The organism is Spirosoma spitsbergense DSM 19989 (assembly GCF_000374085.1).
GTDB lineage: Bacteria > Bacteroidota > Bacteroidia > Cytophagales > Spirosomataceae > Spirosoma > Spirosoma spitsbergense.
On record NZ_KB893559.1, the window covers coordinates 1 to 115,343 of the forward strand.

General features: G+C 49.4%; 98 protein-coding genes (1 of these 98 running past the window's edge). 40 read left to right on the plus strand and 58 right to left on the minus strand.

Annotated features, from left to right (window positions below; genetic code table 11):
* Positions 1-240: 240 nt before the first annotated feature.
* The 4 genes from B157_RS0119940 to B157_RS38415 all read right to left on the minus strand — a co-directional run bounded on the left by B157_RS0119940 (position 241) and on the right by B157_RS38415 (position 1,486).
* Positions 241-630 (minus strand): COG4705 family protein, encoded by a 390-nt coding sequence (locus B157_RS0119940; RefSeq protein ID WP_020605072.1) that lies wholly within the window; start codon positions 628-630, stop codon positions 241-243.
* A 313-nt stretch (positions 631-943) separates the two neighbouring features.
* On the minus strand, positions 944-1,117 hold the full coding sequence (locus tag B157_RS38410) for a hypothetical protein (protein WP_020605073.1): 174 nt from the start codon (positions 1,115-1,117) through the stop codon (positions 944-946).
* A 35-nt stretch (positions 1,118-1,152) separates the two neighbouring features.
* Positions 1,153-1,284, minus strand: coding sequence for a hypothetical protein (locus B157_RS40125; protein WP_281168492.1), 132 nt, complete (start codon positions 1,282-1,284; stop codon positions 1,153-1,155).
* Between the two features lie 52 nt (positions 1,285-1,336).
* Entirely contained in the window at positions 1,337-1,486 is a 150-nt protein-coding gene (locus B157_RS38415) for a hypothetical protein (RefSeq protein WP_020605074.1), read from the minus strand.
* A gap of 144 nt (positions 1,487-1,630) precedes the next feature.
* On the opposite strand from B157_RS38415, the gene B157_RS0119960 reads away from it, so the two are divergent.
* Positions 1,631-2,236, plus strand: a complete 606-nt coding sequence (locus B157_RS0119960) for a hypothetical protein (RefSeq protein WP_020605075.1) — start codon at positions 1,631-1,633, stop codon at positions 2,234-2,236.
* Positions 2,237-2,482: 246 nt separating this feature from the next.
* Here B157_RS0119960 and B157_RS0119965 read toward each other — a convergent pair whose 3' ends face one another.
* Together B157_RS0119965 and denD are read right to left on the minus strand one after the other, a co-directional pair.
* The gene (locus B157_RS0119965; protein ID WP_020605076.1) at positions 2,483-3,943 is read right to left on the minus strand and encodes a GntP family permease; all 1,461 of its coding nucleotides are present in this window, start codon (positions 3,941-3,943) and stop codon (positions 2,483-2,485) included.
* Entirely contained in the window at positions 3,943-4,896 is a 954-nt protein-coding gene (denD, locus tag B157_RS0119970; RefSeq protein ID WP_026308823.1) for a D-erythronate dehydrogenase, read from the minus strand. The genes B157_RS0119965 and denD overlap by 1 nt, the downstream gene beginning before the upstream one ends.
* 157 nt (positions 4,897-5,053) lie before the next feature.
* On the opposite strand from denD, the gene B157_RS0119975 reads away from it, so the two are divergent.
* From B157_RS0119975 to B157_RS0120015, 4 genes are all read left to right on the plus strand, one after another.
* Positions 5,054-6,457 carry a four-carbon acid sugar kinase family protein gene (locus B157_RS0119975; RefSeq protein WP_020605078.1) on the plus strand — a complete coding sequence of 468 codons (1,404 nt, stop codon included), beginning with the start codon at positions 5,054-5,056 and terminating at the stop codon, positions 6,455-6,457.
* 596 nt (positions 6,458-7,053) lie between these two features.
* Complete coding sequence (locus B157_RS0119990; protein ID WP_020605081.1) at positions 7,054-7,911, plus strand: outer membrane beta-barrel protein; 858 nt, start codon at positions 7,054-7,056, stop codon at positions 7,909-7,911.
* 1,100 nt (positions 7,912-9,011) lie between these two features.
* A complete protein-coding gene (locus tag B157_RS0120010) occupies positions 9,012-10,385 on the plus strand; it encodes a Gfo/Idh/MocA family protein (RefSeq protein ID WP_020605084.1) in 1,374 nt (457 codons plus the stop codon).
* Positions 10,386-10,620: 235 nt separating this feature from the next.
* Positions 10,621-11,415 carry a 3-keto-disaccharide hydrolase gene (locus B157_RS0120015; protein WP_020605085.1) on the plus strand — a complete coding sequence of 265 codons (795 nt, stop codon included), beginning with the start codon at positions 10,621-10,623 and terminating at the stop codon, positions 11,413-11,415.
* 83 nt (positions 11,416-11,498) lie between these two features.
* On the opposite strand, the gene B157_RS0120020 is transcribed toward B157_RS0120015, so the two are convergent.
* On the minus strand, positions 11,499-12,425 hold the full coding sequence (locus tag B157_RS0120020) for a hypothetical protein (protein ID WP_020605086.1): 927 nt from the start codon (positions 12,423-12,425) through the stop codon (positions 11,499-11,501).
* A gap of 476 nt (positions 12,426-12,901) precedes the next feature.
* Here B157_RS0120020 and B157_RS0120025 point away from each other — a divergent pair, with 476 nt between their 5' ends.
* Together B157_RS0120025 and B157_RS0120030 are read left to right on the plus strand one after the other, a co-directional pair.
* Positions 12,902-13,495: a TMEM175 family protein gene (locus B157_RS0120025; protein ID WP_157618514.1), complete on the plus strand. Its 594-nt coding sequence runs from the start codon at positions 12,902-12,904 to the stop codon at positions 13,493-13,495.
* Positions 13,496-13,509: 14 nt separating this feature from the next.
* On the plus strand, positions 13,510-14,886 hold the full coding sequence (locus B157_RS0120030; protein WP_020605088.1) for a M23 family metallopeptidase: 1,377 nt from the start codon (positions 13,510-13,512) through the stop codon (positions 14,884-14,886).
* Positions 14,887-14,912: 26 nt separating this feature from the next.
* Here B157_RS0120030 and B157_RS0120035 read toward each other — a convergent pair whose 3' ends face one another.
* The 4 genes from B157_RS0120035 to atpA all read right to left on the minus strand — a co-directional run bounded on the left by B157_RS0120035 (position 14,913) and on the right by atpA (position 18,738).
* Positions 14,913-15,218 carry a hypothetical protein gene (locus B157_RS0120035; RefSeq protein WP_026308825.1) on the minus strand — a complete coding sequence of 102 codons (306 nt, stop codon included), beginning with the start codon at positions 15,216-15,218 and terminating at the stop codon, positions 14,913-14,915.
* Positions 15,219-15,318: 100 nt separating this feature from the next.
* Positions 15,319-15,888 (minus strand): DUF4136 domain-containing protein, encoded by a 570-nt coding sequence (locus B157_RS0120040; RefSeq protein ID WP_026308826.1) that lies wholly within the window; start codon positions 15,886-15,888, stop codon positions 15,319-15,321.
* Positions 15,889-16,162: 274 nt separating this feature from the next.
* Complete coding sequence (gene atpG, locus B157_RS0120045) at positions 16,163-17,053, minus strand: ATP synthase F1 subunit gamma (RefSeq protein ID WP_020605091.1); 891 nt, start codon at positions 17,051-17,053, stop codon at positions 16,163-16,165.
* Positions 17,054-17,163: 110 nt separating this feature from the next.
* On the minus strand, positions 17,164-18,738 hold the full coding sequence (gene atpA / locus B157_RS0120050) for a F0F1 ATP synthase subunit alpha (RefSeq protein ID WP_020605092.1): 1,575 nt from the start codon (positions 18,736-18,738) through the stop codon (positions 17,164-17,166).
* A gap of 392 nt (positions 18,739-19,130) precedes the next feature.
* On the opposite strand from atpA, the gene bamJ reads away from it, so the two are divergent.
* The 3 genes from bamJ to B157_RS0120065 all read left to right on the plus strand — a co-directional run bounded on the left by bamJ (position 19,131) and on the right by B157_RS0120065 (position 22,508).
* Positions 19,131-19,964, plus strand: a complete 834-nt coding sequence (bamJ, locus tag B157_RS0120055) for a BamJ family beta-barrel-assembly machinery protein (RefSeq protein ID WP_020605093.1) — start codon at positions 19,131-19,133, stop codon at positions 19,962-19,964.
* Between the two features lie 89 nt (positions 19,965-20,053).
* On the plus strand, positions 20,054-22,171 hold the full coding sequence (locus B157_RS0120060; protein WP_020605094.1) for a carboxy terminal-processing peptidase: 2,118 nt from the start codon (positions 20,054-20,056) through the stop codon (positions 22,169-22,171).
* A gap of 97 nt (positions 22,172-22,268) precedes the next feature.
* Entirely contained in the window at positions 22,269-22,508 is a 240-nt protein-coding gene (locus B157_RS0120065) for a hypothetical protein (protein ID WP_020605095.1), read from the plus strand.
* Position 22,509: 1 nt separating this feature from the next.
* On the opposite strand, the gene B157_RS0120070 is transcribed toward B157_RS0120065, so the two are convergent.
* Positions 22,510-23,916, minus strand: coding sequence for an MATE family efflux transporter (locus B157_RS0120070; RefSeq protein WP_020605096.1), 1,407 nt, complete (start codon positions 23,914-23,916; stop codon positions 22,510-22,512).
* 142 nt (positions 23,917-24,058) lie between these two features.
* Here B157_RS0120070 and B157_RS0120075 point away from each other — a divergent pair, with 142 nt between their 5' ends.
* From B157_RS0120075 to B157_RS0120090, 4 genes are all read left to right on the plus strand, one after another.
* A complete protein-coding gene (locus tag B157_RS0120075) occupies positions 24,059-24,829 on the plus strand; it encodes a DUF4290 domain-containing protein (protein WP_020605097.1) in 771 nt (256 codons plus the stop codon).
* A gap of 93 nt (positions 24,830-24,922) precedes the next feature.
* Positions 24,923-26,230, plus strand: a complete 1,308-nt coding sequence (murA, locus tag B157_RS0120080; RefSeq protein WP_020605098.1) for a UDP-N-acetylglucosamine 1-carboxyvinyltransferase — start codon at positions 24,923-24,925, stop codon at positions 26,228-26,230.
* Between the two features lie 155 nt (positions 26,231-26,385).
* Complete coding sequence (locus tag B157_RS0120085) at positions 26,386-27,057, plus strand: DUF305 domain-containing protein (protein ID WP_020605099.1); 672 nt, start codon at positions 26,386-26,388, stop codon at positions 27,055-27,057.
* A 58-nt stretch (positions 27,058-27,115) separates the two neighbouring features.
* Positions 27,116-27,922 (plus strand): bacteriorhodopsin, encoded by an 807-nt coding sequence (locus B157_RS0120090; protein ID WP_020605100.1) that lies wholly within the window; start codon positions 27,116-27,118, stop codon positions 27,920-27,922.
* 30 nt (positions 27,923-27,952) lie between these two features.
* On the opposite strand, the gene B157_RS0120095 is transcribed toward B157_RS0120090, so the two are convergent.
* Positions 27,953-29,785, minus strand: coding sequence for an ABC transporter ATP-binding protein (locus B157_RS0120095; protein WP_020605101.1), 1,833 nt, complete (start codon positions 29,783-29,785; stop codon positions 27,953-27,955).
* 82 nt (positions 29,786-29,867) lie between these two features.
* Here B157_RS0120095 and B157_RS0120100 point away from each other — a divergent pair, with 82 nt between their 5' ends.
* Both B157_RS0120100 and B157_RS35795 read left to right on the plus strand, forming a co-directional pair.
* Positions 29,868-30,212, plus strand: a complete 345-nt coding sequence (locus B157_RS0120100; RefSeq protein WP_020605102.1) for a PadR family transcriptional regulator — start codon at positions 29,868-29,870, stop codon at positions 30,210-30,212.
* A 1-nt stretch (position 30,213) separates the two neighbouring features.
* On the plus strand, positions 30,214-30,906 hold the full coding sequence (locus B157_RS35795) for a hypothetical protein (protein WP_020605103.1): 693 nt from the start codon (positions 30,214-30,216) through the stop codon (positions 30,904-30,906).
* A gap of 9 nt (positions 30,907-30,915) precedes the next feature.
* Here B157_RS35795 and B157_RS38420 read toward each other — a convergent pair whose 3' ends face one another.
* The 3 genes from B157_RS38420 to B157_RS0120115 are packed head-to-tail and all read right to left on the minus strand — an operon-like array spanning position 30,916 to position 32,433.
* The gene (locus B157_RS38420; RefSeq protein ID WP_157618515.1) at positions 30,916-31,071 is read right to left on the minus strand and encodes a type II toxin-antitoxin system RelE/ParE family toxin; all 156 of its coding nucleotides are present in this window, start codon (positions 31,069-31,071) and stop codon (positions 30,916-30,918) included.
* Positions 31,056-31,295 (minus strand): hypothetical protein, encoded by a 240-nt coding sequence (locus tag B157_RS0120110; RefSeq protein WP_020605104.1) that lies wholly within the window; start codon positions 31,293-31,295, stop codon positions 31,056-31,058. The genes B157_RS38420 and B157_RS0120110 overlap by 16 nt, the downstream gene beginning before the upstream one ends.
* A 52-nt stretch (positions 31,296-31,347) precedes the next feature.
* Positions 31,348-32,433, minus strand: a complete 1,086-nt coding sequence (locus B157_RS0120115) for a glycosyltransferase family 4 protein (protein ID WP_026308827.1) — start codon at positions 32,431-32,433, stop codon at positions 31,348-31,350.
* Positions 32,434-32,564: 131 nt separating this feature from the next.
* Between B157_RS0120115 and hemE the strand changes: the two genes are divergently transcribed.
* The 3 genes from hemE to B157_RS0120125 all read left to right on the plus strand — a co-directional run bounded on the left by hemE (position 32,565) and on the right by B157_RS0120125 (position 34,398).
* Positions 32,565-33,605, plus strand: a complete 1,041-nt coding sequence (hemE, locus tag B157_RS0120120) for a uroporphyrinogen decarboxylase (RefSeq protein WP_020605106.1) — start codon at positions 32,565-32,567, stop codon at positions 33,603-33,605.
* A gap of 147 nt (positions 33,606-33,752) precedes the next feature.
* Positions 33,753-33,992: a type II toxin-antitoxin system HigB family toxin gene (locus B157_RS37590; protein ID WP_281168493.1), complete on the plus strand. Its 240-nt coding sequence runs from the start codon at positions 33,753-33,755 to the stop codon at positions 33,990-33,992.
* A gap of 19 nt (positions 33,993-34,011) precedes the next feature.
* Positions 34,012-34,398, plus strand: coding sequence for a helix-turn-helix domain-containing protein (locus B157_RS0120125; RefSeq protein WP_020605108.1), 387 nt, complete (start codon positions 34,012-34,014; stop codon positions 34,396-34,398).
* 208 nt (positions 34,399-34,606) lie between these two features.
* On the opposite strand, the gene B157_RS0120130 is transcribed toward B157_RS0120125, so the two are convergent.
* Both B157_RS0120130 and B157_RS0120135 read right to left on the minus strand, forming a co-directional pair.
* On the minus strand, positions 34,607-35,410 hold the full coding sequence (locus B157_RS0120130; protein WP_020605109.1) for a formate/nitrite transporter family protein: 804 nt from the start codon (positions 35,408-35,410) through the stop codon (positions 34,607-34,609).
* Between the two features lie 274 nt (positions 35,411-35,684).
* Complete coding sequence (locus B157_RS0120135; RefSeq protein ID WP_020605110.1) at positions 35,685-36,674, minus strand: bifunctional heptose 7-phosphate kinase/heptose 1-phosphate adenyltransferase; 990 nt, start codon at positions 36,672-36,674, stop codon at positions 35,685-35,687.
* Positions 36,675-36,978: 304 nt separating this feature from the next.
* Between B157_RS0120135 and B157_RS0120140 the strand changes: the two genes are divergently transcribed.
* Positions 36,979-40,629, plus strand: coding sequence for a M12 family metallo-peptidase (locus B157_RS0120140; RefSeq protein WP_020605111.1), 3,651 nt, complete (start codon positions 36,979-36,981; stop codon positions 40,627-40,629).
* Positions 40,630-40,681: 52 nt separating this feature from the next.
* Here B157_RS0120140 and B157_RS0120145 read toward each other — a convergent pair whose 3' ends face one another.
* Positions 40,682-42,232: an NADH-quinone oxidoreductase subunit N gene (locus B157_RS0120145; RefSeq protein ID WP_020605112.1), complete on the minus strand. Its 1,551-nt coding sequence runs from the start codon at positions 42,230-42,232 to the stop codon at positions 40,682-40,684.
* Positions 42,233-42,244: 12 nt separating this feature from the next.
* Entirely contained in the window at positions 42,245-43,060 is an 816-nt protein-coding gene (locus B157_RS0120150) for a TerC family protein (protein ID WP_020605113.1), read from the minus strand.
* 631 nt (positions 43,061-43,691) lie between these two features.
* On the opposite strand from B157_RS0120150, the gene B157_RS0120160 reads away from it, so the two are divergent.
* The 3 genes from B157_RS0120160 to B157_RS0120170 all read left to right on the plus strand — a co-directional run bounded on the left by B157_RS0120160 (position 43,692) and on the right by B157_RS0120170 (position 52,194).
* A complete protein-coding gene (locus B157_RS0120160) occupies positions 43,692-48,782 on the plus strand; it encodes a translocation/assembly module TamB domain-containing protein (RefSeq protein WP_026308829.1) in 5,091 nt (1,696 codons plus the stop codon).
* Between the two features lie 6 nt (positions 48,783-48,788).
* On the plus strand, positions 48,789-51,167 hold the full coding sequence (tamL, locus tag B157_RS0120165) for a translocation and assembly module lipoprotein TamL (RefSeq protein ID WP_020605115.1): 2,379 nt from the start codon (positions 48,789-48,791) through the stop codon (positions 51,165-51,167).
* Between the two features lie 262 nt (positions 51,168-51,429).
* The gene (locus tag B157_RS0120170) at positions 51,430-52,194 is read left to right on the plus strand and encodes a tyrosine-protein phosphatase (RefSeq protein WP_020605116.1); all 765 of its coding nucleotides are present in this window, start codon (positions 51,430-51,432) and stop codon (positions 52,192-52,194) included.
* 18 nt (positions 52,195-52,212) lie between these two features.
* On the opposite strand, the gene B157_RS0120175 is transcribed toward B157_RS0120170, so the two are convergent.
* The 22 genes from B157_RS0120175 to B157_RS0120280 form a co-directional block, all read right to left on the minus strand.
* Positions 52,213-52,788: a laminin B domain-containing protein gene (locus B157_RS0120175; RefSeq protein WP_245565159.1), complete on the minus strand. Its 576-nt coding sequence runs from the start codon at positions 52,786-52,788 to the stop codon at positions 52,213-52,215.
* A gap of 79 nt (positions 52,789-52,867) precedes the next feature.
* On the minus strand, positions 52,868-54,157 hold the full coding sequence (locus tag B157_RS0120180) for a WcaI family glycosyltransferase (RefSeq protein WP_020605118.1): 1,290 nt from the start codon (positions 54,155-54,157) through the stop codon (positions 52,868-52,870).
* 27 nt (positions 54,158-54,184) lie between these two features.
* The gene (locus B157_RS0120185; RefSeq protein WP_020605119.1) at positions 54,185-54,586 is read right to left on the minus strand and encodes a hypothetical protein; all 402 of its coding nucleotides are present in this window, start codon (positions 54,584-54,586) and stop codon (positions 54,185-54,187) included.
* Positions 54,587-54,598: 12 nt separating this feature from the next.
* Entirely contained in the window at positions 54,599-55,471 is an 873-nt protein-coding gene (locus tag B157_RS0120190) for a glycosyltransferase family 2 protein (RefSeq protein ID WP_020605120.1), read from the minus strand.
* Positions 55,472-55,526: 55 nt separating this feature from the next.
* Positions 55,527-56,369: an aldo/keto reductase gene (locus B157_RS0120195; RefSeq protein WP_020605121.1), complete on the minus strand. Its 843-nt coding sequence runs from the start codon at positions 56,367-56,369 to the stop codon at positions 55,527-55,529.
* Positions 56,366-58,018 carry a GMC oxidoreductase gene (locus B157_RS0120200; protein ID WP_020605122.1) on the minus strand — a complete coding sequence of 551 codons (1,653 nt, stop codon included), beginning with the start codon at positions 58,016-58,018 and terminating at the stop codon, positions 56,366-56,368. The genes B157_RS0120195 and B157_RS0120200 overlap by 4 nt, the downstream gene beginning before the upstream one ends.
* Positions 58,018-58,374 carry an LbetaH domain-containing protein gene (locus B157_RS39410; protein WP_211225010.1) on the minus strand — a complete coding sequence of 119 codons (357 nt, stop codon included), beginning with the start codon at positions 58,372-58,374 and terminating at the stop codon, positions 58,018-58,020. The genes B157_RS0120200 and B157_RS39410 overlap by 1 nt, the downstream gene beginning before the upstream one ends.
* A gap of 276 nt (positions 58,375-58,650) precedes the next feature.
* Positions 58,651-59,784, minus strand: coding sequence for an XrtY-associated glycosyltransferase XYAG1 (locus B157_RS0120210; RefSeq protein WP_020605124.1), 1,134 nt, complete (start codon positions 59,782-59,784; stop codon positions 58,651-58,653).
* 44 nt (positions 59,785-59,828) lie between these two features.
* Positions 59,829-61,031: a glycosyltransferase gene (locus tag B157_RS0120215; protein WP_020605125.1), complete on the minus strand. Its 1,203-nt coding sequence runs from the start codon at positions 61,029-61,031 to the stop codon at positions 59,829-59,831.
* The gene (locus B157_RS40585; protein ID WP_020605126.1) at positions 61,028-62,149 is read right to left on the minus strand and encodes an acyltransferase family protein; all 1,122 of its coding nucleotides are present in this window, start codon (positions 62,147-62,149) and stop codon (positions 61,028-61,030) included. Before B157_RS40585 ends, B157_RS0120215 begins: the two co-directional genes overlap by 4 nt.
* A gap of 97 nt (positions 62,150-62,246) precedes the next feature.
* A complete protein-coding gene (locus tag B157_RS0120225; protein WP_020605127.1) occupies positions 62,247-63,329 on the minus strand; it encodes a CgeB family protein in 1,083 nt (360 codons plus the stop codon).
* A 6-nt stretch (positions 63,330-63,335) separates the two neighbouring features.
* Positions 63,336-64,403, minus strand: a complete 1,068-nt coding sequence (locus tag B157_RS0120230) for an acyltransferase family protein (protein ID WP_020605128.1) — start codon at positions 64,401-64,403, stop codon at positions 63,336-63,338.
* Positions 64,363-65,997 (minus strand): hypothetical protein, encoded by a 1,635-nt coding sequence (locus B157_RS0120235; protein WP_157618516.1) that lies wholly within the window; start codon positions 65,995-65,997, stop codon positions 64,363-64,365. The genes B157_RS0120230 and B157_RS0120235 overlap by 41 nt, the downstream gene beginning before the upstream one ends.
* 105 nt (positions 65,998-66,102) lie before the next feature.
* A complete protein-coding gene (locus B157_RS0120240; protein WP_157618517.1) occupies positions 66,103-67,650 on the minus strand; it encodes a lipopolysaccharide biosynthesis protein in 1,548 nt (515 codons plus the stop codon).
* A 99-nt stretch (positions 67,651-67,749) separates the two neighbouring features.
* Entirely contained in the window at positions 67,750-68,418 is a 669-nt protein-coding gene (locus tag B157_RS0120245) for a sugar transferase (protein WP_026308831.1), read from the minus strand.
* A gap of 56 nt (positions 68,419-68,474) precedes the next feature.
* On the minus strand, positions 68,475-70,811 hold the full coding sequence (locus tag B157_RS0120250) for a GumC family protein (protein ID WP_020605132.1): 2,337 nt from the start codon (positions 70,809-70,811) through the stop codon (positions 68,475-68,477).
* Positions 70,812-70,822: 11 nt separating this feature from the next.
* Positions 70,823-71,626, minus strand: a complete 804-nt coding sequence (locus tag B157_RS0120255; RefSeq protein WP_020605133.1) for a polysaccharide biosynthesis/export family protein — start codon at positions 71,624-71,626, stop codon at positions 70,823-70,825.
* 12 nt (positions 71,627-71,638) lie between these two features.
* Positions 71,639-72,844, minus strand: coding sequence for a YjbH domain-containing protein (locus B157_RS0120260; RefSeq protein WP_020605134.1), 1,206 nt, complete (start codon positions 72,842-72,844; stop codon positions 71,639-71,641).
* On the minus strand, positions 72,831-73,610 hold the full coding sequence (locus B157_RS0120265; RefSeq protein ID WP_245565160.1) for a YjbH domain-containing protein: 780 nt from the start codon (positions 73,608-73,610) through the stop codon (positions 72,831-72,833). Before B157_RS0120265 ends, B157_RS0120260 begins: the two co-directional genes overlap by 14 nt.
* 136 nt (positions 73,611-73,746) lie before the next feature.
* Positions 73,747-74,472 carry a hypothetical protein gene (locus B157_RS0120270; protein WP_020605136.1) on the minus strand — a complete coding sequence of 242 codons (726 nt, stop codon included), beginning with the start codon at positions 74,470-74,472 and terminating at the stop codon, positions 73,747-73,749.
* A 58-nt stretch (positions 74,473-74,530) separates the two neighbouring features.
* On the minus strand, positions 74,531-75,586 hold the full coding sequence (locus tag B157_RS0120275) for a hypothetical protein (protein ID WP_020605137.1): 1,056 nt from the start codon (positions 75,584-75,586) through the stop codon (positions 74,531-74,533).
* A gap of 908 nt (positions 75,587-76,494) precedes the next feature.
* Positions 76,495-77,211 carry an arylesterase gene (locus B157_RS0120280; RefSeq protein WP_020605138.1) on the minus strand — a complete coding sequence of 239 codons (717 nt, stop codon included), beginning with the start codon at positions 77,209-77,211 and terminating at the stop codon, positions 76,495-76,497.
* Between the two features lie 271 nt (positions 77,212-77,482).
* On the opposite strand from B157_RS0120280, the gene B157_RS0120285 reads away from it, so the two are divergent.
* Genes B157_RS0120285 through B157_RS0120290 form a run of 3 tightly spaced genes read left to right on the plus strand, consistent with a single transcriptional unit; the run spans position 77,483 to position 80,905 of the window.
* Complete coding sequence (locus B157_RS0120285) at positions 77,483-78,187, plus strand: ABC transporter ATP-binding protein (protein WP_020605139.1); 705 nt, start codon at positions 77,483-77,485, stop codon at positions 78,185-78,187.
* Positions 78,188-78,196: 9 nt separating this feature from the next.
* The gene (locus tag B157_RS38425) at positions 78,197-78,370 is read left to right on the plus strand and encodes a hypothetical protein (protein WP_157618518.1); all 174 of its coding nucleotides are present in this window, start codon (positions 78,197-78,199) and stop codon (positions 78,368-78,370) included.
* 18 nt (positions 78,371-78,388) lie between these two features.
* Positions 78,389-80,905 (plus strand): ABC transporter permease, encoded by a 2,517-nt coding sequence (locus B157_RS0120290; protein ID WP_020605140.1) that lies wholly within the window; start codon positions 78,389-78,391, stop codon positions 80,903-80,905.
* A gap of 223 nt (positions 80,906-81,128) precedes the next feature.
* Here the strand turns inward: B157_RS0120290 and proC are convergent, their stop codons facing one another.
* The 3 genes from proC to gatB all read right to left on the minus strand — a co-directional run bounded on the left by proC (position 81,129) and on the right by gatB (position 84,646).
* Entirely contained in the window at positions 81,129-81,932 is an 804-nt protein-coding gene (gene proC / locus B157_RS0120295) for a pyrroline-5-carboxylate reductase (protein WP_020605141.1), read from the minus strand.
* 90 nt (positions 81,933-82,022) lie between these two features.
* On the minus strand, positions 82,023-83,159 hold the full coding sequence (locus B157_RS0120300; RefSeq protein ID WP_020605142.1) for a TlpA disulfide reductase family protein: 1,137 nt from the start codon (positions 83,157-83,159) through the stop codon (positions 82,023-82,025).
* Positions 83,160-83,164: 5 nt separating this feature from the next.
* Positions 83,165-84,646 (minus strand): Asp-tRNA(Asn)/Glu-tRNA(Gln) amidotransferase subunit GatB, encoded by a 1,482-nt coding sequence (gene gatB / locus B157_RS0120305; protein ID WP_020605143.1) that lies wholly within the window; start codon positions 84,644-84,646, stop codon positions 83,165-83,167.
* A gap of 188 nt (positions 84,647-84,834) precedes the next feature.
* Here gatB and B157_RS0120310 point away from each other — a divergent pair, with 188 nt between their 5' ends.
* Entirely contained in the window at positions 84,835-85,731 is an 897-nt protein-coding gene (locus B157_RS0120310; protein WP_020605144.1) for a cupin-like domain-containing protein, read from the plus strand.
* Between the two features lie 15 nt (positions 85,732-85,746).
* Here the strand turns inward: B157_RS0120310 and B157_RS0120315 are convergent, their stop codons facing one another.
* From B157_RS0120315 to B157_RS0120330, 4 genes are all read right to left on the minus strand, one after another.
* A complete protein-coding gene (locus tag B157_RS0120315; protein ID WP_020605145.1) occupies positions 85,747-86,583 on the minus strand; it encodes a phytoene/squalene synthase family protein in 837 nt (278 codons plus the stop codon).
* A gap of 113 nt (positions 86,584-86,696) precedes the next feature.
* Complete coding sequence (locus B157_RS0120320) at positions 86,697-88,169, minus strand: phytoene desaturase family protein (RefSeq protein WP_020605146.1); 1,473 nt, start codon at positions 88,167-88,169, stop codon at positions 86,697-86,699.
* Positions 88,170-88,480: 311 nt separating this feature from the next.
* Positions 88,481-88,996, minus strand: coding sequence for an RNA polymerase sigma factor (locus B157_RS0120325; RefSeq protein WP_020605147.1), 516 nt, complete (start codon positions 88,994-88,996; stop codon positions 88,481-88,483).
* Between the two features lie 348 nt (positions 88,997-89,344).
* Positions 89,345-90,313 carry a KpsF/GutQ family sugar-phosphate isomerase gene (locus tag B157_RS0120330; RefSeq protein ID WP_020605148.1) on the minus strand — a complete coding sequence of 323 codons (969 nt, stop codon included), beginning with the start codon at positions 90,311-90,313 and terminating at the stop codon, positions 89,345-89,347.
* 107 nt (positions 90,314-90,420) lie between these two features.
* On the opposite strand from B157_RS0120330, the gene recQ reads away from it, so the two are divergent.
* The 3 genes from recQ (at position 90,421) to B157_RS0120345 (ending at position 95,292) form a co-directional block, all read left to right on the plus strand.
* Positions 90,421-92,631, plus strand: a complete 2,211-nt coding sequence (recQ, locus tag B157_RS0120335) for a DNA helicase RecQ (protein ID WP_020605149.1) — start codon at positions 90,421-90,423, stop codon at positions 92,629-92,631.
* Between the two features lie 73 nt (positions 92,632-92,704).
* Positions 92,705-93,991 carry a phosphoribosylamine--glycine ligase gene (purD, locus tag B157_RS0120340; RefSeq protein WP_026308832.1) on the plus strand — a complete coding sequence of 429 codons (1,287 nt, stop codon included), beginning with the start codon at positions 92,705-92,707 and terminating at the stop codon, positions 93,989-93,991.
* Between the two features lie 257 nt (positions 93,992-94,248).
* A complete protein-coding gene (locus B157_RS0120345) occupies positions 94,249-95,292 on the plus strand; it encodes a PSP1 domain-containing protein (RefSeq protein WP_020605151.1) in 1,044 nt (347 codons plus the stop codon).
* A 56-nt stretch (positions 95,293-95,348) separates the two neighbouring features.
* Here B157_RS0120345 and B157_RS0120350 read toward each other — a convergent pair whose 3' ends face one another.
* From B157_RS0120350 to B157_RS0120360, 3 genes are all read right to left on the minus strand, one after another.
* Positions 95,349-96,335: a hypothetical protein gene (locus B157_RS0120350; RefSeq protein WP_020605152.1), complete on the minus strand. Its 987-nt coding sequence runs from the start codon at positions 96,333-96,335 to the stop codon at positions 95,349-95,351.
* A 121-nt stretch (positions 96,336-96,456) separates the two neighbouring features.
* Positions 96,457-97,311: a M56 family metallopeptidase gene (locus B157_RS0120355; protein WP_020605153.1), complete on the minus strand. Its 855-nt coding sequence runs from the start codon at positions 97,309-97,311 to the stop codon at positions 96,457-96,459.
* Positions 97,312-97,432: 121 nt separating this feature from the next.
* Positions 97,433-97,792, minus strand: coding sequence for a BlaI/MecI/CopY family transcriptional regulator (locus B157_RS0120360; RefSeq protein ID WP_020605154.1), 360 nt, complete (start codon positions 97,790-97,792; stop codon positions 97,433-97,435).
* Positions 97,793-97,905: 113 nt separating this feature from the next.
* Between B157_RS0120360 and B157_RS0120365 the strand changes: the two genes are divergently transcribed.
* The 3 genes from B157_RS0120365 to B157_RS0120375 all read left to right on the plus strand — a co-directional run bounded on the left by B157_RS0120365 (position 97,906) and on the right by B157_RS0120375 (position 101,039).
* Positions 97,906-98,382 carry a gliding motility lipoprotein GldH gene (locus tag B157_RS0120365; protein ID WP_026308834.1) on the plus strand — a complete coding sequence of 159 codons (477 nt, stop codon included), beginning with the start codon at positions 97,906-97,908 and terminating at the stop codon, positions 98,380-98,382.
* 13 nt (positions 98,383-98,395) lie between these two features.
* A complete protein-coding gene (locus B157_RS0120370) occupies positions 98,396-99,040 on the plus strand; it encodes a phosphatase PAP2 family protein (protein ID WP_020605156.1) in 645 nt (214 codons plus the stop codon).
* A 106-nt stretch (positions 99,041-99,146) separates the two neighbouring features.
* Positions 99,147-101,039 carry an amidophosphoribosyltransferase gene (locus B157_RS0120375; RefSeq protein ID WP_020605157.1) on the plus strand — a complete coding sequence of 631 codons (1,893 nt, stop codon included), beginning with the start codon at positions 99,147-99,149 and terminating at the stop codon, positions 101,037-101,039.
* A gap of 87 nt (positions 101,040-101,126) precedes the next feature.
* On the opposite strand, the gene B157_RS0120380 is transcribed toward B157_RS0120375, so the two are convergent.
* The gene (locus tag B157_RS0120380; RefSeq protein ID WP_084761848.1) at positions 101,127-102,551 is read right to left on the minus strand and encodes a vanadium-dependent haloperoxidase; all 1,425 of its coding nucleotides are present in this window, start codon (positions 102,549-102,551) and stop codon (positions 101,127-101,129) included.
* A 170-nt stretch (positions 102,552-102,721) separates the two neighbouring features.
* Here B157_RS0120380 and dnaG point away from each other — a divergent pair, with 170 nt between their 5' ends.
* Positions 102,722-104,818 carry a DNA primase gene (gene dnaG / locus B157_RS0120385; protein WP_020605159.1) on the plus strand — a complete coding sequence of 699 codons (2,097 nt, stop codon included), beginning with the start codon at positions 102,722-102,724 and terminating at the stop codon, positions 104,816-104,818.
* A 71-nt stretch (positions 104,819-104,889) separates the two neighbouring features.
* Here the strand turns inward: dnaG and B157_RS0120390 are convergent, their stop codons facing one another.
* A complete protein-coding gene (locus tag B157_RS0120390) occupies positions 104,890-105,279 on the minus strand; it encodes a hypothetical protein (RefSeq protein WP_020605160.1) in 390 nt (129 codons plus the stop codon).
* A 296-nt stretch (positions 105,280-105,575) separates the two neighbouring features.
* Between B157_RS0120390 and B157_RS0120395 the strand changes: the two genes are divergently transcribed.
* A complete protein-coding gene (locus B157_RS0120395; RefSeq protein ID WP_020605161.1) occupies positions 105,576-106,259 on the plus strand; it encodes a LuxR C-terminal-related transcriptional regulator in 684 nt (227 codons plus the stop codon).
* Positions 106,260-106,901: 642 nt separating this feature from the next.
* Here the strand turns inward: B157_RS0120395 and B157_RS39830 are convergent.
* Positions 106,902-107,486, minus strand: coding sequence for a LytTR family DNA-binding domain-containing protein (locus tag B157_RS39830; RefSeq protein WP_245565164.1), 585 nt, complete (start codon positions 107,484-107,486; stop codon positions 106,902-106,904).
* A 597-nt stretch (positions 107,487-108,083) separates the two neighbouring features.
* On the opposite strand from B157_RS39830, the gene B157_RS38430 reads away from it, so the two are divergent.
* Both B157_RS38430 and B157_RS0120405 read left to right on the plus strand, forming a co-directional pair.
* Positions 108,084-108,248, plus strand: coding sequence for a hypothetical protein (locus B157_RS38430; RefSeq protein ID WP_157618519.1), 165 nt, complete (start codon positions 108,084-108,086; stop codon positions 108,246-108,248).
* A 12-nt stretch (positions 108,249-108,260) separates the two neighbouring features.
* Positions 108,261-109,376 carry a lysophospholipid acyltransferase family protein gene (locus B157_RS0120405; RefSeq protein ID WP_020605163.1) on the plus strand — a complete coding sequence of 372 codons (1,116 nt, stop codon included), beginning with the start codon at positions 108,261-108,263 and terminating at the stop codon, positions 109,374-109,376.
* Between the two features lie 98 nt (positions 109,377-109,474).
* Here B157_RS0120405 and B157_RS0120410 read toward each other — a convergent pair whose 3' ends face one another.
* The 3 genes from B157_RS0120410 to B157_RS0120420 form a co-directional block, all read right to left on the minus strand.
* Positions 109,475-111,037 carry an Rne/Rng family ribonuclease gene (locus tag B157_RS0120410; RefSeq protein ID WP_026308835.1) on the minus strand — a complete coding sequence of 521 codons (1,563 nt, stop codon included), beginning with the start codon at positions 111,035-111,037 and terminating at the stop codon, positions 109,475-109,477.
* 361 nt (positions 111,038-111,398) lie between these two features.
* A complete protein-coding gene (locus B157_RS0120415) occupies positions 111,399-112,253 on the minus strand; it encodes a tetratricopeptide repeat protein (protein WP_020605165.1) in 855 nt (284 codons plus the stop codon).
* A gap of 53 nt (positions 112,254-112,306) precedes the next feature.
* The gene (locus B157_RS0120420) at positions 112,307-112,609 is read right to left on the minus strand and encodes an HU family DNA-binding protein (RefSeq protein ID WP_018620243.1); all 303 of its coding nucleotides are present in this window, start codon (positions 112,607-112,609) and stop codon (positions 112,307-112,309) included.
* Between the two features lie 137 nt (positions 112,610-112,746).
* On the opposite strand from B157_RS0120420, the gene mutY reads away from it, so the two are divergent.
* The 3 genes from mutY to gldE all read left to right on the plus strand — a co-directional run.
* Positions 112,747-113,847, plus strand: coding sequence for an A/G-specific adenine glycosylase (gene mutY / locus B157_RS0120425; protein WP_026308836.1), 1,101 nt, complete (start codon positions 112,747-112,749; stop codon positions 113,845-113,847).
* A gap of 73 nt (positions 113,848-113,920) precedes the next feature.
* Positions 113,921-114,436 carry a single-stranded DNA-binding protein gene (locus B157_RS0120430; RefSeq protein WP_026308837.1) on the plus strand — a complete coding sequence of 172 codons (516 nt, stop codon included), beginning with the start codon at positions 113,921-113,923 and terminating at the stop codon, positions 114,434-114,436.
* Between the two features lie 41 nt (positions 114,437-114,477).
* Positions 114,478-115,343 carry the 5' portion of a gliding motility-associated protein GldE gene (gene gldE / locus B157_RS0120435; protein ID WP_020605168.1) on the plus strand. Its footprint extends 475 nt past the window's final position, so the window shows 866 of its 1,341 coding nt (coding positions 1-866); it begins with the start codon at positions 114,478-114,480; the stop codon falls past the right edge of the window.

Consider the following 115,343-nt stretch of genomic DNA (forward strand, 5'->3'; position numbering starts at 1 on the left):
AGCCAAATCGGGTTTGACAACCGTTTTTTTTCGTGGGTTAGCCGGTGGCTGGCCCACACTAGCCTGGAGTACTTGTTGGCCTAATGCAGTCCAAACCTGGGTAAACTGTTGTTCGAAGGCGAGAAAGGTTGGCTGTNGCTGAATGGCGTCTAGTTGGTCGTATTGAGCGTCAATCAGCGCATGGAGTTCTTCACGAGTCATAGTAGTGCACAGAAAAGGGGTACAGATTATACAATGTAACTATTTGCGGGTACTTTTGAAATGCACCCTATTTTCTTTCTTATACCAAAAGAAAAATAGAAGCCCCATCGCGATAGTAAAAACTACGTCTAAAGTCAGTAAAGAAACATTTAATTTTTCAACTAAGAGATCAGTTAACAAAGTCCCTTCAATGCTCATCATCACAATTAATGACCAATAGGAAGGGGGAAAATACTTTTTTTGTCTAAAATTCCAAACAGTAACTAAAATGGTAATTACACCCATTAAAATTGCCGTATTTGTTAAACCAAATTTCAAGTTTATCGAAACATAGTCAGCCGCTGTTTCACCCACTGTCGTTGAAAATATTTTGATAATCCAAAACAATACACCTAAACTGGCTACTCTATTTATTAATTGCTTTTCCATAATATAATCTCATTTAATTATTAAGTTTTCTTTGTTGCAGGTTGGCTAGTACGGCTCGTGTCGAATTACTCCGGCGCACCGGGTTTGACAGGAGCTAACGGTAACGCCCCCTTCGTTTGACGTGTCAAACGAAGGGGGCGTTTAACAAAAGTAATGACAGTTCTCTGGCAGAAATTTGAACTTCACTAATCGCTATGATTAAACGAAGCCATCTTGACATTGACCACAACCATCACTGGGATTAGACCAATCATCGAGCGAACTTTCAGCGTCGTCAGGATACTGTCTCCCAATGCTGTCTGCGCTAGCCGGGTCAAAATTTCTCTTTAACCACTTTCACCTCTTTTTTAGCCTGGTCTTTCAGTAGTTTACCTTCGCCTTTCACCATTGCCTTCCGGTCTGCTTTAAGGGCGGATTTGTCACCGGTCATTTTATCGGCTTTGCGGGCTGCCTTGTTCATTTTCATATTGGCCTTATCGGCAGTCACCTGCGTTTTGGCTTCAGCAACGGCCGCTTTCTACTTCATCCATCCTGCGCCTGCGCATTGGACGTGATGGTCATAAACGCCAGGGCAATGCCGACCATAATTAGTGTCTTTTTCATCGTCGTTGGGTCTCTTTTTGTGAGTGAATTTGCGCCCTGATGTAAAAACACGGGGCAGTTGCTTTTGTTGGTAAGTGATTGATTAAAAATAGATTAAACCAAGTTAGTTAGCCGCCAGATACGCTTCGGCTTCGTCGCGCAGCAGGGAGTACTCGGCCATCTCGATGACTTTTTTGTAGTACGTCTGGGCCGCTTCTTTCTGGTCCCGCTGCCCGGCTACCTGCGCCAGCACCTGGTTGGCGTAGGCCAGCATCAGTTCGTCTTTCGTGTTGGTTCTCAGTAGGGCCGAAGCCCCCGCCTGAGCTGGTGCCAGCTGGCCCGTCAGCTCTACATTGACAACCCGGCCATCACCCTCCAGGCTACCGATCCGGGCAATCTGTCGGCCAGCACGGGCTTTGTGCTGACGGTCAGTGCGGCCAGTTCGCAGACGGTGAGTCCCCCGCCCTCAACGAGCTTTGCCATCACGGGGGTGCAGACGCTCAGTTGCGTGGTGGTCAGCAATGGCCAGCGCCGGGTAAGCTTTACCCCCCGGTACGCGGGCCTGACGGGCCAGCCGGTGAGCTTCTCGGTGGTCAATGAGCTAGCACCCACTACTCAGCCGGGTCCGTATAGTCTGAACCTGTACACCGACAATCCACTCATCACCCTGAAAGCCAGTCAGCAGGGCACGGTCGGTGAAGCCAGTTTCAGCTACGCCTGGCTACAGGCCTGCGGGAGTGCCGGTACCCGGCAGGCGGCCCCTGAGGCAACACCCCTGCGGGTGGTGGTGCTGGGCAACCCTGTCAGCCAGGCTCAGGTGTGGGTGGAAGTGCAGGGGGTGCCCGGGCAGACGGTGCAGCTGCGGGTCAGTGATGGGCAGGGCTACCCGGTGAGCACCCAGAGCCATCGGGTAGCGACGGGTGCCGACCGGTTCTGGGTACCGATTGGCACCAGTGCGAGCCAGTATTACCTGCGGGTGAGCACCGAAAGCCAGCACCAGACGGTCAGGCTTGTGAAGCAGTAAGGCTCGGTGAGCCCATAGTAAGCGGAAGGTCCATCCCAAAGCCAAAGCTTAGTCCAGCCCCTCAGCCCCAGACGGAGCGGAGGGGCTGGTTTATCACCGGGGCTGCCTTTTTTCAGAAATGACAGCCCTGGTAATGATATTCATCAGTATAGACGCCTGTTTAACGTGAATAGGGGATTAGATCAGGACTTATTTTGCCCCTACAGGACCGGGGCCATTCACGTTAATCAATAAAAAAGCGAGCATTTACTTTCGGCGTAGTACCAGAAAAATCAGAGCCAGACCGACCAATGGAATCAGGGGGTCAAGCAGTGAACCGCCGGAGCCGAAGGTCAGATTAATCAGGGCGATCAGTATGCCCCCCACTGCCCAGGAAATACTGGTGGGAACGGACCAGGTCATGATCTGCTGGTTCACCGCCACAATGCCCATCATGCGATTGACCACCCAGAAAAGACTGTCGTTGAAATAACTGAAAAACATCGATCCCATTACGGCGGACTGAGCCGCAAACAGCATATTCATGCCCGGCACCTTTGTAAGAATAGGGGCGGTGATGGAGGCCGCCGTAATCATGGCTACCGTGCCGGAGCCCTGAATCAGCCGGATAACGGTAGCTACCAGAAATGGAATCATGAGGGGCGAAAACGGAAGCCGGGCAATTTGGGCCGCCAGTTGGGTGCCCGTGCCCGTTTCCCGAACCACAAAGCCCAGCGCCCCGCCCGCCCCCGTTACCATCAGAATAATGCCTGCCGATTGGAGTCCTTCTTCCAGTCGCGCCGAGGTCTGATGCCGGTCGAGGTAAGGAACAAGGGTGTAAACGGCCAGTAAGGTGCTGATGCAAAGAGCAATGATAGGGGTTCCAACAAATAGAATCACCTGCAATAATCCGTACCATATTGATCCATCAGCACTTGCTGCCAGCGGGAATAAGGTAAGCAGGGCTTTGGTGAAAATCAGCAGAATAGGTACTACGATGGGCGCCAGCGAGCGCGTTAACGTCGGCAGAGGGCGGGCGGCCTTTTCAGTGATGTAGGTGTCCTCGATTGCTTTGAGGGGTTCGTCGGTGGGCGTTTCGGCGGAAGAGCCAGGATGCTTTTTGCCGAGCCACTGGGCATAGAGTACGAACGCAATGGTGCAGGGGATCGCTAACAGCATGCCCATCACCATCATGGCACCCACATCCACGCCAAACAGGCCCGCTACCCCCAGCGGACCGGGGGTGGGCGGCACCATCGTATGCGTAACGACCAGACCCCCAGCCAGAGCAACGCCCATTGTCACCACGGGGCGGTGGCTTTTTTTGGATAGTGCTTTGGCAACGGGAAATAGAATAACAAAGGCGGAGTCGGCGAAGATAGGGATGCTGACGAAATAACCGGTCATGGCCAGCGCCCACGCTTCTTTGCGGGCACCCAGCCAGTTGATGAACGAATAGGCGATCTGCTCGGCGGCCCCCGACACTTCCAGAATCCGGCCCATCATAACTCCCAGCCCGATAATGATACCGATGGTGCCAAGCGTAGCCCCGAACCCTTTGGTAATGGCGTCGAGGGTTGCGTTTACCGACAGGCCACCCGTTAGCCCGGCTATACAGGCCGCCGTGATCATGGCAATCAGCGGGTGCACTCTGGTGCGTAAAACCAGGAGAATAAGCACAAAAACGGCAACGGCAAGCCCAAGGATAGGAACAGACAGGTGGGGCATCAGGCAGTTTTGTGGTTATCGGCAATGAATTGGGTAATGAACTGATCGAACTGACCATCGATCCCGAAACCAAACTGCAACGCCCGGCTATTGTCAATAACGCCCGGCCAGCTGCTGACAATGGCATCAATCGCCGGGTCGGGGTTGAACCGAACACGGTCCCGCGCTTCTTTTCCGGCAATCCGTTCGAGGGAGTCCAGCATCTGCTGCACCGTGACGCTAACACCCGGCAGGTTTATGGTGCGCCAGCCGCCGAAGTCGGAGCCGGGTAGTGTAGCTGCTTTAAGAATATTCCGGATAATGGTATCCGGGCTCGACAGCCACAGTGCCAGGTCTGGCGACACGGGGCAAATGGCTGGCTCACCCCGGAGCGGCTCCCGGATAATGCTGCTCACGAAGGAGGAAGCCGCCTGATTCGGTCGACCGGGTCGAACGCAGACGGTGGGCAGGCGCAGCACCCGTCCATCAACGAAGTTTTTACGGCTGTAGTCATTGACCAGCAGTTCGCCCATGGCTTTCTGGGTGCCATACGACGAGCGGGGTGTAACGGCGGTAGTATCATCGACCACGGCGGGCAGCGTACCACCGTAGACGGCCAGGGAACTGGCAAACACGAACCGAATGCCCGGGTGCTGGTGGCGGCAGGCTTCCAGCAGTTGCCGGGTAACGTCCAGATTCACCGCCCAGCCCAGATCAAACTCTTTCTCGGCCTGGCTGCTCACGATGGCGGCCAGATGGAAAATAAGTCCGGTCCGGGCCGTAATGAGCTGTTGAGCCGTCCCCGCTGTCGAGAGGTCTGCTTCTTGGCAGGTCACCCGCTCATCCTGACCCGGACGGGACGGCATTACCTGGTCTACCAGCAGGAGTTCATCAAACGCTATCGAACTGTTCAGCAGGGCTTTGGCCAGTCGCTGGCCCAGAAAACCCGCTCCCCCCGTAATGATTACTTGCATAGTCGTAAATCCCGCCATAAGTAGGCAGGTCTGTATCGGTTCTCTTACCTCAAATGGCCCTGTGACGTCCTGATTGAAAGAAACAGGATCGGGACTCCAGAACCAATAGACTCGAATAGCGCTTATTTACTCATTCCCGACGATAGTTTACACGCCCATGTACGTGAACGTTACCCAGAAAATGGGTCAGTTACCCTCCGACTACGCAGAAGACCTGCTGGCTTCCATTCGCCAGGAATTTATTCGCAGTAACAAAACCATTGTAGTTCTTGATGATGACCCAACCGGAACCCAGACCTGCCAGGACGTAACCGTGCTGACCAACTGGCGGGTGGCGCTTATTACCGACGAACTGAAAAAGAAACCGGCTATCCTGTTCATCCTGACCAACTCGCGCAGCCTGCCGGAGCCGGAAGCGGTGGCCCTGACGCGGGAAGTTGGCCGTAACCTGAACGAAGCGGCCATTGCCAGCGGCCGGGAGCTTGTCGTGATCAGCCGCAGCGATTCTACCCTGCGGGGGCATTTTCCGGCGGAGGTGGACGCCATTGCCCAAACACTGAACCGGCCAGATGCCGTTGTGGTGCTGGTGCCCGCCTTTCTTGAAGGGGCGCGCTATACGATCGGCGATGTGCATTATCTGGTTGAGAACGAGGTGCTGGTGCCGGTGTCGGAAACGCCCTTTGCCCGCGACGTGGTGTTTGGCTACCGGCATGCGAATCTGAAGCAGTGGGTCGAGGAAAAAACGGGCGGGCGGGTTCGGGCCAGCGATGTGCAGTCAATTTCACTGGAAACCATTCGAATTGGTGGCCCGAAGGCGGTCAGCGAAACGTTGATGGCCTGTTCTCCGGGTTCGGTCTGCGTGGTCAATGCGGCCAGTTACCGCGATCTGGAGGTCGTGGTTATGGGGCTTATGCAGGCAGAAAAGGCGGGGAAATTATTTCTGTATCGTAGTTCAGCCACGCTGGTACCCATCCGCGCCGGGATGCTTTCCGGTCAGCTTTTTATCCCCCCGACAGAAAATACCGGGCCGGTAACGGGTTACCTCGTTGTGGTGGGCTCCCACGTACCCAAAACTACGGGTCAGCTCAACTGGCTGCTGACTACGGGAACCGGGAAAAGTATAGAGGTGAACGTTGGCGAACTGCTGAACACCAACGACCGGGCTGGACAGGCCGCTACCATCAGCCAGCAGGTAGATACCTGGCTGGCTGATGGCGAAAACGTGGTGATTCACACCAGCCGCAAACAGGAAGTGGGTGCCGATGCGGCCGGTAGCCTGACGATCAACGCGCAGGTATCTGACTTCCTCGTCAGCATCTTAAGCGGGCTAACCATCCGGCCCAAATTCATCGTCGCCAAAGGCGGCATCACATCCAGTGACCTGGCCACCGGGGGCCTTTCGGCCGAAAAAGCGGAGGTACTAGGGGCCGTCATTCCCGGCGTACCAGTCTGGCAGATGGATGCCAACAGTAAGTTTCCGGGCATCTGCTACGTGGTGTTTCCGGGCAACGTTGGCGACGAAACGGCACTGGCCGAGGTGTGCCGGACAATGAATCAGTAAAACCCTGGCACCGGGCTGCTGGGTGGCTCCGGGGCGCTATTATGCTGCACTCTTACGGATCAAGCGTTATCAGGCGGGTTTCTCACCGGCAATAACCCAGCAGGCCGTGGCTACCGTTCTGGCCAATGCCCGATACGGGTTACACCTGCGCCGACTGCGGTAAAGTAACTACCTGCGCTACCAGTAGCACCCACTTGCCGGCCGGCACGCGATCAGCGTGCCGCGTGCCGGCTTTACCTTATGGGTTGAAACCGATTCAGGATCAATGCGCTGGAATTGTTAGGATTACCCGTCATGTACACGCAGCCGATGCGGTCCGTGAGCCGTATGGGCTTTGATGCGGGGCCGGCATTTCTCGATCTGACGTACCACTGTGGTTTCAGTAATGCAGTTAGCGGAACGGGCTTTGACGGGTCGCAGCGCCGGATCGCGAGCGCCAGCGTTGGCGTCAAATTCTAGTAGTGCATTTTTGCCATATGGATCATATTATAACCGAAAATCAGAATGGTTAAAAACATTGTTGGCCATTACCCTGTTAAGGGGGGTGTAATCTCGATTACAACTTTTTTTTGTGCAACTCAACGAAAAAACAAAAAATGATCAAAACTCAGGTTTCACTACTGGCAGTCTATCTGCTGGGTGCTGGTCTGGCAACTGCCCAGACTACCACCAATTCATCGTCAACTACCACGACGAGCACTGCGTACGGCACAACGCCAACCACCACTACCGACAGTTCAACTGCATCGGGTATGTCTAACAGCAATGCTACGATGGGTACCGGCAAAACAAACAGCATGGGCACCACAACCAACAGCATGGCTTCGCCATCATATGGCACGACGACGACCACCACAACGACGACGAGCAACAACACCCCCTCTACCACTGGTGATGTTAGCACGGGCAAAGCCAATGACCGGGCCTGGGGTAAAGACGGAAAATTCGGTGTTTATGCCGGGGTGAACTTCTCGCGCTTCGTCAACGAACCCATTCCTGATGGTGCGTTCCGGGCGGGTTATCAGGTTGGTATTTACGGCCGGTCAGCGGGTACCATCTTTGGCCAACTGGGTGTGGAGTATCGTACTTCCACCTCGAATTTAGTACGAAACGGCACTGGCCAAAGCACACAGCCGGCAGGTGAAATACGGGGCCAGATAGATCAGCAATTTGTGGCCATTCCTGCCTTCGTCGGTGTGCGTATCGGTAGCGCCCTTGGTCTTCGCTTACAGGCAGGTGCCGAGTTGTCAGCGTTAATACGCCACCCAAACAACAAGTTTGGCATTAATAACGATGATATCCGCCGAACTATCCTGGGTGGCTTACTTGGTGCGGGTGTCAACCTCGGGCCACTAACGCTCGATGCGGTATACAACTACGGTTTACAGAACGTATTCGAAGGCGCGGATACCAAGCGTCGCCTTATCGCGGTGAACCTGGGCTTCCGTTTCTAATCTGTTTTGTACATAAAAGAGGCCGCCTTCCAACGAAGGCGGCCTCTTTTGGTAAGGAGACGCGTAGAGCGGCCGCTGGTCCGGGTTTCGTTGTGCGTTCGCATGTGGCCATCGAAAAGAATGTTCGGGCGCTTTTGCCCAATCCAAGGCGGTGCTATGAAGGTAAACAATGCCAGTTTAGTTACGGGCCTGATCATAGGTGATACACCGTTTCCAAGTAATTGTTCCGGGGAACTCGAGGAGATGTTTGAGCGCAATAAAGGTGGCAAGATTCCTGCTATTTGCACTGAAGAACTAAACTTGCAGTCAGAGATCGCCGGCTTATTCTGATGATTATGTGGTTGCTACCTGGATTCTGCGCAGGTTTTGTCCTGGGCCGGGCGGGTAGTTATGAGCCGGGGGAAACAGACACAGTAAAGGTGATAAAGCAGAAGCTGGCCAATTCTGAAACGGATAGGCTACCTATATAACCTCGTAATTTCGTTCAATCAATTAAACTACTATCGGCTCAAAGCAGATAGATATGGTTTCGGCTGAAGCCGGCCAAAGGGAGTCGATGCTTGTAAAGCCATGCACGAAGCCCTTCGATAGAATAGTATGGCTTTCCAGGCTCATGGGCAAAAAGTTAAACAGGGTCGCCTGAGCAGTCTTCGCATGAAGGCGAGGAATTTTCCCCAGAGTGATACATCGCCCGGAACCCGTTAACCTAAATCGGCGGTCGCACCATGAACTCATTTTACGTAGTTTCTATTCCTTGATGGCCTTGGTTGGCAGGCTAACAACGGTAGTTTTTAGTAGCGGACTCCGCCGAACCCAGGAGTACAATTCAACGGATTGATTGGCTTACAATCCTGGCAACCGCAATACCTCCAACACGCGCCGTTGGGATTAGGTATCGTATTCCTGCACCAACTTAAAACACGTAGCCCGCCATTCTTCGGAAATACTATCCAGCAACTACGTTAGCATAAGGGACTAGCTTTAGGCGATGTCTAAAAAACCAAAATTCACTGATTATCAGAACAGGGCAAGGATAAAGCCGGGAGCTTTTCCTTTATGGTAAAACGTCTGTTATCGATTTACCTAAACCTTGTAGTTCAATGAAAAACAAAGCTGGTCAAGATTCCCGTCGCGAATTTCTGGTGAAGGCAGCCACGGCCGCAATGGCTGCTCCGCTCTTACTAAGTGCATCAGCACAGGCTTCTGGCTCTGCCTCCAAACTCAGGCATGCTTGTATCGGCGTAGGCGGTATGGGATGGGGAGACCTGAACCAGTTTAAAAAACACCCGAAGGTAGACATTGTGGCTCTCTGCGACGTGGACGAAAATAACCTGAAACGGGCAGCCGAGCTCGTACCCGGCGCCCGGACGTATACCGACTGGCGGGAAATGCTCCGGGTAGAAGCGAACGCCATTGATTCGGTAAATGTAACCGTGCCCGATCACAATCACTTTCCCATTGCTTATCAGGCTATCCGGCTTAAAAAGCATGTGTACTGTCAAAAACCAATGTGCCATGATGTGGCCGAAGTGCGGGAGCTTACCAAAGCGGCCGTGAAAGCTGGCGTAACCACGCAACTAGGTACACAGGTAGCTGCTACCCTTGGCGACAGAACCGCCGTACAATGGATCAGGCAGGGTATTATCGGTAAAGTAACGCATGCCTATTTATGTTCGAACCGACCCGGAGCGGTGGCAAAGTATAGGCTCGTGGGGCCTCGCCCGGCTCAGGGTCAGGAGGTTCCGGCGCATTTGCACTGGGATCAGTGGATTGGCACTGCTCCTGTCCGGCCCTATGCACCCGATATCTATCATCCTGCCATCTGGCGCACCTGGCAGGACTTCGGTACGGGCTGGTCGGGGGATATTGGCTGCCATATTTTTGACGCCGTCTGGAAAGGCCTGGGCATGAAAGCTCCGCTGTCGGTACAGGCCGAAGTACAAAAATCATGGAAAGAGTCTACCGAACGCCGGGCCGATACGTGGCCACAAGGCAATCATATAAGCTGGGTATTTCCGGGAAACGAACTAACCGAGTCCGGTACCTTACCGGTAGAGTGGTTCGACGGGGAGTTTTATCCGCCCCAGGAAATCAGGGATTTATTTACCCAGGGGGAATACCCGGCCGAATCGGCCATGCTGGTTGGTACCGAAGGTGCGTTGCTGATTCCCCATCAAAAGATGCCCGTGATAATCCCGACGGGTAACGTGAAAGCGTATAATACCCCTGTGTTAGAAGAGCGAAACCATTACCATCATTTTGTGGATGCCTGCCTGGGCGGTGAAAAAACAGAATCTCATTTTGCTCAGTCGGGTCCGATGACAGAGGCCGTTTTGCTGGGTACCGTGGCGATACGGGTACCGGGCCAACTGCTGAAATGGGATTCCGCCCAGATGAAGTTTTCCAACTATCCGGCGGCTGATAAGTACCTGCGTCGTGCTTACCGTAAGGGTTGGGAAGTGAAGGGCGTATAGGGCTTTCTTAAAAAAACTTGAGGGAGCTTCCAGGTAGACAAATTCAACTCTTTAGTTGAAGAGCGCAGCTTTGGAAAAGCACATCGCTCAATCCGGGAAAGCAGGGAAATTGGATACCTTGACCCATCAAACAGAATACTAGTGGCATTTTAACCTACTTCTTATGGTCTGCAAATTTGAAACCTGCACTATACAAATCAGGAAAACACGTTGGTTATCAAGCCTTTTACATACATTGCTACTGTTGGTACCAATCAGCACCACACTGGCTCAACAACCAACTTCCACCACACCCCCGCCCAGGAGGGTTAGCCCATTTACTCAACCAGACCCCATTGATTTCAACGACCACCAGGGATACGTATCGCTATTCAACGGAAAAGACCTCAAGCAATGGGACGGAAATCCCAAATTCTGGCGCGTTGAGAATGGGGTTATCGTAGGTGAATCGACGCCCGAAAATCCGAGTGGCAACAGCTATATCGCGTATCGGGGTATGGAAGCCAAAGATTTTACCTTAAAATTTGAAATTAAAGTAGAAGGCGACGGCGGCAGCGGTATGCAGTACCGAAGCCGGACAGGGCTTCCCTGGCTGGCACCCATTTCGCCAAAAGTGACCGCCAACGTAGGCCCGGTCAATCTGAACTGGATGATGACGGGCCCCCAGGCCGATTTCTGGCCCAGTCAGCCGTGGACCGGACAATTTTACTCCGAAAACACGCCCATGCGAATTCTGGCCTGGCGGGGACAGGTGGTCGAAGGATTTGGTAATCAGCGAAAGCGCCTGATGGGCATTATTGGCGACCGGGATACCCTGGCAAGCCAGCATATTAAACCCAATGACTGGAACCAATATACCGTGATTGCCCGGGGTGGCACCTTCATTCATATTTTGAATGGTCAACTGATGGCCGTTATGATCGACGATGATCCAACTTCTTCCAACAATCAGACAGGCCAGATTGGCATTGAAATCGAAGCCACTACCAAAGTTTCGGTACGGAATATCTGGCTAAAAAAGCTTAACTAAGCCTTTAGGTGCTATAAAAATGGCTGGAGTAACCCTTGTTAAGCGGCAACGGCAGCCACTCTCCTGAGATGATGCAGGAGGGCCTATACTGTAAAGTGGAAGAGTTGGTCCAAAAGCGGTGTTTTTCGCAGGAGCAGCGGGGCATCATAAAAACCAGACTGGTGCTCTTTTCGCCGTTCGATTAGACCAAACCAGCTGGCAAACTGCTCTACAAACCGCCACCGGTACACCCGTTCAAATTCGAGTGAGTAACCTGGTAATCGGCCCAATGCAATCGGCTCTCGCAGGTGAGGAAAGGCCGTTAGTAATTTAGTCGCATAAAAATCGGTGTCCCGCCACTGGGTTCCGTAGCGATGAACCAGATAGAGCGAATAAGCCCAGCCAAAATGCCCGGCATCGGTAGGGGTGTCATCCAGATAAGCCCAGTTGAAGCGCAGGGTATACTCCTGGAGCACCTGCCGAACGTGTACCGCTCGCTCCTTGCTCAGAGCCTGTTGACCCAATTTCGTTAAGGAGAACGCATTCTGTCGTTTTTTGACGTAGGGACTCAGCGACAGACAGGCTTTCAACGCCTGAAGAAAGCGCACGTTGTCCTCACAGATCTTTTTGGTAATTCCCCGTTCGATGTCGTCTTGTACCAAAAGCTTCCGCTCATAGAGGCTTCGGCAGAGAGCCAGCGGCAAGTTTCCTTTCGGGGTGAGTTTGATGAGGGAGTCCGTGCGTAAGTGCTGGTACAGGCTCTCCATCAAGACAAAGAAAGGAATCTGATCCAGCAGCGAATCTGTCTGATCATCCCGTAGATGTAGGACCGACCCCGTTCCCCAGGGATCATGTAGCAAGGTATGCATTTGCTCCGGGGAAAGCCCCTCAAAATCAGGATGAGGCTGCTGATTGCGCGCCTGGGTGAAGGCGGCCATTTTCCGATTCACCTCCTCCAGCGAGAGCTGGCCGCTGGTGACTTCGGGATGAGCCCTGATGAAGGCTTGCCAGATCTCTTGAGCGACTCCCATACACTAAAATGCTAAACCAATTGATGCGTAAAGGTAAAAAAAATCGAAAACCGAGTCATTTATGGGATAGCAAAATCCACGTGGAGGTGCGTTTTGGTTTTGTAATAGTATCACACTTAGATCGCAGATTCAAGTGTGATACTATTATAATTGAGGTTGAAAGGGTTGATTTAATGTGTTCGTTGGGGGTAAAATAGTTCAATCGCTCCGGCGCCGGTTCTTGCGGGGGACGGTCATTGATGCGCTCCTGTCAGGTCTTCACTGCACGGGCGACCCTGAGTTTGGCAACTGCTGCAAACTCATCTGTTGTATTTCATTTTAGAATCGACAATCTACTATCTGAATCAAATAATTTCCTGGCACTTTACAACACGAGCCATTCGGTAAGGCATTTATAACTATTTGACGGTGCAGCCGTTTTAAACAGGTACTCTCGTATATGAATGACAGATTCTCAGGAAAACGGCACTGTGCGTATGGAAACGTTCAGCGACGGCGTTTTTGCGATTGATATTACCCTGCTTACCTTTCAGTTAAAGTCGCCCAGTCCGGGCGATGCGGCTTCCAGCTATACACTGGCCATGTCCCTGCTGCACCAATGGCCCAGCTACATCGCTTACTTTGTCAGTTTTACCACCATTTTTATCATATGGCTCAATCACCATCGGATGTATAATGTTATCCAGCGAAGCGATGTCCCGTTTATGTTTTACAACGGGTTGTTGCTGCTGCTGGTCAGTATTGTCCCCTTCACTACGTCCCTGATGGCCGATTATATAAATACCCCGGCCCATCGTATTTCGTCCATCCTGTATATGGCCCTGTTTTCGGGCATATCCTGGACATTACTTCGGATGTGGACTTATTCCACCGATAATTACCGACTGCTCAAACGCCCGGCGGCCGATGTCCTTGTCGATTCGGTCCGGACTAATCTTATCATCAGCACATCGGTCTACGCATTAGCTGCGGTGCTGAGTTTTTTTGTACCATTTCTGGGCATTTTGACTGGTTTGGTTATGGTTTTTCACTTATCCCGTCTAAAGTTTCACCGGGACAAAGTAGTTTAGACTAGTGTATCATTATGGTTTTTCGTTATTCCGCCCGTTTTCTTTTGATTGGTTTAGTCGCTGGATGGTTCAGTGCCTGTACAGGTTTTGGCCCAACGGCTAACCTGTTCCGGCCCAACTCCCCGCACGAACAGTATAGTCAGTCGCTGAAGACAGCAAAACTCGACCAGACAGCCCTCGGCTCCGACTGGCTGGCAGCTGGCGAACGGGCCACCCGCGACTCGCTGACCCTTTCAGTCCCTTATCGGGAGAGTGGCTATTTTTCGGCCAGCAAGGTATTTGCCGCTGGTTATCGGCTGGAAGCACAGCGGGGAGACCGTTTACTGGTAAAAGTGGAGACGCAGGGACAGAAGGCCATTCAGGTTTTTATTGACGTTTTTGTGCTGGAAGATCGTAACCGAATCAGTTTGGTTGCCACGGCCAAAGCCGATACGAACGTGCTCACCTGGGAACCCCGCAAAAACCAGACGTACCTCATTCGTATCCAGCCCGAATTATTACGCAGCGGCAGTTACACCATCGACATTACCCGCGAACCCGCGCTGGCTTTTCCGGTACAGGGCAAGACCAGCAAACAAATCGACAGTTACTTTGGCGCAAACCGCGATGGCGGCCGTCGTAAGCACGAAGGCGTAGATATTTTTGCCCCTAGAGGGACCCCGGCTATAGCGTCAGCGTCTGGGGTGGTTTCGGGCGTTGGGACGAACAGATTGGGCGGTAATGTGGCCTTTGTGACGGATAATGAGCATAATGTCCGTATCTATTACGCCCACCTCGACCGCTGGAACGTAACGAATGGTCAGCGGGTAACCGTTGGCGATACGGTTGGCTTTATCGGGAACACAGGCAATGCCCGCACTACGGGACCGCACCTTCATTACGGCATTTACGATTTTGGCGGAGGGGCTGTCAATCCGCTGCCATTTATCCGGCTGGGGCGTGGGCCAGCCCGGCAGCCTTTGTTGCCAGCATCGCGACTGGGCGATTCAATACGGGTAGCTACGGCCACCACGCCTATCCGGCTCTCCCCGAGTAGTAAAAGTTCTGTATTGCGGAACCTGCCTAAAGCGACGGCGCTGACCACGATGGGTGGAACGGAAACCTGGCTACGGGTCGAGTTGCCCGATGGTCTGATTGGTTATGTAGCCAGCCAGACCGTGGAGCCGGTAAAACGTCCGCTCAGAAAGTTGATCCTTGTCGACACCGGTACGCTGCTGGATGAGGCTACCAGCCGGGCTGCTACCATAAAAACATTACCGACAGGAACAAAGGTAGATGTACTGGCCACCACTGGTTCTTTTCAACTGGTACGCGGCAACGGGGGACAAACGGGCTGGTTATCGGTAAACGAAGCCGCCGACAGGGCATCAGAGACGGGTTCAGTAAAGTAGCCTGCCGATTTTCCGATAGAGGTCGCTCACCACTTGTCGGTGGAGGAAGCCGCATGGACGGGCTTCTTACCGGATTGAGCTGAGGACGGTTGAATATCCCAGGAATGATCGACCGGGGCGATGGCCTGAAGCGTGTCGCAGTCTTCCAGTTTTTCCTGCAATTCCACAATGGTATGTTCCTGCTGCGTCAGGTTTCGTTGTAAATCAATCGTAACGTCCTCCAGCCGCTGATGACGGTTATAAGCCACACCCAGCAATGCAGTTATACCCAATAGCAGTACGAATACCGCTATCATTAGCGTATAGACAATACCTCGATTTATAGTTGACATGGGTTAGATTACTGTAGGCAAAGTAACAAAAAGGTAGGCCCATAAAAAAACCTGCTTTCACACGAAAGCAGGTTTTTTTATTTTACAGGCCAGATTCCTTTTAGCGGGCCGCACCGTAATCCTGGCCGGCACTTTCAGGGAACTGCTTCATGATGGCCGCCACTGTTTCGCGGAAGGCCTGATCCCGATCCCGTTCTTTGTTCTTATTATTGATCTGACCCGTTGCCCAACCCTGCCAGACAATGTCGTTGGTACGGGCATCTATTACATTGATAACAACGCGGTTTTCTTCATATTGCCGGGAGTAGACGCCATTGTTCATCCCCCCGTACCACCACGAATAAGGCGAATACATATTGTTTGACTGAATCTGCTGTTTGTCTTTCGAGTCCATAAAGAACCGAACGACCAGATCCGCTTCCCCCTGCGTTACGGGCTTGTAGCCACGCTCTTTGAGCGACAGGTCGAGTGCGTCCGCAATCCGGCGCTGATTCAGGTTGCTACCCACAATGGGATCGGCGTTGCGTTGTCGATCGGCTTCGATGCGATAGGTCGAAAACTGCCGTACGTTTACTTTCGGATCATAGTCGTACTTGACCGTAATGGCCGGAGCGCAGGACGCCAGCGTACCGGCGACGAACAAACTGGTGATTATGTGGTTGATTTTCATGTATTTTGAGTCATTAACGTTTTCGAATTGATTAATAAACGATGGAAAATGACCATTCGTATATTGTACGTTAATAACTAAAAACACCCCCTATTCGTTCCTGAACGCTGTGTAAGCAGCTAGCTGACAGCGTAGTACAAACTACTGATTATCAACACAAAAGTACGCCATTAAGGTTTTTTAACAGAACGAGGTTCCCCTATAGGAACGAGATAAAAAAGAAGCCACCGCTCAGCTGAGCGGTGGCTTCTTTTTTACAGGATACCTGGTCAATCTAGGCACTGGCCAGTGCCTCAGCACCACCCACAATTTCGAGAATTTCGGTTGTAATTGCGGCTTGACGGGTTCGGTTGTAGACCAGCCGAAGTTCTTTCAGCAATTCACCCGCATTTTCAGTCGCCTTGTCCATGGCTGTCATCCGGGCACCGTGTTCCGATGCGTTTGAATCCAGCACGGCTTTGTACAATTGAATCTTTATTGTTTTCGGGATCAGTTCCGTAACGATCTCTTCTTCCGATGGCTCAAAGATATAGTTGGTTGCTACCGCCGGAACACTGCCAGCGGGGGCTTTCGTGGCCACGATGGGCAACATCTGCTCGGTCCGTACAATTTGTACCGCTGCATTTCGGAATTCATTATAGATCACCTCGACTACATCGTAGCGACCCGCAACGAACCCTTCCATTGCTTCTTCAGCCGCTGCCCGCACGGCCGCAAAATTCAGCGTACCGAAGACATCGACGTGCGCTGTATTGACCTTAAAGCCACGACGGTTAAAGGCCTCTCCTCCTTTCTTACCAATGGCCATTATTTCTACATTGCCCGAACGGGCCTGCGACGCATACTTTTCTTCGATCAATGCCAACGCACCTTTCACCGCGTTCGTGTTGAAAGCACCACAGAGACCCCGGTCGGAGGTAACCACGATGAGCAGAGCACGCTGCACAGCACGCTCTTGCTTATATAGGCTTTCGGAGGCTACTTCTGCCCCGGCAGAAACGGTTCCAAGCATCTGCCGTAGCTTTTGCGCATAAGGCCGTAACTGGGTAATGTTATCCTGTGCCCGGCGCAACTTGGCGGCCGCCACCATTTTCATGGCTTTGGTAATCTGCTGAGTCGAGTTGATGGAGGCAATCCGGGCACGTACTTCTTTTAATGAGGCCATTTGTGTGAAGTATTAGGAGTGAGGAGCGAGGAGCGAGGAGGGCTACCGCCGACGGTATTACCGCCGAATGGCTCTCACTCCTCACTACTCGCTCCTGATACTCCTGAGAACTAATATTTAGCGGACAGATCAGCGGCTACTTTCTTCAGAGTGGCCGTACCGTCATCGGTTAGTTTACCGGCGCGCAACTCGGCCAGCACCTGTGGGTGCTGAGCACTCAGCATCATCGAAAACTCCGTTTCAAATTCTTTTACCTTATTAACCGGCACCTTATCGAGTAACCCGTTCGTAGACGCGTAGATGATAGCCACCTGCTGTTCGACCGGAACCGGCGAATACTGCGGCTGCTTCAACATCTCCTGGTTCCGCCGACCCCGTTCGATAGTCAGCTTGGTCGACGCATCGAGGTCAGAGCCAAACTTGGCGAAGGCCTCCAGTTCGCGGAACTGAGCCTGGTCCAGTTTGAGCGTACCCGCCACTTTCTTCATGGATTTAATCTGGGCATTACCACCCACGCGCGATACCGAGATACCCACGTTGATAGCGGGACGGATACCAGCGTTGAACAGGTTCGACTCCAGAAAGATCTGGCCATCCGTAATCGAGATTACGTTGGTCGGGATATAAGCCGATACGTCACCTGCCTGCGTTTCAATGATGGGCAGCGCCGTTAATGAACCACCCCCTTTCACCTTACCGATTAGAGACGGGGGCAGATCGTTCATGTTTTGGGCAATTTCGTCGTTCTGGCTGATTTTGGCAGCCCGCTCCAGCAAACGGCTGTGCAGGTAGAAGACGTCGCCCGGATACGCTTCACGACCCGGTGGCCGACGCAGCAGCAGGGACACCTCCCGGTAAGCTACTGCCTGCTTAGACAGATCATCGTACACAACCAGCGCCGGACGGCCTGTGTCGCGGAAGTACTCACCAATGGCTGCGCCCGTGAACGGGGCAAAGAACTGCATCGGCGATGGATCAGAGGCACTGGCTGCTACAACAACCGTGTAGTCCATGGCACCGGCCTTGCGCAGGGTTTGCTCCACCTGCTTCACGGTCGATGCTTTCTGACCGCAGGCAACGTAGATACAGAATACAGGCTCACCCTTGTCGAAAAACTCTTTCTGGTTAATGATTGTGTCGATAGCCACGGCGGTTTTACCCGTCTGCCGGTCACCGATGATCAACTCACGCTGACCACGCCCGATGGGGATCATGGCGTCAATCGCTTTGATACCGGTTTGAAGGGGTTCCGTTACCGGCTGGCGATAGATTACGCCGGGCGCTTTCCGCTCCAGCGGCATCCGGAACAATTCTCCCTGAATGGGCCCCATGCCATCAATTGGCAGGCCGAGGGTGTTAACCACCCGACCCAGAATACCATCACCCACGTTAACGTAGGCAATCTGGTCGGTGCGTTTTACGATGTCGCCCTCTTTGATTTCAGAGTAATCGCCAAGCAATACTGCTCCAACGTTATCTTCTTCAAGGTTCAGTGCCATAGCCTGAAGCCCATTTTCGAACGATAGCAATTCGCCGGCCTGCACCTTCGAGAGGCCGTAGATACGCGCTACGCCATCGCCGATTTGCAGCACCGTACCGACTTCTTCGAGTTCAGCTTCGGTTTGTGTTCCCGCCAGTTGCTGGCGGAGGATAGCTGATATCTCGTCGGGTCTTACGGATTCCATATGTATAATGAAATTTTAATGTTGATTTTTCGGGCGCAAAGGTACGATGAAAACTTGACAAAAGTGCGACAAAACGCAGAATTAGTGGCTGAATAGTAGACTTTTCCAATATCAGTTGCTGGTCATATACACCACTAAACAGGCCGCTTAAACCGTTTGTATAAATTAGCCAGAATTTTGACTCGCCAGAATTGATATACGCCAATCTTTCCACTACATTTATTTTTCTTATCATAGACAAAATTCGGCTTTAGGACCAACTACGTTCACTAACTATTTTTCTACGAATAAGTCAACGCTTAAACTTTTACCCTATTCATTCGCGTTTCATAGGGAATAAAGCTCAGTTTACTTACACCCGTTTCATTTTACGCATGAAGTTTAATCAATGGATGCTGACCGGTATAGTGTCAGCAATTTTTATCGCTGGTACAGCGACCGCACAGGTAAAAAAAGCACCCGCTAAAAAACCCGTTTCCCCCAAACTGGTAACGACCGCCAAACCGGCCACATCGGTCGTGAACTTATCCTCTACTCAGGATTCGGTCAGTTACAGTATTGGGGTTTTTATGGCGCAGAATTTGAAGCAACAGGGTATTACCGAGCTCAATGACGCCTTGCTGATGCGCGGTCTGGAAGATGCCCTGAAGGATAAAATGCCTCTGCTGACACAGGAGCAGTGTGGTCAGGTTATGAATAGTTTTATGCAGAAGCAGATGGCCGTCCGCAATGCGGAAGGGATGAAAGCTTCGGCCGAGAATAAAAAAGCAGGTAGTGCCTTTCTGGCCGAAAACAAAGCTAAAACCGGCGTTTTTACTACTTCCAGTGGTTTGCAGTATCTGGTTGAAAAGGAAGGCACAGGGGCTAAGCCAACCGCTACAGATCGCGTTCGAGTGCATTACACGGGTCGTTTGCTGGATGGCAAAGTGTTCGATAGTTCAGTAGAACGCGGCCAACCCGCCGAGTTCGGGGTTAATGAAGTTATTAAAGGGTGGACGGAAGCACTTCAGCTAATGCCTGTCGGCTCGAAATGGAAATTATACATTCCCTCCGAACTTGCCTACGGCGACCGGGGGGCCGGGGCCGACATTAAGCCGGGCTCAACCCTGGTTTTCGATGTCGAGTTACTCGACCTTGTCAAGCCAGCGCAGGCAGAACCAGCAGCCGATAAGGCAGGGCCGCAACCGGTTAAATCGACCCCTCCAGGCGAGAAGAAAAACGAGTAATCAGTAAAAGTGTCTAGGTAATTGCAGGGAGCAGGCACTTTCAGTTAGTTAATTAACCTGTCAATTACTTCCGTTAATCGCAGTATACGATGAAAAAATACTTAGTGACACTCTTACCCGTGCTGTTACTCAGCTTTCAGCCGGACTCCTCCCCGAGTAGAACGCCTGGGGGCGTTCCGTCCTCTACGGCAACCTCTGCCACGTATGCTGCGGACGATCTCAAGCCAACGATCTCCCAGGAGCGCGTCGAACAGCTGGTTGCCAAACTACTGACCACCTATCATTACCGCAAAGTGCGGCTTAACGATTCGTTATCATCAGTGGTGTGGGACAATTACCTGAAAGACATCGACGGGAATAAAACCTACCTGCTGGCATCGGACGTAGCGGCTTTCGAGAAATACCGGTACCAGATCGACGATGCGCTGGTAAACGGGGATCTGACAGCGGCTTATGATCTGTATAACGTATTTCGTAAACGGTATAAGGAGCGCAGCGAGTTTATTAAAGAGCAGATAAAAAAGCCGTTTACATTTACCGAAGACGAAACGTTCAATACGGATCGGCAGAAGGCAGCGTGGCCCAAAACGGTAGAAGAGCAAAACGACCTGTGGCGTAAAATCCTGAAGAATCAGGAATTGGAGTTAAAGCTGGGGAATCGGAAAGACAGTGTTGTGCTGGCTACCATGAATCAGCGGTACACCAATCTGGACAAAGCATACGGCCGGGTCAAAAGTGCCGATGTGTTCCAGATTTACATGAACTCCTTTGCCGAAGCCCTCGACCCGCACACCAACTATTTTTCCCCAACCAATGCAGATCGTTTCAATCAGGAAATGAGTCAGTCGCTGGAAGGTATCGGGGCTATGTTGCAGGAGGATGGTGAGTACATCAAAATAACGAAAGTACTCCCCGGTGGTCCGGCGTTCAAAAGCAATGCACTCAAAGAAAACGATAAGATTGCCGGGGTAGCTCAGGGTGACAACGGTGCCATGGTCAACACCATGAACTGGCAGGTAGACGAAGTAGTGAAACTCATCAAAGGTCCCAAAGGGACGGTGGTTCGGCTACAGGTCGTTTCGCCGGATGCTCTGGCCAGTGCTCCTCCCAAGGAAATCCGTATGGTGCGCGAGAAAATAAAGCTGGAAGATCAGCGGGCAAAAAAAGAAGTGATTGAGGTAACGGACAACGGCAAGCGGTTCAAAATTGGCGTTATCAATATCCCCATGTTTTACCGCGATTTTGAAGGTGCCCGCAAACACGAAAAAGAATTCAGCAGCACCACCAGCGATGTAAAGAAATTCATTGACTCGCTAAAAATCGAGAAGGTAGACGGTATCGTGATCGACCTGCGCGACAACGGGGGTGGCTCACTCACAGAAGCCATCGACCTGACGGGGTTATTCATTCCCAAAGGACCGGTGGTGCAGGTGAAAGAATCGACCGGCGAAACGGAAGTGTATGCCGACTCTGATCCCACCGTTGCCTACGAAGGGCCAATGGCTATTCTGGTTAACCGGTTTAGCGCATCGGCTTCGGAGATTTTTGCAGCCGCCATTCAGGACTACAAACGGGGTGTTATTGTGGGTGGTCAAACCTTTGGTAAGGGCACCGTGCAAACCCTGATTGACCTGAACAAGTGGCTGTCCAGAGATGCGGATAAGAGCAACAAAGACAACGAGAAAGTTGGCGAGTTGAAAATGACTATCCAGAAGTTCTACCGTATCAATGGCAGCAGCACCCAGCACAAAGGCGTAACACCCGATGTAGAGTTCCCATCGGCTTTTTCGGCCGAAGAATACGGTGAAAGTTCGCAGCCAAGCGCGCTTCCCTGGGATCAGATCAATTCGGCCCGCTATGATCAGTCACGCGATCTGAACGATAAAATAGTAACCCGCCTGCGCGACCGCTTCGATCAGCGGCTCAAGTCGGACCCCGAACTGAAACAACTGGCGCAGGATCTGGTCGATTTCAAAAAAGCCAAGTCCAACACAGTGGTATCATTACAGGAATCAAAGCGCCGGAAAGAACGCGAGGAAGCCGAACGGAAACGGGCGGCTGCCAACAAGGTATCCCAGGCATCGGACCCGGATGATGAAACGGGAGAAGCAACACCCGCAACGACTACTAAGCCTAAGAAGAAGAAAGACCTGTATCTGAACGAAGCAGGGCTAGTACTGGCCGACTACATTCTGGCGCTTAAATAACCAGCGGTTGTTTCAGCCTTAGATTAATTCATTAACAAAACCCCATGCAACAATCCGTTACATGGGGTTTTACTTATCTCACAGACCAACTGTATCCATGTGGTATTTTCTGATTAAGCAGCGTACGCTCGAAAAAAATCAATTTCAGGTTTTGCAAAAACAGGCATCGGTCACTGAGATAGAGCCTTTCAGTGAACCCCATGAAAACTGGTACGTCTTTTCCGTCGAAAAAGAAACATATCAGGCTTTTATGGATTACCTCGATACGGATGGTATCATTTATTCGCTGGTTTCCAGCCGGCCTACCCGCGCTGAATTACTGGCCGAAATGAATTAGTCTATCCTTGTGGGACAATCAACTTTACTGACTCATTTTCGGCGGGTAATTGTAATCGGCTAATCAACCGAAAAAACCGCCATGTCAGCAGAACGGCGGCAATGGTTAGTCCACTCAGCAAACCAATCCACACGCCAATAGCATCCATTTTTAACGGAAATGCCAGTACGTAACTCAACGGTAACGCTACCACCCAGTACGAAAACAGCGTAATCAGTGTCGGTACATTTACGTCGGATATGCCCCGCAGGCCGCCCAGTGCCACCACCTGAATACCATCGGACAGTTGAAAGAAGCCCGCAACGATAACCAGTGAAGCCGCAATCGTCATAACGGCCGGGTTATCCCGAATGTACAGGGTTACCAGCCACTCATTAGCCGTCAGGAACAGCACCGCCATGACACCCATGAAACTGATCGACAGCAAAAAAGCCGCTACGCCTGCCCGCCATGCCCCTGTTCGACTTTGTTGCCCGATGGCCGCACTAACCCGTATAGCAGCCGCCGACGAGATACCCGTTGCCATCATATAGGTGACAGAAGCCATATTAATGGCAATTTGATGAGCCGCCAGCCGGTCTTCGCCCAGCCAGCCGACAATAACGACTGCCAGGGAGAAAGTGGCCACTTCGAAGAAAAACGTCAGGCCACCAGGAATACCCAGCCGCAGAATTTCCCAGGCTTCCTGCCGTGTCGTTAACGAGCGAAAAGCGTTGATCAGGTACGGTTTAAACCGCCCGGACCGGTAAATGTAGAGCAGCATGGCAACCGCCATGAAGACGCGTGAGAGTAGCGTAGCCAAAGCCGATCCCTGCAAACCCAACGCCGGAAAGGGACCGGCACCGGTGATCAGCACGTAATTAAATCCGGCATTGATAAAAAGGGCCGACAGGGTAATAGCCATCGCTACCCGTGGGAAACGTAATCCATCGCAAAGTTGACGGGCTGCCACAAAAATTAGCAGTGGTAACAAAGACCCGCTCAGAACCAGCATAAAATCGCGGGCCAGCCGCGCCACTTCCGGTGTTTGCCCAAACAGGTCGAAGTTAAAAGCCAGTAGTACAGAAAGGCCGCCCAGCCCAAAGCTCATCAATATACTAACCCGAAGCCCCGCCCGGAATAAGCGGTTAATACCAGCCGGGTCGTTCTGATTATGCGCTTTGGATACCAGTGCGGCTACCACCGTCAGCCCGCCAACGCCAATACTCGACATCAGGAATGATAACGAATTGGCTAGTCCGGCGGCTCCGAGCGGCACGGCCCCCAGCAACCGCCCCACAAACAGGTTGTCCGTAACACCCATTAATACTACCCCTAGCTGTGCAATAATAATGGGCACACTCAACCGAATGGTGTCCCTCAGTTCGGGACGGTAATTAACAACCAGAGAACGCAGCGAAGGGGTCATAAGCTCAATAATGATCGGGGACAAAAATAGTACATTCTCATCAGGGCTTTGTGCCTTTGCCCGATATCCCCGGCCTGGGTTCTTTGCCCCTCGCTCCTTTCTTCGTACTTTTGCTTTCTATATCACAAATCCGACAGGGACTTTGAAAGAATACGGCAGCAGTATCCAGAAGTTGGTTGATAACATGGTCAATATCGAAGACCGCTCAACCCGTACCCGTTACGCACACATTCTGATTGAATTGATGCGTCAGATTCATCCCAACATGAAAGACGGGCAGGATTACTACAACAAGTTGTGGGATGACCTGTACATCATGTCGAATTTTACGCTGGATGTGGATAGCCCCTACCCGCCCCCATCGGAAGAAGCCCTCGGCAAAAAGCCCCAGCGTGTTCCGTATAACACACACCGCCTGAAATTCAAACACTTTGGCCGTAATGTAGACCTGCTGGTAGCCAAAGCCGTTGCGCTGGAAGACCCCGAAGAGCGCCGGACCTTTGTTTCTTACCTGACACGCCTGATGAAGACGTTTTATCAGGCGTGGAATAAAGAATCGGTGGAAGATGAAACCATCTATCAAAGCCTGATTGAACTCTCTGACGGCAAGTTATCCGATGACATTAAACTCATTCGGGAAGAAGGCCTTGTTGACGCTACCCCGCGCGAGCGAACGGGCGACCAGCCACAGCGCATCGGCAACAATCGAAACCGGAACGACAACGCAAACACGCAGGGAGGACGACCAAACCGGGATAATAGCCAGCGTAATTTCAGCAATAACCGAAATCGGAACGACCGCGATTCAAACGCGCAGGGCGGACGACCAGGCCGTGACGGTACACGCAACACGAACAGACCCGGTGGTAGCTCAGGTGGCCCCAACCGAAACAATGACCGTCGGAGACGGTAAACTTTTTAATGATGAATGATGAATGACAAATGAGGGCTGTAATTATATTCATTTGTCACTCATCACTCATCGTTCATCATTCATCATTCACAAATGGCCTCTTTTCAAATTACTGGCGGATGCAAGCTGAAAGGCGATATTTTACCGCAGGGCGCTAAAAACGAAGCCCTCCAGATTCTTTGCGCGGTATTACTGACCAAAGAACCGGTTGTTATCCATAATATTCCGGGTATTCGCGATGTGAACCAACTCATCGACCTACTGGGGGATTTGGGCGTGTGGGTCACCAAAATCGGGACCAGTTCGTACCGCTTTCAGGCCAGCGATGTCAACCTGGACTATCTGGAGACCGACACGTACAAACAGAAAGCGGCTGCCCTTCGGGGATCGGTCATGCTGCTGGGTCCCATGCTGGCCCGCTTCAAAAAAGGGCGCATTCCCCGTCCGGGTGGCGACAAAATTGGCCGTCGGCGTTTGGATACTCACTTTTTGGGCTTTGAAAAGCTGGGTGCCCAATTTAATTACGACCCCAACGATGGGGGGTATTACCAGGTCGATGCCGGTAATCTGCGCGGTGCGTACATGCTGCTTGATGAGGCATCCGTAACCGGTACAGCCAATATCCTGATGGCGGCCGTGATGGCCGAGGGTACGACCACCATTTATAACGCGGCCTGTGAACCGTATCTGCAGCAACTCTGCAAGATGCTCAACTCGATGGGCGCCAAGATTTCCGGCGTGGGTTCCAATCTGCTCACGATTGAAGGCGTGTCGGAGTTGATGGGGACGGAGCATACCATGCTACCTGACATGATCGAGATTGGGTCGTTCATTGGTCTGGCCGCCATGACGCAGTCCGAAATCACGATCAAAAACTGCCGTATTCCCGAACTGGGCATCATTCCCGATCAGTTCAGGCGGCTTGGTATCCAGATGGAATTCCGGGGCGACGACATTTTTATTCCTGCTCAGGAGCATTACCAGATCGACAGTTTTCTGGATGGCGGCATGATGACCGTAGCCGATGCACCCTGGCCCGGCTTCACCCCCGACCTGCTGAGTATCGTCCTCGTAACGGCCGTACAGGCGCAGGGAACACTGCTGATACACCAGAAAATGTTTGAGAGCCGCCTGTTCTTCGTCGATAAATTAATCGATATGGGGGCACAGATTATTCTCTGCGACCCGCACCGGGCTACGGTGGTGGGCCTGAACCGGCAAATTCCGCTGAAAGGTATTCGGATGTCATCGCCGGATATCCGGGCCGGAGTAGCCTTACTTATTGCGGCCATGTCAGCCAAAGGCACCAGTATTATCGATAACATTGAGCAGATCGACCGTGGCTACCAGCACATCGATACGCGCCTTAACGCCATCGGGGCCGAGATTGTGCGGTTGTAGGCTGACCTGCTTTTGAGTTTCTGATGCGTACAACGCATTAGTTGGATCACGACGTTTGGGTAACTTACTAAACCTTCCGGGCTGTTTCTTGTCTTAATCATGTACTCCGTTCCGTTAAGGACGGAAAATGATTCTATCAATTCAGTTATACGATAATGAAAACACTCCAATTCAACGTATCCATCTGGGCATTGGCCCTGCTTACCGCCAGCAGTTCACTGGCAGCCTGCGCTCAGACCAGAAGGTCGGTACAATTCAGTTCGGCGCGTGTCTCCAATGCTACCGTGGTCGACTCATCGAGAATAAAACTCCTGATGCCACTGCAACAAACGGTGACTAAGTTAAAGAAACTTTCGGCCACCGGTGACCCCGACTTCGACTATTCGTTCCAGGCCAAACTACAGGCTCAGGGGTTGCAGGACTTCCTGAAACAGGAAATTGAGAATGGCAAGGACAGTTCGCTTCAACAGATGGCTAAACAACTATTGGAAACGACAACGGCCGACATAGCCACGATTGATGCGACCATGCGGCAACTGAAGCCAACGCGCCCTAATCAGACGTTTACGCAGCAGCAAGGCCAGAATATTGAGGCAATGAACCTGAAATTGCAGAAAACCACTAGTAATGATACCTTGAGCAAGGATTTTGATTCCAACTTTGCCACACTGCTGATGGATCAGCGGCAGGATTCTATCGACATGGCTACTACGTATCTGCAATACGGCAAAAATGACACGTTACGGGCGTATGCGCAACAGTTGGTGGATCAATCCAAAAAGCAGATGAATACGCTTAAGACTATGACCAAGACAACCGTCAAGTAAACGTATTAATGACTAATTTTGACGATGGCAGGTATCTGAAAATACCTGCCATTTTTTTATGGAAATAGCGGATTCCTTTATTCCAACGGCTGGTGCGGTTGGCCTTTTACCCATGGTCACCTACTTTTTCATGGTTGTGGCTATGTTTATCTCTCTGGGCATTTTTATAACGGCCATAACCCAAAACAGAAGCCAGCCCTCCAATTTGACCGTGCACCCTCAGCAGTTGGTGCCAACCTTACTGGCGGTTGTTTCTGCCAGCACCGGGCTGGTCTATTATCTGATCCAGTTACACTACCATGATTTACTGGCCGAATTTCCCACTGTCAGCGATGCCACAGACCGCCAGACGCTTATTCGGGAATCCTACAATGCCATTGGACAATACCGGTACGTGGCGTGGTTTATGACTGCGCCACTCCTGCTGCTGCTGGTTATTGCCCCCCTCAGGCTCCCCTGGGAATCCAGCAAACGGCTGTTAACAGGGTTGTTGGCTGCCGCATTACTGATGGTTTTCACAGGCTACATCGGCCATCAACAAGTATCCTTCGATAACGAAATTCAGCCTGGTCCGAAGTTAGGCTGGGGCAGTATTTCATTAGTATGTTACGGATATATCTCGATTACGTTGTATCGACGCTGGAAAGCCAGCGGTCAGGCACAGGGGCACTTCCGTACCATGGCCCTTTTATTCGTCGGTAGCTGGGGAATTTATTTGTTGGGGTATGGTCTGACTGTTTTACCCATTGATTTTAACTGGCTCCACATTACCTATACTATAACGGATGTAACCAGCCAGATTGGCATTGGTCTGATCAGTTACGTAACCTGGTCAGACAGTAAGTCGATGACCTTAGCAAAGTAGCGCATGTTAAGCCCTGTAGCCTACAATTATCTACACACTCTGCATGGTACTCAGTCTGCGATAGAATCCCTCATCCAGATTTAGCAGTTCGTCGTGCCGGCCACGTTCTACAATTCGGCCCTGGTTCACGACCAGAATTTCGTCGGCATGCTGGATGGTGCTGAGCCGGTGCGCAATCACGAGGGTAGTACGGTTGGCCATCAGGCGGGTCAGGGCTTCCTGCACCAGCTTTTCGGACTCGGTATCGAGGGCCGACGTGGCTTCATCCAGAATGAGGATCGGGGGGTTTTTCAGGATGGCGCGGGCAATGCTGATTCGCTGCCGCTGACCACCGGAGAGTTTGCCCCCCCTATCGCCGATGACGGTTTGATAGCCATCCGACTGGGCCATGATAAAGGTATGGGCATTAGCAATCCGGGCCGCTTCCATAATATCCCCTTCGGTGGCCGGACTGCCAAAAGCGATGTTGTTGAAAATCGTGTCATTAAACAGGATACTTTCCTGGGTAACAATGCCCATCTGCGTTCGAAGAGAGGCCGTTGTGCAATCACGCAGGTCTACGCCGTCAATCAGTATCCGTCCGGCAGCAGGGTCGTAGAAACGGGGAATAAGGTCGGCAATGGTGGATTTGCCCCCACCCGACGAGCCAACCAGGGCAATGGTTTTTCCTTTCTCCAGGTCAAAACTAACGTCGCGTAAAACCGGGGTGTCGGCGTTGTAGGCGAAGGATACGTTCTCCACCGAAATCCGGTCAGTAAACCCCGTTAGGACTACAGCCCCGGGTTTATCCTGAATGGCAGACTCGGTGTCGATCAGCTCGATAACCCGCTCTCCCGAAGCCAGCCCCCGCTGCGACCCGCTGAAGGCGTTGGAAATATCTTTGGCCGGGCGCGTCACCTGCGAAAAAATAGCAATGTAGGCAATGAACTGAGCCGCTGTCAAATCCGACTGCCCACTCAGTACCAGCGACCCGCCATACAGCAAAATCCCCGCCACCACGGCCACCCCCATCACTTCCGAAAAGGGCGAAGCCAGTTCGCGCCGGTTGGCCAGCGACTTGATGGCATCGCGGTAGCCTTCATTCTCGCGCCGGAACTTATCCAGAATAAACCCTTCGGCCACAAATCCTTTCACTACCCGCATCCCGCCGAAGGTTTCGTCGAGCAGGCTAATCAAACTACTCAGTCGTTGCTGTCCTTCCTGCGCGTCTCGTTTCATCCGCCGAACAAGCGTAGCGATGAAGCCGCCCGAAATAGGAATGACCACAATGGCAAAGAGCGTCAGTTTAACCGAAATACTGAGCAGCGCAATGACGTAACCAACCAGTAAAAACACCTCTTTCGATGCCGCCGACATAGTATTGGCGATGGAATTTTCGACCTCCTGCACGTCGGACGTGATGCGCGACATGAGGTTTCCTTTACGCTCATTGGAGAAAAAACCGAGGTGCAGACCCAGCGTCCGGCTGAAAACGGCCTCGCGCAGGCGGGCCACCATCCGCGCCTTGAACGCTTCCAGCTGCCGGACGGACAAGTATTTGAACACATTGCTCAACGCAACCGATACCACAATAATGACGCAGACAAACTGGAGAGCACCCAGTTTACCGTACTGCTGAAAAATCCGGGCGAAGTAGTAACTAAAGGCATCCGTTGGCGACGACGTGATGGACGGTGCGGGCTGGCTCATCAGCGCGTTCATCTGCTGCGTATCGACTTTATCGAACAGGATACTAAGCAGGGGAATCAATAAAGTAAAGTTGAGCACCCCAAACACACTGGCCACCAGTGATGTCACCACAAAGGGGGTCAAAAATCGCCCCAGCGGTTTGGCGAAGGATAATAAGCGAAGGTATGTTTTCATTCGTTCGGCAAAGGTACGACCCTGCAACCTTTTTTATACCTAAGACTTGTAGGTATGTAATTTTCTTTTGTATGTTTACTGCATGAACACCCCAACTAATTCGTCGCTGCTGAAAGGTAGCCTGTCGGTCATGATTTTGCGGTTGCTGGAAGACCGCGAACGGATGTACGGCTACGAGATTACGCAAAAAGTAAAGGAACTGACGGCGGGCGAAATGGCCATTACCGAAGGGGCTCTCTACCCCGCCCTGCACAAACTCGAAGCCGAAGGGCTGCTCACCACCGAGACCCAGCTGGTGGATGGCCGCGCCCGCAAATATTACTCGCTCACCAAAACCGGCCAAACCGAAGCTGCCGGGCGCATCGCCGAGTTAGCAGCTTTCCTGGAGAATCTGAATTTAGTCCTCAACCTGAAACCAAGCCTTTGATATGACCCTCACGCCCGACCAACTCACCGCCATTGATAACCATCTTCGCCAAGAAAACCGACTTACCAACGAGGCACTGCTTCAGGAGCTAACCGACCATTACACGACCGCTTTAAGCGAACGTGTGGCGCAGGGGATGCCGTTTGAATCCGCGTTATCCGATGTGCAACAAGCGTTTGGCGGACACAAAGGATTGCAGAAAATGGAGCGGGGTTACAACCGGATTACGTTTCAACAGTATGATTCGCTGTGGATGAAATACATTCGGAAACAGGGCCGATGGCCCCACTGTCTGATGCCTTTGTTTGTGTTTGGCGTAGTGTACTGGACAACTACGGACATGAGCAGACCAACTTCTTTTTCGGTAGGCACCCTGGTATATACACCCTGGTTTGGCTTCATTTTAGGCTCGATAGCAGGGCTGCTTATCAAGTTTATCCAGTTGGTTGTTCAGGGCGGCATCCGGGGTAAAAACTTCCCGTACAAAGCCCGGTATTTAGTCACCCGCGTCATTCCGGTTGCCCTGTTGCTATACGGAATCAGCGTTGGACTTACTTACCTGAATGCCTACCTTCCCCCCTTCGTTTACGAAACCACCCTGTCGGCTTGTGCTGCCCTGATAATCATGTACACCATTAGCTACAGTCAGTTCTACCAGGCCGTTTCTAAGGGTAGTCGGAAAGCAAGTTGGTAGTATCCCTCTTCAGATCTGTGGCATAGTGGCAATACTATTTAACACCATGAAAAGACGCTCAGTATATTTCTCCGATACATCATATCCAAACGTATCCAGCAAATAACTGACTACATCCCGATAGTCTTCCTGTGCCTGAGATGTCCAGACTATTTCCCGAGCCATTGACGTACCTGTTGCTTCATGTCTTCATTTGATATGACTTCGTTCCGACTAGCCTGCTCCAGCGAGATACGCATTCGGTCAAGGTGTTTCGGATCCGTAGTGTCCAGCAGCAGGGGGTGCTGGTCAAGATACAGAGCGGCAGCCGCGTACAAAATTGTCAACGCCTGTTCGTCCTCGATTCGATCAATCAACTCGTGAAAGTTGCGCCGGATGTCATCATTCATCGTTATAGTGCTGCGGTCGTTACTGCGTTAAATATAGCGAATTATGCGCGATTCAGTTACCTAGTAACGTTCGGTACAGAGACCAATACTCTTTGGCGATACTCGGCCAGCTAAACCCGGCGGCTCGTTTTTTCAGGCGTTCTTCGCGCAGGGAATTCTGCCCGAAATCGTGCAGGCCATCGTGTACCACTTTAGCCATACTCTCCGGCTCGAAGTTTTCGAAGTAATACGCTTCCTTTCCACCCACTTCGGGCAAACTCGTCAGGTTAGAGCTGAAAACCGGCTTGCCAAACGTCATAGCCTCCGCTACGGGCAGACCAAATCCTTCCGACAGCGATGGGAACATAAACGCTTCGCAGTGCGCGTAGAGCCACAACTTCGTCGCTTCATCGACCGGGCCGGGCATCAGCAGGCGGTCGGCCACGCCCAGTTTCTGCGCCTGCTCCCGAATATGCTGTGCGTAGGCATGCCTGTCTGGCCCGGCCAGTATTAAGCGGTAATCCGGAAAAGCCTCCAGTAAAGGCAACAGCGTATGCACGTTTTTCTTGGGGTGAATGACACCGACAGACAGGAAAAATGGCGACTGAGAAAAGGACTTGATGGGCGACTGGGAATTCAGCTCAGCAGGGGCTTTTCCGGGGTCAACGGCCACGCCGGTATAAACGACCTCCATCGGGAGCTCGGCCGGAACCTTCAGATGCTCCCGCACCACCGATGCCGTGTAAGCCGACCCAGCCGTAAGGAGGGTCGCCTTATTTATTTTTCGCTGCAGTTTATCTAACCGCCGTTTCTTTTTTGCGGCTGAATAGTCGGCGCGTTCCAGAAAGTTCAGGTCGTAGATAGTGAGTATCAGCGGGGCTTTACCCGGTAGATAAGCACTATCCTGATGCAGGCAGTGCCACACATCGTATGTCCCCCCACCCGGATGACCCGGAATCCAGAGTTTCCGCTGCCAGGATGCCTCGATGTAGTTGACCGAGTCGCCGAATACGCCGGTTTGCCCTTTCGGCACCAGGAACGTGAGCGACCAGTCCGCAGGACGCTGGCGAACCAGTTCATGGCCGAGGTGCAGGCACACCTGGCCTAAACCACTGTTCAGGTCGCGCAGGCGCTCAGTATCAATAAAGAGAGAAGGCATAACCGTTTTTGATTTCAGCAAAATTGTGAAATCCTGCGCAATACCGGGCAATTTATATTGAGAACCGGCAGCACGCTGGCAGCACGATAATTTCCTCCGAACGTGTCCGCGTTCGGGATTATCTTTGCGGCATGATACAGAATGATTTGCTGCTCCGCACGGCACGGGGCGAACTGACCGAGCGGGTGCCGGTCTGGATGATGCGTCAGGCGGGGCGGGTACTGCCTCAGTACCGGGTTGTTCGGGAGCGGGCCGGGAGTTTTATTACGCTGGCCAAGACCCCCGAACTAGCGGCCGAAGTGACCATCCAGCCGGTCGATGCCTTCGATGTGGATGCCGCCATTATCTTCTCCGACATCCTGGTGATTCCCGAAGCAATGGGACTGCCCTACGAAATGATTGAAAGCCGGGGACCCGTTTTCCCGAGTACGGTCCGGACGATGGCCGACCTGAGCCGCCTGCGGGTAGCCGATGCCGAAAGCGACCTGGGCTATGTGCTGGATGCCATCAGACTGACCAAAAAAGAACTCAACAACCGCGTACCACTGATTGGTTTTGCCGGTGCCCCCTTCACCATTTTTTGCTACATGACCGAGGGGAAAGGGTCAAAAACATTCTCCATCGCCAAAAAGCTGCTGTATACCGACCCCGATTTTGCCCACGCCCTGTTGCAGCAAATTACCGATAGCACCATTGCGTACCTACAGGCCCAAATCCGGGCCGGTGCCGATCTGGTGCAACTGTTCGATTCCTGGGCGGGCATCCTGTCGCCGGAGCAGTACCGGACGTTTTCCCTGCCGTACATTAAACAGATCTGTGATTCAATAACCGCACCGGCGGACCGCAACGTACCCATAACTATTTTTGCCAAAGGCGCCTTCTTTGCCCGGCACGAGATTGGGCAGTTAAGCTGCGACGTAGTGGGGCTGGACTGGAATATGGACCCCGCCGAATCACGCGAATTGATTCCAAACCGGGTGCTACAGGGAAATCTGGACCCCTGCGCCCTCTACGCCGACTTTAGTCAGATTCGGGCAGAGGTAAAGCAAATGCTCAGTAGTTTCGGCCATCAGCACTACATCGCTAACTTAGGCCACGGCATCTATCCCGACGTTGACCCCGACAAGGCCCGCTGCTTTGTGGATGCCGTGAAGGAGTTCTCAGTAGTTTAAATTAGAAAAAATACCTAAGAATATAATTACATATACTGTAATTATATTCTCATTATCGAATTTTCAATAACTTTATCGGGTTGTCTACTAGACATAGTCATTTTCACACCGGGTACTATCAGCCTGTATGCTCAAAGCCATCCGGATGTGCATGATGAGTTACTACGCTGGATGCGGGTTGTGGAAGCGGCCGACTGGTCATCGGTGGCAGACATCAGGCAAGATTTTAATTCAGTTGATTATGTTAAAAATGACCGCTATGTATTCAACATAAAGGGTAATCAATATAGACTTGTTGCTATGATACATTTCCGTGTAAGAAGTCTATATATTCGATTTATCGGCACGCATAGTGCGTACGACAGGATAAATGTTTCTGAAGTGTAACGGCCAAAACATTCCGAATATGGAAACAAGAATCACAACTGAAACTGAATACCGACAGGTTCAGGCAGATGTAGAAACCTATTTGCAGAAGGCAACCAGAGGTAGTGGATTTGCCAGCCTCAGCGAAACGGAAGACCGTGAATTATTGCGTCTATCGCATCTAATGAAAGCGTATGAAGAAGAACATTTTCCGATGCCAACTCAGCATAAAACGCTAAAGGGCATGATCGAATTGAAAATGTTTGAGCGAAATCTAAAACAAAAAGACCTGGCCGAATTGCTTGAGATTGAAGCGCCCCGCGTATCAGAATTACTCCGTGGCAAACGCCGGGTAAGTATTGATGTAGCTCGTCAACTATACAGGAAGTTGGGTATTCCGGCCGATTTTATTCTAGAACACGCTTGATAACAAAGCACAGTGCTTCGTGGATGCCATGAAGGAGATGAGTGCGAATAGCTAGTGCTGCTGAAAAGGGCAGCCTGTTTATTCGGGGGTGGGCACTATTGATAGTGCCTACCCCTTGCTGTATAAAACATCCCCATTCGCCCGGTCCTGATGGATAGATAAGCCCGCGAAGGTAACGGCTGAGCAACTCCCCCCTGCCGGTAGTTTGCTATTTACTACCCTGCACCTGGGCGTGGTTGATCACCGCCACCAGGATTACACCACCGATGATGTTACCGATCAAAGCGGGCAGTATAAAATTCCCCAGTACATCACCCCAGGCAACTTTTTGCATAGCTGCCAACGTGAAGGTTTCTACCGACCCAGCTATGACATGACTAAAATGAGCGACACTGATGATGTAGGTGATCAGAATAATAATCCAGAGTCGGGCACTATGGGCGTTTGGCAGAATCCATACCATCAGCGCGATCAGCCATCCGGCAAATATGCCGCGCAGCAATGTCGTTGAGAAATCAGGTTCCATTACTTCATAGCCGATTTCTTCAAAGGACTTGAGCACGGAGGGACTGAAAACGGCGGTTTTGGCAATAACGAATGCCAACAGCAAGGCACCGGTTAAATTAGCCAGCAGCACGATTCCCCAGAGCCTCATCACTCGCCAGAACGTCCTGACGTTTTTACGCTCCAGTAAAGGCAGAATGGGCGTGAGGGTATTCTCCGTAAACAGCTGTTGTCTGCCAAGAATGACAATGACAAAACCAAGGCTGTAGCCAAAGCTGGCCACCAGCGTACTCCACTCGGCTTTGGGCAGATAGGTCTTTAACAACCCATGGCCTATCATGGAGAAACCCATGGATAATCCAGCGGCCAGTCCGGACCAAAACAGGGAATCGGCGGGTCGGTCCAGTTCCGTTTCGGCCTCCTGAAAAATAGCCTTGTGAATATCGTGGGCAGACGAGGCCTGCTGTACAACCTCCTGTTCGGTATTTTCACTCTCTTGCTGCGCCATACATGTTTCCTGTAAACCAAGTCGATTTACAGGAAACAGGATGTGTATGATTATGGTTATACCGACCGTTGTTTAAAAGAGCATGGAGAGAATAGCTGACGGCTAACCCAGCTCATTCCAGCCCAGGCCGAAGGCTAACTCCCTCTGATTCAGCCGGAAATCAGAATCTCCTTTGCTGCCCTATGGCTCAACAGTTGCCCCTTTTCGGTTACCGTGTCGATATGTCGCTTTATATATCCGACGCCAGCCACTTAAAAAAGCGGGCAAAATGCGCTCACAAATGCTCCTTCGCTTCGGCCTTCAGCTGGGCCTTGTCGATTGGAACCACCCCCACCGATTCGCAAACCAGGCCACCGCCGAGGTTCGATAAACCGGCAATGACCGAAGGTGGTTGCCGGAGCGCCACGCAACAGGCCGCAATGCTGATCACCGTATCGCCCGCGCCCGACACATCGGCAATCTTGCGGACGTGGGCCGGTAATTTCAGTCGCTCGCCGTTGTAATCAATAAATGCCCCGCGTTCCGACAGGGTGATGAGTGCCCCTTTCAGATTCAGGGTTTGGATCAGCTGATCGACAGCCGCCTGGAACTCCCCGGCATTATCCACATCGAAGTCGAGTTTCAGTCCTTCCCGCAGTTCTTTCAGATTGGGCTTGAACAGGGTGGTGTTTTGGTACGACAGGAAGTTGCGTTTTTTGGGATCGACTACCGTAGGAATATGCTGCTCATTGGCAAAATCGGTAATCCGGGCAATGGCTTCTTTACTCAGAACACCCTTATCGTAATCCTCAAAAATGACGACGTGGCAGGTTGGAATCAGTTCAATGGCTTTGGCCACCAGTTTCGCCTGCTCATCGGCAGTGATGTATTTATCGGTTTCGGTGTCCACCCGCACCACCTGCTGAGAACCGGCAATGATACGTTCCTTAATGGTCGTAATCCGGTCGGCACTCCGGATAAGCCCATCGCAGTTCAGCCCCCGGTTGCCCAGTTCCTGTTCCAGCTGGTCGCCCGGTGCATCGGCTCCAATGACGGAGCAGATGATGGCTTCGGCCCCCAGTGCCTGCACGTTCAGGAGTACATTCCCTGCCCCGCCCAACCGCAGTTCGCGCCGGTCGAAGCGCACAATAGGAACGGGGGCTTCGGGCGAAATACGCTCTACATGCCCCCAAACGTAGGAGTCGAGCATCACATCGCCAATAATCAACACACGAAGTTTATCGAACTGTTCGAACAGTTCATCAATAGATATATCCAACACCATCTGGTTGCGAGCGGCACGCATAAGCATAAAACAGCTTGATTCAGACTGCAAAGAAACGAAACGCCCCCCCCTTTTCCGAATATGTTTCTCCACAGCCTGCCACTATGGAAGGGGTGCATCACCTGACATACACGAACCAGTATGTGTAAACGCCAGGCCCGTGCAGCAGACTGCCAACGTGAGCCAGCGTATCGATTTCAGGCACTTCCTTACCGCTTGATAAATTGACTAAGCCGCCTGCTGAACAAGGTAGTACATAGCCTACCTTTAAGACTCAGCCTATTCATATCTAGCAGAATTGCCCATGAAACACGGCGCTACCTGGTTACTTTTCTTCCTGCTTTCCTTACCCGCTGGTGTACTGGCCCAGATACCCGATCCTCGTTTTGGCTGCAAAACCGACGACTCGCAGCTAAGTCCGTCCATGATTCGGGTTATTCAGTCTCTGGGCCAGCCAGCCAGTCAGGGACGCCGGCAGGCCACCCAACGGCTGGAATGCCGCGTGGCTGTAGATGTCGACAACAGCCTCTATAAAGCATTCGGGGGCGACGCAGCTGCAATCAGGGGTTACGTCTATCAGACCATAGCACAATCATCCGTTATTTTTGAGCGCGAACTGAATGTAAAACTCACCGTCACAACCATCAAAATCTGGGATACGCCCGACCCATACACCACCAAAAATGATATTGGTATTCACCTGGGCGATATGGCGAAGTGGTGGAGTCAAAACCAGAAAGCGGTAGCCCGCGATTTCATCATTGGCTATACCACTAAAACCGACCCGTCAGCATCGGGCATTGCTTACCTGGGTAATAACGGCTTCTCCGATGGTACGGTCATTGGGTATAACCAACCCGGTGCTACGGACCGGATTTCGACGATCACCCATGAAATAGGGCATGTGATGGGGTCACCTCACACGCACAACTGCAACTGGCCCGGTGGCCCAATTGACTTCTGCGGCAAAGCAGAGGGGCCCTGCTATAACGGCCCGCAGATAGCCCGTATCGGTACGATAATGAGTTACTGCCATACCGTGCTGGATGGCAGGGTACTGGATACCTTTCACCCGCTTTGTATCGAACTGATGCGCCGTAATGCCGATCTTGTTCTGGCCGACAGACGTATAGACCAGCGCCCGGAGGTACCAGCGGGTATTACCAACAGTTCGACTACCCAGCCCGACCCGTATGTGGAGTGGGCAACAACGAAACTAGCGGAGCAATACCAGTTTCAGCTGGGTACAACTGCCGATTTCAGCACGGGGATAAAACTTGACACAACCGTATCGTACGCACTGGTGCAGGCCGAAAACCTCACGGTGGGTCAATCCTACTATTGGCGCGTCAAAGCCCGCAATGGCCCCGGCGAAAGTGCATGGTCTACTACTGGTCAGGTAACGGTGGCAGCCAGTCCAATACTGCGCCCACCAGGTTTACGGTTGCCAGCCAGCGGAGCGAAGAATATCCCGGCCAATGTGGTTAGCTGGTATACGGCAGATGGTGCAACGGGCTATCAACTCCAGGCCGACTACAGCAACAGCTTCACGACCCCCATTGTCAGCAAAACCCTGTCGGCATCGGCTACCTCGTTCAATCTATCCGACAGTAACTTTGGCAACTGTTCCGGCAGCTGCTGGCTATACTGGCGCGTAAAAACGATAAAAAACAGTACCGAAAGCGACTGGTCAATGGTTCGGGCCTATCAGCGCAGCCCACAGCTGGTGGGGTTATGGCCCATACCGGGCAACGCCCCGGTTGTGCAACAGCCGCTGGGCGTTCCTATTTCGTGGTATGACTACAACAACGAAGAAGCTACCTCGCAGATTCAGCTGGCCACGTCAGCGGATTTTACTAAGCTGGTATTCGACAAATCGCAGACGTACAATCAACTCGGCCAGGCGGTTCTGCGCAATGGGTTTGTTGTCATGGCCGATTCACTGCAACCCGCCACTACCTACTATTACCGCGTTAAACTGAAAATAAAGGCCACGGGTACAGAAACAGCCTGGCAGTCGGGCACGTTTATGACCGGTTCCGATGCCCATCGCTGGAATTTCACTAATTCGGCCAATAGCAATCTGCCCCCTGCTGACATCAATCAATTCGCGTTCGACACCACCGGTGCCATCTGGGCTGCCACAAGGCAGGGCGTATACCGAAGTGCCGATGGCACGAAATGGACATCGATGAACGGTACTAAGGTGGCTACGGGCGTAGCAGCCCTAACGATTAGCCGCCGAAACCAAGCCTATGTGCTGGCCAATTTCGGCATTTACGCCCAAAATGGCGAGGACTGGGTTCAGATTCCCAATCCACCCAACGTTACTTACTTCTACGGAACGATAGCTGTCGGCGATAACGATGTGCTGTATCTGATTACGTCCAGTAGAGTATACCGCTATATGGATAGTCAATGGACAACCTACAGCGCACCCGACCTGGTGACCGATGGCTATATATACGATGGCGTGGTTGATGCCAGCAATCACCTCTGGGTGCGGTACTACGGCAGAAACGGCCTGGGTCATTTTGACGGTAACCGCTGGGAAACCATCAGCAATCTGCCGGTCGAATACATGACCTTCCTGTCGATTGACCGAACGGGTAAAACACTCTACGCGGGTGGGTACAACGGCCTGTTCCGGCTCAACACCACCGATAAATCCACCGAAACAATCTCATCGGGAACGATTACCGGGGCCGATAATCAAACCTTTTTGCAGACGGGCTTCAATAGTGATAATAATCTGATCGTAAGCACCTTTACAAACCTGTACCGCTACGACGGGAAAGCCTGGCTGGCACAGCCAATACTAACCCAGAGCGACTATAATACCCAGATGCGCATCAGTCCCGACAACCGGGTCTGGTTTCTCAACAAAAGTAACGGGTTGAGTCTGTACGAACCGCGCACCCTGACATCGACCTTAGCGAAAGGCATTTATTGCCCCGGCGATACGGTGCCCGTTGCCTTCACCGCCAACTTTACGCCCCAACCCGGCACAACCTACCGCGCGGAACTGACGGACCCGGCAGGCCTGCGATTTTCAACGGTTACCAGTATTATTTCGGGCACTACAGCCAGACTGCGCCTGCCCCTATCCCAGACACCCGGCAACCGCTATAAAGTCAGGCTGTCGGCCATTCAGGGCAGCACCACCATTTATGGCGATGAAAGTTCAGGCTTTGCGGTCAATCCGATTCCCCAAGCCACACTGACCCCCGCCACCGATGCGGCCTTCTGCGCCGGAACCCCCTACCCGCTCCAGGCCAGTACCGATGCGGGTGCCAGTCTGCAATGGCTGAAAGACGGGGTTGCCTTATCAAATGCGACCCTGTCAAGCTACAGTGTCGGGCAATCCGGCAGGTATGCTTTATCAGTAAGTCTGAACGGTTGCCAGGCGCTGTCTGCCCCCGTATCCGTAACCGTAAAAGAGGGCGTCACCGCTGCCATTACGCCCCAAGGTAATACACTGGCCTACGCACCCGCCACCGTTGCCTTACTGGCGAATGTCGGTACGGATTACACCTATCAATGGTACCGGGATGGAGTTGTTATTGCGGGCGCTACCAGCCTGAGTTACGCAGCGGATAAAAGTGGCAGTTTTGCCGTACTCGTTACCGGTCCGAACGGCTGTAGTGCAACCGCATCGGCGGTATCCGTACGCATCGAGATTTTGCTGGCCGTTGACCCGGCCACTAACCCGACCGACTGGCACCTGACCCCCAATCCGGTTGAGCGTACCTGTACCGTATCGGTTGGAACCGGCCTTACCGAGCCGGTCACCTTAACGCTCACCGATGCCGGCGGCCGGGCCGTACTACGCCAAACCCTGCCGCGCGGCCAGACGAAAACCGATCTGGATGTTGGCCAGCTACCGGCGGGTACGTATATCCTGCGGACCGGAACCGGGCAGAACGAAAGCCAAAAGCGCCTGGTAAAACAGTGAGCAGGGCTCGCCAACCCGCTGCCGGTACGGGCCTTTCGCAAAACCAGTCCCCTTACCGCGTCGTAATAAACTGAAGCAGCAGGTCGGGCCTGAAAAACAACAGGACGATGGGCACCACTAACCCGACAGCCAGCCAGACAGCCACTCTGGGTAGCGGCATCGAATGCGAAAGGTCTGCGACGGGAGGGCGAAAGAAAAGCAGGAAGGGTAGTTTGAGGTAATAAACCAGGGAGATCAGCGCATTCAGCAAACCCAGGGCGAACAAAGCCAGTAACCAGGGATTACCCGACTGTTGCCAGGCCTCATACAGGGCCGAAAATGACAGAAGTTTGGCCGTAAAGCCTACCGTTGGGGGCAGTCCCGTCAGCGCCAGCATCACTATTGTTAGCGCAATAGACAATACGGGTTGCTTTGGCCCAAGCCCGGCGAACGTACGAATGGTTAAATCCTGCCCCTGACTGCGGGCCAGCAAGTCGATGAGAAAGAAAGCGGCCAGGGAGATGAACAGATACGTACCTGCGTAGAAAAGTACCGCGTCGAAACCCGCATTATTCATAGCCACCACGCCCACCAGCAAAAAACCGGCGTGGGCAATGGTCGAATACGCCAGCAGTCGCTTGGCATCGGTTTGCCGCAGGGCCGATAGGTTCCCAATCAGAATCCCCGCCAGCGCCAGCACCGCCAGGGGTGTTTGCAGCACAAAGGCGGTACTGCCATCCAGCGCCGACTCAACCGGCAGCGCGGTTACCACCCGGATAATAACCAGTACCGCAGCCGCTTTGGGGCCAATCGAGAAGAACGCAGCCACCGGCACGGGAGCGGCTTCGTACGCATCGGGTGTCCAGACATGAAACGGAACACCCGCCAGTTTGAATAACAGCCCCGCCAGTGTCAGCAGCACCGCAACGGCCACTACCGCTCCCTCCTGCCGGGCCATTTCTGCCCCGAAGGCGTCGGCCGTCAGATCGAGCGTACCGGTCATACCGTACAGCAACGACATGCCGTACAGCATGATGGCCGAGCTGATAGCCCCGAACAGCAGGTACTTGATGCCGCCTTCCGACGCTTTTCGGTCGGCAGTGAGGGCGGTGAGCAGGTACGAACAGATGGACACCAGTTCGATACTCAGGTATATACTGAGCATATTGACCGAAATGGTCATCAGAAACAGGCCCAGCGTCATGGCAATCAGCAGGGAGTACCATTCAAAGGGTAAGCGTGCCCTACCGTCGGGAGCCAGCGGAAAATGATCGGAAAGACCATCCTGAACCAACGGCTGCCGGTTGGTAAAAAACTCATACAGCAACACAAAAGCAGCACTCAGCGCTATGATGACCTGCATGAAAACGGCCTGACTATCCACAAATAACAGGTGCATGAACAGGAACCCCCGCACCGGCGACAGCACAGCCCAGCCACCCGCTGCCAGAACGACAAGGAGACTTAGTACAGCGAGAAACTGACGGATTTTCGGAGCCGTAGTGAACCGGAGCAAACTGATCTCGGCCACCAGCAACAGGCAGAAACAGGCCGATAGCCAGATCTCCGGCCCAAAACCGCCCAGGCTGGCAATAATATCGTTTAACTGATCGGTAAGAGACAAGTTGGGTGGTGGTTAAATCATGCCGTCACGCTCCGGCTGGCCATCGTAGCCACGGAGTTTTACCGGGTTCTGCTGCTTCCGCAACCGGATATTCAGGAACTCGACCAGCAGTGAGAAGGCAATCGCGAAGTACAGATACCCTTTCGGCACCGTACCCACTTCCTGATTGAAGATAACCACTTCGGACAGGTGTGCCCCCTCCGCCACCAGCATAAACCCAATCATGATCAGGAAGGCCAGCCCCAGCATCTGAATGGTTGGGTGGTCATTGACAAACGAGCCAACGGGTCCGGCAAAGAACATCATAATCAGGATCGAGAGCACCACGGCAATCATCATGATGGCCACATTCTGCGTAAGGCCGATGGCGGTCAGGATGGAGTCAATCGAGAAAACGATATTGGTGATCGCAATCTGCGTCACTACGTTGGATACGGTAGCCCGGCCTTTGACAGTGCCACCCTCCAGTTCGTCCGGCTCATCGCCCTCCAGTTTGTGGTGGATCTCGGATGTGGCCTTGTAGAGCAGGAACAGTCCTCCCGCAAACAGAATCAGGCTCTGCCCCGTAAAGTCGGCTTTAAACCAGTCGGCATCAATATGCGTAAACGGTTTACTAAGGGATATAACGAACGATATACCCAAAAGCAGCACCAGCCGGAAGGCCATCGCCAAAACAAGACCAATGTTTCGGGCTTTAGGCTGGTCTTCGCGGGACAGTTTGTTGGCCGCAATAGAGATGAAGATAATATTGTCGATACCCAGAACAATTTCCAGAAACGTCAGGGTAAGCAGGCTAATGATAGATTCGGCCGTAAAGAGGTCGCTCATGATAGAACAGCAGTGAAAGGCCAAAAATACCTGCTTCGGGCCGAGTCTGCAACCCCCTGGCTAAGAAAGAGCGATGAACCGGACAAATGGCCATCCATACGGATGGCCGGATACGGGGCAGTAAGCCCGGTCGCAATGAATACCCGGCGAATGGTTTCGTCAGGGGGCGGTTTATTAAGAAGAACTAAATCACCGCCGTTTTACCTTCAGCACTGACTGACCACCCCCAACCCCCTCCTAAAACAGGAGGGGGCTACCTAGCGGGGTACCCTTTCTAAAGCCCCCTCCTGTTTTAGGAGGGGGTTGGGGGTGGTTATCCTCAATTAGCCATTCCTAGTTTAATTTCTTCAAACCATTTTAAATCACCTACCATCCACAACCATTCGCAACGAACAGCCAGCCAGTGGCGTATGGACAAATACGAGCCAGCTGGTAATTTTGGCCGGAAAGTCCGGCTGAAACCGACTGAACAACGCTTTTCCCGAACGGACAAATGAGCTTTTGTCGCCAATAAATGGTATGTTTTAAGGTAGAAGGCAACATATTTTGGGGTAAGCTGGTTATAAACAGGAGTATCGTTGTCCAGTTACATGCCTGAACGGGTTCGTCATACACCCCAAAAGAGTCTGTTGTGTCGAAAATAATTGTACGTGTTTTATTGGGATTGCTAGCCCTTGTGTTGCTGCTGGTCGGATTCGTCGTGCTCGTTGCAACCACCCCCTGGGGCCAGAAACTGGTAACGAAGCAGGTCAATTCCTACCTCGCTCAAAAGCTCCAGTCACCCTTTCATATTGGTCGCGTTCGTTATTCAATACCCGACTGGATTGAACTGGATGACGTATTTTTCAAAACCCCTCAGGGCGATACGTTACTGAACGGGGGCCGGATGCGTATTGACCTGGACATGCTGGGGTTACTGAACAACAAAGTAGCGCTGAATCAGATTTCGCTGGAACATATACGCCTGACCGTAAACCGGACCCTACCGGACACAACGTTCAATTTTCAGTACCTGCTGGACGCGTTCGACACGGGGGCAGCCCCCGAACCCTCCGACACAGTTTCAACCCCGATGATGATCAACCTCTCCAGTATATTCCTGAGGGATGTCCGCATTCGGTATAAAGATGATGTCGTTGGCGCCGAAGTCAATACCTACGTCGATAGTATACGGGCCAATTTCAGTGATTCGGATGTGTACAAATCAAAATATCACCTGTCCGATGTCGCCGTAAATGGCTTAAACCTGCGTACCCGCCTGTATGAGGGATTGCCCACACCCACCAGTGCGCCATCCGCGCCGGGCGACACGCTCGATCTGGCCCTGGGCAAATGGCAGGTGAACAACGCCAAATGGGATATTGAGGTTTTGCCGTCGGATTTCAAGACGAAAGGCAGTGCGGGAAAACTGACCATGGAGTCCAATTATTTTTACCTCGATGGCGAAAAAATTGGTATCAAATCCCTCAACCTGACCAACGCCGACATTGCCGCCACGCTCACCAAACCCACCAAAAAAGCAACTGCACCTACCCCACCAGCAGCGGCAGCTACAACTCCAGGCGAATCCACGCGGGGCTGGCAGGCTAAACTGACGAATGTTCATTTTGCCAACAACCGAATCCAGTTCAACGACGAAACGGCACCCCGGCAGAAGACGGGGCTCGACTACAGCCATATGGATTTACAAAATCTGGGTATCGACGGGCGGTTTCTGGTGTATAAGGATTTAGGAAAAAAGGGGCAGCTTATCAGCGGTCAGCTGCGTAATGGCCGGTTCCGGGCCACGAGTGGGCTGGTGCTTCAGAAGATGGAAGCGAACGTGCTGTACACGGATACCACCACTACGCTCACCAACCTGTATATCCAGACACCCACCACCCTGCTGCGCGACCAGCTGGTGCTCCGGTACGATTCGCTGGGGCAGTTGAGCGACCCTCGCTTTGCGTCGCGGGTCAACGTCAATATAAAACTGAAGAACAGTTACCTGTCGGTGAACGATGTCCTCCAACTGGCGCCCTTCCTGGCCGATACGCCCCCCTTTGCCGGCAATAGCGGAGGGGTTTTCCGGGCTAATATGCAGGCAGTGGGTACGCTGGCCGCGCTAAACCTGCCCCGCGTGGAATTTTCCATGCTGTCGGGTACCAAACTACGGGCCAGTGGCAAACTCACCAACGTAACCGACCCCGAACGGCTGGGCGTGGCCATGACGGTGCAGGAAGCCACCACCACCAAAGCCGACATTGAAAAACTGGCCCCCAAAGGGTCTATTCCGTCGTCTATCGACTTACCGGCCTCCTTCAACCTGACCGGCAAACTAAATGGCCAGCTGAATGACCTTATTCTGGATGCTAAACTGAACACGGAATGGGGTACAGCCGCTTTTGACGGGCGACTGGCTGGCTTCGTTACCGGCAAGAATGAGACGTACAAGGGCACGCTCAACCTGAACGAATTCGATGCGGGTAAGTGGCTGAAACAAACCGGCACGATGGGTAAAGTAACGGGTCGCGCTACGGTAGACGGGCGGGGCATCGACGTGAATACCCTCACCACCAACTTCGACCTGGCCATCCAGTCGGCCGACCTGAACGGGTACGTCTATCAGAACATCAATGCCGAAGGTAAACTGGCCAATGGCCTGCTGGACATAACCGGCGGCAGCAAAGACCCGAACGCCAACCTGACGCTGGACCTGAAAGTGGGCCTCAAGGGAGACTTTCCCAGCGTTACCGGCCGAACGATGGTTAACGAGCTGAACCTGCAAAAACTGAAACTTTACCCGGACCCCCTCTCCATCAAAGGTAAGATCCTGCTCGATATGGCTTCTACCGACCCGGCTAAACCCGTAGGGACCATTTCTGCCAGCGACGCTACCCTGAGCCTGAACGGGACCAGCTACCCCATTGATTCGCTCTATGCCCGACTGGCGGTTGATGGCACGACCAAAAATGTGCTGGCCCGGCTACCCGGTGCCCGGCTGACCATGAACGGACAGTTCGAGTACACGCAGTTGTACGACATCCTTGCGGGAGAAATCAGTAAGTACATCGCCCTGCCCGCTCTGACCTATAAAAAAATTCCGCCCCCCTATGCGTTCACGGTAGGGCTGAAAGCGTATCAGAACCCACTGCTGAAAGCCTTTGTACCCGCCCTGACCAAACTGGACACCGTTCGGCTCAGTGCCTATCTGGATGCCAGCCGGGATACCACCCTGTCGGCCACGCTGCGCACCGGCGAAGTGATCTACGATACCATCACGGTGAAAGGCAGCAGCCTGGCGCTGCGGGGTGCCAATAATCAGTTGAAAGTGGATGGGAAAGTCGATGGAATTCTGTACAGCGGCCTGAACATCAGGGAAACGGACCTGACCGGAACAGCCGCTAATAATCAGTTTGCGTTTGCCGTGGTCACGAAGGATTCCATCAATCAGGATCTGCACGGGCTGGCGGGTACCCTCAGCATCGTCGATTCCAGCTACCGGTTTCACTTTGCCCGGAATGGATTGCTGACCAACTACCAGCGGTGGCAAACCGATACCACCGGTTTTGCGCAGTATGGGGATGATGGCGTACTCGTCAATCGACTACACATCGAACAGGGAGACCAGTACCTCGAAATAAGTAATACGGAGCAGTACCCCAATGCCCCCATCCGGGTAACGGCCCACGCCCTCAGTATCGAAAACCTGACGCGGCTGGCCAATCAGGATACCACCCTGGCCGCCGGGGAATTGAATGGTACCGTCATTATCCGCGACTATATGAGTACGGATAACAAACTATCCTTCATTGGCTCGGTGTATGTCGATAGCCTGCAGGTGATGGACAAGCCCATCGGCAACCTCACCGCCCGCTTCCGGAATAATGAGGATGGCCGGATCAATGTCAACACCACGCTGGCCGGTCCCTACAATGACGCCACCATAACGGGATATTATAACCCCGACGATGCCAAAAAAGCCCTCGATCTGGCCATCAGCCTCAAACGGCTGGATGCCCGAACCATCGAAGCGTTCAGCTTCGGGGAACTGCGGGAGGCTAAGGGGAAACTCACCGGTGACTTCACCGTGGCGGGTGCCATCGACAACCCGAAACTGGATGGTAGTGTCGCGTTCGACTCCGTGGCGTTCAACATCAAACAACTGAACGCTACCTACCACATCGACGAGGAAAAACTGGCTTTTTCCGGGCAGACGATCACCCTGAACAAGTTTAAAATGCGCGACGACAAAGGGCGTATATTGACGACGGATGGCACGGTAGTCCTTAAAAATATTCCCGACGTAGCGTATAACCTGCGCGTTCAGGCCGATAATTTTCAGGTGCTGAATGCCGCCCGTAAAGACAATGACTATGCCTATGGGCAAGCCTCTGTCACGGCCGATCTGCGCATCAAAGGCACCGGTACCAGTCCCTCGATCAATGGCACCGTCCGGCTGGAAGATGGCAGCAAAATATCGCTCGTACTGCCCGACGAATCCCTGAATGTTGATGCCTCCAAGGACATCGTGACGTTCATCAACCACAAGGACTCCCTGGCCCTGACCAAATATTTATACCTGCCCAAAAAGGATAGCATCAATACGCACCGGCTGTCGTTCGACAAGCTTGGCAACTCCAACATTTCGCTCGACCTGGAAGCCGACGAGAAATCGGAACTGACCATTGTGGTCGACGAACTGAACGGCGATTACCTGCGGGCACGGGGCAATGCCCGGCTTAACGTGGGCATCAATGCGGCTGGGGAGATGACCGTACTGGGCCGTTACGACGTAACGGAAGGGGAATATTCCATGACCTATCAGGTGCTGAAACGGCAGTTCAAGATTCAGAAAGGCGGCTACATCCAGTTTACCGGCGACCCACTCCGGGCCGACATCAACATGACGGCCGTGTACCAGGTGGACACGTCCCCCGTCGACCTGATCGGGAACGAAACCACCAGTGCCAGTGTGCCTACCGCAGCCCTGAACCGCAAGCTCCCCTTCGACGTGGCCCTGACCATCACCAACAATCTGGCCGCGCCCAAACTGAACTTCGACATCCGGCAGCCCGACGTGGACGGTAGCAACGCTGCGGCAACCAGTGTATTTGGCACCGCTATCGAGAACAAACTGAAACTGCTCAGACAGGATGAATCGATGATGAACAAACAGGTCTTTGCGCTGCTGGTGCTGGGTCGGTTCCTGCCCGAAAGCACCTCCGATTTCTTCTCCGGCTCGGGTTCCGGCGGACTCGATACCCAGGCGGAGGGTGTGGCCCGCAGCAGTGTTAGTAAACTTATTTCGGATCAGTTGGGAAAGCTGGCGTCCAATGTACTGAAGGGCTTCGATGTGGATTTCAACCTGCTGTCGCAAACGGGAGCCGCCAACACAGGCGGCACGACCAATGGCGCCCGTACCGACCTGAACGTAGGCCTGTCGAAGAGTTTCCTGTCCGGCCGCCTGACGGTGTCGGTGGGGCGTAATTTCGTGCTGGAAAATGCCGCCAACAGTGCCACCCGGAACCCGAATGAGGTGTTCGACAATGTATCCCTAAATTATAACCTCACCCGCGATGGCCGCTACGTACTGCGGGCTTACCGCCATAATGATTATCAGGCGGTGCTGGATGGATATATCATCGAAACGGGGGTCGGTTTCGTCATCACGGTAGATTATAACACCCTGTCCGAGATATTTCACCGGTCGCCCGCACCCGGTGCGCCCCCGGTAAATTAATTCGTTATGAACTTTTTATTGACATATAAACCCCACTCCACCCGCACTGGCGGGGTATATATCCTGCTGCTGGCGGGTTTGCTCACGGGGTGTAACATTGCCAAACACCTGCCCGCCAAAGAGCGGCTGTACGATGGCACCGATATTGTCATGAAGGCCGATTCGACGGTATCGGCCGATGAACAGGCAACGCTGACCACCCGGTTGCTGGAGCTGGCCCGGCCCCGGCCCAATGCCAAACTGTTTGGCTACCCGTATAAAGTTGGTTTCTATTACCTGCTGGGAGAGCCAAAGAAAAATGGCCTGCGTGCCTGGTTTCGCAAAAAATTCGGGGAAGAACCCGTCTTTGCCAGTGCCAGAGCCATATCCGCGAACATCCCGGTCTTCGAGGCTACCCTGCAAAATCAGGGGTACTTCGACTCGCAGGTGACCGGCGAACTGAAAGAGAAAGGATACAAGGCACGGGGGGTGTTCGAGGTCAATGTAAAACCCCGCTTTTACATCGATTCGGTGGGCTTTCTGGTCGACTCTACGCCCGTTCGAAAAGCCCTGCGCGTGGCCTCCCGCAAAACAGTTTTTCATAAAGGTGACCCTTACACCTTCGATAATATCAAGATCGAGCGTGAGCGGATCAGTCAGGCCATTAAACAGCAGGGCTTCTACTACTTCCTGCCCGACTACGTAGCGGTGCTGGCCGACAACGATTCCACCCTGCACAAAACCAGTCTGTATTTTGCCATCAAACCCGAAATACCCGAAGCAGCCGCCGTGCCCTATTATATTCGGAACGTCTATATTTACCCCAATTATAGCCTCTCTACCGCGCAGGTCGATACCAACCTGCTGCTGGCGTATCAGTCGAAATCGAACTTCACCATTGTCGATTCGTCCAACCGCTTCAACCCCAAACTGTTCCGGGATATCGTTGCCGTGCGGCCGGGTACCCGTTATAACAGCCTGGCGCAGGACCTGACCCTCTCCCGCTTTATCAATGTGGGGGCGTTTAAATTCGTCCGCAACCGCTTCGAACCGGCTCAGCAGGGCGATTCGGCCATCCTGGATGTCCACTATTACCTGACCCCCTACCCCACCAAGTCGGCACGGGTGGAGCTGGACGGTACCTCCCGCTCCAACAACTTCAACGGAACGCAGGTCATCCTCAGCTGGCGTAACCGCAACGCCCTCCGGCGGGCCGAACTGCTCACCATCAATGCCAATGCCGGCATCGAGTACCAGATTGGCGGGGGCGATCAGAACGTCACCAACTACCGGTTTGGCCTGGATGCCATACTGAGTTTTCCGCGGCTGGTGTCGCCCATCCGGTTCCGGTACGATGCCCGCCGGAAAGCCCTGCCCAAAACCAACGTCACGGCGGGGTATCAGACCATCATCCGGGGGGGACTCTACCGCATCAACTCCTTCCAGACTACCTTCGGCTACGCCTGGCGGCAGAATCAGCAGGTAGAGCACGTCTTTCAGCCGCTCAGTGCCAACTACGTGTACGTCCCCCTCAATCAGGTAGGCGATGAAGTGTATACTATCCTGTTCGACCCGGAGGTGTCAGACATTGTGAAGCGACAATACCAGACGACCGTTTTCAATTCCGACCAGCTTATTCTGAGTTCACTCTACCAGTTCAATTATAACTCGTCGCCCCGGACGGTTTCGCCCAACACGTTCCGGCTGACGGCCAACGTGGAAGTGGCGGGTAACATGGCGAGTCTGCTTTTCCGCAAACAGCTACCCGCCGACGACCGAAATGGGTTGTTCGGCGTACCCTACGCCCAGTTCGCCCGGTTCGATGTCGATTCGCGGTTGTACCACAAAGTCAGCAGCAGCATTACCTGGGCCAACCGGCTGTTCATGGGCATTGGTGTTCCCTATGGCAATTCCAAAGGCTTCCAGTTGCCCTTCACCAAGCAGTATTTTGTGGGGGGCAGCAACAGCATCCGGGCGTTTCGGCCCCGCGCCATTGGGCCGGGCCTGTTCACCCGCGACACCATCCGGAACCTGCCCCTCTTTCAGGATGGCGGGGGCGACATAAAACTGGAAGCCAATACCGAAATACGGGCCAAGTTCAACAAGTACCTGGAGGGAGCCGTATTCGTGGATGCGGGTAACGTCTGGACCTATACCAGTGTGGGCACCTTCGGGCCGGGTGCGCAGTTCACCAATAAATTTTACGAGCAGATTGCCGTAGGGGCCGGCATCGGTCTCCGCATCGACCTGTCCTATTTCCTGATCCGCTTCGATCTGGCTACGCCGTTGCGCAAACCGTACAAAACCGATGGCAACGAGTGGGTCATCGACAAGATGGCGTTCGGCAGCAGCACCTGGCGCAAACAGAACCTGGTCTTCAACATCGCCGTAGGTTATCCGTTCTAGGTGGATGGTCTTGTAGAGACGCAATACCTTGCGTCTCCTGTCCGGATGGTTTTTATTTGTTACCCGGATGGTTTTTTGCTGACGCAAGGTATTGCTGACGCATAGGAGACGCAAGGTATTGCGTCTCTACAAACCCTCCCAAATAAACGTTAAATTGCAACCGTTTAAATAGGATAGGAAATCAACGTATAGACAAACCAGGTAATTTGCTTATCCTAATCAGGCCAGCCGTTGCCCCTTTCAATACCCACCATTCCCGTACATGACGACAAAAAACTTTTGGCAACGGCTCATTCACCCCGGCGAGGCTTCCGAAGCCGACCGGGAGGATTGTTTCTGGAAAGTCGATCTTCACTCCCACCTGCTGCCCAACATCGACGATGGTGTTGCCACGCTGGACGAAACCCTGATCTGCCTGAAACAACTGGCGGACTGGGGTATCAAAAAAGTAATTACGACCCCACACGTTAGCCGCGACTGGTATCCCAATAGTGCAGCCCTTATTCTGGAAAAACTAGCCACTGTACGCGACCTCATTGCCGAAAACCAGCTCCCGCTCACCATCGACGCAGCCGCCGAGTATATGCTGGACGATTTTTTCATGGATATGCTCCGGGAAGGCGAATTGATTCCGTTCGGAGAACGCCGGTTCCTGCTGTTCGAAACGGGCTGGTCGCAGGCCCCAATGAATCTGAGCGACATGGTCTTTCGCATTCAGACGCACGGCTACACGCCCGTGCTGGCTCACCCCGAACGCTACAAATACTACCATACCGACAGGGCCGCGCTGCAACACCTGCGCGACATTGGCTGCCTGTTTCAGCTCAACTGGATGTCGTTGAGCGGGCGTTATGGTTCTCACGTAGAAAAGCAGGCCCGTTTCCTGCTACAACAGCGCTGGGTAGACTTCATCGGCAGCGACATGCACCGCCCCGGCGATCTGGACACCATGGCCCGCCTGTTCAAATCCGGCGATATGAAATTACTGGAAGAGCAAACGCTGCTGAACGAAACGTTGCTGGGGTAGAGAAATGAGTATGAGAAATTAACGAATAGATACGTTATCCAGCCCGCCCCGGTCCGGTCCAGATCGGAACTCGCCCCGTATCTTTAAGCTGGTCAGATTTTGCAGGACCTGCTGTAATTCGGCTTTTGTAGCCTTTACTTTTCCTTTTTTCCACCCAGCAGTTTCATCCAGTTTCACGGAGTAAGCCGTCCAGATAGTCTTGGGGTTATAAGACGTTTTATGAGTTAAGGTCAAAGTTCCATCAGTAATAATTATATCATCCGCATCAGCCTGATTATCAATTGCTGATTGCTCCAGATCGAAGCTGAGTTGAAGACCGTAAGCCTTGCGAACCGTAGTAGTAAATTCAGTTGAAGCAACAAAGTACCAGAAACCAGTGGCATCATCGATACCGTACACATAACCTCCTGGGTTACCACCGGTAGCGCTGTAACCACTTTTACAGCCTACACTCCCTTCCCACCCCTGTGCATCATCATCGAAACCGTACGATATAGGAAAAAGGGGTGTTATTAGTTCAGTACAGGCAGTGAAATGAGTACCACAAATCAGGAGGACTAAAACATTAAACGCACTAGACTTCAGAAAGGGCAAAATTATGTCTAGCATACCAGTAAGAAATGGGTTGACCGTAAATATACACTACGGTGGTACATCGTCAAACTGGACAAAACTAACTCACTAATTCATCCAGTGTTTTATGAGCAACGCGCTCTTTTTGACTGGATGGACCTTTTTTAGTCACTTCTCTTAAATGCTGTTCAAACCCGTTAAGTATTACTTCCCGGTTCAGGAATTTTTCCGCGTACCGTCGGGCATTGGCCCGATACGGGGTTAGATCCGAAACAAGCGATTCACGGATAGTCGTTACCAGCTTTTCTGCCGATTCCGGTTCGATTAGTATGCCCATGTTGTGCGTACTCACTACGTCGAACAAGGTAGTGCCCGGAACTGCCGATACCAGCGCACACCCACCGGCCGCTAAAATACCGGTCAGCTTTGAGGGTAGCACCAGATCAGAAGCTGATTTCTTTTGCAGTACCAGGTGGATATCCGCTGTTGCCAGCAGCGCCGATAACTTTTCGGCGGGCTGCAACGGGTAAAACCGAACATTCGTCAGACCGTAGTCCCGCACCAGTGTTTCCAGCTTACCTTTCCCCCCTCCTGATCCAAAAATAAGAAATTTGACCTCCGGCTGTGAAACGAACGATTTGGCGGCTTCGATGATAATTTCCAGCCCCTGCTTTTCGCCCAGACTGCCCGAATAAAGTACCGCTTTGTCGGTCGACTGTAAACCCAACTCCGCCCGCAGTGATTGCGCCGACGAAAGCGGTTTGACTAAAGTACCGTCGACCCAATTCGGGAATAGTACGCATTCCTGCTGAATCACGTTCTTTTGCGTCACCTTCCGAACCATCCCTTCGCTAATGGTCGATACGACGGTACAGTGTTTGAGAATGAACTGCTCAACACGGAACATGATGTCCAGAAACCGCTTGTTTTTAAGCATACCTAATTCCTTGGCCATGTCGATCTGTAAATCCTGAATGTGGCACCAAAGTGGTACCCGGCGCAACTTACTGTAAAAAACAGGAAGCAAACCCAGGTGAAATGGGGGCGACAAACAAATAACAACATCGTACCGTTTGCCAAAAAAAACGGGTAGCCAGTACACCAGACTGCTCAATACGAAAGAAAACTCGTGCAGAATCCGCTTGAGCGAGGTAACGTTACCCGGTACGTAAAATGGACAGCGATGCACCCTTACCCCCGCCAGCTGTTCCGTATGCCACCATTTTCCCCGGTGCGACGCATGAACGGCCCACTCGGGATAATAGGGCATGGTGGTAATTACCTCCACCGTTTCTCCCTGCTGTGCCAGCCAGGCTGCCATATCGCCCGTGTACTTACCAATACCGGTTAGCTCAGGGGCATAATTTATACCGTAAATAAGAATTCGCATAAAGGTTGTCTTTGTGATTCCCGCTGGTCACCAATGCCTTTTATGGTTCACCAGTCGAAGTAGACCCAGTGGCAATAAGCCAATAAACGCTCCGGCAGATCCCCAGGCAATGTCACCCCAGTCAAAATGCCGTAGCGGCAACAGTAACTGACCCGCTTCGGCAATACTGACAACGGCTATCAGCAATAGCCAAAGCCAGAACCAGTTTATCCACGCTTGCCCGGTAGACGATAGCCAGTAGCCACTCGATACCCCCATGATAAAAAAGGGCACTGCGGTCCGGACATTCATGTTGTCATTTACATCCGTCCAGTGCGACAACCAGTCGGGCAATATTCTATATGTTCCCAAATTAGGCTTTGGCAACCAGCTGAAATAGAAAACGATGCTGGCACCAATCAATAGACTTACAAAAAAAAGTGCCCTCATAAGCGCGCTCCATTAGCTGTGAACGGTAAGGGGAGCGGTTAGTGTATCGGACACCTTCTCTGCCGGTGTTTTTTTAGCCGTCAGTTCCCTGGTCTTAAGCACAATAAAATACTCATAGACTGCCTGTAATACGGCATAAGTCATACCTGCCTGACCATCCAGAAAGCCGCGACGCCAGATGGCCAGATAAAACCACTTGACCAGTGGGCGACCCGGCAGCTTATAAAAAATACCTTTCTGATGGTAACGACGTTCACTAAAATCCTTTCCGAAGGCAGCTTTCTTAAGCGAGAAACTGGTGCCTTTGTTCATATCCTGCATACGCATAGCGGCTTCCATATCCGCATAGCCAAGATGACGCTGCCACCAGTAACGAAAGCCCTTACTGAACGGGTAATGATCCAGAAAGCCGCCAATTCTGGACACATTGCCATCGGGTATGGATATTGGATTTACCAATCGTTCATACCGCATCTTATCAGGCCGGAACAACCGCAGATAAAAAGGTGACATCTGTGCATGTTTCAGCCAGGTGCCATTCCAGGCAAAATCACGCCGTTGTACCTCATAAGCCACAACTTCAGCATCATCCGGTTTGAACGATAATAGGACTTCTCTCAATTCCGGCGAAACCCGCTCGTCGGCGTCAATATATAAAACCCACTTATTTTTAAACGGAATGTTAGCCAGCCCCCAATTCTGGTGGGCCGCCCAGTTATCGAATTTACGCTGTGTTATTTTCGCCCCGGCTTTTTGAGCTATCTCAAGGGTTTTATCATCGCTGTAGGAATCAAACAGATGAATATCGTTACACCAGGCAACTGATTCCAGACAGCCGGGTAAATCCTGCTGTTCATTTTTAGTGAGAATGAGAACCGAAATCATACAATTGTGACTGTATTACGGGTTAATGGCTTTGACTTTTCTACTTTACAAAACACTAATTAAACAGACTAGCATTTTCTATCAAGTGCTGTTCATTAAACATAGAACACAGCACCACACTCTTTGGAAAGTCCATACCTAATTGCTTTAATTTTTCGGCGGGAGTCATATTATTACTCCCGCCCCTTAACGGTGAAAAAAGCACATTCGATGCTAGTCCTCTTTTCTCCACTACTGTTTTATAGCCTGTTGCTCCTGGCGAATTATCAAACTGTAACACATCGAAATGACGTAGGTATTGGCTGTGCAGAGCACCTTGCGAACGCATGTATGCCAGGCCCCATGCTCTGATTTTCCCCTCTTTCTTCAGCTTTTCAGCGGTGTCCTTTAACTCGTCTATAAAAGAAAGAGATTCAGGGGGTTCATGAACGAAGAAGTAGTCGAGATAATCAGTATTAAGAGCGCGCAAACTACGCTCCAAACTTACTCTCATCTCATTACCACGCAATGGTATTCGATCGTGGAAATGATCAGCGACTTTAGCGATAGAATCAACGACTACTGGTTTCGCTTGTAAATTCGATTGATTTGAATTACTACGAATTATTCGAATTATTGGCTTGATAGGTCTAAGTATTTTTGCTTTCCAGTTAGCCTGGATACCGAACTTACTGGCTATTATCACTTTATCACGTCTGTCTTTAACTACTTTACCGAAAAACCCTTCAGCTTCACCATACCCATAAGAACGAGCCAAATCGAAGTGAGTAATGCCACAATCAAAAGCACAGTCCATAGCTCTGCGTGCCTTTTTCGCATCTACGGAACCAAGAATGGGTGCGCAGCCAAATCCTAAGGCCGAAGATTTTATTCCTTCCGTCAGCTCAACAGTTCTCATAGTTGTTTGGTCAAATGTTCAGCCAGTCTTACCGCAAAAGCTCCTAGAAAAAAGGTAGGATTAGCCTGACTGGATGTTGGGAAAACGGAACTGCTACACACATAGACATTTTTTGTCCCCCAAACTTTTAATTGCCGATCAACAACTCCCCTTTCCGGTGAATCTGCGATTCGGGTTGTGCCTGATTGATGAATACCATCACGAGACATTCCCCGTATTGCTGTAGACATATCAATATCCGGATACCAATACTCCAACTCTCCACACCCCGTTTCACGTAGCCAATTGTCAAGTACTTTATGTAATTTGATGACCGAATTAATGTCTTCTTCCAGTAATGAATAGTTAATCACCAGGGACTCTCTATCCGGTCCAAGCTCCATCCTATTTGAAACGTCTGGTATCTGCTCCGAATGAAAATGAAGCGCATACCGGTTCTCCGGACTGAATAAAAAAACTCCTGGTAGCTTACGTTTCAGTAAATACCGTTTGTAAAATATTGTAGCAGGTATAACAAGTGATTTTGGAAATTGTCGAAAAACGTTCCCTATGTGCCTTGATATTCCGTATCGTTTCCCTTTCGTAATCGACTCTGCAATGGCTGCTGGCGCTAGTTTCTTACCCAGAATTGGCATTAACATAGCGAGATACATGAAAGACATGGCCCCACTACGATGCTTGGGATCATAATAAAGGGGATTGTCAAGCCATATTGCCGTATTGAGCAAATTATTTTCTGTTAAGAACTTGTCTGTAAATTGAAAACGCCTTCTTAAGTAAATACCTTCTTCGTCGCGCAGAAACCCATAGTCAGTTTTTGTTGCCCCACCATAAAACCTGACTGAAGCGATTTTACCAGACAAATGACCCTGATAGTATTTACCCAACGCGGCAGGTAGTGCAGGCAGCAAGTTAAACAGCTGACTATTTCTAAGCAGAATACGCGTAGACTCCTGAGCACCGGCAGCTATGACAAAAGCCTTTGCTTTTACATCAAATAATTCTGCTTGACCTATTTTTCTAATTTTCAGAATGGAAAAGTGACCACTCCCTTGCAGATCAACAAATTCTCTTGCTTCATATCCCCGCAAAACTGTGAGATTAGGTCGTGCAGCAATATCGTCGGCATAGCGGCTTCCAAAGCGAGTGGGCATACTCCAACGCTCCACTACAGAATCGGTTACTATACCTTCCCGGAAGTTTTCCGCAACCCGTTCATCCTTAAATTGTGGTATTTCATTTATGTTAAAGACAGCCTTCCCACATTCAAAATAATCGGCTGAACGGGCTAAGTATTTATCCAGCTCCCTAAATAAATCCAAATCCCATGTGCAACCATCAGCAATAATTGGACGATCTACAAAATCCACTTCGTCATACATGACACAACGCCCCCCCCAGGTAGCAGATGTTCCACCGAAGCCCTTGTTAGTACACTCATAGGGCTCATGATGGTTTGTTAAATTCGTAACCTGAATTGAGTCATCAAGATCATTCTTAGTTTTCGTGTTGCTATCACCATACTCAATTATCACAACAGAATGCTCAGGTTGCAAACGGGTGTATTCCAAAGCTGTAATCAAACCAGCTGGTCCACTCCCCACAATACATAAGTCGTATTCTTTATCGCCTGAATCTTTGAAACTCATTACGCTGTTATTTCTGTTTTATCAAGAAAGTTAATCCGCTCTTTAACCCGTACTGCTGGATTTCCTGCATAAACTGTCCATGCTGCCAAAGAAGTCGATGTGACGGCTGCTGCCCCCAAAACGCTTCCCTCCCGACAATGTGCTCCCGGAAGAACAACCGCTTTAGCACATATCCACGAATAAGCTTCAATGACTATTCTTTTCTTAATGTATGTAAACTCGATTGTATTATAGTCGTGAGTAGCACCACACAAATAAGCTCCTTGTGAAAGAATAGCGTGATGCCCTAAGTAGACTCCGCCAGGGTTATAGATCTCCACTTCCGGGCCAATTGTAACAACATCTTCAGTTTCCAACAACCAGGGTGCCCAGATTTTACAGTCTGGGTATATGAAGTTGGACTTGCCTATTTTCGCTCCAAAAAACCGGAGAACTGTACAACGCCAGTTATGTAAAAACCTAGGCGTCCATCGGCACATTACTACCCATACTGCTGACCAAATTAACCGTTTAATTTTGTCGGATCTAGAAAAACTAGGTCGCATATAGGCATCGCTACTAGTAGAATTATGTGAAAACATCTTCACTATAAGATTTTACAGACTAAAATATATTTAACTCAAGTTGAAAAGTCAGTCGTTAATAATAGATTGATTATAATTTTCCATATACTTTTTTGCCAGTATATCTCTGGAGAATGACTCCAATATTTTCTCCCTGCCCGTACTGTTTATAGACATTCTCTTCTTTTTATCAGCAATAGCACTTAATAAGCCATTTGTAATAGAAACTTCATCCAGTTCTACAATCCAGCCAAGATCATTTTCTTTCACATAATCAGCTAATCCAACTGCAGTTGACAATAACACCGGGGTTCCAACGTATAAGGACTCTATTACTACATTAGCAAAATTTTCGTTATGAGATGTCAGTACAAAAAGGTCGGCACTGGCTAATTCATCATACTTTTCACTATGATCTTTCCATCCAATCCATTCAATTAGGTGGTCTATCTTTAATACTACTGATTCATTTTTTAATTCTTCGATATACGTTTTTTCGCCACTTCCAGCTATTCTCAGCCTAATTGGAGCATCAATCTTACTTATTGCTTTAAAAAGTATATCGAGCCCTTTTTTAGGATGTATTCTTGATAGAAATACAAGCGTAAAGATTTCATTTTCCGTTCGATTAAATTGCTCAGATGGTAATTTAATAATATTAGGAAGAAGAAATCCTGTCCAATTTGGTATTAGTTTTCCACATTCAATATACTCAGATTCTGATGTAGCATGGAATATGGCTGCTTGCAAAGCATCTTTCCCTATCAGTTTATGAATCCATTTTTTTGTTCCAGGATATGTCTTAGTCATTATATAACTACTAAGCATACCTCTTGGAGATACTACAACTTTCACTTTTTTTAAATGACAAATAGCAGCAGCAATAACCACTACTGGATTCCACCAGGAATGAATATGGACTATATCAAAACTTTGACAATCCCTGTATAAGTTGGTCCATAAAGCAGGTGCAATGTTTGTATTTCCACGTGTTATTCGCGAAAAATAAGTCACGGTCACCCCATCAACATTAATGCCTTTGCCTGTCACTACAGGTAATTCTTTATCTCCATTAGCATTAGTCGTGTATACACTAATTTTGTTATCTTTTAATAAAGATTCACACAAGCTGGCAATAGATTCGATTGGACCACCATATATATATGCTGGTTTGTATGTAGGCACTACGTGAAGTATTTTCATTACAGTTCCAGTAAGGATACATTATAATCGTTAGTCACTCATTATTATGCTCTGACTAATATAGTTTCATTTTTCCGTTCATCGTGACCCGCTAAAACAGATTGATAAATCGCTTCAATCGTTTCAGCGTAGCAAGCCAGATCAAAACGCTCCACATTTTCTTTACCAACTTTTATTACATCCCTACGTGCTTCAGGGGATAAGGAAATTACGGTATTGACCAATTGAGTTGCTTTTTCTGCCCACGTTCTTATTTCTGCTTTAGCAACAGGTCGTCTGTGCATTAGGAAACCAGCTTTGCCAGCTACTTCAGTCATAGGAGCCTCATCAGTTGTAATGACAGGACACCCGGAAGCCATTGCTTCCGCTATTGGCCAGCCGAAGCCTTCAGCCAGTGAAGGGAAGAGGAAGACAGAAGCACCAGAATAAGCCCGTTTCACCGCTTCATTATCCAAATCAGTGAGCAAATGAATGTTCGCTTTGTGAGGAGATTGCTGAAAGCGTTCCATCAATTTGGCATCGGGTGAGGCTCCAATCATTAGTAATGGCAAAGAAACTGCACTATGGTCACGCCATGCATCGTACACATCAATGACGCCAACTCGATTCTTGTACCACTGATTACCACCAACGTGCAATAAGTAACCTGCCTCAAGTGAAAGCCCGGTTTGTGAACCAAGTTGCCGCCTTGACTGGCTTATATCCAGCGGAGGGAAAGACTGGTTCAACGCATTGTACACCACCTCCGAGCAGGCAGGGATTGATGACAGCAAGGCATGTAATTGATCCCTTGTCCTGCTGGAAACCGAAATAAAGTTTTTTCCCTTACTGTACCCACGACGAATAAATGCCTGATATTGACGACCACTCCAACTCGTCGGATTTTCTGGGATGTTGCCAAGGGCCGATTGTTGAGCTAGAAAATCATGGCAATGAATAACATGAGGGCGATCAGCGATCAATGGAACCCAAGGCCCCTGTGCATGATCAGTAAATACGAATAACGTATCTAATGCACATTCATGAATTCGCTTACGAACCTCATTCGGAAACAAAATGTATTGATCGACATAACCTAACCACTTTTTTATTCCCTGAGGTACTTTCAGCTTCACTGCTCTTGCTGTCGGGGACCATATTTCTATAATATGTCCACGTTCACACATACATTTCTCAAGCATGTGCGCAAAACGGGGCATACTCTGGGAAGGCATAAAGGCAGGGTGAACAAAGAAGACTATTTTCATTCCGAATAATTTTTTTTAAAATTTACCAGATGAAAGTAATTTATCCTTAAAAATTTAAAATTCCACTTTAATGATAATTCCTCTAATCTTATTACTAGAACAGTAAAGATGATAATTATAAATAACTGAAAATATAAGTTAAGATCATAATAAGAAAGAACTAATAATAGAGGATAGTGCAAAGAATAAATTGCGTAACTCCCTTTACCTATCTTATAAAATAAAAAATTTAGGCTGTCAATAATAAACGACCGACTTAAGAATCTTCTATACAAAAGGGTATAGTAAAAAATAGAGTTCATCATTAAACCTTTACAGACAACTATCAAAGTGTTTGAATTAACGTAGCGATATCCCAACAATAAATAGAATGAACTGAAAAATAAAATAAATAAGAAGATAAAATTATACTTCTTATTATATAGGTAATATTGAGAATTAATATAGCCTAAAAGCCAAATAATAAAACTATTAAAAAATAGCAGGTGCGGAAAAAAAAATTTACTGTTTACTACCACGCCAAGAATTGTAAGTAGAAGTAATATCAATATTTTCACACTCATATTTAACTTAAATACATATTGTGAGTTAAGGAAAAACGTAATCAAAAAAAACCAATAAAAGAAGAATTCAAATGCTAAAGACCATAAAGGTCCATTAAAACCATATGGTGTAAACCAGCTGCTTTTAATGGAGTCTGATGTTTGTAAAAACATCAAGTTACCGGCGATATTTTTCAGGCTATATTCCTCTAAGTAGTAATTATTCATCAGAATACCACAAAAAAGAGTTAAGACTAGAGCCATCATATATATGGGCAACAAACGTTTTAATCGGCGATACGCATACTCGTTAATAATTTCGGAATCATTAAGGTTCTTATTTTTCAAACTTAAACCAATACAAAAACCAGATAATACAAAAAAGAATATTACTGCTTCCTGGTTTAGTCCCGATATAAAATTTAAAAAAGAATAGATTGTACTAGAACATTTGGCTTTAAAAAAAATATTATTTATTTTAAAAAAATGGTGATACAACACAATAATGGCAGCGATCCCCCTTAAGCTATCTAATAACAGCAAGCGTTTATCTTGGGGTATCTTATTTTTTATCATAATTAAAGAAAGCTTGTTAAAGAATCGAAATAATATGATCAAAAATAGCAAGAGAGTATATCCTCAAATTATTGGCCGTCTTTATACCTATTATACACTACGAAATTACTCTTTTTACTTTTTCTGATTTTGCAACTATATTGATTCTTACGACTTCTTTTAGTATCTGTTGACAAACATCTTCATTCCCAACTTGGAGAGATCGAACGCGTTGCATACCAGCCAATCGAATTTTCTCACGCAAATGATCATCTGACAATAACTTTTTACACACACATATGCATTCAGTTGCATCCGACCAGAAAACAGCTTCTACTCCATCCCTGTACATATCCAAGTGTTCAGTTGTACGTTCAGCGCACAGCACCCCCCCTGCGTAAGGTACTTCCAAAGATCGTTGTGTATGTAAATCCCTATTTCCTTTAGACAATAATCCAAGACATATTTTTGCACCTTGCATAGCAGAAACATAATCTCGCCCACCTAGGGCATTGCCTCGAAAATATGGCTTTAGCCTATTCCAATAAGGTGACTTATGCCAACGGTTTCCCCAGATACTAATAGGAATCCCTGCATCAATTAAGTGAAGTAAAAATTCGTCCCTTCTCTCATGTCTCATCCAAGTACCAATGAAAGCAACTTCTGAAGAGAACTGTGGCGGTATTTCATTGAGATCTACATATGCTGAATGAGCAACTTCATCATAACTCCTCAACTTTAATAAGACATTATGTACTCCATAATTAAAACACTCATTTTGTGTCTCCTTCCTAACAACTACAACCAAGTCATACAATGGAAGAGCTTTCTTTAAAGAAAAGAACCGATTCCCATCTCTTGCGCCAGTAGGATCATCTACGTTGTATAATATAACAGGAACATTAACAGATCTCAATATTCTTAAACATTCTTTCCCTATTAGCTCACCACTATCAATCCAAATTAAATCAGGACTAGTACCATTATTTAATATTTTTTTCAACCAACTACACATTCTTCCTTGGAGAAAAATATATCCAGTGTGGTAATGAAATTTACTGACTAAAGAATTGCCCAAATAACCCCTGTTATCACTTCTAGGGTTGAAAATTTCCACATTGTGTCCTAATCGTTTCAATGCAAAAGCACGATGCGAGGAAGTACTGCTAGACTTCTCTTCTCCTATATAAAAAATATTCATAGTACATCATCCTTTTATCTTGATTTTTTTCACTAAATAATGTGACGGTTGCTCTACTAATTTATACATTATAAAACATAACGCAACGGTTGCTAGTATTTTCATCGCATTTTCAAGAACAGTCAAAGGGTGAAAATAATCAATAATAAAATTGACAAAAATCAAATGAAATAAGTATATTGAATAGCTCCACTTTCCCGCGGATTCAAGGGCTTTTATGGGCTTATGATAAGAATAATACAATACTTCTTTATTTATCCATATATAACTTAGGATCATAAAAAGTGGTATAAAAGTAATTTTATAAGAAATGGCATAATGAAACCTTAATATTGAACAAAGCACTCCACATGACAAAACTAGAAAGCGAAAAAAGATCAAATTATTAAAACTCGGTATTATATTTTTTTTATAATATTCATTATAGTCATTCGCAATTTTTACACCAAGTAGCCATGCAGGTAATCCAAGTATCCAATTTATATAGTGCCCTAATGAATGAAAATTAGTAGTTAAGTCTTTTTTTTGATTCAAAGCTATACTAAAATCATCAGTAAATAGTACTACTATTAGAATAGCCGAAATGAAAGCTATTATTATTATAGTGTTCAAATTAATTTTCTTTGTAAAAATCATATAATGAATAGCAGGGTAAAGCAAATAATAAAATATTTCACAATACAAACTCCAAACTACATGTGGCACTTCAACATTTATTACATAGCATATTACAGACAGAGCTAACAAGGGGAGTATTATTCTTAATAATCTCCTGGCATAAAAATTTAGAATGTTGATTTCTCCGGCACTTCTAAAAGGAAAATGTATAACGAGACCAGATACAGTGAAAAACACCATCACAGCAGCTATACCTACAAACATATTTGCAGGTATGATTTTAGCCGCTTTTTCAATAAAATTACTATTAGAACTTACATAATAGTCGGGAATAAATCTGCTATGTCCTATCACAACAATAACTGCCATGACAAATCGCAATGAATCAATACCGCCAAGCCAATTTATTTTTTTTTCACTTGGTAGTGAAAATGTTTGAAATTTTTCTTGATACATGATACAAAAGTATGTACAATATTATTAACTGAGGCCAACCTCTAACTATATAGGTAATTAAGGCTATAGGATTTTCAATATTATTGGATAACAATCCTAAAAATAGGAAAATAGAACCGATACTTATTAGAGCTGGCAAAGTACAGATTAATTGGCTACTATTTTTAATTTTATAAAAAAGTAGATCATTTAGAAAATAACAAGGGACTAACAAAATGAATAGAATTAATAGATACCACCATCCAAAACTAGCCATACCAACTCCTGCAAAATGTCCAACTCTAAATCCGCCAAAATCGGAACCATTTCCTTTAGTTCTATAATATAACAAATCTCCATAGGACCCTTGTAAAGCGTGGCTTTTGTCAATTTCAACTCCTAAAAAGTTTAATACAGGTTGTGGGAATAGAGCCATTGTTCTCTCATAAGAGTAATTTTGCAATGTGACATCTACGTTGTTTAGTTTATAATATTGTTCTAGACTCAAATCATTAAACTTCAAATTTGAAAACCGCGCCAAAAAAATGTTTTCAAAGTATGTTTCATCCCAATCGTGAAAATCTTTAGTTGCTATCTTCTTAAATAAGTTTATTTCGTCTTTACTACTATAAATATCGAATGTTCTGGATATTAATTCCACAGGTGATGTATCGTATCTTTGCCCTCTAACTATAACCATAGATATTCCTAAGTCAGCTAATGGTCCAGACATAAATAATATAAAAAAAACGGCTAACAATATTTTTTTAGGGGTAAAAATTCTATAACTAAATACGTTAATTAATAATCCCAAGAAATAAGTTATGGCAACTGCTGTAATCCCCTTCATAAATATACTTCTAGAATTTCCAGCAAGACCAACTACAATCATTATCACCGTGTACAACACTATAGGTGTATAATTATATTTTTTAGTTATCCTTATTACTGGATCAAATATCGGCCTTAACAATAGAAAATAGGGAGCATATGCATATATCATTAATCCTTCTATAAATTTCCCCCATGCTCCTTTGTGCTCTAGCATTTCGTCGTAATGGTTTGATTCTACGAAAGTGTATAACATTGCCATCAGTCCTACACAGCCAATAATCCAGCCCTGTGTATCGTTTATAGGTTTATACAAACTTAGCTTTGCTAATCCTAGTCTGATTCGATTACTTAAGTATATAAAAAATTCACTTTTATACAGTGATATATAGACATAGTGCGCAGCTACTAGAACAAATAAAGCAAGTAAAGAATGAGCGAAAACACTGGATGGATACTTCAGATTATATACTAATGGTTTACCTTCAAAAAGAGTGAATACGATAGGGATAAAAAACTGGGTGATAGAATATCCTATTATAATAAAAGTTGAAAAAAGATATTTACTAATAGTATACTTATTTAAAACAAAAAAATCGGTACACATCCACCCTACTATTACAAGTAATACTGCTAATACATTCTCAGATGTAGGAAAACAAAAAAACTGAATTATAGCTGCTATTACAATTAACCTTTTTGTCCATAGCTTAAAAGATTCTAAAAATATAGATCTATCTCTCACTAAATTTGTATATATTACAGTCTTCTCTGTGCCCACCATAAACATAATTTGATTAATATTTTATCAGAAAAAAAAATTATTCTTATGCCGGAAAATTTCATAGTTATAAAATCATTCATCCCTACAATATGATCGGTACAATGCTTATATTTTTACTAAATTACTATAGTACTTACCCAGGAAAGGAATACGACTTATTGACAATCTCACTTTCTCAATTGCAATATCAGGTAAATTTTTCCAGTACTTATTAACGTTCCAAAATTGTATTAATAATACTCCTATTAACCAAATCCATTTATAATTCGAAAGAGTACATATAAGTAGCATTCCGATAGCAGTAAATGCTAGACTATTAAAAACCATAAAATACGCTTTTGAAGGCCAGAACATTTCATTAAACATTAGCCACTTTTTTGCATAAAATTGAAAACCTATCGCAACGACAACTTCTGCTACTAATAATGAAATACCTACTCCTATCAAACCCATAATAGGAATTAATATTAGCATTCCCAAAATGACAATTAGCGAAGAAACTAATGACACTTTCACTTGGACTTTCAGTAAATTATTTCCTGTAATAATGGCAGTAGCAGGTTGAGAAAAGCCATAAACCAATACACTCAATGATAAAATAGCAAAAAGATAAGGATCGTAAGTTATTTGTTCTTTTGTCCATAAAGCAAACAAGTATGGTGCAATAGTCTGTGCAACTAATACAGCTGGGGAAAGTATGATTAATACGACCAGCCAGATTGTATCAAATGCTACCTGCATTTTACTCTGATCTTTATTTTTAAGAAAACGCATGAGATCGGGCATTAACGGATAGGTAATCGTTGATATACCCTGCAGTGCTACGTTAGCCCCTGTACGCATAGTAGAGAACGCAGCTAGTCCAGATGCACCAGCAAGTGGCGACAGTAAAAGTCGTACGCCTTGCTGTCGGAAGTTTTCAAGAAAATACCTGCCAGATAAGGCGATGGATGTGTAGTAATTAGAAAACCCTAACCTCAATGATATCGTTGAGATACTAATGTTTTCTTTTCGCAATAAATAGCTAATATCAAACAGCTGAACAATTAATATAATAGTCGTCCCTATCAGTGTCCAAACACATGCTTCCACAAGCATTGCCCCATTTATTATTGCAACAATGGGTATTGAAGAAGTAACAATTGCAAATCCTACATTCCACCAACCCATTCTTGAAAAATAGCCGAAAGAATATAAGGCCCTTATTAGCAAACCAACTCCATTAGTCAACGTCCAAGCTGTCCACTGAATCATTAATGTCCAACGTACATCATATAGAAATGCTTGGCTTATAGATGTTCCATTGTCAAAAAGGAAATTGATATTTGATTTAAATACTATTAAGCCTAAAACAATAAATTCTAGGCAACTTACAATTGCCACAGTACTTATTCCAGACCAGAGTAAGGTAGCTACCTTATCTCTTCTATCATGACCCATTTGCATAATTTCGAACTGCAAATAGTCGTTGAAACCTCGATCAAGTGTACTAAACACGTTAACCAATGCTTGAACAGCTAACCAAATGCCGTACGTTTTGATATCCCAGTAGCTCAAAAAGACAGGAACTAGAAGCACCTGCGTCAGCATAGTAACAGCGATTCTAACCCATGAAGATGCGGTACCTGAAATCAATCGTTTGGTGACGGACATACTGAATAGTTTATGCGATTTATCTCAATTTAGGAATCACTTTTATCATTATCCTTTTAATTATTATTTCGTCACAATTTCTCCGATGAAGAGATAATTTTACCATGCATTTCGATCACCTTTCAACATGGCATTTACGGTCATCCAGCATATCCACATATCCAATCCCGCTGATTTTTTCCGATTATACAACCGGTCGTATCGTACCCGATGCTTCATCTTCAATAAACGGTCTGTTTCGCCCCGGCAACCCCGTACCTGAGCCAGGCCCGTAATACCCGGTTTTACCCGGTAGCGTCGGCGATATTCGGGCATAGTGTTCCAGAACTGAGCACTATGCTCTAAGGCGTGGGGACGTGGACCAACGATACTCATTTCGCCCCATAATACATTAATAAACTGGGGCATCTCATCCAAATTAGTACGTCGCAAGAAATGACCTATGGGCGTTATCCTACTATCGTTCTTTGCTGTCTGTCTAAATTCGGTTGTCGGTTCACAGCGCATCGTTCTGAACTTCAGGCAGTAGAACCAGCTCCCCCGGTATCCCGTTCGCTTCTGCACGTATAATACCGGCCCTTTGGAGCCCAGTTTAATTAGTAGCCCAACTAACGGAATCATCCAGGACAAGACCAGCAGGCACACCGCCATGGATAGGCATAGATCGAATATACGTTTGCCCGTTTGCTGATAAGGTACATCAATGGTTCGGGACTTAGTATCCGCGTACACATATAGGGGCTTGTAGTGTGAATCAAGACTTAACATGGTCGTTTAGATGGGAGTAGAGGTGCTCAATTCATTAGTTGGAAAGCAGTGACGACTCAGGCGCCCTTACCTAACCGGCGTTTTTTGTCGGTGCCGCCACCGTAATAATCACCGTAGCTGTAATTGTAATAGTAGGATTCGCCTTCGCCCACGCCGTTCAGAATAATGCTCAGTTTCTGGAAACGCTGCTCCCGATACAGCGTATCCACCATTTTAAGGTAGTTCTTAGGTGTGTGATCGTGCCGTACCATAAATAGGGTCGCGTCGGCAAAAGGCGCGATCAACTGCGAGTCCGTAACCAGACCAACCGGGGGGGAGTCCACCAGTACATAGTCGAACCGCGCTTTCAGTTCATCGAACAACTGCGCCAGTCTGGGCGAGCTCAGCAACTCGGCCGGGTTGGGCGGTATTGGTCCTGATGTAATAATAAAATAATTCTCGTATCCCATAATGGGTTGCAGCAACTCATCGATGGTGGCATCGCCTATCAGGTAATTGCTCAGACCGGCATTGTTGAACATGTGCAGGCTCTTGTGCAGTTTAGGCTTTCGCATGTCCATTTCCAGGATCACCGTGGTACGACCAACCATGGCCAGACTGGCCCCCAAGTTGAGCGATACGAACGATTTACCTTCGCCACTGATACTGGAGGTAAACAACAGCACCTGACTGCGGTGCGGGTCAGATCGCAAAAACTGGAGGTTCGTCCGCAACGCCCGGATCTGCTCCCCAATAACGGATTGCATCCGGGGTTTAAAGACGAAGTCATCCGTACCAAGCTGACGCCCTTTCACGATCTCACCCAGAATCGGCACCTGGGTGGCATCTTCCACGTCCGACCGGCGCAGTACCCGGTTGTTCAGCGCATCTTTTGCCGAGATAAACCCGATCGGAATCAACAGACCAAAAGCAGCAAACAAAGCAAAGATGGTCATCTTCACGGGCTTCACGGGTTTGCTGCTGGTGCGGGCCGCATCTACCGTCCGGCTGTCGGATATGGTCGACGCGGCCGACAGGGCGGTTTCTTCCCGTTTCTGGAGCAGGTAGGTGTACAGGCCATTCTTGATGGCCTGCTGCCGGGTAATGTTCAGCAGGGCCCGCTCTTTGCCGGGTACGGTCCGGATCATGCCTTCCATACGGCGATTATTGGTCACCAGTTGGGCGCGGTTGCTGGTTAGCTGCTGCCGGATGGTCTGCACGTTTTCATTCACGCTGGCTTTCATCGAGTTCAACTGACTGTCGAGCGATTGCAGCAGCGGGTTATTGGGCGATACCGTCCGGGATACTTCCGTGCGCTTCAGTTCCAGCTCGGCCAGTTTGGTCAGCAGACCCGTCAGGATCGGATCGCTCAACCCCAGCGTAGCGGGGGTAATGCCCTGGCTACCCGACTGGTTTTTGATGTACCGTTCGATATCGGACAGCGACCCCAGGCGCATATCGACTTCGTTCAATTGGGTATCGTTTTCCTTCACGCTGGTCAGAAAGGTTTGCGCCTGCACGCTCAGGTCGGTAATGCCCTGGGTGGACTTGTATAATTCCACCTCTTTCTCCACCGTCGATAACTCACCCGAGATCAGCCCCAGGCGGTTTTCAATAAACGTCAGCGTATTGCTGGCCTCCTTGTTTTTATCGACAATGGCTTCTTTGTTGTACTCCGTGATGAGCTGGTTCAGGATGGCTTCCCCCTTATCGGGTACGGTTTCGTTCATGCTCAGGACCAGCACCGTCGATTGCTTGGCGGTCGGTTCTACCTTCAAACCAGTCAGGTAGCCTTCTACCGCATCGGCCTGTGCCGATACCACGGCAACCATCGGTTCCAGATTTTTGCTGAGTGGTTGCCGGGGAAACACCCGAAGCTGCCCGTAAGGGGTTTTGATGGATTGGTTGACGGGGTAGGTTTTCCCATTTAACTGGATCGTTTTATCATCCCGAAACGCGATTTCCAGCTTCTCGCCGTACAGGGTAGGCGCTGGCTTTTCCACCAGCAGCCGAATGGGTGATTCCGTATAGATTTCCTTGTCAAACGTACTGGTTGGATAAAAATACCGCACATTCAGGCCCAGTTTATCGACCACCCGGTCCATCAGGGTGTAGGATTTGAGGATTTCCTGCTCGTTCTCCACCACTTTGCTGGGGGTAAACAGGTCCATTTCCTTCATCAGGCTTTCGCCGGAGATTCCCTTCTTCTCATCCTTGATGAGCATACTGGCCTTCACACTATAGACCGGTGGCTGATACAGCAGGTACACATAACCCGCTGCCCCGGCCAGTATCAGGGATAGCAGAAACCAGGGCCAGTTACGCACGTACCGCATCAGCATGGCCCGCAAATTTGGCTGGGCTTCTACTTCGTAAGCCTGATACGGCGTATAAGTGTTGTTATTGTTGTTCATGTTCGTGTGAGTTAAAAACGGCTAACAATGATGGCGACAAAGGATAGGGCACTGATAATGATGGGTAATAATTGATACGTCCGGTCGGCGCTCGCAACGCGGGCATTACCGGGCTCTACATACACCACATCATTCGGGTGCAGGTAGTAGTAGGGGGAGTTGAACACATCCCGCTTCGTTAAGTCGATCCGGTTGAAGGTGCGCTGTCCGTTTTCCTCCCGGATAACCAGCACATTGGTCCGCCGACCGTAGATGGTTATATCACCGGCCAACCCCAATGCAGCCGGCAGGGAAATCTGGCCGTTCGGTATCGAAAACAGGGACGGCCGGGCTACCTCACCCGATACCGAGATCTGGAAATTCAGGTTTCGTACGTTTACCGTTGGCTCTTTCAAAAAGTCGAGCAACTTCGTCCGGATCAGCGTGGCAGCCTGCGTGTTGGTCAATCCCTGCACCACTTGCGGACCAATCAGGGGGAGTTCGATCTGTCCCTCTTCGCTCACCATATAACCGGGTATGTAGGGCATGGGCGTGGTGGGCGAATTTTGCATGGTGGTATTTCCCGACATGGTGGTCATCAGCGCATACGGATTAAAAAAGGTCGTTGCCTCCGGGCTCAAACTACTCACCTGTACCGATAGCACATCCCCTACCCGAATGGTCGGAATAAAGCGGGGCGCCAGCGCCATGGTATCCTTTCCTGGTCTATCCGACTGATAAAGAGCCAGTTCTTTACTGGATATACAGCCTGTCAGGTATATACACAGTCCGATAAATAAATACCCTGCTTTGGCTCGCACTTCACGTAACGTCATAGTAATTTTTTACTAATACTGTCGATATTGATTTTGTATATAACTATTGTGGTACTGCCGGAGCAGCGCATCCAGTTGGTTCCCCACCCGGTACCGGGTGGCAATGTTGTACCCTCTTGTGTACGCGTACTCCCAGCGGAACTCTTCCGTCGTCCGGAGCCGCACGCGTTGTGTCTGTGCAATTCGCCCGGGTGGAATAGGGATAGCAAAATTGAAGCCACCCGTGGTACCGTTACGCGTTTTTGTCGTAAAAAATCCTACTTCCACACTGCCCATCTGCCGGATAAAGTCAACCCGTACACCCCGATCCTGATACATATATTGCCCTCCCGACAATTTCAGCGTAATATCCCACGCTGGAATTCGGTAGGCTACGTCGGCCAGCAGCAGCAGGTTTTCGGGTGCCTGATAATAGAAACCATTCTTCGGAAAGAAGTAAAACCCGGTATACCCTGCTTCCATCCCGAACGACCAGTTCTTTGTCAGATCCGCATGGCGATACTGCACATTGGCGCCGTACTGATCATTGTAAAACAACCCGGCCGACAGACTCATAAAGTTTACGCCGTCCAGCGCCAGAAACTGATTCAGGAAAATAGGGGCTGGCCGTACGTTCAGGGCCTGATTATCCAGTTGATTGACAATCGGGAACAGGATGCCCCAGTTCAACACCAGGCCGCGGCTCAGGTACAACTGGCTTTGCAGCAACAGGTTGGTCTTACTTTCTACAACCTGCTCCCGAAACCCGAATTGGGCCATGAACTCCGGCTGTAACCGAAAATCGAATTTATAATTACGACTATTGAACACGTGCGTACTTGTCCACGCCTGCCGTTCCGGTCGCGTTATTGTCGTAGTACTCACCGTTGATCCCAACCGATATTGCGCAATGGGTACCCCTTGATACATCGGCACAAACGTGTCAATTCCAGCTTTCGGTAGTGCTTCGACCAGTCCCAGCATACCAACCAGCGGATTCCGATACAGTCGCTGCTCATAATAGACCCGATGCAGTGTGCTATCGACCGTCACATTTTCGTAGTCCGACAATCCATTTTTACGTTGCGCCAGGCTTTCCCGCATGGGCCACACCATACATCCCAGCGTAAAGAGATACCAGGCTCTGGGCATCAGCAGGCGTACTTTTCCTTTCTGAGCGCTGTTACCACCCAAAAGCCGGATTTTTGCCGTTTGTCTTATGCCCTTACGCTCCGTCATGCTTTCTGAATCGTTTTGGCAACCGAAGCAACGGACAGGAATAGGAGGTGCCAGCCGTAAACTGGTCACCATTCAGCAAACCGGCCTTTATGGTCCAGTGACCAAACAGCAACGCATAGGCACCCACATTCAGGTGCTGCGAATCCCACTCTACCATGACGCCCCCTTTTTTAGCGACATCAAATTTGACGCCCCCAAAAGGCCCGGACAGGTAATAATAAGGCAGATCCCGTTTGTCGTAGATTTTAAAGTCCGATAGAATATCATTGGTATTCGTACGTCGTCCTATCGAATAAGGACTACCCAGTCCTACGGTGACAGCAGCCGTAATTGACTTTGTAACGGGCATGTGCTTTGTTGCCACAATAGCCTCGGTAATAAGCGAATTATCGACCCCAAAAGGAGCCGAGAGGACAAGCGCCATGGATGGACGCTTCCCCTTCTCAGTCATAAACACATATTTCAGATCCNCCTGCCGATCCCCAATTCCTCCCTCTTTGAAGGGTATAGATCCGTTTGGCCGCAACAGATTGATGTTTACTTCGAATCGGGGCAGTACTACCAGGTTGACGAAGTAAATACTTTCTGAATTTCGCTTGTTAAACTTGATCGCGTAGTTAACAGGGTTGTATGTGTACCCCGCCGAAAAAGTCCCGTCTTCCAGCACTTCTGCGGAGGGTATGTATAACAAACCCGCTTTTCCGGAAATATTCACCTGTGCCTGTAGTACAGTCGGATACGCTATACCGACCAATAAAAGCACCATCGTAAAAACCTTGTAAACGGTCCTTACAACGCTGCCTTTATTGAACGGATATAGATATACGTTTATCACAAAAGTAGACTGATTACCAGATCGTATAGGACTGACTAAAAGGTGTGTACCTGATTAGCCTCTTTTTTTAGTTGAACTTTAACCGGAGAGAAAGACCGGCTTCCACCCCATTCAGGCTTACCTTCTCGGTCGTGCTGGTCGTTTCCGTTTTCACCACCTGATTGTAGCTACCCAGGTGGTAACGTACATCGAGTGCTGCGTAAAGCATCTTCACCAGTTTCTTCTCGGCACCCACAAACACCTGCACCCCGTAGTTGTTCCCCGACTGGGTCTCGTTCACCGAACCGGCTGCACCGGTCACCTGCCGGTCAAACTTGTTGGTGATGAAATAGCGGGCCACGCTCACCCCGATGTAGGGCGTCAGGAACGGGCTTTTTGGCTTCTCGTCGGTATCACCCGTTTTGGCCGCTACGGCCGCCGGTTCGAACGTGTATTTCAGGTCGAGGGCGACCGGGATTATCGATACCGTCAGCTTTTCGGTCCGGTCGATACCGGCAATAGTCAGCGGACTGGATGCCGAACCCTGCCAGTACCCCACCCGGCCACCAATGGACAGGCCCTTCACCAGCCCAACTTCCAGCGCGGCCGTCGGCATGATTTTACCCGAGAGTTTAGCACCCGTACCCTTGTTGTAATCCACCAGGATGGATTTGTTATTCCAGTAATCCAGCGAAGGCTTCCAGTAGCTGGCACCGATACTGATACTTTTCAGATTGACCTGTGCCTGAGCGGTCCCGGCCATCAGGCCAGCCACCAGCGCCATGCAGGCAATAGCGATCGATTTTTTGTTCATGATAAGAGGCTATGATGCGTTTGAATGAATACTGACGGGAGCGGTGTCCGATTACCAATCAACCCCCGTTACCCTGGTTGTGGCAGCTGGCAATGGCTTTGTCGCGGGCTGCCTCCAGGGCGGCACGGGCGGTATTGTACCCGTTATTGATCTTGCTCAAATCGGCATCGCGGGCGGCCTGGGCTTTAGCCAGTTTTGCCGCAGCGGTAGTATCACAGGCGGCCAGGTCGGCCTTTTGCAGGGTGTCAAAAATAGCGATGGTACGGGCGTAGACAACATACGTAAGTACAACCAGGATATTGTAGGCTCCACCCAGACGGGCTTTATTACTGTTAAGGGCGGCCAGGGTCTGATCAAGCTGTTGTTTGGCAGCTACTTTGTAAGCCGCATAGGTGGCAGGCACGCTGGCTTTGCAGGCTGTTGCATCAGCCTGGATGGGGGCCTGAAGGGCGGCAAACCGGGCGTTTACGGCATCCGTCTGGGTTGCTTTCTGGGCATCCAGCCTTGCAAGGGCCTTTGCTAAGGCCTCGGCAGCAGCCGCTTTGCAGGCATCGCCATCCAGCGTAGAAAAATTAACCGATACGGCATCCACCAGGGGTGTAGACCCCGCTGCGCCAACACGACCGCCAACGGCTTTCCCGTCAACAGTAGGTAAGGTGAAAGTGGGCATATACGCTGCCAGTGCCGGATTGTTGGCAATGGCATTTACGTCGGCCTGCAGGCTGGCAGGCAACGTGCCGGTTGTGGCCAGCGTATTGACAACGTCCGGCGTAAAAGCAGCGGTAATTTCAGCTGCCTTTGCATCCGGCACTACTTTACTGACATCGTCAGACGCTTTGGTTACCGCAGCAGGAACCGGCCCCGTAGCCGACATAGTGGTCAGACCGGCACTAACCGCAGCTGCCGTTGTGGTCGTATTCACCGAAGAAGCCGTTACCGAAACAGCCGCGGGAGCAGTGGCAGTTACCTCGGGCAGCTTGACATCGTCAATGCCCTTGAAGGTGTACGTGAAAGGCGTGAGCGAATCAACGTCCTTTGTTTTACAATTGTACAGGACAGCCACCAGGCATACCCCGTAAAACAGCGTTTTGAAACTTGATCTGACTGGTCTCATGTAAAAGTTTAATCTAAAGGTTGCGATATGAAAATTGACTGGGAAAATTCTGAAAACACATGAGTACTGTATCCATGATGGGTGCATCAATACCATCGTGGGTATTCGTCAAGCGGCTTTTCGTGCGTACATGAATTGGTTAAAAAGTAGCTGCTGTTTCTTCCTTAAGGGTCATATGAAGTGCTCGACAATACATACTTCATCCAATACATGTTGTCGTACAACAAGCCAATGGTATGTATTTTCATGGGTTAGCTAGACTGATTGACCGTAAACTTAATGTTACTATTTGTCAATAACAAGAAATTTCCGATAATTAAATCCAAAAAGAGAGATACTACGTATGTGGATTTAATTTTATGCGTTTCCCTTGTTTTTATGAGTTAGGGATTTACAGTCCTTTTTAATAGACGGGGGTAACTAACTGGTTACAAAAAAAAGGTGTCGATCGGATCATGATGTGTATGGATTAACGGGTAAGCAAAGCAGGGGAGGTTCCCAAACGCTTTCCGTGGCAAACATAATGAGAAATAGTTTATTCAATATCTGTTACCACTTTTTAATATAGTTATACAGGATGGAGACGAACTTTACTGTATATACACCTATTTACGATTGCCCTGTTTTTCTTTATTGAAAAATATCATTTATTCGAAAAGTTATACAGGGGCACTTGTTTACTAAAATTACTCTACAGAGTTGATTCAGTAAGGATGAAACAGTTGTTAAAATTTTAATTCTATTTTAATCTTTTTTTAATCTCATCCTCTCAGGAATCTTCAACAATTAGCTTCATTTTTAGATACAAGAGGTTACTTCCAGCCTGATTTCGGGGAAGATCAGTCGGCAGAAGCGATTCGTTTCAGCCTGATTACGGGCAAAACAGGTGCGTAAAATCCCCCCTTTGCTTACTTCATAAGGACCGGTTTCAGTGTTTTCCACACGGTATTGGCCACGAGTTTGTGCCCGGCGGGTGTTGGATGGATGCCATCCGATTGGTTCAGCGAAGCCACTCCGCCTACGCCTTCCAGTAAAAAAGGGATTAAAACAAGGTCATTTTTATCCGCCAATTCCGCAAAAAGCAAGCGAAACGCCTTCGTGTAGGTCGTTCCCATGTTGGGCGGAATCTGCATACCCGCCAGCACGATGGTTGCCTGCGGGCTTTTCTGCCGGACCGTATCGATGATTGCCTGCAGGTTTTGCCGGGTGGCCGCCAGGGGTAGCCCCCGAAGTCCGTCATTCCCCCCTAGCTCAAGCACGAATACGGCAACGGGCTGGCGCATGACCCAGCTAATCCGGCTTTTGCCGCCAGCGGTCGTTTCCCCACTAAGCCCGGCATTCACGACGGTATAGGTCAACCCGGCGGAGTCGATCTTCTGACCAACCAGGGCCGGAAAAGCCTGTGATGGCTCAACGCCGTAGCCAGCCGTCAGACTATTCCCGTAAAACAGGACAACCTTTTTCCGCGCTGTATCCGCTGGTTTTGTGGGGATTGAGGAGGTGGTGGGGCCTGCTTTTTCCGTATCGGTTTTTGAATCGGATGTACTACAGCCCCAGACCGTCAGGACGAGTAACAGGCCGCTTATCACAGAACCGGGGGTTTGACGATTTAAACAGAACTTCATAAACAGCACAGTAGTTAGTAGGTACGGGGCTTTCTTATAAAAAACATAACCTCGTAGAGGTGGCATCTTTGTAGCAAATAATCCATTGAAACGCTCCTAAGAACTCCGTAGGAGTGACACCTCCAACAAATTATGTCACTCCTACGGAGTTCTCGGAAAACTTAACAACATTTTCTACAAAGATTTCATGCCTACGGCATTTTTATAAGAAAGCCCTGTTAGTAGGTACAAGTACGATCAAAAGTAAAGAGAAGTCAACCGGTTTTTGTTTATGTCAATTCTTCACGTCGAAAATCTCACCAAACGATACACCAGTGGCGGTCGGGACCTAACGGTATTGCAGGGCGTTAATTTCACGCTGGAACCGGGCGATACGTTTGCCATCGTGGGGCCGTCGGGTAGCGGCAAAACAACCCTGCTGGGTTTATGCGCCGGGCTGGACCGGGCCTCATCGGGAAGCGTCTACCTGAACGACATCCGGCTGGATACCCTGACGGAAGATCAGCGGGCGGCTATCCGGAATCAGTACGTGGGATTTATTTTCCAGAACTTCCAGTTGCTGCCCACCCTCACCGCCCTCGAAAATGTGATGGTGCCGCTGGAGTTGCGGGGCGGGGAGAAGAACGTTGCCCAAACGGCGCAGGCGCTGCTGGAGCGGGTGGGGCTGGGTAACCGGGGTCATCATTACCCCACCCAGTTGTCGGGGGGTGAGCAGCAGCGGGTTTCGCTGGCCCGTGCGTTCATTAACCGGCCCAAACTGCTCTTCGCCGACGAACCGACCGGCAACCTCGATGCCGACACCAGTGCTACGGTGGTGGACCTGCTCTTTGAACTCAACCGCGAAGCCGGCACCACGCTGGTGCTGGTTACCCACGATCTGGAACTGGCCGCCCGTACCCAGCGCGTCATCCGCGTGAAAGGCGGCATCGTCATCGCCGACAGTAAAGAGCGAATCGGCGAAAGAGTGAAAGAGTGATTTGTTGCCATGCCCCCCCTTTCACTCATTCGCTCATTCGCCCTTTTACTCCGCTTCGGCGTTCCGATTCACTCCGGTTCGGCGTTCCGATTCGCTCCGGTTCGGCGTTCCGATTCACTCCCTTTCGCCCTTTCGCCCTTTCGCCCTTTCACTCTTTCGCTCATTCGCTCTTTCACTCATTAAACCATGTGGCTCTTTACAATGGCGTGGCGCGACAGCCGCCGAAGCCGACAACGACTACTGCTCTTTATGTCGGCCATTGTGCTGGGCATTGCCGCGTTAGTGGCCATCAACTCCTTTGGCGATAACCTGGCCCGCAGCATCGACGAACAGGCCCGCGAACTATTGGGGGCCGACCTGACGCTCTCCTGGACGCGTGCCCCTTCGGCAAAAACGCAGCAGTTACTCAAAACGATTGGCCGCGACCGGGCGTACGAAGTGTCCTTTGCGTCGCTGGTTTCCACGCCCAAAAACGGCGGGGTTCGGCTGGCGCAGGTGAAAGGCCTACAGGGAAATTTCCCGTTCTACGGAACGTGGGAAGTGCAGCCCGCATCGGCTATTCAGACGTTCCGGCAGGCTGCCAGCCGGATAGCGCTGGTCGATGATGCCTTACTGATTCAGATGGGTGCTCAGCCGGGCGATTCGGTACGGGTTGGCAACCTGTCGTTTCTCATTGTGGGGCGGGTGACAAAAACACCGGGGCAGGCGGCCATTGCGGCTACGGTGGCTCCCACCGTTTTCATCCCCAATCGATTCCTGGCCAATACGGGCCTGCTACAGCGGGGTAGCCGCATCGCTTACAAATATTATTACCAGCTGGCACCGGACAAATCGACCAATACGGTAGATGCCGATAAGTTCATCAAACCCCTGGCTGCCCGTCTGGATAAAGAAGGCATCAACTACGATACCGTTACCGAACGCAAAAACCAGACGGGTCGCTCCTTCGCCGACCTGACGAAGTACCTGAGTCTGGTGGCTTTCGTGGCCCTGTTGCTGGGTTGCGTCGGCGTGGCCAGTGCCGTGCAGCTGTACGTAAAGGAGAAGGTAGCCTCGGTGGCTATTTTGCGGACGCTGGGTGCCAGTGGTCGGCAGGCGTTCCTGATTTATCTATACCAGACGACCCTGATGGGGCTGATTGGGGCTACCGTCGGGGCTGTTTTGGGGTCGGTGGTGCAGTTGCTGCTTCCCCGCATCTTCGGGAATTTTCTGCCCATTACCGTCGATACGGCACTTTCGGGCCCCGCCATTTTAGGGGGCATTGGCACGGGGTTACTGATCTCCGTGCTGTTCTCCCTGCTGCCACTGCTGGCTATCCGCAACGTTTCGCCCCTGCGTACCCTGCGCACCTCCTACGAGGCTGATTTGCGGAACCGCGATCCCCTGCGCTGGCTGGTTTATGGGCTCGTTGTCTGTTTCATCGTTGGTTTCGCCTACTGGCAGACCAGGAATCTGCTGTTATCCGTTGGCTTCACGGGTGGACTGGTCGTCGCCTTCGGTCTGTTGACGGCCATTGGTCTGGGCCTGATCGGGCTGGTACGGCGTTTTTTTCCGGCTTCGTGGAGTTATACCTGGCGGCAAAGTCTGGCAAATCTATACCGCCCCAACAACCAGACCCTTATCCTGATAACCTCCATTGGGCTGGGGGCTTTTCTGATCGCCACCCTGTACCTGACGCAGGGCCTGCTGCTGGGCCGGGTCGAACTATCGGGCAGCGGCAACCAACCCAACATGGTGCTGTTCGACATTCAGAACGAGCAGCTGGCGGGCGTCAAATCGCTGGTGAAGGCGCAGAAGCTACCGATATTACAGGAGGTGCCGGTAGTGACGATGCGCCTGATGGATATCAATGGAAAAAACGGCGAAACAGTCCGAAAAGACACGACCCAGAAACCGCCGAAGTGGGCCTTTACCCGCGAATACCGGGTTACCTACCGCGACTCGCTGATTTCGTCGGAGAAGCTGGCTTCGGGCAGGGCTCCCTATCAGTCAGACGGGGTCAGTTACATTTCCATCGAGAAAGGATTTTTTGAGCGAATGCACCTGAAACTGGGCGATACCCTGAATTTCAACGTGCAGGGTGCCCCCATTCAAACCCTTGTTGGCGGTACGCGCGAGGTAGAATGGAATCGGGTTCAGACCAATTTCGTGGTGGTTTTTCCGGCCGGTGTCCTGGAACAGGCACCCCAGTTTCACGTGCTGATGACACGGGTACCCGACAACCGAACGTCGGCGGTCCTACAGCGTGGGCTGGTAAGCAGTTTTCCGAATGTGTCAGCCATCGACCTGGGCCTGATTCTGAAAACGATTGACGAGATTCTGGCCCAGATTTCGTTCGTGATTCAGTTCATGGCCCTGTTCAGCATATTGACCGGTCTGTTGGTGCTGGCCAGTTCGGTCGTTATCAGCAAGTTTCAGCGGCTCCGCGAAAGTGTGCTGCTGCGTACGCTGGGGGCCAGCCGGAACCAGATTCTGGGCATTACGTTTCTGGAATACAGCCTGTTAGGATTCGTGGCGGCTCTGTCCGGCATTCTACTGTCGATAGCCGGTACGTGGGGGCTGGCCCGTTTCGTGTTCGAGGTACCGTACCGACCCGATGCCCTGCCTTTGCTCGTTATTACCGGGGTTGTAACGGGTTTAACCATCCTGATCGGGGTTTTCAACAGCCGTGATGTATTGGTAAAGCCACCCCTTGAGGTGCTGCGGGCGGAGGTGTAGGTAGATAATCAACGATGGGGTGTAGGAGAAGTTTGCCAGCCCGCACCGGCGGCCAGCCTACTGCTTATTGATTTGTAGTAATTAACCGCTGTTTTACCACCCCCAACCCCCTCCTTGAAGAAAGGAGGGGGCTATGAAAGGGGGTCCCCTTTTTTAAGCCCCCTCCTGTTTTAGGAGGGGGTTGGGGGTGGTAAAACGCGTTCATTATCCATTATCCATTTACCTACCCTTCCGACAACTCGGTAGCCCGAACCTGTGCCGCCTTGATACCGGCTATCAGGGTATCGGATAAGGCGCCGGTTTCAAACGTACGCAGGGCGGCCTCCGTGGTGCCCCCTTTGGAAGCGACGGCTTTGATCAGTTCATCCAGCGATTTATCGGCGTTGTTGATCAGGTGGTACGAGCCGAGCATCGTCTGCTTCACCAGCAGGGAAGCCACGGCATCGCTGAAGCCCATCTGCTTCCCGGCTTCGACCATGGCCTTCACCACGTAGTAAAAGTAAGCAGGGCCGCTGCCGCTTAGTGCCGTAACGGCATCGAGCATGGCTTCGTCCTCCACAAATATCGACCGCCCCGTGGCATTGATCAGGTTCTCCACCCGGCGCAGACTGGTAAAGCCAACTTCTTTGGCCGCCGTAAAGCCGGTGATACCCATGCCGAGCATGGCCGGAGTGTTGGGCATGGCCCGCACCACCAGCGGGTGAGCCAGCTTCTCCTGAATCTGCTTAATGGGAATGCCCGCCATAATAGACAGGATTACCTGATTGGGCTGGACCACCGCCCGCAACGACGCGTGAACACTGTTGAAATCCTGCGGCTTCACCGACAAAATGATCAGGTCGACTTCGCCAACGTGCGGCCCAATAGTTTCTACGACTACGCCTGCCTTCTCGGCCTTTAACGTCTCCGAACGGTCACTACTTTTTTCGATGAGGAGCAGGTCATCTTTTTTCACCAGATCATACTGTAAAAACGATTTGGCAAAGGCCATGCCCATATTACCGCAACCGACGATAGCAATTTTCATAGTTGTTTCATGGCTTCGGCCATGACAGAGACAAAACAAAAAGGGTCAGGCTTCCGCCCGACCCTGCAAAACTAATGACTTACGGTCAACTCACTGACCACCTTTGAGAACTTCTTCCAGTTTTTGCTCCAGCGCATCCCCCCGCAGGTTCTTGGCAATGATTTTACCATTTCTATCGAGCAGGAATGTAGCCGGAATGGCCTGAACACCGTATTGCTGGGCAGCCGCCGACTGCCAGAATTTCAGGTCCGACACGTGCGTCCAGGCCAGGTTATCGTTGCGGATGGCTTTTGTCCAGCTGTCTTTGGCCTTGTCGAGCGAAACGCTGTAAATGGCAAAGCCCTTGTCCTTGAACTTGTTATACATCCGAACCACGTTCGGGTTTTCGGCCCGGCAGGGTCCACACCACGACGCCCAGAAGTCGACCAGTACGTACTTCCCCCGCAACGACGACAGCGGAACGGGTGTACCGGTGGTATCGCTCAGGGCGATTTCGGGAGCCGCTGCGCCTACCGATACGCCTTTGATACGGGCCACCCGACCAATCAGCGATTTGGCATGGGGGCTATTTGGGTTCTCTTTCTCGAAGCGCTGCGCCATTTCATCATAGACGGCAAAGTCCGTGTCGATGTTGATGAAGTTAAGCGCAAACAGTGACGCCAGCGACGTGCCCATGGCGGGTAACATCGCTTTCACTTTATTGACAACTTCCTGTTCGGCCGTCTGGTACTCCTGTTCGATCTGGGCAATTTTTTTGTTGTCTTTCTTCTCGGTAGCAACCGCAATCTGCTTGTTCCAGTTGGTAACTTTCGCTTCCATCTCGGTCCGCAGGGCCATCAGCTTTTCGTAGTACTCCATGTTTTTGGAGCCGGTTACGATTGCTTTCCCCAGTTGGCCGGTTTTCCCATCCATCCGGTACCCGTCGGCCTGCACATTCAGCGTTTCGCCCCCTTCTGCCAGTAGGGCCATTTTCTGATCGCCACCCACATTGAGGATAAAAACCTCCCCACCGTCAGCTACGTTACTGGTCAGGGTAAACGTATTGTCGGTATTTACTTTGGCCGAGTCAAGTTTGCGGGTTGGCTGGGCGTTGGTTTCCAGATACACATAACTGCCCGGCGTTGCCTTCGTTACTTTTCCGGTAACGGTAAACGTTTTCGGGGTTTGAGCACAGGCGGTAAAGCTGATGACCAGCAAACCGGCCAGACTAAAAATAAGGTTTCTCATCGTGTCTATAATGTCTTTGTTAATAACTCATTGACCAGTTTGGGATCGGCTGAGCCTTTCGATTTTTTCATCACCTCCCCCACAAACAGCCCGAACAGGTTTTTCTTACCTTTTCGATACTGGGCTACTTTATCGGGCCAGGTTGCCAGTACCTCTTCTACCAACGTTTGCAACGCATCGGTATTGCGGTTCTGAATGAGGCCACTCCGTTGAGCCAGCTCGACAGGTGACGCGCCCGGCTGGTCGACCATCAGAGTAAACACCTGCTGAGCAGCCGTCTGGCTCACGGTTCCTTCATCTATCAACGTAATCAACGAGGCCAGTCGTTCGGCTGAAACCGGAAATTGACGGTCGCGCAGCATTTTTTCGGTCAACTGTCCTTTCACCGGCCCCATTATCCAGTTCGATACCGCTTTGTAATTGGTCGTGTGCGCACAAACGGCTTCAAAATAATCGGCCAGTTCCCGCGCATCGGTCAGTACGGACGCATCGTAATCAGGCAGGTCATAGGTACGGGTAAACTGTTGGTACCGCGCTGCCGGAAGCAGGGGCATAGTGGCCCGAACGCTGGCCAGCCACTCGTCCGACACAACCACGGGGGTGAGGTCAGGATCAGGAAAGTAGCGGTAATCGTTCATGGTTTCTTTCTCGCGCATGGCATAGCTAAGACCCGTGGCGGCATCGAAGGTGCGGGTTTCCTGCACGATACGTCCGCCCGTTTCCGTTAGCTGCACCTGCCGAAGAAATTCACCGTCAACGGCCCGCATCACATTCCGGATCGAGTTCAGGTTCTTCACTTCAACCTTCGTGCCGAGATGTGTGGCTCCCTTGGGCCGGATAGAAACATTTACGTCGCAGCGCAGCGAACCTTCTTCCATGTTCCCATCGCAGATGTCCAGGTAACGAACCAGCCGCCTGACTTCGGTCAGGTACTGCCCGGCTTCGTCGGCGGTGCGGATACAGGGTTCCGTAACCATTTCGATGAGGGGTGTTCCCGCCCGGTTGTAGTCCAGTCGGGTAACCCACTCACTGCCATCGTGAATGGATTTACCGGCATCTTCTTCCAGATGAATATGATGAAGCTGGATGGTAGTCTGATACGGTTTTCCGGTTTGCGGGTCTTTGGCGGTTATCAACACACCACCCCCTACGCAAATCGGTCCTTTATCCTGCGACAGCTGGTAGCCTTTGGGCAGATCGGGGTAAAAATAATTTTTCCGGGCAAACACGTTATGGCGGGTAATTTCGCTACCACAGGCCAGCCCCATCCGGATGGCGTACTCGACGGCTTTCCGATTTAGTTTGGGTAACGTACCCGGATGCCCCAGGGTAATAACACTGATATGGGTATTCGGCTCAGCACCAAATGCATTGGCATCAGCCGCAAAAATTTTGCTTTCCGTAAGCAACTGACAGTGTATTTCCAGCCCGACAACAACTTCATAGTGGGAAAGAATAGCTGACGAAAGGGTTGCTTCAACGACCATTGGCAGAGTATACTAATTTTAAGCAAAGATAGGCAGAAATAAAACAGGGCCGGGTGCCGATGACTTTCCGGAAATATATAAACTGACCAAATAGTAAATACATAGTCTGTAAGGTGTCTACTTTTTAGCTATTCATCGTCTAAATCCTAATTCGTGTTGCTTTACGAATACTAACCCATCTACCGGAAATGACTACCCAGACTGTTGAACTAGCCCGTGATAAGGGTATTGTGGTCGAAAAAAAGTACCACCTGAGTTATGAGGCCTTTAAGAAAGAGCATCTTTTTGGCAATTACCCCGTCGTGATTGGTGATGCCTGCGCCGACTGGTCAGCGAAGAATAAATTTACCCCTGCTTTTTTTAAGGAAAACTATAGTGACCGGGAGGTGAGCATAGCCGGACAAACCTATACCCTGGGTGAATACATCGACTGGATGATGACGGGCACCGAAGCAAACCCGGCACCGTACCCCTGCACCCTGCAAATGGAGAGCGATTACCCGGAACTGATGCCCGACGTGCTGCCCCGGCTCAAATACGCCCTCCCCGACCGCATCAAGAGCCCATTTCTACCGAATCGGTTATTGTCCGGGGCAAACACGCTGGAGATTTTTTTTGGCAGTCCGGGTGCGCAGTTTCCGTACGTGCATTACGATTACATGAGTCTGCATGCGTACATCACCCAGTTGTACGGGCAGAAAGAATTCACCGTCATTCCACCGGATCAAACACCCTACCTTTACCCCAAACCAGACAATTTATGGGTGTCGGAGGTGAATGACATTCGTAATCCAGACCTGGAGAAATACCCGTTATTCGCGAAAACAACCCCCGTTACCTTCGTGGTTGGCCCCGGCGAAACCCTGTTTATTCCCTGCGGCTGGTGGCATACGGCCCGCTCCCTTACGCCAACGATATCCGTCGCGCTGGACTGCCTGAATGCGTCCAACTGGAAGAATTTCATGCACGAAGTAGACATGAATATGCAGGAGCGTAAACCCAAACTGGCCAAAGCCGTTCAGGCGTATTTGTCGGTACTGGGTGGAGTACTGGGAACACTCGAAAAAGCAGGCGTGAGCGTCTAGGGAACAACCCGAACGTTAAAGTACATTCAGCCTGTACTTCACGTAGGTCTGGGCCAGGAGGGCGAATTTTTGCGGGTTCGGTACGCGGATCCGCTCACTTTGAACGCGGGATGCCGGAAGGCGCTTTATTTTATTGAACAACGCCTGATAATATACGTAAGCCAGATAAACGCCCATTCGGGCACCATGAGGCAAGTTCAGAATGCCAATGTAAGCCGCATCGAAGTCATGCTGGATATCCGTTTCAATTAGTTTCTTCGTATCGCCACCAAAGTCACTAAAATCGACACCGGGGAAATAAGTACGTCCCCGGTCAACGAAATCACTCTTCATATCGCGCAGAAAATTCACCTTCTGGAAGGCGGCTCCCAGTTTTGAGGCAGCTCCCTTCAACCGGTCGAACTGAGTGCAATCGCCTTCACAGAATACCCGCAGGCACATCAGGCCCACTACTTCGGCCGAACCATAAATGTACTCCTGGTACCCTTCCTTATCATAATCCTGGTTGTACAGGTCCATTTCCATACTTTTCAGGAAGGCCTCGATCAACGCATGCTCAATCTTGTATTCGTTAACGATTAATTGAAACGACTGCAGAATGGGATTCAAACTTATGCCTTCTTCGATAGACTGATACGTATCGTGCCGAAAGCGTTTGAGCAGGGTCTCTTTGTCAAACTCGTGGAACGTATCCACAATTTCGTCGGCGTATCGAACATACCCATAAATGGCGTATATAGGCAGGTGGAATTTACGATCCAGTGTTTTAATGCCTAATGTAAACGACGTACTGTACCGTTCAGTAACTAATTTACTGCATTCCAGTGCTGTTTTATTGAATAACGCCATCATAAGGTTTAAGCTACGGTTTTTTTTCGAAACACAGGAAAGATACAGCAGGAAACCAGATAAGCATAGGATAGCGATAAATCTACCCCGTCTTCCCTGCTCATTCAACTTGAAAACTAACTAAATTCCTTGGCAACTTCATCGGCCACCACCAGTCCCGATATCAGTGACGGGGGTACACCCGGTCCGGGTACCGTCAACTGACCGGTATAAAACAGGTTGCTGACAGCCTTATTCTTCAAGGATGGCTTTAGTAAGGCCGTTTGCCGAAGCGTATTGGCAAGCCCGTAGGCATTTCCCCGAAAGGCATTATAGTCCTGCTGAAAATCATTGTGGGCGTAACTCCGTTTGAATACGATATGATCCCGTATGTTCTCACCGACATACGCTTCCAGGCGGGTCATAATCATATCGAAATAATGGTCGCGGGTAGCGTCATCGTCCGTAAGACCGGGAGCCACCGGAATGAGTAAAAACAGGTTTTCGCACCCCTGGGGTGCTACGCCAGGATCTGTTTTTGACGGAGCCGACGCGTAGAATAAGGGTTTGGAAGGCCAGCGTGGCGTCTCGTAGATCTCCTGCGCGTGGAGGTTGAAATCCTCATCGAAAAACAGGTTATGATGCAGCAAACGGGGTACCCGTTTGTTAACCCCCAGGTAGAATAACAGCGACGAAGGAGCCATAACCCGGCTTTTCCAATACGCATCGTCGTAATTCCGGTAAGCAGGGTCGACCAGACTGGTTTCAACGTGATTATAATCGGCCCCCGCTATGACCACATCTGCTTCGAAAATACCGGTGTCGGTAACGACCCGCTGCGCCTTCTTATCGACAACCTCAATTTTCTGAACGGCCTGGTTCAGTAAAATCTTTACGCCTTTTTCCTGAGCCAGGCTAACCATAGCCTTCACAATTTCGTGCATTCCCCCCATCGGGTACCAGGTTCCCAATGCCATTTCGGCATAGTTCATCAGGCTATACATGGCGGGGGTATTCTCGGGCGTTGCCCCCAGGAACAATACCGGAAACTCGACAATTTCGAGCAGACGGGGATGGGTAAAAAACTTGCGGGCGTGCGTGGCAAAAGACTGAAATACATCCAGACGGGTAACGTCGAACAGGAGCTTGAGGCTCATAAATTCAGTAACCGAACGACTGGGTTTCCAGACAAATTTATTCATCCCTACCTCATATTTGTAGGAGGCCTGTTTGAGAAAGGAACGTAGTTGTAGCCCACTGCCCGGTTCTATCTGTTCAAAAAGTACTTCCAGGTTATCGACACCGGCGGGCAGGTCAATGGCTTCGTCCGGCCCAAAAATAACAGAGTACGACGGATCGAGTCGAACAAGATTATAGTAGTCGGATGGCTTTTTACCAAATCGGGCGAAGTAGGTTTCAAATACGTCGGGCATCCAATACCAGCTTGGCCCCATATCGAATGTAAAGCCTTCAGCCTGGAAAACGCGTGCCCGGCCCCCGGGCATGTCGTTCTTTTCGAGAAGTGTAACGTCGTACCCTTTATCGGCAAGACTGGTAGCGGCCGCCAGTCCGGCAAACCCGGCCCCTATAACTAAGATACGCTGCGGCATCAGTTTATACGTATTGATGTAGTCAACAGATAATTACCTGATGAAGCACTTTGTTTATATGAATGCATAGTAAAACGGCTGGTAAGATAGGCAGCCGGGAAGCAGAGAACAAAAATGGGGAGTGCAAAAGACAAACTCGTTCATCATCACTATAGGTGGTACAACTATGAATAACTCACTGACTATAAAAAGTTCAGCACAAAAAAAAAGTTAAGTGGAATCCACTTAACTTTTTCGAACCTTCCTCTTTTTTAACCAAAAACTACTCAATTAATATAAATTAGACGCAGTAGTTCCTAAAAAGTATCACGTTATACATTAAAATAGGCATAAACTTTTAATTGATCCTTCAATTCCTTCCGGGCTATGTGAATTCTGTTCTTCACCGTACCGATGGGAATATTCAGTTTAGCGGCTATCTCATGGTACTTAAAACCACGGAAGTGCATCATGAAAGGTGTTTTATAGGTGTCATCGAGGCCATTTACTGCCCGATTGATATCGTTCTGGGCGAATGACGAGTAAGCCAGGTTATTCGTGCTGCTCTCGATAGAGTTTATATAGTGCAAATTATCAGTCGTATCGATAAAGGTGTTCTTGCGCACCATACGCTGGTAATTGGTAATGAAGGTATTCTTCATAATTGTATATAACCAGGCCTTCAGATTCGTACCATCCGTGTATTTGTCGCGGTTGGTAAATGCTTTCAGTAGTGTGTCCTGCAGCAAATCGTTTGCATCTTCAACATCTTTCGTCAGGCGCAGGGCGAATGGGCGTAGTGATTTAGATACTTTGCCGATATGGTTTGTAAATTCGATGGCTGTCATGGCTCCGTTGTTTTTCAGTTAGGCTCTTTTGCATACCCTAAGACAAAAAAACAACCACGATTTCCAGAAACACCCCCAGAATCGAAGTCAAAACAAACAACTACCTGTATATCAACAATTTAACAACCATAATTTTATATGCCAAACTGATACGCAATTTTGTGTGGCCATGTGTGGTGTGGAATATTTCCCCCATTATGGGGAATCCACAGTGTGGATTTTGTTTAAGTTTTCCACACATCTGTTCAACAAAATACCAAAATAGACAGTAGAAGGTGCGAGAAAGGGGACTGAAAGGGGTGAAAATGGGTTCGGGGAAGCTTAATTTCCGGGTAAAAAAAATATGGTTTACACCAGGCCCTCTCTTAACAGGTCGTGCAGATGAATGAACCCGTGAACATGTCCTGCTTCTGCTACAACAAGCTGGGTAATATCCCGCTCCTGCATCACCTGTAAAGCAGCTACTGCATATTCGTCAGGGCCAATGCAAACTGGCCCGGCGGTCATCACATCACGGGCACAAAGCAGCCAGAAAGACTCATGTTCATAAGCCGTGCGCCGGATGTCGCCGTCCGTTACGATTCCGGCCAGCAAACCGGCTTCATTCACTACGGCTGTAGCGCCCAGTCGGTTAGCCGAAATGGTAAAGATTACTTCTTTAATCGACGTACGCGGTAAAACCTTCGGGCACTGATTGTGGGGAAAAATATCAGCAACTTTCAGGTACAGCTTTTTACCCAGCGAACCACCGGGATGATAGCGGGCAAAATCCTGCCGGGTAAACCCACGCAATTCCAGTAAACTTACTGCCAGGGCATCGCCCAGTGCCAGCGCTACAGTTGTACTGGTGGTAGGAGCCAGATTGAGCGGGTCGGCTTCGTATTCCGCGTACGCATGGAGTATATGATCGGCATGGCGGGCCAGGTACGAATCCCGTGCGCTGACCAGGGCAATCAATGTAACGCCCACCCGCTTCAGCAGCGGTAATAACACCTTAATTTCAGCCGTACTGCCGCTTTTGGAAATGATCAGAATGACGTCATTCGCCTGAATCATGCCCAGATCACCATGAATAGCATCGGCGGCATGCATAAACAGCGACGGCGTGCCGGTGGAGTTCATGGTAGCCACAATTTTCTGCCCGATCAGGGCACTTTTACCCACGCCCGTTACGACCAGACGACCCGTCATATGCAGCAACGTTTCGACCGCAGCGTCAAATTGATCGTCAAGCAAATCGATAGCGTTACGGATGGCATCTGCCTCGGCTAAAAGCACCGAACGCGCAATACTCGTAGGATTTTTTATTACTTTCAATGTCAGTTTTGATAATCAGGAATGGTTTGCGATGTATATTCGCTAACTTTATTAGGCAAAGATACGGGAAGCAGATAGAGTAAAGTAACTTTTGTACGATTTGTAGAATGATGCAGGTTGATGAGTCGGTCCATACAACACTAAGAGATCGACTGAAAGAAATTTTTGGATATGGTCAGTTCCGGGGCGAACAGGAAGCTATTATATATAGTATCCTGGCCGGACGTAACACGTTCGTTATTATGCCTACCGGGGCCGGCAAGTCGCTGTGCTATCAACTGCCTGCCATTGTCAGCGATGGCACAGCCGTGGTTATTTCGCCCCTTATTGCCCTGATGAAAAATCAGGTCGATCAGTTGAACGCTTTTGGCATCAACGCTCAATTCCTGAATTCGACGCTCTCCAAGGCCGAGATGAACAAGGTCAAGAGAGACACGCTGAATGGGTCACTCAAGTTATTATACATTGCCCCGGAATCCCTGACGAAAGAAGAGAATTTGGACTTTTTAAAGAAAGCCAACATCTCCTTTGTCGCTATTGATGAAGCACATTGTATTTCGGAGTGGGGGCACGACTTCCGGCCGGAGTATCGAAAAATAAGAGGCATAGTCGATAATATTGGTAATCTGCCCGTTATTGCCCTGACCGCAACGGCTACCCCCAAAGTACAGCAGGACATACAGAAAAACCTCCAGATGGAGGATGCCAACCTGTATAAAACGTCGTTCAACCGCAAGAATCTGTACTACGAAATAAAACCAAAGGTCGACGCCAAAAAGCAACTCATAAAATACGTTAAGCAGAACAAAGGAAAGTCGGGTATCATCTATTGCCTGAGCCGGAAAACGGTAGAGGAAATTGCCGAACTGCTGAGTGTAAATGACGTGAAGGCACTCCCCTACCACGCTGGTCTGGACCCCCAAACCCGGATGCACAATCAGGATGCCTTCCTGAACGAAGATGCCGACGTTATCTGCGCCACGATTGCTTTCGGCATGGGAATCGACAAGCCCGATGTGCGCTTTGTGATTCACTACGATGCTCCTAAATCACTCGAAGGATATTATCAGGAAACGGGTCGTGCCGGACGTGATGGCCTGGAGGGCAATTGCCTGATGTTCTACAGCTACGATGACATCGTTAAACTGGAGAAGTTTAACAAAGACAAACCCGTTACCGAACGCGACAATGCCCGGCATCTGCTGGCCGAAATGGTTTCGTACTCGAATCTGGGCGTTTGCCGCCGTCGGCAGTTACTGGGGTACTTCGGCGAGTTCATGGATAAGGACTGTGGTTTCTGCGATAACTGCATGAAACCAACGGAGAAACTGAAAGTACAGCATGAGGTAGTGCTGGCCTTACAAACGGTTTTGCAAACCGATCAGCGTTTTGATGTCACTCACCTGGCCGATGTATTGACCGCTACGCATAATCAGTACGTTACCAGCTATGAGCATGACCGGCTGGCCGTATATGGCAAGGGGCGCGAGTTTAGCGAGGACGGCAATTACTGGTGCTCGCTCATCAAGCAGATTGCCATCTATGGATACCTCGAAAAAGATGTCGACAATTATGGAATCCTGAAAGTATCGCCGAAGGGGATGAATTACATCGAAGACCCCTACCCGGTTACGCTGGCAAAAGACCATGACTATGCACAGCTCAGCGCCGATACGAAGGACGATGACGATAAAGATTCGACATCAAATGGCGGTGGCGTAGCCTATGACGAAGAGTTACTTGGCCTGCTGAAAGCCCTTCGCAAAAAGATTGCTAAAGAAAAGAACCTTCCTCCCTACGTAATCTTCCAGGAAACATCCATGGAAGAGATGGCCACCACATACCCTACCACGCGCGAAGAAATGGCGCAGATCAACGGAGTGGGTATGGGTAAAGTTCAGAAATTTGGACGGCCATTTGTTGATCTGATTGCCAAGTATGTGGAGGATAATGAGATTGAAACGGCTCAGGACGTAGTCGTTAAATCGACCGTAAACAAATCGAAAGTCAAGATTTTTATCATCCAGCAGATCGATCGCAAAGTTGACTTAGATGAAATCGCCGAAGCGAAATCATTGTTGATGGAAGACCTGATGGAAGAGATTGAACATATCTGTTATTCTGGCACACGGCTCAACCTTGATTACTACATCAATCAGGTGATGGACGAGGACCGGCAGGACGAGATTTTCGACTACTTTATGCGGGCTGACAGTGACAATATCGCTATCGCTCTGCGCGAGTTCGGGGGCGACGATTTTACAGAACAGGATCTACGACTGATGCGTATCAAATTCCTGTCGGAAGTAGCTAATTAAAAGGAGTGAGTAGTGAGGAGCCATCCGGCAAAAACAAACCGGATGGCTCCTCACTACTCACTCCTCACTAAAGATGAACATACTTATACTGGGGTCGGGTGGACGAGAACACGCCTTTGCGTGGAAACTAGCACAAAGCCCATTGTGTGACACGTTGTTTGTTGCGCCGGGCAATGCCGGCACAACACAGGTAGCCACCAATTTGCCCATTTCCTACAATGACTATCCGGCAGTAGCGAAAGCCGTTCGGGATAAAAACATAGCGCTGCTGATTATTGGTCCGGAAGAGCCGCTAGTGAAAGGAATCGTCGATTTTCTGCGGCAACAACCTGATTTAGCCGACCTCCGCATCGTTGGGCCAAACGCACAGGGTGCGCAGCTGGAGGGCAGCAAGGATTTCTCCAAGCAGTTTATGCAGCGGCACGGCATACCGACGGCTGCCTCACGTACCTTTACCATAGACAGCCTGCAGGAAGGGCTGGACTATCTGCAAACGCACGTGCTGCCGGTTGTACTGAAAGCAGATGGCCTGGCGGCCGGTAAGGGCGTTATCATTGCCGAAACGGTAGCAGAAGCCCAGGCAACCCTGAATGACATGCTTGCCGGTCAGCGGTTTGGTGATGCGGGCAGCAAAGTCGTAATTGAGCAGTTCTTACGGGGTATCGAGCTATCCGTATTTGTGCTGACCGACGGGGTAAGCTATAAAATTCTCCCCGAAGCAAAAGATTACAAACGCATTGGCGAAGAAGATACCGGCCCCAATACCGGTGGTATGGGGGCGGTGTCGCCGGTTGTATTTGCCAGCCCTTCCTTCCTGCAAAAGGTAGAAGAGAAAGTGGTGAAGCCTACCTTGCTGGGCTTGCAGCAGGATGGTATTCACTACCAGGGTTTTATTTTCGTAGGCTTGATGAAGGTAAATGGTGAGCCGTTCGTTATCGAGTACAATACCCGTATGGGAGACCCGGAAACGGAGGTAGTCCTGCCCCGTATTCAAAATGATTTTGTTGAATTGATGGTGGCTACCGCCGATGGTGAACTCGACAAAATCCCCATGCGCATATCTCCCCAAACGGCCGTTACAACAGTACTGGTATCGGGCGGTTATCCCGGTGAATACGCTACGGGTAAAATCATTTCCGACCTGGAGCGTTTAGAGGATATAATGGTGTTCCACGGCGGAACGCTCAGTAAAAATGGACAGGTATTAACCAATGGTGGTCGGGTTATGGCCATAACGGCGCAGGCAAACTCGCTCGAAAATGCCGTCAGGAAGTCGCAGGAAGCGGCCCGGATGGTGCAATTTGAAGGAAAACAGTACCGTAAAGACATCGGGGTTGACCTGATTCGGTACGCAGACTAGATTATGAGCTACGAGTTATGAAGGATAACGAGCCGCCCATGCGGTACAACACCAGCGTACACTAATTCATAATTCATCACTCATAATTCATAACGATAGAACTTATGAGTTGTAAATCATGTGCCACCGGCGGATGTGGAACCCAGAAAGGGGCATCTGACGGGGAGAAAACGGCTACAGCCGGATGCGGAAGTGGTGGTTGTAGTACGGGGGGCTGTAATAAATTGAATTCATTTGACTGGTTGAGCGACGTGGCTATGCCCGGCATGAACCGCTACGATGTCGTTGAAGTAAAGTTTAAGGGTGGTCGGAAAGAGTACTACCGGAACGTGCATCAGCTCGACCTGACTACGGGCGATTATGTGGTGGTAGAAATGCCCTCTGGTTTTCACATCGGGGCCGTATCGCTCCAGGGAGAACTGGTACGACTGCAAGTGAAAAAGCGGGCGGTAAAAATTAATGACGATACAAAGGTCATCCATCGCATTGCGACCCAGAAGGACATGGACCGCCATGAACAGGCCGTTTTGCGTGACCTTCCTGCCCTTTACCGCTCCCGTGAAATCAGCCGTGAACTGAAACTGAACATGAAACTCTCCGACGTTGAGTTTCAGTCCGACAATACCAAAGCCACGTTTTATTATTCGTCCGAAGAACGGGTCGATTTCCGGGAACTAATAAAGATGCTGGCCGGTGAGTTTAAGGCCCGGATCGAAATGCGGCAGATTAGTCTCCGTCAGGAGGCCGGTCGGTTGGGTGGTATTGGCTCCTGCGGGCGCGAACTGTGCTGCTCTACCTGGTTAACGGACTTCAAGAACATTGCCACCTCGGCAGCCCGCTATCAAAACCTGTCCCTGAATCCGGCCAAACTATCCGGGCAGTGTGGCCGGCTGAAGTGCTGCCTGAACTACGAGCTTGATACGTACATGGATGCCCTGCGCGACATCCCAACCATCGAGAAGCCACTGGAAACGCAGAAAGGGCGGGCTTACCTGCAAAAAACCGATATCTTTCGCAAGCAGATGTGGTTTGGTTACGGGTCTGAAAGTACCTGGCATCCATTGCCAATTGCCCGCGTGCTTGAGATCGTCGATTTGAATAAAAGAGGTATCATCCCCGAGTCGTTTGACGTGTTGACGCCTATTGGCGAGAAGGAGCACCTTACAGCGGCAACGCTCAACAGTGACTTGCAGAAACTGGATGCCAAATACACATCCCGGTCAGGCAAGAAAAAGAAGAAGCCACGGGGTCCGGAGGGGGGTTCGCCCCGCCCCGCGCCTACCAGTAAGCCATCCTCTTAATAAACAACCCCGGCCCTATAAGGTCGGGGTTTTGTTTTATCGTTTGCCTGCCCGTCTCAGAAATCGCCGGAGTAAAAGGGACTGAACACGTAGTAGGTGCTATCCCGTTTGGCCCGTTTGGGTGCCGTCTGGATATAGAGCACGTAACGGGCTTTTCGGTCGGGCCCATCGGCCCACTCATCGAAGGGCCGTTCGCGGGTATAGAGTTTGTCCACTTCCCGAACGTGCATATCCGTTATCTGCTTTTCATCCACCCGAATACCATTAACGAATAGTTCAATGTCCTTCCGGTACTCGTCGTAAAGCCGCAGGTGTTCATTTTTTGTTCGCTCCACAAACGCCAGTTTGTTGTGGAAAAAAGTTGCTTCCAACAGTTTATTCATCGAAAACGTACCAGAGTGGCCTAGTGGAAAGTCAGATACGGCATTGGCCTGCATAAACTGTTTCCATCGCTCCCGCACGGCATCCTGCTCTTGTGTTTTATGCGTTGTGCTGATGAATACACGGTAAGTTTCTGGATAGGCTTCAGCGCCGGGCATGTCGGTCCATTTCTGGTAAATGAATAGATCAGCTACCTCCTCAAACGTCAGCGACGACAATGATTCAGCCGACGCAGGGCTACCATTGATGAATAGTTTCGTCTGACCGACTTCGACCGCTTTGATTGACAGGTGGTTATTGCGGATACATAAAACTTCAGGATAGCGGCTTACTGACATAACCGTTACCTTCCGCCCGTTGATTAGCTGAGTTTTATCGAAGGTGGGTAACGAAGCCATTCGCCACCAGGGCTTATTCGGCTTCTCAAGTTCTGCCGCCAACACACGGGTGGCGTTAGTAAGCGAGAAGGGAGGAATGTCACGCTTAACGAACTCACGATCATCGTCCGTTTGACTATGCCGACAGGCCATGGCCATAGCCCCCATCAACAACATCCATATTCCGTACCGCCAGCAGGCAAAAGAGCCGGAACGCTGCCCATTCATCATCCCCACGCGCTGACGAAGACCGGGGTCACTAAACTGGTTGGTAAAGGCGTACATAAGCTCAGTTATCTTCAGTGGTATAAATCAACAGTGCCGAAACAAACGATTCTTTTTTAGCCGGGTTGGTTGTACTGCAATTTCTTAACAACAGTATACAGTTGGTTTACTTTTTTACGTCTCAGCATTTCTCACTTGCGGATTTATTGAGCATGCGGGAGTTCAGCTGCGACTTACTGAAATGATTGGTAACTGTCGATTGCCCGGCCGATAAACTTACTTTTACCAGATTGTATTGGTAGGCTCTGGCATCGACACCCTCGGCAAGTACGGTTTGATCGGCGCTGAACTCAAGCGTTTGGTGTAGCAGGTGACGAAACAGATAAGCCGCCGGGTTAAACCAGAAAAGAATACACACTAGCTCAGCCCCCAGCATATCCAGACTATGCTGCTCCCGAACGTGGACCCGTTCGTGCCGAAGAATCTGCTCCAGTTCATCGGATGTATGGCGGTCAGGATTGAGTACTACCCAGTTGAAAAACGAGAAAGGCGAGGTTACGGCATCATTCCGTACCAGCGTAAAATCTTCGTACGGTTCATGCACCGACTGACGGATTAACCTTCCGAGTGAGATCAGTTGCACACCCAATCGAATGAACAGTACCAAACCAACCGCTGCGTACATCAGCAAAAATACCATTGGCCACGACCACTTGACAGTAGCAGCCTGATGTTGAAAAGCCGGGTAGGTACCCCGATTGGGAAATGTGATTGTTACCTCTGGTTTTGGCGTGTCTACATCCGAGAGGATTTTCGGTACGAATACCTGAGCTGTGCGGTGCATGACGGTTCGCACGGGCTGCGGTCGCCAGTCGGGCAGTTCGAGCAGGGGTAGCAGCAGGGTAGCCAGTATCCCCAGCCAAAGCACCAGCCGGTTGGTTCTGAAAAACGTTTCGCGCCGGAGTAACACGTAGTACGCGAAACTAATAACGGCCAACAGCGCATTGACCAAAACGACATAACGAAGCGTTTCCATTTTACAAAAAAGTCATTAGTGATCACCAGGTAGCCATTCGATGGTCATTGATAGTCATTGATAATTGAACGAAAAACGACTATCAATGACCGTTAAATAACCAACAATGACTACTGAATGACTACTTTTTCTCAATCATAGCCAGGATTTCCCGAAGCTCTTCGGCCGAAATTTTCTCGTTCTGAGCGAAATAACTCACCAGGTTTTTATACGAGTTATCGAAATACTCGTCGACCACTTTTTTCAGCACAAACTTGTTCTGGTAGGCTTCCTTACTGATAATGGGGTAATACTCGTGCGTGTTTCCGTACGCCTTGTGGCCGATGTACCCTTTTTCTTCGAGGTTACGGACAATGGTGGAGACGGTATTATAGTGCAGCGGAGGATTGGTAAACTGCGGAACCATATCTTTTACGTAGCCCTGTTCCATCTTCCAGAGCACCTGCATTACTTCTTCTTCTTTGGCGGTTAGTTTTTCCATAAAACAAATCTAAAACTATTTATATCGTTTGCAAACTATTTGAGTAGTTTTTTAGCATTTGAAAAGCCAACCGCCCCGTCGTAGCTTTGTGTCTAAATTTGTGGGGGATGTTTATGAAACAGCTGGCACTCGTAATACTATTGGCATTGGCAATCGTCGGTTGCGACACAAACGCGGTTTATAAAGAGTATACGGACATAGAGGATGGGAAGTGGTACATCAAAAATGCACCATCGTTCACCTTTGACATCAAAGACGCGTCAATCCCCTACAATATTTATTATAACCTCCGCAACAGCCTGTCTTACGGGTATTATAATCTCTATCTGACCCGGTATCTGCGTGATTCTACGGGCAGAGAGCTGGAATCCCGGCTGGATGAGCTGATCCTGATGGACCCCAAAACGGGGAAGCCAAACGGCGATGGTATCGGTGATATTTTCGACCATAAGTTTCTGATGAAACGCAATTACCGTTTCCCGAAACCCGGTCAGTATACCATGCAGATTCGTCAATATATGCGACAGGACCCGTTGCTCAATGTCCTTAGCGTGGGAATTACCGTAGAAAAAGCGGGTACAGCCAATTAATCCGATCAAGAAATTGCCCCCGCTTTTCGATTTATTCCGCAAGAATCGTTTGTTTTTTTTCGGCTATGGTCTGATGCTGCTCATTGTGGGCATCCTGCAATTTACTTATACACAGGAGCAGTTAATGCAATGGGTCAACATTCGCAATACTCCGGCAGCCGATTTGCTTTTCCCCTACATTACCTATCTGGGCGATGGTGCATTCTTTGTCTTCGTCTGCCTTATCGTACTGGTTTATAATCGTCGTATCGGCCTGATGACTTTGGCGAGTTTCGCCTTATCCTCCCTGGCATCGTTGTTTCTGAAAACAATCGCATTTCCCAACTCACCCCGGCCGCTGCTTTATTTTGAGCACTCAACCTATCAATACCATATCATAAAAGGCCTGGAGATTCACAGCTATAATAGTTTTCCGTCCGGTCATACCACAACGGCTTTTGCGCTATTCAGCCTGTTTGCTTTTCTGGACGAGCGGAAAAGCAGGAGTCTTTTTTTTCTCCTCCTGGCTTTTTTGACAGGCTATTCACGGGTGTATCTGTTTCAGCACTTTGTGGAAGATACCTACGCTGGATCATTGATAGGCACTATTTCCTCCATTATTGTGTATACAGCCCTTCATTCCTGGGCCCTCAAGAAAAGACAAACGGACGAAAACTAGATGCTCGTTTGCCTATATTTGCCTGAGGCTTCGCCGAACCATTGCCAAAGCGGAGCCGTTACTTCGTTATTGAATACAAACAACGCGCTTCGACAAATTCTCTCTCATGAGTGACGCTATCAAACATGAGTGCGGCATAGCCCTGATTCGGCTCCGCAAACCTTACCAATATTACATCGATAAGTACGGCACGGCGCTCTACGGTGCCAACAAGCTCTACCTGCTCATGGAAAAGCAGGTGAACCGGGGGCAGGATGGTGCAGGTATCGCCAACATCAAACTGGACGTTCCGGCCGGCCGTCGCTACATCAGCCGCTACCGCTCCGTCGACCAGCGACCTGTAACGGACATCTTTGAGAAAGTCAACAAGAAATTCCGGAAGGCACTCAAAGGCAACAAAGAAAAAGCAAAAGATGCCCAATGGCTCCAGGAAAACATTGCCTTTACGGGCGAGGTCTGGATGGGTCACCTGCGGTATGGCACGCACGGCGCCAACGAGATTGAGAATTGCCATCCTATGCTTCGGCAGAGTAACTGGCGCAGTCGGAATTTAGTGGTAGCCGGAAACTTCAACATGACTAATGTTGACGAACTGTTCGGCAAACTCGTTTCACTGGGTCAGCATCCGAAGGATAAGGTTGACACCGTGACGGTGATGGAGAAAATAGGCCACTTCCTGGACGAAGAAAACCAGCGCGTTTTCGAGCGATTCAAGGGAATCTACGAAAACCCCGAATTATCGGATATCATTGAAGACAACGTGAATCTTCAGCGCGTGCTGCACCGCTCCTGCCGAGATTTCGACGGAGGCTACGCAATGGTAGGTATGACTGGCTACGGGGCGGCTTTCGTAGCCCGCGACCCGGCCGGTATTCGCCCGGCTTACTACTATGCCGACGATGAAGTGGTAGTAGTGGCTTCGGAAAAACCAGCCATCAAAGCCGCCTTCAACGCTGAATACAGTGAGATCAAAGAAGTAAAACCCGGCCATGCACTCATCGTTGATAAATATGGTGAGTACCGGGAGCAGGAATTTGTCCGACCAATCGAGAAGAAGTCGTGCAGTTTTGAGCGCATCTACTTCTCAAGGGCTACCGATCCTGACATTTACAACGAGCGCAAGACACTGGGGAAATTACTAATTCCACAGATTCTCAAAGAAATCGACTACGATCTCGAAAATACCGTCTTCTCCTACATCCCCAACACCGCCGAAACGGCTTTCTTTGGCATGGTGGAAGGATTGGAAGAGTACCTCTATAAACAGCGAAAGAAAGCGATTATGGAAGGCATTCTGTTTGAGGAAGAACTGGATAGGGTACTTTCATTCCGCCCGCGTATCGAAAAACTGGTTGCTAAAGACGTAAAATTACGGACATTCATCGCCGATGATGCCCAGCGCGACGACATGGTAGCCCATGTGTACGATACCACCTTTGAGGTTATCAAAAAGGGGACAGACACGATAGTCGTTGTCGATGATTCAATCGTACGCGGTACTACCCTGGAAAAAAGTATTCTGCGAATGCTGGACCGGTTAGGCCCCAAGAAAATCGTTATTGTCTCTTCTGCTCCCCAAATTCGCTTCCCGGACTGTTATGGCATCGACATGTCGAAGTTCAAAGAGTTTATTGGATTTCGGGCAGCACTGGAACTGATTCGCGAGCGGGGAATGGATAGCTTACTCGACGAGGTATACGCACTATGCGTAGCCGCTATTGAGTCGGGCAATGCCAGTCAGGAGAATTACGTGAAGGCACTGTTCGATCCCTTTACACACGAAGAACTATCCAAAAAGGTAGCGCAGATCATTACCCCTGCTGATCTGAACGCCGAAGTAGCGGTGGTGTATCAAACCGTTGACAATCTGCACGTTGCCTGCCCAAATCATACCGGCGACTGGTATTTCACCGGCGATTATCCAACCCCCGGCGGTAATAACGTCGTCAACAAAGCGTTCGTAAACTTCATGGAAGGCAAGTTGGTACGAGCCTACTGATTTTGAGGAGTGAGAAGCGAGGAGTGAGTAATAGGAGAATGAACGGGTACTGCCCGTCTTCTTATTACTCACTCCTCGCTCCTATTACTACCTGCTCCATTGCAGCGCATTCACGTTAGCACCAATTTTCCTGCCTTCGGTCAATCCAGTCTCGTTGTCCTGCCGGGTATGAATATTTCCATAGAAGCGTGAATCTGCCGATTCCTGAGCAGATTGTGCGAATGAAGTAAAGGACCTGGCCTTGAATGCTACATTACGCATTGGGTCATTGATTCGGCCAACGTGCGAATCGTCCACGAAAGCAAAATTTTCGCCATATAAAGTGGTCAGTACAGTAGCGGCCGATGCGGACTGGGTAGCATGCCCCGATGGATAACCGGGAAAGGGAGGAGCGGGCCAAAAAGGAGTCCAGTTGGGGTCAATAGCCAGCCGAACGTACGTGTAAGGGCGTAAATTATTATAGGTAAACTTACACCGCCAGCACAGCACAAAGGCATCGGCAATCGAAATGCCCGTACGCGCAAAGGTTTCGGCAGCTTTAGCCAGATCTGCTTTGGACGTTAGGATAGCGATTAGGCCCAGATTATAGGAATGGCCGGGAGGAGTAAACGAATCGCCGGGATTATCAGACCACCAAAGGGCTATCTCCTTTTCGGTCTGGGTCAGACTTTTCGACTTTGTGTATACATCCAGATACTGGCTGAAAATTTCTGATTTGGTATCGGTTGAGTACGGTAATGGTTTGGGCATCGGCAATTCATTATTTGTCTTTACAAACGTCCTGACCGTACCCCAGTAGGGTTGCATGGGAATCCGGATACCATTTTCGGTAGGTTGCCACATACCCGCCCCCGTTGCCACTACGTAACTTGTGGGAAAGTTACGGTTGTACCCGGCATCACCGCCATCGGTCTTCGACCATTCATATAGTGTACGGGCAATACTTTTGCCAAAGGCCACCGACCGTTCATTCACTGTCTCGTCAGCCTCTTTAAAGGCAATGCGAACTGCCGTTTCGAGGGAGTCGACCGTAGCGTTAGAGGCTGCACTCATGTTCAAATAGAGACTGCGTAGGATTTCGGCCTGCGCGGCATTGGCGCTCAAGGCCCAATTATACACTTTGCCTGCTTCGGGCTTAGGCAGTGCTGATAGCCCCTGTAATTGCCCCGCTAGTGATTTACGGGTAGTAATGCCAGGCACTACCGATTCATACATCGTCAATCCGGCATAGCCAAAAGCGCGGGCAGCCACTGGAGGAGTGAAACCATCTGTTATTTTAGTGAGTTTTAACTGCAACGCAGCCCATTTGACGGCCACATCGTTCGTGTACTGATCGGTAGTTTTACCACCTGGCAACGCAGGTTGAACATCGTCGACAGGTTGCACCTGACAAGCTTGCAACAAGAATACAAAGAGGAGGGTAATAAACTCCCTCCAGTGGTTGCGGCTGCTTCGGCAAAAGACGAACCGTTTTAACAGATTTACAGAAAAAGGATGGAAACTTTTTTTCATGGTGTATGTAGTGAAATAGGATAAAGAGTTTTTCTATATGACTCAAAACCAATGACAAAGTAGCAAAAACATTGCCAGATTAATTGAAGAGCACCAGGCTGCTTACGGCCAGATTATTATCGGGCTGACTTTCGCTGTACATTTGATAACCAAAGAACTATAGTTTAACGATGCGTATTCCCGAAGAAACAGTTGAACGAATTCGTCAGTCTGTCGACATTCTGGAGGTGATAAATGACTTTGTTTCCCTCAAGAAACGAGGTAGTAATTATATAGCCTGCTGTCCGTTTCACAATGAGAAGTCACCATCATTCAACGTAAACCCAACCCGGCAGATATACAAATGCTTTGGTTGTGGCAAAGCGGGTGATGCCGTTCGCTTTGTGATGGACATTGAAAATGTCGGGTATGGAGAAGCGCTCCGGTATCTGGCAAAAAAGTACGGTATAGAAATTGAGGAACAGGAGCAGACTCCGGAAGACCTCCTGCGGCAGAACGAACGGGAAAGTTTGTTGATCGTTCTGAACTTTGCCAAAACATTTTTTCAGGAAACGCTGCTTACCACGGAGGAGGGGAAAAGTATTGGCTTGAGTTATTTTCGGGAACGGGGATTCACTAACCCTACTATCGAAGCATTTGAATTAGGCTATACCCTCGATCAGTGGGATGCTTTGCTGCAAGAGGGACTGCGCAAAGGGCACAGCCGCGATTTACTCGAGAAAGCCGGCCTTATTCTAACCAAAGATGGAACATCGGGTAACGACCGCAAACAGTTCGATCGGTTTCGGGGGCGCGTTATGTTTCCCATTCATAATGTATCGGGTCGGGTAATAGCCTTTGGAGCGCGGATTCTGAAAGCAGACAAGAACCAGCCAAAATATCTAAACTCACCCGAAACACCGGTATACCATAAAAGTCAGGTTTTATATGGCATCTTCCAGGCAAAACAGGCTATTCGACAGGAGGATGTCTGCTACCTCACAGAAGGCTACACGGATGTCATTTCGCTGCACCAGGCGGGTATAAAAAACGTAGTTGCTTCTTCCGGTACCTCACTCACGACTGAGCAAATCAGACTCATTTCCCGCTTCACACCAAACGTTACCATTCTTTACGATGGCGATGCCGCCGGGATTAAAGCGGCCCTGCGTGGACTTGATATGGTGCTTGAGGAAGGTCTTAACCTGAGGCTACTGTTACTACCTGACGGCGAGGATCCTGATAGTTACGTTCATAAAATTGGTGCCGATGCGTTCAGAGCCTATATCAATGAACATTCCCAGGATTTCATTGACTTCAAAGCGAGCCGGTGGCTGACCGAAGCGGGTGACAATCCACTAAGGCGGGCCGAGGGCATTTCGGATGTGTGTAGCAGTATCACCAAAATACCGGACCCGCTCAAGCGTCAGACATTATCGCAGCGTGTCGCTCAGTTGTTTCATGTTAGCGAACAGTCCGTTATTTCTGAAATTAACCGCCTGCTCCGAAAACAGCAGGATCAAAACAAGAAAGATGTCGAGCGGCATCAGCGAACTGCGGGCTTAAACAAGCAACCGACTACCTCAAGTAATACTTTAAGTTCAGTCGATCCGTCCCTCGATGATATAAACTCACTCTTGGAGGGATTAAGCATTGAGGCACACGTAAGCGACGACCCCAGGCCGCCGGCTGAGTTTATTACTCAGACACACCAACCGCCAGAAAAGTCGGTTAGAACACCTATATCGTATCAGGAGGAAGAATGCGTGAGGTTGTTGATGAATTATGGCAGTCGGGAACTGGAGCAGGGTATAACCCTGTGTCAATACGTGTTGAGTGAACTGCACGACATTGAGTTTCAAACATCCCCTTTCTCCATTATTCTTGCTCTATATAGGGAAGCGTATAACAAGGGTACTATTCTGACAGCCAGTGATTTTCTGAATTACCCGTCACATAGTACTGAACAGCTTAACGAGAATGAACTTCAGCATCAGGCCATTCACCTGACTACTCCTCGCTACGAAATCAGTGATGGCTGGCAAAAGCACGAAATCTTTGTGCCATCGGAAGCAGAAATTGGCATTCTGGCGGATGCGGCTTATCGAAATATTTTGCGGATCAAGAAGATGCTTGCCGAGCAGCGGATGACTGTTCTACAGCAGTTAATCCGTGAATCAGGTAATAGAAAGCCCGAAGAGACTGATCAGCTCTTGACAGAGTTTATGCACTTTAAACGGATAGATATCGAAATTTCGAGCCTTCTGGGAACTGTCATCTCAGGATGAAGTACCCAGCAAAGGACAAGTCCCAGTATCACCGGCAGGAACTTACCTCTATCAGGAAAGAAAAATGAACACTATGCCTGGGCCACTGTTGTAAAGCTAATCAATTCAACATCGATTTTTCGGTTCATCTCATCAAGTAGACTAACATGAGAATGAAGCTGACCAGATTTAGAAGGCTGTAAAGAACGGCCAGGCTTTTTGCCTGACATGTCCAGTAGCAACGTCATTAGAATGTCACTCATCTGGTCACGTAACTCCATAAGTTTGCGTAACCTAACCCGGTTAGCCGTAGCAGCGGGCTGCTGACGAGCCGCAGTGTGTAATGAATTGATAACTTGATTCAGTTTGGCATAACGACGATGAAATGCTTCTGTTACAGTTGCCCACTCCGTAACTACCTTTTGAATTTCTTCAACTGAGGCTTCGTAGCCAGAGATTATTGCTGATTCTTGTTGATTCATCACCCTGATTATTAAATAAACTATTTTTCGTTTGAGTCAATCAAAAATATCATACTCTTAGAGGTTAAAGCAAATCACTTTGCGTGAAATCACTCATTTTAGGTGTGAAATCACCTAAAATGCCTGAAATAACCACGAGTCGGGTACTCAAACAATCTTTTTTTATTCAAGCTGGGGTCGTCTATTCAAGAAGAGATTCTTATTCCTCATCAAAAAGACAGGAATTTTATTTATCTAGTGTTACCAAAATTGTCGTTTTGGTATTACTTTCATGCACCCATAATATGTAAACCATCATGAATCCATCTACCAGTGTCCAGGAGGGCGCTAGACAATTTGCTATTCGCCGTAGGGACTTTTCAATCCTTGTCGCCCAATCTGAAATCTTCAACTGTGAAGTGTTGAGTCAACTCTTGAAAGAGCAAGGCTACAACGTAGTTGGCCGGGCTGTTGAGTTAGAAGACACCCTCCAGCAGATAAGAGTGAAGCGCCCTAACTGTGTCATTCTGGAATCAGACCTTTCGGATGAACATAGCTTTGACATTGTCGAGCAGATGCAAGCAACAAAGTTTATCCTTTACACACGCAAGCCTGACTTTAGGATGGTGGCAAAGGCTATGCAAAAAGGCTTCTTCGGATTTCTATATGCTACCGATGGACTGGATGAATTATACCAGTGCTTTCAAACGGTTAGTAACGGAGGTTGCTACTATAGCAATGGATTCATGAATTTACTTCGAAATTTTGGTGTCGATGTGATTTCAGAGTCTACACGTGAAGAACTGAAGCGGTTATCGGAACGGGAACGGGAAGTGCTACGAATGATTGCCAGCGGATTTACGTCCGGCGAAATCGCTGATAAATTAAATATCAGCTACCGGACAGCCGTAAACCATAAGGCTAACATAGCCCACAAGCTAAATTTAGAAAGCTGTCGGCAGTTGCCGCGTTATAGCATTTCTGTAAAGAACTACCTGTAGTATATACAGTGATAGTTAATCTTCCGGATGAAGCCGTCACCGAATTTACTGCGTCAGGGTTTTAAATATGGGGTATTGGGCGATGAGCTTAATCCTATATTTCCTTTTCCTGGCGCGAATAACCTGGTACAGCTTATAATTTACTGATCAACAAGCTTTTACCCACTCTTTTCCGGACTTTTCGATATCTTCTTTTTTTGCACTGTGTGTAAATAGCATGAAAGAGGATATTGATGAAGTTTAATCCGTAGCACTCTTCTTATTCAATAGAAGAGTGCTATTGTTTTTTCCGAGCAATGGATGGGCTTTCTATGAGGAAAAATGTTGCAGATGGTTGAGGTCCAGAGTTGACTTATATCGGCAGTACGGGCATTTATAGCGCTAAAAAGAGAGAATGCGAAAGCACAGATTAACTCCCTGCATCTGAAATAACCGTCTCATCAAACAAAATCAACAATAAACTTCCACCAAAATAGGTGAAATCACACACAAAATGGGTGATTTCAAACAGAAGCTATTTTATAAAGTGAACCAACACATGATATTCGTCTGGAAAAGCACAGATGGTTAATTTACTGTCATTGTGGGAAACGGTCCTGCCATTAGCGTGGAGGGAAATGTACACGTTGGTGGCACCAGGAGTTAGACTAAGTTGGCAGGCTCTGTCTTACTGGCATCACGTCCCTGTAGCCATTCCCTGAACTCATGCATCCGAACACGGGGAACAATTATTTCATGTTGGTCAGGCGTGTTCAGATTGACGATGTACTTGCCATTTTCCCAATAGGAGTAATGTAATACCGCCTGTCGGTTAACGATATAATCGCGTTTGATCCGAAAGAATTGGGTAGGATCCAGTTCTGTTTCGAGTTCATTCAGCGTCTTACTGACCATGTACCGCTCTTTCAGGGATTCGGCATAATAAAACCGATCTTCGACGGTGAAGTAATAAACCTCGTTAACTGGGAAGTCCAGTTCCCCCGTAGCGCTCTTACCTTTCAGATAAGCCAGGTGGGGCGAGGAAACGGTCGGTTTTGGTGAGAATGTTTCAGATAGTGCCAATACTTTTTGAGACGCTTCCGCGGCTTCGGCTTCGGCTTTTTCCTGCGCTTCCCGTCGCTGTTTCAAATAGTCCTGAAAAAACGAAATATTGAGCGCGACATAACCAATGAGCAAAACAGGGAACAGATACACAAAATAAAAGTGCCATGTAAATGTTTTCAGCATGTAGTTACCCCAATAGTCACCGAATGAGTAAGCCGGATATTGCTCCAATAGGTACCGTACACTTTGGGTAACAGGGTTGAAAACCAGAAATGAAAAAGTGAGAACCGGTAAAAACTTTAGTTCATATCGTCCAATAGATTCCCATTTATACTTGACAGTTCTCAGTTTTAACCACGTATGAGTCTTATTAAGAAGAAATACAACGATGAACAACGTACATAATTCAGGGAGAAGCATTTCCCGGCTAACACGCCCAATGTACTTCAAGAAGCCACCTGCTTCCTGTACTCGAGCGACTTTAATATCTGAGCCTATAGTCCAGGATGCAGCTTCTAACAGCAAATAGATGACCAGCAGTATATACACGCTGTTCACCGGATTGCGTAGAAAACTCTTGGTCAGGCGAATCTCTTTCATTGGCTACCTTACTAAAATCTAAGACTAATATAGTGGTAAAATTTAACTAAACACAACTGTTCAATGTGACTTTTTTGTGATTGATGCCCTTTAGACTGGCTGGTAGCTTTGTATCAACAAAAAGGTAGGCAGTGCCACCTTGATAAATCAAGCAATCAAATCATTCTAATTAATCATATCATGAAAAATCAATTCAGCATCAAGCCAGCCGAGTCACTGAAAAAAATCAAATCTTCAGTAGCTAAAAAAGAATCTAACAGTATCCTGAAATTTTCACTTCTTTCAGAATGCTGCGCAATGGGACCAGACCTTAACCGCTTCTCAACTCCCGTTTTCTCCCTTTAACCAGCAAGAACCATGCTAACCATACGGCAACTTTATGACCAGGAGTTAGCTCGTTGTCGTGAACACTTCGAAAAGGTAGACCTGCAAAGAGAGCGGGGATACCTAATGAAGTTCACTACTTTCTCCGCTAATGTTGAAAATATTCTGCCCTCAGTACCCCGTGAGGACCATGAAGATCTTTTTAGGGAGTTACTACTACAGCAAATATATACAACATTCGATCAGCAGTGCCTTACGGCTGCTGAGCTGATAAAGACCCGGGGTAATCATGATTTACTGAAAAAAGAGGCCGGTCCCAAAATTTACTGCACCTACCACCTCGGTTCTTACCGTTTATTGACAAGTGTGCTCTTTAGAAACGGTGTTGACTGTGTGCTTCTTGTGGGAAGTGGCATGAATCGCCAGCAGGGCGATGGTATGGCCGAGCACATTGAAGGACTGCGGCAAAAACATGGACTGACCAATCTTTTCCGAGTCGTAGAAGCGGGTAGCCCATCGGCTGGGTTAACCGTAATGCGGGAATTGAAAGCAGGCAGATCGTTGATTGTTTATGTTGATGGCAGTCCTGAAACAGGACCGCAGGAGGGAGAAGAATCGCAGTTTTTGTCGGTTCGCTTTGGTTCCCGACGGCTGCTTACCCGAAAAGGGGTTGGTTATTTATCGCACGCAACGAATGTACCTATCGTACCGGTCGTAAATTATCGGGAGGCTAATATGACAAATGTGTTACATTGCCTCAAGCCGATTCGTCCCATTGCCAAAAGTGATCGGGAGATGTACTGCCAGGAGGTTATGCAACAGCTTTACGATGCTTTTTGGTCATACCTCAAGCGGTATCCTGGCCAATGGGAAGGCTGGAATTACATTCATTTGTTCCTACAGCCGGAAGTCACTAAAAATACCTTCTTCGGCTATCACAGCGAGCGTCCTACTTTCAATGAAAAGCGCTATACTCTGTGTGACTTTGAGCAGGCCCCCGTTTTGTTCGACCGGCAGCTTTACCAGACGTTCGAGATTACGGAAGACCTGAAGGATTTACTCCTGAACATCCATACACTAGACTCGGTCGAAGAAGTAGTGGGTGAACAAGTATTTACTGAATTAGTAAGCATGGGAATAATTCATTGATTATTTCACATCATATACATAAAACAGCGGGCCTGATTTACTGGTAAATCAGGCCCGCTGTTTTATCATGAACGGCATAGTAAATTTTTACTACACAATCAGGTATTACTACTTACTTCAATATCGTCGCCCGATTTGTTGAAGAACTTGAAATTAACCATCCCCAGAGAACTATCTCTGATCAGTTTGATCCAGGTCTTATACTTAACGTACCACTGTATCTGCTTGGAGTAAATACCTTTGGTGTAGTACGCATACAGAAACGGGTTCATTGAAATAGAGATACCCCGCTCATTCTGCTTGGTCAAAATATAATCGAGGTTGTTCTCAATAATATCCGTAACCAGAACACTGGCCTGTATAGTCCCCGTACCGCCACAAGTTGGACATACTTCACGGGTAACGATGTTCATTTCGGGCCGGACGCGCTGACGGGTAATCTGCATCAGGCCAAATTTAGTAAGGGGTAGAATCGTAAACTTCGAGCGTTCCGGTTTCATTTCATCACGCATGATATCCTGCAGTAGCTTTTTATTCTCTGCTTTCTTCATATCGATAAAATCGACCACTATAATCCCCCCCATGTCGCGCAACCGAAGTTGCCGCGCAATTTCTTTCGCAGCCTCACGATTTACGCTGATGGCCGTTGCTTCCTGATCTTCCTCAGAATTTGATTTATTACCGCTATTGACATCAATAACGTGTAAGGCTTCTGTATGCTCGATAATAAGATACCCACCACCAGGCAAACTCACTGATCGGCCAAACAACGATTTCAGTTGTTTTTCGAGACCTAACGCTTCAAAAACCTTCGATTTGCCGTTATAGAGCTTTACAATTTTCTCTTTGTCGGGGGCAATGGTATGAATGAAATCTCTAATTTCATCGAAGGACTCCTTTGTATCAACCGTAATGCTCTCAAACGACTCATTGAGCATGTCGCGCAGAATAGACGATGCCCGGTTCATTTCGCCCAACACCCGGTCCCGGGGTTTAGCATCGGCCAATGATTGTATGGCCTGATCCCATTTGGCGAGTGAGTTTTGCAGATCGCGGTCAAGTTCTTCTACGTCTTTGTCCTGTGCTACGGTTCGAACGATAACACCGAAATTCTGCGGTTTTAACGACGACATCAGGCGTATAAGACGCGAGCGCTCAGCGCGATCAGTAATTTTCTTGGAAAGGTTTACACCGTCAGAAAAGGGAACCAGTACCAAGTAGCGGCCCGCTATTGAAATGTCGCAGGAAAGGCGTGGACCTTTGGTTGAGATGGGTTCTTTAACCACCTGAACCAGAATAGGCGCGTTTTTAGTCAGCACTTTATCGATTTTGCCTATTTTCTCGATGGGTGGTTCCAGATTCATACCACTGATCCGCCCTGTGCTGACTCGCTTGGCAATTACATCTTTAACAAGCTTGTTGAGCGAATTGATATTCGGCCCCAAGTCCTGATAGTGAAGGAAACCGTCTTTCTCGTGACCCACATCTACGAAAGCAGCGTTGAGTCCCGATGATAATTTTTTGACTGTCCCTAAGTATAGATCGCCAACGGTAAAGCTGCTGTCTAACTCTTCTTCGTGATACTCCAGCAATCTCTTGTTTTGCAAGAGCGCAATCCGATCACCTTTCTGAGTCGAACTGATAACTAATTCATTACTCACAAGATGAATGTACGGTTAAGAATGGCTATATAAAAAGAAAGAAGCCACGTTCGGGCTTTACAGACCGGCCGAAGCTTCCGCGAGCAAGTTTACGGTTTGTGGTGCATAGTTTATAGTTGGCTTGCGCGGAAACTATAACCCATACACCACAAACTAAGAACTATTTCTTCTTATGCCGATTTTTTCTTAGCCGTTTTTTCCGCTTGTGCGTGGCAATCTTGTGCCGTTTCCGTTTTTTACCGCAAGGCATAGTATACTAATATTTAATGGTTGAAATACGTGTCGGCCCCACCACCCGGCAAGACCCTTTCTACTTTTTCGCTTATCGGTAGCTGTACGCTACACAATGAACGGTTGAAACTTACTTTAGCCGCTCTTCGTACTCGCGCACTGCGGCAAGAATTTGCGGATCTTTTTCCTGTTTTTTCACCTGAGCGAGTACCTGCCTTGCTTCCTCTTTCTGGCCAGCTTCAGCTAAACTTATACCCAGATAAAACTGCGCTTTCCGGCTCGACGGGTTATTCACCAAAATTTGCCGGAATCGCTCAACTGCTTTTTCATGTTGATTGGAACGCATGGCCAGCAATCCTAAATTAAAGAGGGCCAACTCGTTGGTTGGATCCTGCTTAATCACCTCACGCAACAGCATGATTCCCTGCATCGGGTTATCTGTGTTTACGTACGTCATTGCCATATTAGCCTTTGCCGATAACAGGTCTGGATTTTTGGTCAGCGCCTGGCCATAGAAGTCCCGCGTTTTCTCGCCCAAAAATGCTGTTTTCTTAGCGTCAACTGCGAACGTGTAGGCTTCAAAATAATTATCTCCAGCCCGCAGTAAGTTTCGCTCCGTTGGCTGCGCCTGTGCCAGTACATCGGCGTAATAGGCCGCACTGTCGTACCGCGTTACGTCCCGCAATAGGGTAATTAGTTTTTCACCAACACTTTCCTTCTGGGCTGAATTAGCTTTGGCAAACTCAGACTGTAGCGTTGCCAACTGCTTTTGTTGTTCTGGCAACAGCGGCTTTTCGTGAGCTGGTGAACCGCTACCAGCTACTTCGGATGCATCAGGACCAGCCTGACTTGATCCAGGCGTTTGTGTAGCATGCCCTCCTTCGATTTGTTTATTTTCGTTTTGCACCACCACCGTTGGCAGGGTATACAATCCCACCGTCAGAGACGCAGCCAAAAGAACAACAAGCAACACGAATTTATTCATAGCGGGCAATAACTAACAGCAAACGCCTGGCTTCACAGTTCTAACAGATTTGGTTATTCAGCAGCTACTTTAGCTTTGTCGCTGGTTTTGACCTGCTCTACAAAAACTTTCGCTGGTTTGAAGCTGGGAATGAAATGTTCTTCGATTACCATAGCGGTATTCTTGGAAATGTTCCTGGCAACTTTCTGAGCGCGTTTCTTATTGATGAAACTGCCGAACCCCCTCACGTAAATATTCTCTCCCTCGGCCAATGAGTCCTTAACTACTGAAAAGAAAGTCTCTAGGGTGTTTGTTACTTCTGCCTTATCAATGCCGGTCTTATCGGCGATCTCGGCAATTACATCTGCTTTCGTCACGACTTCTTAAACTTTAACGTTTACTGTGTTGTTGAAAATTTGGGTCTCAAAATGGGAGCACAAAGGTATGGCTTTCCCCTAACTTTAAAAATTCTGACTTACGTTTTTCCGGCTATTGGCCTTTTTTTTCTTTTATTTTGAATTGGCAATCAGACCTTAACGACATCGAAACTACGTTTGCCCCTACTCTTGAGCTGTGGTATTCTATTCATAAACGAAATCTTCCCTGGCGTCATACAACAGACCCCTATCGTATCTGGTTGTCGGAAGTAATCTTACAACAAACGCGCGTAGCCCAGGGAAAACCGTATTACGAGCGCTTTGTAGATGCGTATCCAACCGTTGCCCACATGGCTCAGGCGGATGAGCGCGAATTACTCCGTTTATGGCAGGGGCTGGGTTACTATTCCCGCGCCCGAAACCTGCATCAGACTGCTCGATTTGTAACCACAAATTTAGGGGGAAAGTTTCCTACAAACTACCATGACTTACTGAAAATGAAGGGTATAGGCGTATACACGGCCGCAGCCATTGCTTCTTTTGCTTTTGGTGAGCGAGTACCGGTTGTCGATGGAAACGTTTATAGGGTGCTGGCACGGGTATATGGTATTGACGAAGACATTACCACTACTATCGCGAAAAAAACATTTGCTGCTTTGGCCACGCGTCTGATTCAGTCGGCTACCGATCCGGCTATCTATAATCAGGCCATCATGGAGTTTGGTGCTATCCAGTGTACACCTACTGGCCCCGATTGCTTACTCTGCCCATTACAGCAGGCGTGCGTTGCCTATCTAACTGGAAGCCAGCATCGTTTGCCCGTCAAATCGAAAAAATCACCTGTGCGTCAGCGATTCTTCACGTACCTTGTTTTCAGGCACAACGGAAAGCTCGCACTTCGGGAACGAACGGCCCGCGATGTATGGCAAAATCTGTATGATTTTTACCTGATTGAGCATGAGTTCGACACCCCTGAAGTCGTAAACACTGACGACCTTCTGAGAGATATACTTTCGTCTGATCCAGTTTACGCGTTAGTGCAACAGGGTGGTTTGGCAGCTTTACCCATAGAAGCGGTTCAGTTGTTATCACACCAGCGAATCCATGCCCGACTTTACCTTATCGACGTACCAACCGGAAGTTTACCACCTGATTTGCAGTGGTATAGTCGTGATGACATTAACCAACTCCCCAAGCCAGTAATCATCACAAACTATTTGGAAACGCTGTTTGGATAAGTCGGTATATTTCAGTATCTTTAATCTTCTTAAACACTACAATTTTCTCCGTAATTATTCAATAGAAAAGTATATGGCCAGTCTTAACAAAATGACAATAATCGGCAACTTGGGTGCCGATCCTGAAGTACGGTATCTGGATGGAGGGGCTGTAGTAGCCACCTTCAACGTGGCTACTACCGAAAAATATACCAGCCGAAGCGGGGAGAAAGTTGAGCAGACAGAATGGTTTCGGGTCGAATTATGGAATGAGCAGGCCAAAGTGGCTGAGAAATTTTTAAAGAAAGGCAATTCCGTTTATGTCGAAGGTCGGCTTCGGACGGAGTTATGGACGGATAAGGAAGGAAAAGAGCGGACATCGCTGCGCGTTCGGGCTAATACCATGCAACTGCTGGGAAGCCCTAATGAGCGTTCAGATGAACCTTCTTATGAAGCTCCCCGACAGCAGGCGGCCCCGGCTCAGTCTGCACCCGCACCTCAACAGCCTCGCCAGCAACCCGCTGCTGCCCCCAAGCAACAGCCTGCCAGAAGGGAACCGGAACCGGTACAGTTTGAGAGCAACAGTGGCGATGATGATTTACCTTTCTAATCCATCCGACGCTTACTATTGTTGAACGAGATTTGATATACATGGATCCTGGTGACCCCCTTCCTCGACAGGTGCTCCAAGCCACTGATGGCTTGAGCACCTATTTTGATTTATACGGCCCCTACACGGCGTTGGTCCTCCTGCTGGTAACAGTAGCCGGTTTGATATCAGCCTCAGAAGCCGCTTTTTTTTCGCTCTCACCCGACGACCGGGCTGCATGCCGGGATAGTAGTCAGACCGCCGACCAGCGTATTGCCACACTGCTGGAACGCCCCAAGCGTCTGCTGGCTTCGCTGGTCATTTTCAATAATTTATTAAATATTGCCATTGTTGTCATTGTCACCTACCTCACGTGGGAGTTCTCTCAGCTATCGCGAGGGTCGGGTTGGATACTTACTGCCATGACAGTGGCAATAACAATAGCGATCGTGTTATTTGGCGAAATAATACCAAAGGTATACGCCAGTCAGAATAATCTGATCGTGGCCCGCCGAACAGCCCGACTGGCCCAGATTGGACTAGCTGTCTTTCGTCCACTGGCTATATTGCTGGTTAATCTGAGCAATCAGATTGACAAACGAATTCAGCGACGCGGTTATAAACTATCCGTGGAAGAACTAAGTCAGGCCGTCGAGTTAACAGGGGCCAGTGCCACAGATGAAGAAAAAGAAATTCTAAAAGGTATTGTTAACTTCAGTAATCTGACAGCCCGACAGGTAATGCGGGCAAGGCTGGATATATCGGCAGTGGCCGATAATCTGGCATTTAGTGAGCTATTGGCTCAGATCAATGCATCGGGCTACTCACGTGTGCCGGTTTACGGCGAATCACTGGATCAGATTGAAGGCGTTCTTTACATAAAAGACCTGTTACCCCATATTTACCAGGATGATTCGTTTCAATGGGA

Coding starts and splice junctions, on each gene's coding strand:
- B157_RS0120065 (WP_020605095.1), top strand. CDS start 22,269: ATGTGGTATTTTCTGATTAAGCAGCGTACGCTCGAAAAAAATCAATTT.
- recQ (WP_020605149.1), top strand. CDS start 90,421: ATGATGCAGGTTGATGAGTCGGTCCATACAACACTAAGAGATCGACTG.
- B157_RS0120310 (WP_020605144.1), top strand. CDS start 84,835: ATGACTACCCAGACTGTTGAACTAGCCCGTGATAAGGGTATTGTGGTC.
- B157_RS0120100 (WP_020605102.1), top strand. CDS start 29,868: ATGAACACCCCAACTAATTCGTCGCTGCTGAAAGGTAGCCTGTCGGTC.
- B157_RS0120405 (WP_020605163.1), top strand. CDS start 108,261: ATGCTAACCATACGGCAACTTTATGACCAGGAGTTAGCTCGTTGTCGT.
- B157_RS0120040 (WP_026308826.1), bottom strand. CDS start 15,888: ATGAAAATCAACCACATAATCACCAGTTTGTTCGTCGCCGGTACGCTG.
- B157_RS0120210 (WP_020605124.1), bottom strand. CDS start 59,784: ATGAAAATACTTCACGTAGTGCCTACATACAAACCAGCATATATATAT.
- B157_RS0120215 (WP_020605125.1), bottom strand. CDS start 61,031: ATGAAAATAGTCTTCTTTGTTCACCCTGCCTTTATGCCTTCCCAGAGT.
- B157_RS0120195 (WP_020605121.1), bottom strand. CDS start 56,369: ATGAGAACTGTTGAGCTGACGGAAGGAATAAAATCTTCGGCCTTAGGA.
- B157_RS0120110 (WP_020605104.1), bottom strand. CDS start 31,295: ATGAATGATGACATCCGGCGCAACTTTCACGAGTTGATTGATCGAATC.
- B157_RS0120130 (WP_020605109.1), bottom strand. CDS start 35,410: ATGGCGCAGCAAGAGAGTGAAAATACCGAACAGGAGGTTGTACAGCAG.
- B157_RS0120200 (WP_020605122.1), bottom strand. CDS start 58,018: ATGAGTTTCAAAGATTCAGGCGATAAAGAATACGACTTATGTATTGTG.
- B157_RS0120030 (WP_020605088.1), top strand. CDS start 13,510: ATGGTTTTTCGTTATTCCGCCCGTTTTCTTTTGATTGGTTTAGTCGCT.
- hemE (WP_020605106.1), top strand. CDS start 32,565: ATGATACAGAATGATTTGCTGCTCCGCACGGCACGGGGCGAACTGACC.
- B157_RS0120270 (WP_020605136.1), bottom strand. CDS start 74,472: ATGAACAAAAAATCGATCGCTATTGCCTGCATGGCGCTGGTGGCTGGC.
- proC (WP_020605141.1), bottom strand. CDS start 81,932: ATGAAAATTGCTATCGTCGGTTGCGGTAATATGGGCATGGCCTTTGCC.
- B157_RS0120115 (WP_026308827.1), bottom strand. CDS start 32,433: ATGCCTTCTCTCTTTATTGATACTGAGCGCCTGCGCGACCTGAACAGT.
- B157_RS0120225 (WP_020605127.1), bottom strand. CDS start 63,329: ATGAATATTTTTTATATAGGAGAAGAGAAGTCTAGCAGTACTTCCTCG.
- dnaG (WP_020605159.1), top strand. CDS start 102,722: ATGCGTATTCCCGAAGAAACAGTTGAACGAATTCGTCAGTCTGTCGAC.
- B157_RS0120395 (WP_020605161.1), top strand. CDS start 105,576: ATGAATCCATCTACCAGTGTCCAGGAGGGCGCTAGACAATTTGCTATT.
- B157_RS0120010 (WP_020605084.1), top strand. CDS start 9,012: ATGAAAAACAAAGCTGGTCAAGATTCCCGTCGCGAATTTCTGGTGAAG.
- murA (WP_020605098.1), top strand. CDS start 24,923: ATGGCCTCTTTTCAAATTACTGGCGGATGCAAGCTGAAAGGCGATATT.
- B157_RS0120380 (WP_084761848.1), bottom strand. CDS start 102,551: ATGAAAAAAAGTTTCCATCCTTTTTCTGTAAATCTGTTAAAACGGTTC.
- B157_RS0120320 (WP_020605146.1), bottom strand. CDS start 88,169: ATGCCGCAGCGTATCTTAGTTATAGGGGCCGGGTTTGCCGGACTGGCG.
- B157_RS0120095 (WP_020605101.1), bottom strand. CDS start 29,785: ATGAAAACATACCTTCGCTTATTATCCTTCGCCAAACCGCTGGGGCGA.
- B157_RS35795 (WP_020605103.1), top strand. CDS start 30,214: ATGACCCTCACGCCCGACCAACTCACCGCCATTGATAACCATCTTCGC.
- B157_RS0120070 (WP_020605096.1), bottom strand. CDS start 23,916: ATGACCCCTTCGCTGCGTTCTCTGGTTGTTAATTACCGTCCCGAACTG.
- B157_RS0120345 (WP_020605151.1), top strand. CDS start 94,249: ATGCCCGGCATGAACCGCTACGATGTCGTTGAAGTAAAGTTTAAGGGT.
- tamL (WP_020605115.1), top strand. CDS start 48,789: ATGAACTTTTTATTGACATATAAACCCCACTCCACCCGCACTGGCGGG.
- B157_RS0120255 (WP_020605133.1), bottom strand. CDS start 71,626: ATGACGTTACGTGAAGTGCGAGCCAAAGCAGGGTATTTATTTATCGGA.
- B157_RS0120085 (WP_020605099.1), top strand. CDS start 26,386: ATGAAAACACTCCAATTCAACGTATCCATCTGGGCATTGGCCCTGCTT.
- B157_RS0120430 (WP_026308837.1), top strand. CDS start 113,921: ATGGCCAGTCTTAACAAAATGACAATAATCGGCAACTTGGGTGCCGAT.
- B157_RS0120300 (WP_020605142.1), bottom strand. CDS start 83,159: ATGAGAAACCTTATTTTTAGTCTGGCCGGTTTGCTGGTCATCAGCTTT.
- B157_RS0119975 (WP_020605078.1), top strand. CDS start 5,054: ATGTACGTGAACGTTACCCAGAAAATGGGTCAGTTACCCTCCGACTAC.
- B157_RS38430 (WP_157618519.1), top strand. CDS start 108,084: ATGAAAAATCAATTCAGCATCAAGCCAGCCGAGTCACTGAAAAAAATC.
- atpA (WP_020605092.1), bottom strand. CDS start 18,738: ATGGAATCCGTAAGACCCGACGAGATATCAGCTATCCTCCGCCAGCAA.
- B157_RS0120235 (WP_157618516.1), bottom strand. CDS start 65,997: ATGGTGGGCACAGAGAAGACTGTAATATATACAAATTTAGTGAGAGAT.
- B157_RS0120390 (WP_020605160.1), bottom strand. CDS start 105,279: ATGAATCAACAAGAATCAGCAATAATCTCTGGCTACGAAGCCTCAGTT.
- B157_RS0120230 (WP_020605128.1), bottom strand. CDS start 64,403: ATGTATCAAGAAAAATTTCAAACATTTTCACTACCAAGTGAAAAAAAA.
- B157_RS39830 (WP_245565164.1), bottom strand. CDS start 107,486: ATGCTGAAAACATTTACATGGCACTTTTATTTTGTGTATCTGTTCCCT.
- B157_RS38425 (WP_157618518.1), top strand. CDS start 78,197: ATGCCCCCCCTTTCACTCATTCGCTCATTCGCCCTTTTACTCCGCTTC.
- B157_RS0120415 (WP_020605165.1), bottom strand. CDS start 112,253: ATGAATAAATTCGTGTTGCTTGTTGTTCTTTTGGCTGCGTCTCTGACG.
- B157_RS0120360 (WP_020605154.1), bottom strand. CDS start 97,792: ATGGAAAAACTAACCGCCAAAGAAGAAGAAGTAATGCAGGTGCTCTGG.
- B157_RS0120275 (WP_020605137.1), bottom strand. CDS start 75,586: ATGAGACCAGTCAGATCAAGTTTCAAAACGCTGTTTTACGGGGTATGC.
- B157_RS0119965 (WP_020605076.1), bottom strand. CDS start 3,943: ATGCCCCACCTGTCTGTTCCTATCCTTGGGCTTGCCGTTGCCGTTTTT.
- B157_RS0120315 (WP_020605145.1), bottom strand. CDS start 86,583: ATGATGGCGTTATTCAATAAAACAGCACTGGAATGCAGTAAATTAGTT.
- B157_RS38420 (WP_157618515.1), bottom strand. CDS start 31,071: ATGGCTCGGGAAATAGTCTGGACATCTCAGGCACAGGAAGACTATCGG.
- denD (WP_026308823.1), bottom strand. CDS start 4,896: ATGCAAGTAATCATTACGGGGGGAGCGGGTTTTCTGGGCCAGCGACTG.
- B157_RS0120355 (WP_020605153.1), bottom strand. CDS start 97,311: ATGGAAACGCTTCGTTATGTCGTTTTGGTCAATGCGCTGTTGGCCGTT.
- B157_RS0120325 (WP_020605147.1), bottom strand. CDS start 88,996: ATGACAGCCATCGAATTTACAAACCATATCGGCAAAGTATCTAAATCA.
- B157_RS0120180 (WP_020605118.1), bottom strand. CDS start 54,157: ATGCGAATTCTTATTTACGGTATAAATTATGCCCCTGAGCTAACCGGT.
- B157_RS0120290 (WP_020605140.1), top strand. CDS start 78,389: ATGGCGTGGCGCGACAGCCGCCGAAGCCGACAACGACTACTGCTCTTT.
- B157_RS0119990 (WP_020605081.1), top strand. CDS start 7,054: ATGATCAAAACTCAGGTTTCACTACTGGCAGTCTATCTGCTGGGTGCT.
- purD (WP_026308832.1), top strand. CDS start 92,705: ATGAACATACTTATACTGGGGTCGGGTGGACGAGAACACGCCTTTGCG.
- B157_RS0120020 (WP_020605086.1), bottom strand. CDS start 12,425: ATGGGAGTCGCTCAAGAGATCTGGCAAGCCTTCATCAGGGCTCATCCC.
- B157_RS0120170 (WP_020605116.1), top strand. CDS start 51,430: ATGACGACAAAAAACTTTTGGCAACGGCTCATTCACCCCGGCGAGGCT.
- B157_RS0120060 (WP_020605094.1), top strand. CDS start 20,054: ATGAAAAAATACTTAGTGACACTCTTACCCGTGCTGTTACTCAGCTTT.
- B157_RS0120135 (WP_020605110.1), bottom strand. CDS start 36,674: ATGGTGTTGGATATATCTATTGATGAACTGTTCGAACAGTTCGATAAA.
- B157_RS0120280 (WP_020605138.1), bottom strand. CDS start 77,211: ATGAAGTTCTGTTTAAATCGTCAAACCCCCGGTTCTGTGATAAGCGGC.
- B157_RS0120350 (WP_020605152.1), bottom strand. CDS start 96,335: ATGTACGCCTTTACCAACCAGTTTAGTGACCCCGGTCTTCGTCAGCGC.
- B157_RS0120250 (WP_020605132.1), bottom strand. CDS start 70,811: ATGAACAACAATAACAACACTTATACGCCGTATCAGGCTTACGAAGTA.
- gatB (WP_020605143.1), bottom strand. CDS start 84,646: ATGGTCGTTGAAGCAACCCTTTCGTCAGCTATTCTTTCCCACTATGAA.
- atpG (WP_020605091.1), bottom strand. CDS start 17,053: ATGGCCTCATTAAAAGAAGTACGTGCCCGGATTGCCTCCATCAACTCG.
- B157_RS0120365 (WP_026308834.1), top strand. CDS start 97,906: ATGAAACAGCTGGCACTCGTAATACTATTGGCATTGGCAATCGTCGGT.
- B157_RS0120240 (WP_157618517.1), bottom strand. CDS start 67,650: ATGTCCGTCACCAAACGATTGATTTCAGGTACCGCATCTTCATGGGTT.
- B157_RS0120375 (WP_020605157.1), top strand. CDS start 99,147: ATGAGTGACGCTATCAAACATGAGTGCGGCATAGCCCTGATTCGGCTC.
- B157_RS40585 (WP_020605126.1), bottom strand. CDS start 62,149: ATGATAAAAAATAAGATACCCCAAGATAAACGCTTGCTGTTATTAGAT.
- B157_RS0120035 (WP_026308825.1), bottom strand. CDS start 15,218: ATGTCAACTATAAATCGAGGTATTGTCTATACGCTAATGATAGCGGTA.
- B157_RS0120185 (WP_020605119.1), bottom strand. CDS start 54,586: ATGAGGGCACTTTTTTTTGTAAGTCTATTGATTGGTGCCAGCATCGTT.
- B157_RS0120140 (WP_020605111.1), top strand. CDS start 36,979: ATGAAACACGGCGCTACCTGGTTACTTTTCTTCCTGCTTTCCTTACCC.
- B157_RS0120150 (WP_020605113.1), bottom strand. CDS start 43,060: ATGAGCGACCTCTTTACGGCCGAATCTATCATTAGCCTGCTTACCCTG.
- B157_RS0120125 (WP_020605108.1), top strand. CDS start 34,012: ATGGAAACAAGAATCACAACTGAAACTGAATACCGACAGGTTCAGGCA.
- B157_RS0120025 (WP_157618514.1), top strand. CDS start 12,902: ATGGAAACGTTCAGCGACGGCGTTTTTGCGATTGATATTACCCTGCTT.
- B157_RS0120190 (WP_020605120.1), bottom strand. CDS start 55,471: ATGATTTCGGTTCTCATTCTCACTAAAAATGAACAGCAGGATTTACCC.
- B157_RS0120090 (WP_020605100.1), top strand. CDS start 27,116: ATGGAAATAGCGGATTCCTTTATTCCAACGGCTGGTGCGGTTGGCCTT.
- B157_RS0120245 (WP_026308831.1), bottom strand. CDS start 68,418: ATGTTAAGTCTTGATTCACACTACAAGCCCCTATATGTGTACGCGGAT.
- B157_RS0120260 (WP_020605134.1), bottom strand. CDS start 72,844: ATGACGGAGCGTAAGGGCATAAGACAAACGGCAAAAATCCGGCTTTTG.
- B157_RS38415 (WP_020605074.1), bottom strand. CDS start 1,486: ATGCTGGCCTACGCCAACCAGGTGCTGGCGCAGGTAGCCGGGCAGCGG.
- bamJ (WP_020605093.1), top strand. CDS start 19,131: ATGCTGACCGGTATAGTGTCAGCAATTTTTATCGCTGGTACAGCGACC.
- B157_RS0119940 (WP_020605072.1), bottom strand. CDS start 630: ATGGAAAAGCAATTAATAAATAGAGTAGCCAGTTTAGGTGTATTGTTT.
- B157_RS0120285 (WP_020605139.1), top strand. CDS start 77,483: ATGTCAATTCTTCACGTCGAAAATCTCACCAAACGATACACCAGTGGC.